Origin of the sequence: Nocardioides sp. CER19 (assembly GCF_029846275.1) — a bacterium.
GTDB lineage: Bacteria > Actinomycetota > Actinomycetes > Propionibacteriales > Nocardioidaceae > Nocardioides.
Window position 1 is genome coordinate 108,889 of record NZ_JARVWS010000001.1, and the last position, 111,790, is coordinate 220,678.

The following is a 111,790-nucleotide window of genomic DNA, read 5'->3' on the forward strand; positions in this document are numbered from 1 at the left end:
ATTGTGGCAGCCTTGCGGCATGCGTCTCGCTCCCGTTCTCGGCCGCGCCCTCGCCACCACGGTCGCGGCCGGTGCGACGGCCGGCGCCGGCCTGACGGCGTACGCGCTGTGGGAGGCCCGGCAGTACACGCTGCGCCGCGTGACCGTGCCGGTCCTTCCGGCGGGCGCTCGGCCGGTGCGGGTGCTGCATCTCTCCGACATCCACCTCGTCCCCGGGCAGCAGCGGAAGATCGAGTGGCTCTCGTCGCTGGCCGTGCTGCGTCCCGACCTGGTCGTCAACACCGGTGACAACCTGGCCCACCGTGACTCGGTGCCGGTGCTGGCCGAGGCGCTCGGGCCGCTCCTCGACGTGCCCGGCGTCTTCGTGCTCGGTTCCAACGACTACTTCTCGGCGCGGCTGCGCAACCCGCTCCGCTACCTGCTCCCCGACAACGGGAAGCGGCACACGAACGTCCCCCAGCTGCCCTGGCGGGACCTGGTCGGGACGTTCGAGACCGCCGGGTGGAGCAACCTCACCAACCGGCGCACCGTGCTGAAGGTCGGCGAGCTGACGGTCGCCTTCGCCGGCGTCGACGACCCGCACCTGCGCTTCGACCGCCTCGGCGATGTCGCCGGGCCCGCCGACCTCCGCGCCGACCTCCGGCTGGGCGTCGCCCACGCGCCGTACCTGCGGGTGCTGGATGCGTTCGCTCGGGACGGGTACGACGCGATCCTGGCGGGCCACACCCACGGCGGCCAGGTCTGCCTGCCCGGTGGTCGCGCCCTCACGACGAACTGCGACATCGAGCCGGAGCGGGCCCGCGGTCTCCACCGCCACCCGGCCGCCTCCGCCCCCGGCGACCCGGGGTCGGCCTGGCTGCACGTGTCGGCGGGGGTGGGCACGTCGCCGTACGCCCGGATCCGCGTCGCGTGCCGCCCCGAGGCCACCCTGCTCACGCTCGTGGACGCCGATTACAGGTGACACCAGGGGCTCCGGTATGCTCCCCTGCTTGTGAGCCCCCGCCGAAAAGGTGGGGCGTTCGCGACTCGGGGTGTGGCGCAGCTTGGTAGCGCGCTTCGTTCGGGACGAAGAGGCCGCAGGTTCAAATCCTGTCACCCCGACCGGCTGATGAAGCAGGTCAGAGGCGGTTCGGCGAAGGCCGAGCCGCCTCTTTCCTTGTCCGGACCCGGACGTCAGGCCCGGCGGACGGTGACGTCGCCGAAGGACGTGGACGCGTGGATCTCCACCTTGTCGGCGCTCTCGCCGGGCGCTCCGGACGCCGTGAGCTCGTTGCGCACCTTGCCGAACTTCGTGGAGACGTCGAGCCAGGCGGCGGTGCCCTCGTGGACGCCGACCTCGATCCCGCTCATCGCCGTCTCGAGGGTCAGCGTTCCGTGCGCCGCGTCGAGCACGCGGACCGTGCCCATCGCGCTCTTCGCATCCACGTCGTCGGTCGCTCCCTCGACGGTGATGTCGCCGTTGGCCACCCGGACCTCGAGCGGGCCGTGCGCGGCTCCGACGACCGCGGCGCCGTTGGAGTTCTTGAGTACGCCGCCCACGACCAGCTCGCCCAGCTGCAGCCGGCCCGAGGAGATCGAGACGGTCGCCTTGCCGGTGACGCGGTCGCCGCGGACGTTGCCGGCCGACGTGCTCACGGACAGGGCGGCGGTCTCGTCCAGGTGGATGTCGCCGGCACTGGTCTTGTAGGTGACGTCACCGAGCCGGCCGGTGACCTGCAGGTCGCCCATGGCGGTGCTGCCCTCGAGGTGCGAGCCGGCGGGCAGTGCGACGGCGACGGCGATCGCACGGGTCTTGTTGGACCAGCTCAACGGCTTGGCCCGGGGCGCCTTGACCGTCAAGGTCCCGTTGGTGAAGCCGACCGTGGTGCGGGCGGCGGCCTCCACGTCGGACTCGTTGTCCGGGTCGGCGGGGCGTACCTCGACGACCGTGTCCACCCGGTCGCTCGCGACGATGGTGACGTCGCCGACGACGGGCTCGATGATGGCGGTGATCGGCTCAGGGGTGCTGAACGTGGGCATGGCTGGTGTTCCTCTCCGGTTGAGTGGTTCTGGGGGCGGCCCGGTCAGCTGACCCAGCCGGTGTAGCGCTGCTGCTTGGACCGGCCGCCGGTCGACGGCGGGTCGACGTCGGCCGATGGGTGGTGCGGCGTGCGGAGTGCTGCGGACGCGGCCCGGGTCAGCCAGGCGTTGACGGAGCGTCCCTGGCCCGCGGCCGCCTCCTCGATCCGCGCCTTGAGCGGCTCGGGGACGCGGAAGTTGATGCGAGCGGTGGCGGCGTCGCCGTCGAACGAGGCCTCGTCCTCTTCCGCCTGGGCCGCCGATGGCGCCATCCGTGGCGCCACCGCCTCCGCGGTCGGCAGGGTGACGGCGAAGCTCGGCTCGCCGCCGCGCAGCCGCACCTCGACGGAGCCGGGCGCCAGGTCCCGGGTGATCTCGTCCGCCGCCGCGGAGAGCGCCTCGAGCAGGGCCAGCTGGAACGCGGAGGCCAGCGGGGCGCTCAGCCGGTCGGCCATCGCCACGGCCTCCGGGCCGCCGGCCGCGGCGGCGACCGCGAGCTCCTGGCGAACCCTGTCCACGAATCTCATGACGTCCATGGCGCCATCATGGCACCATTATGGCGCCATGGCAAGGCATTAGTGTCAGCAGCGTGGAGGCCGAGGACAGGGACGACCGCGGGCTGCGAGTCGGTGGCGCAGACGATGCCGTCCTGCTCGGCCGGATGCTCTTCGAGTTCAACGCCGAGTTCGGGCAGACCGAGCCTGCCGCGGAGGTGATGGCGGAGCTGGCCGGCCCGCAGCTCGCGAGCGGTGAGGTGGCGGTCGTCTTCGGGCCGGGAGACCCGCCGGTCGGCTTCGCGCAGCTGCGCTTTCGCAACTCGCTCTACGAGGCCGGCCCGGATGCCTGTCTCGAGGAGCTCTGGGTGCGACCTCCGGCTCGCGGCACCGGCCTGGGCCGCGCGCTGCTCGAGGCGGCGATGGACCTCGCCCGCCGGCACGGAGCCACGCGGATCGACCTCAACACCTCGGTCGACGACGAGGTCGCGCGGGCGCTCTATGTGAAGTGCGGCTTCACCAACGAGGAGTTCGGGTCCGGCGGTCCCTCGATGCTCTACTACGAGCGGGACCTGTGACCCCTGGCCGCCCGGCCGACAGGTGCGAGCCGGTCAGCCGCGACCGTTGAGCTTGTCGGCGAACTGGACGCCGATCCGGCTGGCGAGCCCGGTGAGCGCTTCGTCCAACGTCTCCGCCACGACGAGGTCGTCCATCACCTCCTGGCGTACGAAGCCGGCGTCGACGAGGCCCTGCAGAGCGGTGAGCATCGGGTTCCAGAACCCGCCGACGTTGAAGAAGCAGACCGGGTCGTCGTTGAAGCCGATCTGCCGCCAGCTCCAGACCTCGATGATCTCCTCGAGGGTGCCGAGTCCCCCGGGAAGGCACAGGAACGCGTCGGCGTACTCGGCCATGAGGGCCTTGCGCTCGTGCATCGTGTCGACGACACGGACCTCGGAGAGGTCGTCGCGCCCCCACTCCCGCTCGACCATCGACCGCGGGATCACGCCGACGACCTCACCGCCCGCGTCCAAGGCACCCTGGGAGACGGCGCCCATGAGGCCGTGGCCGCCTGCGCCGTAGACCAGGCCGATGCCGCGCTCGGCGAGCCCCCGGCCCAGGTCGTACGCCGCCCGGGTCATCGTCTCGTCGTGGCCGGACACGGACCCGCAGAAGACCGCCACGCGGCGAAGCTCGGAATGCACACGCGCAGCCTAGGGGCGGGTGGCGGCTTCGGCGTTCGTGGCCCGTTCGGGGCGGCCCGACGTGCCACACTGCCGCCATGGGGTCAGAGGAGGACAAGCCGTCGCTCGAGGCGCCGTCGCTGGGCTTCCGGAGGCGGAGGAAGACTCCTCCGGCCGCGAGCGGTGAGCAGTCGACCGAACCGGATCCGCCGACGGTTGACCACGCACCGCCCACGGCGACCGTCACCGCGCCGGAGCTGCCCTCGGTCCTCGAAGCAGCGCTCGAGCCGGAGCCCCGCCCCGAGCCGGAGCCAGCGGTCGAGGGCACCAGGACGCTGCGTCGTCCCCAGCGTCGTCCCCGGCGCCGGCGCGGGCAGCCGGCCGCCCGCCGCCCGCTGAACGGGCACCTCGCAGCGGCCGGCGCCGGGCTCGTCGTCGGCGCCTTCCTGGTGCTCGCGACGCTCGGCGGGCTGCAGGCGTGCGAGTCGATCCGCGGTACGACGAGCTGCGGCGGCGGGCCGGGCTTCCTCCTGCTGGTCCTGATCGTCGTCGTCGCGGTGGTCATCGGTGCGCTCCTGCTGCGATGGGCGCAGGTGCCCAGCGCGGGCAGCATCAGCTTCCTGGCGGTCGCCCTGGTGTCGGTGCTCACCGTGCTCTTCCTGCTCGACGAGCTCGACCAGGTCACCGGTGCGGTCGTGGTGGGGGTGCTGACGATCGCGTCGTACCTGCTCGCGCACTGGGTGACCGTGCGCTACATCGACGCGGTCGACGCGGCCTGAGTCGGCGTCACGACCGAGCAGCCCGCCCGAGCCTGCGCTCAGGATCGTGCCCTCCAGGCGAGGAACACGACACCGGCATGCCCGCCCGGACGCGCCGTCTCATCGCCCCGTCACGCCCGGGGACGGGGCCTCAGCGAGCGGCGACGACCAGCTCGGCGATCTGGATCGTGTTGAGGGCCGCGCCCTTGCGCAGGTTGTCGCCGGAGACGAACAGCGCGAGACCGCGGCCGTCGGGGACGCCCTCGTCGGCGCGGATCCGCCCGACGTACGACGGATCCTTGCCGGCGGCCTGCAGCGGGTTGGGAATGTCGCTCAGCTCGACGCCGGGGGCCGTCGACAGCAGCTCGATCGCGCGCTCAGGCGACAGCGCGCGAGCGAACTCGGCGTTGATCGACAGCGAGTGGCCGGTGAAGACCGGCACCCGGACGTTGGTGGCGGAGACGGGCAGCTCGGGGATGCCGAGGATCTTGCGGGACTCGTTGCGGAGCTTCTGCTCCTCGTCGGTCTCGTTCAGACCGTCGTCGACGAGGTTGCCGGCGAAGGGCAGCACGTTGTAGGCGATGGTCCGCTGGTAGATCCCCGGCTCGGGGAAGGCGACCGCCTCACCGTCGTAGGCCAGCTCGCGGGCCTTGTCACCGGCGGCGATGACGCCGTCGGCGAGCTCCGCGACACCGGCGATGCCCGAGCCCGAGACCGCCTGGTAGGTCGACACGACCAGGCGCCGCAGCACGGCCTCGTCGTGCAGCGGCTTGAGAACCGGCATGGCGGCCATCGTGGTGCAGTTGGGGTTGGCGATGATGCCGCGCCCGGCCTCGATCACCGGGCGGGCGGCGTCGGGGTTGACCTCGGAGACGACCAGCGGGATCGCCGGATCCTTGCGGAACGCGCTGGAGTTGTCCACGACGATCACCCCGGCGTCGACGAACGTCGGCACGAGCGCGCGTGAGGCGGTGGCGCCCGCGGAGAAGAGCGCGACGTCGAGACCGCTCGGGTCGGCGGTCGAGGCGTCCTCGACGACGACGTCGCGACCCTCGTAGGACAGCACCGTGCCGGCGGACCGCGGGCTGGAGAAGAACCTGATCTCGTCGACCGGGAAGTTGCGCTCCGCGAGGATCTGCCGCATGGCGACACCGACCTGGCCGGTCGCGCCGACGATGCCGATCTTGATGCCGGCGCCGCCCTGAGCCTGTCGCAGGGTCATCGGCCGGTACCTCCGTAGACCACGGCCTCGACCTCGTCGGTGCCGAGGTCGAACGCGGAGTGGGCCGCGTTGACGGCCGACTCGACCTGAGTCTCGGCGACGACCACGGAGACCCGGATCTCGGAGGTCGAGATCATCTCGATGTTGACGCCCGCCTCGGACAGTGCCTCGAAGAAGCGCGCCGAGATGCCAGGCGAGGTGCTCATGCCGGCGCCGACGATCGACACCTTGCCGACGGAGTCGTCGTAGCCGAGGCGCTCGTAGCCGACGGTGTCCTGCAGCCGGGCCAGCGCCGCCATCGCCGTCTGGCCCTCGCCGCGCGGCAGCGTGAAGGAGATGTCCGTCAGACCGGTGGACGCGGCCGAGACGTTCTGGACGATCATGTCGATGTTGATCTGCGCGTCGGAGATGGCGCGGAAGATCGCGGCGGCCTCGCCGACCTTGTCGGGCACGCCGACGACGGTGATCTTCGCCTGGCTGCGGTCGTGGGCGACGCCGGTGATGATGGCGGATTCCATGGTGCTCTCCTGTGCGACGTCCTCGGCCTTGACGACCCAGGTGCCCTCCTTCTCGGAGAAGGAGGACCGGACGTGGATGGGCATGTCGTAGCGGCGGGCGTACTCGACGCACCGCAGGTGCAGGATCTTGGCGCCCTGCGCGGCCATCTCGAGCGTCTCCTCGTAGGAGATGCGGGGGATCTTCCGGGCGCGCGGCTCGATGCGGGGGTCGGCGGTGAAGATGCCGTCGACGTCGGAGTAGATCTCGCAGACCTCGGCGTCGAGCGCGACGGCCAGCGCGACGGCGGTCGTGTCCGAGCCGCCGCGGCCGAGTGTGGTGATGTCCTTCGTGGTCTGGGAGACGCCCTGGAAGCCGGCCACGATCGCGATCGCGCCGTCGTCCACCGCGCCGAGAATCCGACCCGGGCGCACGTCGATGATCTTCGCCTTGCCGTGCTCGGCGTCGGTGATGACGCCGGCCTGCGAGCCGGTGAACGAACGCGCCTCGTAGCCGAGCATCTGGATCGCCATCGCCAGCACCGCCATGGAGATCCGCTCGCCGGCGGTGAGCAGCATGTCCAGCTCGCGCGCGGGCGGCAGCGGGGAGACCTCGTTGGCGAGGTCGATGAGCTCGTCGGTGGTGTCACCCATCGCGGAGACGACGACCACGACGTCGTGCCCCTGCTTCTTGGTGTTGACGATCCGCTGGGCGACGCGCTTGACTCCGGCGGCGTCGGCGACCGACGAGCCGCCGTACTTCTGGACGACGATGCCCACAGCTGAATCCTTGATCGACGGGGGAAGAACGGGCCCGAGTCTAGTCGGCGGCGCGGAGCACGCCCCGTCGATATCGCAGTGCGGGCGTCCTCAGAGCGCGGCGTCGCCCTCGAGGATCTCCTCGGCGACCGCCAGGTCCTCCTCCTCGCCGCTGAACTCGGTGTCGAGCCGGTCGTGCGAGACGACGGTGAGCAGCGCGTTGAGCGCGGCGCCGGCCAGGTTGCCCCAGTTGGAGACGTAGGAGAACTGCCACCACCACAGCGCCTCGTCGGCATCGCCGCGGCGGTAGTGACGCAGCCCGTTCTCGAGATCGGCGGCGATGGCGGTGAGGTCGTCGGAGAGCTGGCTGACGACGATCTCGGGCGCATACGGGTCGAAGACGAAGCTGTAGGTGTCGGCGTCGCCGAGCATGTCGGCGAGCCGCAGCCGCAGGTCGTCGACGTCGGCCTCGGGCCCGACGTCGGGCTGGTACTCCTGCCGCGGCTCGAAGTCACGCTGCGCCCCCAGCCGTGCCCCGGCGAGCAGCACCTGGCTCACCTCGAGGAGGAGCAGGGGTACGGCGCTGCCGCTGTCACCCCCGGCCCCGATGGCACGGAGGGCGATCAGGAAGCTCTCGACCTGGTCGGCGATCTCCTCGGCGAACTGGCGCTCCGCACTGTCGCCCATGACCTGGCTGGTCTCCTCGCTCATTGTGCTGCCCTCCGTCCGGCGAACGCGCGGCCGAGCGTGACCTCGTCGGCGTACTCCAAGTCTCCGCCCACCGGTAGCCCGCTCGCCAGCCGGGTCACCGTCAGGCCCAGCGGCGCGAGCTGACGGGTGAGGTAGGTCGCGGTCGCCTCGCCCTCCAGGTTGGGGTCGGTGGCGAGGATGATCTCGGTGAGCTGGGTGTCGTTGAGCCGGGTCATCAGCTCGCGGATCCGCAGCTGGTCGGGGCCGATGCCGTCGATCGGGCTGATCGCGCCGCCGAGGACGTGGTAGCGGCCGCGGAACTCCCGGGTCCGCTCGATCGCCACGACGTCCTTGTACTCCTCCACCACGCACAGCACCGTCGGGTCACGCCGCGGGTCGCGGCAGATCCGGCAGGTCTCCTCCTCGGAGACGTTGAAGCAGATGTTGCAGAACTTCACCCGCTGCTTGACCTCGATGAGCACGTCGGCGAGGCGGCGTACGTCGACCGGGTCGGCCTGCAGCAGGTGGAACGCGATCCGCTGCGCACTCTTGGGGCCGACGCCGGGAAGCCGGCCGAGCTCGTCGATGAGGTCCTGGACGACGCCTTCGTACAACTCAGAACCCCAGCTTGAAGGGCGAGTCGGGATCGTCCGACCCGCCGAGCCCGCCAAGGCCGCCGGCGAGCGGGCCGAGCGACTGGCTGGCGAGGGCGTCGGCCTGCTGCTTCGCGTCGCGGTAGGCCGCGATGATGAGGTCGCTGAGGTCGGAGAGGCTGTCGGCGTCCTCGCCGTCGAACTCGCCGGCCTTGATGTCGACGCGTTGCAGCTCGCCGACCCCGTTGACCGTCACCGTGACGGCGCCGCCCGCGACGGTGCCGTCGACGGTCGTCTCGGCCAGCTGCGCCTGGGCGTTCGCGAGCTGCTCCTGCATCTGCTGGGCCTGGCCCAGGAGGGCGTTGAGGTCGAGGCCGCCGAAGGGGTTGTCGGTCATGAACCCAACTCTCTCACTGGTGGCGAATCTCTTCGATGATCTGGGCACCCAGCTCGCGCTCGAGCAGCTCGGCGCCGGCGAGGTTGTCGATGTCCGCGTCGAGGTCGTCGGGGTGGGCGTGGGCGTCGGCGGCGCGCAGCTCCTCGGCCGTCGTGTCGGTCGCGCGGCCACCGGTGCGGGTCGGCTGGATGGCCCCTCGCGCGGCGTCGATGGCGCGGCCGTCGAGGCGGTTCTCGACCGGCTGCTCCTCCGGGAGGTCCCACGGCGGCGGATCCGGCGCCTCAGACGCCTGCGGAGGCTCGGGCGGCGGGGGCTGGTCGACCGGCGGGGCATGCTCGGCCGGGGCGTGCTGAGCCGGCTGGGACTGCGGGGCCTGCGGGGCCTGCGCGGCCTGCTGGACCGGCGGGCGCTGAGGCGGCGGGGCCGCGCCGGGCTGCACGCCGGGGTCGACGATCGCCTCGATCCGCCACTCGGCGCCGATGACGTTGACCAGCGCCTGCTTCAGGTGGGGCTCGTGACCGCCGCTGGCGTACTGCTCCCGCAGCCCCGGCGTCGTGAACCCGATCGTGAGGGTGTCGCCCTGGAGACCGACCACCTGGGCATGGCTGCTCAGCAGCGCCCAGGTCGCGCGGCGCAGGCCGCTCAGCGCCTGGATCACGTCGGGCCACAGCCGGCGGGCGTCGACGACCGTGAGGCCGCCGGTCGCCGGCTCGCCGGGGGCGGGCGGAGTCGGCGCAGGGGGTGCTGACCGGGGTGCTTCCTGAGGTGCCGCCTGAGGTGGGGTCGCCGGGGTGGGCACCGTGGGCACCGTGGGCACCGTGGGCGCCGCCGCGGGCGGTGACTGGTCGACGTTCTGCGCTGCCGGAACGGTTGACTGCTCACCGCCGGCCGGAGCGGGCGGTGACTGCTCGACCGGTCCGGGCTGGGCAATGGTTGACGGCGCACCGGGGGCGGCCGGGGCCGCGGGGGCCGCGGGGGCGACGGGCTCCGGCGTCGGCGCGGTCGCCCGCGGCGCCGGGCGGTCCTGGGCGGGCGGCGCCTGGGCGACGACGGGTGCGATGGTCGGCGTACCGCTCACGGACAGGCGTCGCTCGACCCGGTCGAGCCGGGCCGCGAGCCCCTCGGTCCCGTGGTCCGCACCCGGCAGGAGCACACGCGCGCAGATGAGCTCGAGCAGCAGCCGCGGCGCGGTCGCGCCGCGCATCTCGGTGAGGCCGGTCGCGACGAGGTCGGCGGCGCGCGACAGGTCGGCACCACCGAACCGGCCGGCCTGGGCGACGAGGCGCTCGCCCGCGTCGGGAGCGACGTCGATGAGTCCCGTCGCGGGGGCGTCGGGCACCGCGGACACGATCACGAGGTCGCGCAGGCGGCGGAGCAGGTCCTCGGTGAAGCGGCGGGGGTCCTGCCCGGTCTCGATCACCTTGTCGACGACGCCGAACACGGCCGAGCCGTCGGCCGCCGCGAACGCGTCCACGACCTCGTCGAGCAGCGAGTCGGGGGTGTAGCCGAGCAGTCCGGCGGCGAGGTCGTAGGTCACGCCCTCGGGGCCGGCACCGCCGAGCAGCTGGTCCATCACCGACAGGGTGTCGCGGGCCGACCCACCGCCGGCGCGGACGATCAGCGGAAGTGCGGCGGGCTCGACGGCGACGCCCTCCTTCTCGCAGATCTCCGAGAGGTAGGACGACAGCAGTCGCGGCGGGATCAGCCGGAACGGGTAGTGGTGCGTACGCGACCGGATGGTCGGGATGACCTTGTCAGGCTCGGTCGTCGCGAAGATGAAGCGCAGGTGCGGCGGTGGCTCCTCGACGAGTTTGAGCAACGCGTTGAAGCCCTGCGCCGAGACCATGTGGGCCTCGTCGATGATGTAGACCTTGTAGCGGCTGCGCACCGGCGCGAAGAACGCCTTCTCCCGCAGGTCACGGGCGTCGTCGACGCCGCCGTGCGAGGCCGCGTCGATCTCGATGACGTCGATGCTGCCCGGACCGCCGCGGGCGAGGTCGCGGCAGGACACGCACTCACCGCACGGGTCGGCGATGGGCGCCTTCTCGCAGTTGAGCGCCCGCGCGAGGATCCGCGCGCTGGTGGTCTTGCCGCAGCCGCGCGGACCTGAGAACAGATAGGCGTGGTTGACCCGGTTGTTGGCGAGCGCGGCGCGCAGCGGCGTGGTGACGTGCTCTTGGCCGATGACCTCGGCGAACGTCTCGGGCCGGTAGCGGCGGTAAAGCGCCAGGGGTGACTCCACGCGGAAACCCTAACCAGCGGGACCGACAGCCGGTAGGCGGGCGGCCGGCGCTGGGAGTGCTCGTCGAGCGAGGCAGCCCAATCGGCAGTTCCGGGGCATGAAAAGGCCCCCCACGCACCCGGCAGAGCTCGCTTATCCTTGCTGCCTTCCGGCCCTGGGGAGGTTCGGCAAGATGCCGCCACGTGGGGGGTTGCCGGGGAGTCTAGGCGAGCCGTGGTGGGGCCACCAAAGCGAGCAGACGATTTCGCCGTCGCGCCACCCGGCCGATACCCTCCTCCACGGAGCTGTCGCCTAGTGGCCTATGGCGCTCGCTTGGAAAGCGGGTTGGGTTAACGCCCTCGGGGGTTCGAATCCCCCCAGCTCCGCCACTCGAGGGCGCCGACCGATGTCGGCGCCCTCGTGTCGTCTTCGCCCACACCTCCGGTCCGACCCGTCACCACCACCGCCGCAGCACCTCGACGCCGACGAGGATCCCGCTCACGACGAGGCCGGCCGCGACCGGCCGCAGCACCCCGGGCAACGGCTCGGCACGCCCCAGGAACGCCGCGACCAGCCGTCTGCGCTCGTAGCCGGCCGCCTCGATCTCGCTCACGGCAACGACTCCAGGGCGCCACTGGCGAGGACGAGGAGCGGTGCGAGCGCGACCAGGCAGGCCGTCTCGAGCGCCGTCAGCAGCGGCCGCACCAGCACACCCGACGTCCGGGACCGCAGCTGCGGTGCCGCGAGCAGTACGCCGCCCGCGCCGGCCAGCACGACCGATCCGACCGTCCGCCACGCCGGGTGCGCACCGAGTGCGACGACCGCCGTCGCGAGCAGGCCCAGCGCACCGGCCGAGAGCCCGGGCAGCGCGTCGATCGGCGACGGGTGGTGCCGCGCCCGCAGCAGCGCGAGCACCGACGCACAGCCGGCCAGCGCGACGCCGGCGGTGCCGTGCCCGGCCACCGCCGGCGTGACCGCGACCTGGACGGCGGCGAGTCCGACCGCCAGTCCCACCATCAGCTCGCGGGCCACGCGCGCCTCGTCGGCCAGTCGGCCGAGGTCGACCCGGCCGCGCGGGCGGGAGAGGTGCCCGACGGCCACCCAGGGCGTGGCCGCGGCCAGCAGGACGACGAGGCCGAGCAGCACACCCGCCAGCACGGGCACGGGTACCGCCCGTACGGCGAGGACGGCACCCACGACGGCACCCGCCGTCCCGATGACGAGCGCGGGCAGCAGCCACAACCGCCGGAACGGCAGCCCCGCCATGGCGACCGCGGCCACGCCGAGGACGGCGCCTCCGGCCGCCGCCCACACCACCCCGGCACCCGGCCGCAGGTCGCTGGCGAGGAGGCCGGCGGCGACGCCGGCGTAGGCGCAGGAGCCGGTCGCCGCGACGACCGCCGACCGAGGCGCCGCCCGGGCGCCCCCGAGCGCACCGGCGAGCAGGAGGAGCGCCAGCGCCCCGGCGTACCTCGCCTCGCCGGCGAGCGCGACCGAGGCCGCCCCGAGGAGGAGAAGGAACGCCGCGGCTGTCGCCGCCAGCCAGTCCGGCAGGTTTCCCGGTGAAGCGGACTCCACCAGTACCTCCGCGGGGTCGTCGTGGACCACCGGAGGCGGGGGCGGCAGCGCCAAAGTGAGCACCGCACCGTCCGGCACGTCCTGAGGCGCGAGCCCGGCGGCGTCGTCGAGGACCGAACCGCTGGCGGTGCACAGTCGCAGGCCGTCGTGGGACACCAGGCCGAGGCGGCGCGCGAGACCCGGCACCAGCTCGGCGACCGGCAGGGCGGGCGGGACCGCCAGGTCGAGTCGGCGCCCGGCGCCGACCACGCTGATCCGCAGCAGGGCGGTGGTCACCGGAACGCCCGGGCTCCGGCCTGGTCGGCTCCCCGGTAGGCCTCCTGGGCGGCGCCCACCGCGGCGCCGAGGCGGGCGAGCAGCAGGCGCATCTCGCCCTGGGCCGACTCCCAGACGGCCTTGGCCTCGAGGTAGGCCTCCTGCGCGGAGCCGTACCACTGGCCGTTGAGCGGAGCGAGCTCGGCCGCGAGGCGCTCGATCCGCTCCTCAGAGGCCGCCACGGCGCGCGCGAGGTCGGCCGCGGCCTGCTGCAGGGCCGGGTGGTCGACGACGATGAGGTCGGACATGAGCGGCTCCTAGCGCTGCGACGGGCCGAGGCGGGAGGCGAAGGCGCCCAGCGCGGCGGCCTGCGCGTGGTCGGTGGCGAGGTTGAGCCGTTCGACGGCGGCGAGCTGGTCGTGGAACCACTGCAGCTTGGCGGTGACCCGCAGCTGCTGGCGTTCCCACTCGGCGTACGCCGAGGTGAAGGAACGCCCACCTGCCCCCTGCCAGCGGGAGCCGAGCGCGACCTGGCTGCTGAGCGTGGCGAGCAGGCCGTCGAGATCGGCCTTGGCGGAGAGGGCGAGGCCGGCGGCGCGGGCGAGCGCGCCGACCTCCTGACCGGTGACGCTGACGGACATGGGAGCTCCTTCCTGTGCGGCGCGGGCGCACCGCGGTCAGGGACCCCTGCCCGGGGCCGGCGTGCCGAAACCGCGCGCCGGGGTTTTCCACAGTCCGGGTGGAAGGCGGGGCGGAGTGTCCGCGGCCGCGCCTAGCGTTCGGTGCATCTCGGGAAGGAGCTGACGTGGATCGGATCGTGCTGCGACCGCCGCCGGGGGTGGAGCGGACCGGCGCCGGCGGCGGGCTGGGCGCCCTCCCCGTGCTGGGCAGCCTGGGCTCGATCGGGCTCGTGGCCACCATGGCGGCCGGGCGCCGGGCGTACGCCGGCATCGGGCTGTTCGTCGTCGTCACTCTGCTGGTCGCCGTGGCCCAGGTGGAGCGGCAGCGGGGGCAGCGGCGGCGGTCCGCGGATGCGGCACGGCGCGACTACCTCGCCCATCTCGCCGTCGTGCGCGACGCCGTCCGCGCCGCCGGCGCGACCCAGCGCGCCAGCGCCGGCGCGCGGCATCCGCCACCGGCCGCGCTCGCCGCACTCGCCGAGTGCGGGGCGCTCCGGCCGGATGACGGGCTCCTCGTGAGGTACGGCGTCGCCGACCTGCCGCTCGACGCCGCACCCGCCGTCCCGGAGATCGGCGCGCGGGCGGACCCGTTCTGCGCCGATGCCGTACGACGACTGGTGGCCGCGCACGCGTCCTGCCCCGGTCTGCCGGCGACCGTCGACCTGGCTGCCACCGCCGAGCTCACCGCTCCACCCGCGACCGCCCGCGCACTGGTCTGCTCCGCCGCAGGTTGCCCCGCCGTCACGGTGGCGGTGCTGGCCACCGAGGACGTCCGCGCACGCTGGGAGTGGGTGAAGTGGCTCCCGCAGGCGACCAGCCGGCTCGCCGGTGACGCTGTCGGACCGCGCCGCCTGGTGGCCGGCTCGATGACCGAGCTGGCGCCGTGGCTCCCGGACCGCGGACACCTTCTCGTCGTCGTCGACGGCGTGCCACCACCACCGATCGACCGGCCGACCACCGTGCTCCGCGTCGCCGACCACGTGTCCGCCGACGGCAGACCCCTTCCCGGGATCCCGGACGACTGCCCCGTCGAGGTGGCCGAGGCGTTCGCCCGGCGGTCCGGCGGCGGCGTCCGGTCGGCGCTCTTCCCCGCCGACCCGGATTGGTCACCGCGGCGCCCGGCCGACCGGCTCCGGGTGCCGCTCGGCACGTCAGACACCGGCGAGGAGGTCCTGCTCGACCTCAAGGAGTCGGCCCTCGGCGGCTCGGGCCCGCACGGCGCGGTGATCGGTGCGACCGGGTCCGGCAAGTCCGAGCTGCTCCGTGCGCTCGTCCTTCGGCTCGCGCTCACCCATCCACCGGCCGACCTCAACCTGGTGCTGGTCGACTTCAAGGGCGGTGCCGCGTTCGACGGCCTGGCCGGCCTGCCGCACGTCTCGGCGCTGATCACCAACCTCGCCGACGAGCTCGACCTGCTCGACCGGACCGCCGACGCGCTCACCGGCGAGCTGACCAGGCGCCAGGAGGTCGTCCGCGCGGCCGACGGCGACCGGAGCGGCCTGCCCACGCTGCTGGTCGTGGTCGACGAGTTCGCCGAGCTCCTCACCGCCCGTCCCGACCTCGACGAGCTCTTCCTGACGCTCGGCCGGCTCGGACGAGGGCTGGGCATCCACCTGCTGCTGGCCTCGCAGCGCCTGGGCGAAGGCCGGTGGCGCGGCCTGGAGTCGCACCTGTCCTACCGGATCGGCCTGCGCACCTTCACCGCCGAGGAGTCCCGCGCCGTGCTGGGCGTGCTCGACGCCTACGAGCTACCGCCGACACCCGGCCTCGGCTACCTCCGGACCGATCCGCACACCCTCACCCGGTTCCGCGCGCCGTACGTCGGCACCGTGCTGCACCGCCCGGCCGACCCGGCCCGGGTGCTCCCGTTCACCGCCGCACCGGTCGGCGGTCCGGTGACGGAGGCCGTGCCTCTCGTCCACGCCGCCGCCGCGGCCATGACGGGCCGCAGCAGCGCCCACCGGATCTGGCTGCCGCCGCTCGATCGGTCCGCGACGCTGGGGGACCTCCTGCCAGGGATCGAGCACGACCCGATCCGCGGGTTCGGACAGGCGTCCCCGACCGTCCCGCTCGGTGAGATCGACCGGCCGCTGCTGCAGCGGCGTGACCGGCTGGAGGTCGACCTCACCGCTGGCCACGTCGCCGTGGTCGGCGCACCCGGCAGCGGCCGCAGCAGCCTCCTGCGGACCGCCGTCGCCGGTCTGGCGCTGACCCGGACGCCGGAGGAGGTCTCGATCCACCTGCTCGACCTCGGCGGCAGGCTCGCGCCGCTCACGCACCTTCCGCACGTGGCGGGTGCGGCCGGTCGGGCGGACCCCGAGCTCGCCGTCAGGATCGTCGGCGACCTCACCCGCGGTCCCGACCGGCCTGCGGTGCTGGTCGTCGACGACTGGGCGGTGTTGCGCCAGGACCTGCCGTACCTCGAGGAGGAGCTGACCCGGCTGGCGTCGCGGGGGCGGGCACTCGACGTGCACCTCGTGGTCGCGGCGGGTCGGTGGGCCGACCTGAGGGCGCCGGTGCGCGACGCCTTCGACACCCGGATCGAGCTGAGGCTCGGCGAGCCTCTCGACTCCGAGGTCGATCGGCGGCTGGCCGCGGCCGTTCCGCGCGGACGGCCGGGCCGGGGCGTCGTCGACGGCGCACACTTCCTGGCGGCGCTGCCGCGGCTCGCGCCCGACACACGGACCGCCGACGAGGCGTTGACCGACCTGGTCGGGCAGGTCGCACGTCAGTGGCACGGCCCCACACCCCGGAGGCTGCGCCCGCTCCCGCGGCAGGTCACGCTCGACGAGCTGTCGGAGGACGGCCGTGTCCGGCTCGGCCTGTGCTCGGGCGACCATGCCGTTAGGACGCTGCCGACGTCCGGACACCTGATCGTGCTCGGCGACGGCGGCTCGGGTCGCACGACCCTGCTGCGGACGATCCTCCGCGAGATCACCCGGACGCGACCGCGCGACCAGGTGCTCGTCGTCGACCCACGCGGCACCCTGGCCGGCCAGGTGCGCCCCGAGCAGCTGTTGGCACATGTCGACGAGCCGACCGCGACCGTGGGCGAGCTCGCCGATCTCCTCGACCGGCGGCTGCGGCCCGGCGCGGCCCCCGGACCCGCGGTCTGGGTCGTCGTCGACGACCTCGACCTCGTCGAGCCGACTCCCTGGCGTCCGCTGGTGCCGCTGCTGTCGCGAGGGACCGACGTCGGCCTGCGTCTCGTCGTCGCGAGGAGGACCGGCGGCGCCGCCCGCGCGTTCTACGAGCCGCTGCTCGGCATCCTGCGCGAGCTGCGGAGTCCCGGAGTGCTCCTGTCGGGTAGTCCCGAGGAAGGACCGCTGCTGCATGGGGTGCCGGCTCGGTCCGCACCCCCCGGTCGGGCGCGCTGGATCGGCAGGGACGGCGACGAAAACGCGTTCCAGGTGGCGTGGACGCCGCTCTAGGCTTGGATCGATCAAAGTGTTAAACTGATCCAAGTTGATAGACAAAGAGTACGAAACAAAACGCAGCCGTAACCTGAGGTCAACCTCCTGGCGATCTCGACGGTGCAGGCTCGTCCCACCAAGGACAACACCAAGGACCAACAGACCCCCTAGGAGGTTGAGATGGAGAACCCCACCACGACCACACGGGACACCGAGCTCGATCGCGTCTCCACGCAGCGCAACAGCCTCAAGTCCCGGCACGCCAGCGCACTCGCCAAGCTCATGATCGAGCGCGAGGACCTGCGCGGCACGCACGCGTTCGCCGACTTCATCGACGATTCGCTGCGCTGGTCTGCGTGATCCGCTCGCAGCGCTCTCGGGGGACACAGATCGTCGAACGGCCGGCCCGTCACGCACGGGCCGGCCGTTCTGCGTCACCGGTCAGCGCCGCTTGAACATGCTCCGCACGAGCTCCCGCGCCGCCGTGTTCATCGCGTTCTTGAACGCCGACGACTTCACGACGTCCTCGAGGAGCGAGTCGTCGTCAGGCTGCGACCGCCCGGCCTTCGGGGCCTTCTTCCGTGGGGCCGCCTGCTTGGCCGCCTCCGCCTTGGCCTCCGCCGCTGCCTTCTCGGCCGCCTGTGCCGCGGCCATCTTCTCGCCGAGCATCTCGGCGGCCGACGGCCGATCGACGGCAACGGCGTACGTCGCGTAGCTCGGCGACGCCTTGATCGCCGCCTCGATCGCGGCCGGGTCCGTCGCCCCCATGAGCGACTCGGGCGCCCGCAGCCGCGTCCACGCGACCGGCGTCGGCGCGCCCCGCTCGTTCATGACGGTGACGATCGCCTCGCCGATCCCCAGCGTGGTGATGACCGCGCCCAGGTCGTCGTAGGACGACGTGGGGTAGGTGTTCACGGTCTGCTTCAGCGCCTTGGCGTCGTTGGGCGTGTTGACGCGGAGCTGGTGCTGGATACGCGAGCCGAGCTGGCCGAGCACGTCCTCGTGGATGTCGGTGGGCGACTGGCTGATGAAGAACACGCCGACCCCCTTCGACCGGATCAGCCGCACGGTCTGGGTGATCGTCTCGAGGAAGTCCTTCGACGCCCCGTCGAAGAGCAGGTGCGCCTCGTCGAAGAAGAAGACGAGCTTCGGCTTGTCCGGGTCGCCGACCTCGGGCAGCTTGCGGAACAGGTCGGTGAGCAGCCACATCAGGAACGTCGAGAAGATCGCCGGCCGGTCGGTGAGGTTGGGCAGCTCGAGCAGCGAGATCCGTCCGCGGCCGTCGCCCTCGGTCGCGAGGAACTCCCCGGAGTCGAACGCGGGCTCGCCGAAGAACGCGTCGGCGCCCTGGTCCTCGAACGCGATCAGCTCGCGGAGGATCACGCCGACGGTCGCGGACGAGAGGCCGCCCAGACCGGTGAGGTCGGCCTTGCCCTCGGCGCTGGTGAGGTACTGGAGCACGGCGCGCAGGTCGGCCAGGTCGAGGAGCGGCAGCTGCGCGTTGCGGGCGTAGTGGAACACCAGCCCGAGCGAAGACTCCTGGGTGTCGTTGAGCTCGAGCACCTTGGCGAGCAGCGTCGAGCCGAACGTCTCGACGGTGACGCGGACCGGGATGCCGCTGCCGACCCCGCCGAGCGCGTAGTACTGCACCGGGAAGCTGGTCGCCGACCAGTCCTGGCCGACCGAAGCGGTCCGGGCGGTCAGCTTCTCGCTCGGCACCCCGGGCGTCGCGAGACCCGAGAGGTCGCCCTTGATGTCGGCGGCGAAGACCGGCACGCCGTTGGCGGAGAGCTGCTCGGCGATGAGCTGCAGGGTCTTCGTCTTGCCGGTGCCCGTGGCACCGGCGACCAGGCCGTGCCGGTTGAGCATGCCGAGCGGGATCCGGATGTGGACGTCGGTGAGCGTCTCGGCGTCCGTCATGAGTCCGCCGAGCTCGAGCGCCGTACCGGCGAACCGGTAGCCGGCCGCCACCGCCGTCTCGATCGGGCTGGCGGGCGTCGCGGACTCTGACCCGGGCGTGGCCGGCGTGTCGGTCATGGCTCGAGCCTAAGGCGGATCGTCGGGCGGTCGTTATAGTCGCGAGCGTGATCTTCAAGCGTGTGGGCGAGGGGCGTCCGTACCCGGATCACGGCCTCTCGGCGAAGGAGTGGGCCGCCGTACCGCCCCGTCAGGTGCGTCTCGACGAGCTCGTCACGACGAAGGACACCCTGCAGCTCGCCGCCCTCCTGGACGAGGACTCGACGTTCTACGGCGACCTGTTCGCGCACGTCGTGGAGTGGAACGGCGAGCTCTACCTCGAGGACGGTCTGCACCGCGCCCTCCGCGCCGCTCTGCAGCAAAGACATGTCCTGCACGCCCGCGTGCACGTCCTTCCCTCGCTAGGCTGACGCGCCATGACCCAGGCGGTGAAGACGGTGCTCACGCTCGCGGTGCTCGCCGCCCTGCTCGCCTTCGCTGCCTCGTGGGGCTGGTCGGCGCTCACGGCGCCGCTGCCGTCGCTGACCAGCGGACCGGCCTGCGTCGAGACGGCGGTCTCCGCGGGTGAGACCGTCACCACCCAGCAGGTGACCGTGAGCGTGCTCAACGCCGGCAAGCGCGCCGGTCTTGCGAGCCGGACGATGACGGCGCTCACCGACCAGGGCTTCAACAAGGGCGACAGCGGCAACGCGCCGGCCAAGACGGCGGTCACGTACGCCCAGATCTGGACCGACGACCCGACGAGCCCCGCCGTCGCGCTGGTGGCGAGCCGGTTCGGTGGCCGCGCCAAGATCGTGCAGCACGACGTCGCCGAGGTCGGCGTCGTCGTGGTGGTCGGCGACAAGTTCCGCACCCTGACGAAAGGCAAGCCGTCGGTCAAGGCGACGAAGGGTACGACGATCTGCTCGCCGCCCAGCTCCTAGCGCCGGGGCGGAGACGGCCCTAGGGCGAGTCCTTGAGCCACTGCGCGAGCCGGCCGTGCCGGCTGACCTGGCGTAGCCGCCGCTCGGTGCTCTCCCGCAGCTCGCGCGGCGTCACGATGAGGACGTCGTCGAGGGCGCGCAGCACGGTCCGGTGCTCCGGCACGATCGCGTCGCCGTCACGGAGCACCAGCGACACGGACGCACCAGCGGGCAGGCGCAGCTCGCCGACCTCGACGCCGTGCAGGCGCGAGCCGGGCGTGATCGTGATCTGCAGCAGGTCGGCGGCCACCCGCTCGAGCGGCGCGGCCTCGAGGTCCAGGGCGCGAGGGTCCGACGGGCGGGCCACGCCCAGCAACCGCGCGACCCAGGGCAGGGACGGCGCCGTGAGCAGCGTGTAGACGACCACCATCACGAAGACGAGGTCGAAGAGCCGTTCCGCGCCGGGCACCCGCTCCGCGAGGGGGATCGTCATCAGCACCACGGGTACGGCGCCGCGCAAGCCCGCCCAGGACAGGAACGCCTGCTCCTGCCAGCGCAGCCGGGCGCCCAGCGCGCTGATGACCACCGACAGCGGGCGCGCCACCAGCGTCAGCACGAGTCCGGCGACGAGCGCCAGCCCGACGATGTGCCACGTGATCCGGCCCGGCGAGAGCAAGAGCCCGAGCATGATGAAGAGACCGATCTGGGCCAGCCACGCCACCCCCTCGGCGAACGACCGGGTGGCCCCGCGGTGCGGCAGCTCGGCGTTGCCGAGGACGAGCCCGGCGACGTACACGGCAGCGAAGCCGCTCCCGTGCGTGGACCCGCCGATGGCGTAGGCGAGGACCGTCAGGATCAGCACCGCGAGCGGGTAGAGCCCGGTCGAGGGCAGGGCCGCGCGCCGCATCAGCCAGGAGCCTCCGAAGCCGACGAGGAGGCCGACGAGGGTCCCCTCGATGAGCTCGTAGGCGATCGTTCCGGCGACCATCCACAGAGGGTCGTGGTCGACCGCGCCGGTCGCGATGAGCGAGACCAGCACGACCGTCGGTGCGTCGTTGAGGCCCGACTCCGCCTCGAGGGCGGCGGTCAGGCGCTTGGGCAGAGGCACCACCCGGAGCACCGAGAACACCGCGGCGGCGTCCGTCGGGGCGGTCACGGCACCCAGCAGGACGGCGAGCTTCCAGTCCAGGCCGAGGAGGTAGTGCCCGGCCAAGCCCACGACGGTGACCGTGATGGCGATACCGATCGTCGCCAGCGACAGGCCCAGCCGCAGCGAGCGGCGTACGTCGTGCCACTCTGTCGCGAGACCACCCTCGGCCAGGATGACGGCGAGCGCGGCGAAGCCGAGCGCATGTGCGAGCTCGGCGTCCTCGAACTGGATCCCCAGGCCGGCCTCACCGAGCGCGACACCCATGAGCAGGTAGACCAGCAGCGTCGGCAGCCCGGTCCGCGAGGAGACCCGCACCGCCAGGATCGCGAACAGGGTGACGGCCGAGCCCACCAGCGCGAACGTGTCGAGCTGGTGGACGTTGAAGCTCATGTCACCTCACTTCTGGGGGTGGCGGGATCTGATCCTATCGGGCGGTTACCGTGCCCCTCATGGATGACCGCTGGACAGCCGCCGCGCGCGCGAACGTTCCGCCGTTCCACGTCATGGACATGATCGCGGCGTCGGCGACCCGCCAGCGCACGCACGGCGACGCGGTGAACCTGCTCTCCGGCCAGCCCTCGACGGGCGCACCCGCCGCCGTCGCGGAGGAGGCCGTCCGGCTGCTGCGCTCGGGCGACCCGCTCGGCTACACCCCGGCGACCGGCATCCTCGAGCTGCGGGAGGCGATCGCCGGGCACTACGGCTCCCGCTACGACCTGGAGGTCTCCCCGGACGACGTCATCGTGACGACCGGGGCCAGCGGCGGCTTCCTGCTCGCGTTCCTCGCGGCGTTCGAAGTCGGCGACAAGGTCGCGATGGCCCGCCCCAACTACCCCTGCTACCGCAACGTCCTGCAGGCGCTCGGCTGCCAGGTCGTCGAGATCGAGACCGGACCCGAGACCCGCTTCCAGCCGACGGTGGAGCAGCTGGCCCAGCTCCACGAAGCGGAGGGAGGAGACCTCAAGGGCGTCCTGCTGGCCTCTCCCGCCAACCCGACCGGCACGATGGTGCTGCCCGAGGAGCTCGCCGCGATCGCCGCCTGGTGCGAGGAGCACCGGGTCCAGCTCATCTCGGACGAGATCTACCACGGCATCGAGTACGCGCCCCTCGACGGCCACGCGCCGCTGGCCCGCTGCGCCTGGGAGACCAGCCGCGAGGCGGTCGTGTTCGGCAGCTTCAGCAAGTACTTCTCGATGACCGGCTGGCGGATCGGGTGGCTGCTGGCGCCCGGCCGGCTGCGCCGCGCCATCGACGTGCTGACCGGCAACTTCACGATCTGCCCGCCCACGATCGCGCAGCGGGCCGCCGTCCGCGCCTTCACGCCGGCGGCGATCGCCGAGCTCGACGGCCACGTCACCAGGTACGCCGCCAACCGGCGGCTCCTGCTCGAGGGGCTGCCCCGGCTGGGGATCACCCGGCTCGCGCCCGCCGACGGCGCCTTCTACGTGTACGCCGACGTGGGCCACCTGACCGACGACACGATGGCCTTCGCCCACCAGCTGCTGGCGACCACAGGTGTCGCCGTGGCGCCGGGGATCGACTTCGACACCACCGACGGGGGCCGCTTCCTGCGGATGTCCTTCGCCGGTGACGCCGCGGAGATCAGCGAGGCGCTCGAGCGGTTGTCCACAGCGGTCGGGCGCTGAGGTTTCCGCCTCCGCCGGTCCCGGGCAGAGTCCGGGTGGGCCGGTGAGGAGGAAGCCATGGGGCCAGACCCGCACGAGATCCGCGCGCTCGCACACCGGATCCGGCAGCAGGGCGCCGAGGTCCGCGCCGACGCCCGTGCGCTGGTCGCCCGCGGCCACGCCGTGGGCTGGACCGGCCTGGCCGGTGCGGCGATGTTCGACCAGACGGTCGCCCAGGCCCACGTCCTCACCCGGATCGCCGCCCGGCACGAGACCGCGGCTCGGGCCCTGGACGCGCACGCTGCCGCGCTCGAGGACGCCCTCGCGCTGGTCGCCGAGATCGAGCGTCGGGTCCGCACGGCCGTCGACGGCGCCCGGAGCAGGCTCGGGCGCTTCCTCGACGGGCTGATCGACGCCGTCGGGGACGACGACGAGACGCTCGCCCGCTTCACCGCGCCCCCACCCGGGAGCGCCGAGTGGCTGCAGGTCCGGCTGCCCGGCGTCGCGCTTCCCGGTCCACTCCGATGAGCCGACCCGACGACGCCGGCCCGCAGCGACACGCGAGCATCGTCCGCGTCACGGGCGGCGACCACCTCCGCGTCCCCTACCAGGACGTCAGCACCATGGCCGACGCCTTCGACCACACCGGCGACCGGGCGCTCGCCTGTGCCGGCCGGGTCGGCGCCGTCGCGGTCTCGCCCGACCTCCTCGCCTCCGCCGCGTTCTCACCCGGCACCGCGCTCGTCGCCGAGGCGGCGACCGGGGCACTGGCCGCCGCGCTCACCGCCTGGGCCGCCGCGATCACGGCGCACGCGGCGACCGTCCGTCACGTCGTCGCCGAGCTCGAGCGGGCCGACGCGCTGGTCCACGACCGGATCCTCGTCGAGGAGCGACTGGTCGCGTCGCTCTACGGGCGGGAATGGGTCCCGCCCGACGTACGCCCCACCGAGTTGCAGGTACCGATGTCGTCAGCGGCGCCCACCGGCCTCGACTCGCTCGTCGACCACGCCGGTCAGATGAGCGAGCTCTCCGGCCCCGGCTCTCCCGACAACAAGGGCACCGTCGAGGTCCAGACCCTGACCGGCACGGACGGCCGCCGCCGGCACGTCGTCTACCTGCCCGGGATGGACGACCTGACCCCGTTCAGCGTCGACTCCGACGTGCGCGACGTCGGCGCCGCGGTCAGCCTCGAGGCGGGCGTCCCCACGGCCTATGGCGCCGGGGCGCTCGAGGCGATGCACCAGGCGGGCATCCGCTCCGGCGAGCCGGTGCTCCTGGTCGGCCACAGCCAGGGTGGGATGCAGGCGCTCCAGCTGGCGAGCGCGGGGTCGCCGTACGACGTCACGCAGGTCGTGACCCTCGGCTCACCCGCCGTCCCCGGGACTCTGCCGCCCGGCCTGGGCGTGCTGTCGCTGGAGCACCAGGGCGACCCGGTGCCGCTCGTCGACGCCGGCGCCGAGGCGGGGTCGATGGTGTCGCCGCACCACGTGACGGTCACGTTCGACAGCGGGACATCGCCCTCCGTCGCCGACAACCACGGGTTCCCGCACTACAGCGCGGGCGCGGTGGCGGCCGAGCAGTCGACCGACCCGGTCGTGCAGGAGGCGCTCATCGGGCTGGACCCGTTCCTCGGCCAGCCGGGCGACGAGGTCCGGAGCACCGTCTTCCAGATCACCCGCGGATGAGGGTCAGAGGATGTCGTGCACGAACTCCGTCAGCTGGGTCAAGTTGCGGCACTCCACCATCGGCACGACCGCCGCGTAGTCGGACGCCGCCGAGTCGCCGGTGTCCCAGTTGCGGCGGGCCTCCGGGTTCAGCCACCAGGCGTGCCGGGCGCTCGCGGCCATCCGCCGCAGGGTCGGGAGGGACAGGTCGCTGTAGTTCGAGCGCGCGTCGCCGAGGATGAGCAGCGACGACTTCGGCCCGAGCGCGTCCGGGTGCTCCTCGACGAACCGGCCGAAGGCGCGGCCGTAGTTGGTGCGCCCGAAGCGGGCGGCGTGCGAGGTCGCGTCGGCCAACCGCGTCATCGTGTCGACCATGTCGGAGCCGGGGGTGAAGTAGTCGGTCACCTCGTGGACGTCGTCGACGAACGTGAAGGCCCGCACCTTCCCGAACTGCTCGCGCAGCGCGAAGACCAGCATGAGCGTGAAGGACGCGAAGTTGGCGACCGAGCCGCTGACGTCGCAGAGGACGACCAGCTCGGTGCGGTGCGGGCGCTTCGGCCGGAGCCTCACGTCGAGGGGTACGCCGCCGTTCGAGATGGAGGCGCGCACGGTCCTGCGCATGTCGATCGGTCCGCGCCGGCGGGCGTGCTTCTCCTGGGTGAGCCGGGTCGCGAGCCGCCGCGCGAGCGGGTAGATCTCGCGGCGCAGCGCCTCCAGGTCGGCGCGACGCGCCGACAGGAAGTCCAGCCGGTCGATGGTCGGGCGCACGGTGATCCGCGCGATCTGGTCGGGGCCCTTCTCCTCGGCGATCCGGCGGCGGGCGTCGGCCTCGACCATCTGCTGGTAAGAGCCGACCCGCTTCGCCGCTGTGCGGCCCGCCTGCTCCTCGGTCCAGCCGCCGCGCCGCAGCCCCTCGATCAGCTTGAGGGTGAGCTCGTCGGTCGAGAGCCGTCGCAGTGTCGTGTACGCCGACCAGCTGCTCATGCCGGGGCCGCGGCCGGGCATCGACCCGAAGCGGCCGACGGCCTCGCTGGCCAGCTGCCGCAGCCGCTCGAGGTCGTCGGCCTCGAGGGCGTCGGCGAGCTCCTCGGTGAACGCGGCCAGGTCGGCCGGTCCGTCCGCTGGCCGAGCCGGTCGAGAGCCCTCTGGTTCCGCAGCGGCCGCGAACCCCTCGCCCACCATCCGCGGGAAGTAGATCTCGAACAGCTCGTCGAACGTCTCCCGCTGGCTCTGCCGCTTGACCAGCGTGGCGGCGTAGGTGTCGTGCACCTGCTGGCGCTGCCCCCAGCCGACCAGGCCCAGCGCGGCGACCGCGTCGAGGTCCTCGGAGAGCGACACCGGCATCCCGGCGGCGCGCAGCGCCTCCAGGAAGGCGATGTGCCGGTCGAGCAGGGTCATCGGGCGCTCACCGGAGCTTGAGCTCGCGGACCGCGCGCTCGGTGTCCGAGGAGTGCTTGAGGACGACGCCGAGGGTGTCGTCGATCGCCTTCGCGTCCAGGTCGTCGATGTGCAGTGCGAGGAGGGTCCGCGCCCAGTCGACCGACTCGGCGATCGAGGGCGCCTTCTTGAGCTCGAGGTCGCGCAACCGGGCCACGGCGGTCACCAGCTGGGTGGCGACCTTGTCGTCGAGGTCGGGCACCTGCGAGGTGACGATCTCCTTCTCCCGCTCGGTGTCGGGGTAGTCGAGGTGGAGGTAGAGGCAGCGTCGCTTGACGGCTTCGGACAGCTCCCGGGAGGCGTTGGAGGTGAGCACGACGAACGGCCGGCGGGTCGCGGCCACGGTGCCGAGCTCGGGGATGGTGACCTGGAAGTCCGACAGCACCTCGAGCAGCAGCCCCTCCACCTCGACGTCGGTCTTGTCGACCTCGTCGATGAGCAGGACGGTCGGCGCGTCGCGCCGGATCGCCGTCAGCAGCGGCCGGGTGAGGAGGAACTCCTCGCTGAAGATGTCGTCGTGGGTCTCCTCCCACGCCTGGCCGTCGGTGGCGGCCTGGATGCGGAGCAGCTGCTTCTTGTAGTTCCACTCGTAGAGCGCCCGGGCCTCGTCGAGGCCCTCGTAGCACTGCAGCCGCACCAGGTCGGCGCCCGTCGCACGCGAGACGGCCTTGGCCAGCTCGGTCTTGCCGACGCCGGCCGGGCCCTCGACCAGCAGCGGCTTCTCGAGCGCGCCCGCGAGGAAGCTCGTCGTCGCCGTCGCCGCGTCGGCCAGGTAGCCGGCGGTCGCCAGTCGGGTGGTGGCGTCGGAGGGGGAGGAGAACCAGGCCATGCGGCCATCCTCCCCCACCGGCGCGGGGCCTTGCGGTCAGGCGGCCGTGAGGGCGGCGTACCGCTGCAGGTAGACCGGCCATCCACCCTCGGACGCGACGCCGTCGCGCAGGCTCTGCCAACCGTCGAGGTGGCGGTCCAGGTGGCGGTGCGTGAGCTCGACGCGAGTGCTGCGCGCGTCGAGCGCCACGAACCTGACCTCGACCTCGCTGGCCCGCGCCAGGTCGGTCTCGAGCCGCCAGTCGACGCCGATGTCCCAGGTGAAGACGAGCCGCTCCGTGGGCTCGAAGGCGAGCACCCGGCCCCACCGGCAGGTGCTGCCGTCGACGCCCCGGTCGTAGACCGAGCCGCCCACGTGTGGTTCGAGGACCGTCTCGGCGACGTCCACGGCGAGCAGGTTGTGCTCCCGCGGCTTGATCCCGTCGAACTCCTCGGTGAACACCTTGAACGCCTCGGCCTGCGGGACGTCAACCGTCACGTCCACGGTGATGCTGGTGGCCTCAGCCCCCGCCTTGGTCGTCTCGGTCATCGCTGTCTCCGTTCTGCTTCCGCTCGTCGATGCGCCGGCTGAAGTTGGCCAGCGCCTGGTTCCAGAAGCCGTCCAGCTCGGTGCGCAGGTCCTGCAGCGCGTCGGGTCGGGCGGAGTAGATCCGCTTGGTCCCCACCGACTCCACCGCCACCAGCCCGGCCTCACGCAGCACGCGGAGGTGCTGGGAGACGTTCGGTCGCGTCATCGTCGGGAGGTGGTCGGCGACCTCGCCGACCGACAGCGGTCGCTCGGCCACGCGGGCGAGGATCACCCGGCGGGTCGGGTCGGCCAGTGCCACCCAAGCGTCAACTGTCACTTACGTAAGGTACGACTTACGCAGTCGCGGGCACAAGCCCCACCGACACGGACCGGTAGAGGTCGAGCACAGCTGCGAGCGCGTCGCGGTCGCCGTCCACCGCGAGCTGCCCGTGGTGCTCGGCCGCCGCCAGCTGCGTCATCCCGAAGACCACCTCGGTCCAGGCGGTCGAGTCGCCGGTGACGATGACGTCCGGGCGCTCGGGGATCCCCTCGACCAGCTCGAGCGAGCGCCGCCGCCACCGCAGGCGATAGCGGCGTACGCCGGCCGCCGGCCGACGCGCGTCGACGAGCCGGAGCCCCAGCTCGACGGAGCGGGGCGCCCGGGGAGCGGCCGGCGTCATCGTGCGCATCGCGACGACCGCGCCGTCGGGCGTCATGCTGCCGCCCGCGACCGGGAAGCCCGGCGAGCCGTGCGCCCAGCGGCCGAGCGCGGCCATCACGTCCTCGAGCCCGCGTCCCCAGGACGTCAGCCGGTAGGCGCGCGTGCGGCCGAGGTCGTCCAGGGTCGCCTGCTCCACCACACCCGACTCGGCCAGGCGGCGCAGGCGCTCGGTCAGCACCGCGGGGGTGATCCCGACGACGGCGGACTGCAGGTCGGCGAAACGGCGCGGGCCGAGCATCAGCTCCCGCACGACGATGAGGCTCCAACGGTCGCCGATCACGTCGAGCGCATGCGCGGTCGCGCACGCGTCACCCAGCTCGCCGTACGTCTTCTTCGGGGGCACTTCTCTCCTCACTCTCTTCACAAGAGCGGTCACTATGTTTAGTGTAGCGAAGATGGAGCCGGACGACAGCAGGAGACGGTGATGGACGTCCTCGCCACGGGACTGGGCCTCGTCGAGTCACCGCGGTGGCACGACCGGCGCCTCTGGTTCAGCGACTGGACGGCGGGTCGGATCCTGAGGATCGACGACGCCGGCGGGCTCGACGAGGTCGTCCGGCACGCCTCGCTGCCGCTCTGCTTCGACTTCCTCCCGGACGGGCGGCTGCTGCTGGTGTCCGGTCCCGAGCGGGCGCTGCTGACGCTGGAGGAGGACGGCTCGCTGAGCAGGTACGCCGACCTGTCCGCGTTGTCGCCGTACGGCTGCAACGACATCGTGGTCGACGGCCGCGGCAACGCCTACGTCAACGGCGCCGGCTTCGACTTCGCGCAGGGACCGCCGCCCGGTGACCGGCAGCCGGGGTTCGTCGCGGTGGTGCGGCCGGACGGCGCGGCCGCGGTCGTCGCTGACGACATCGCCTTCCCCAACGGCATGGCCGTGACCGCCGACGGCCGCACGCTCGTGGTCGCCGACTCCTACCGGTCGCAGCTGCTGGGGTTCGACATCGGCGACGACGCGACGCTGTCGAACCGCCGCGTCTGGGCCGAGCTCGGCGGCGACAACCCGGACGGCATCTGCCTCGACGCCGACGGCGCCGCGTGGTACGCCGACGTGCCGCACCAGCACTGCGTCCGGGTCGCCGAGGGCGGTGCCGTCCTGGCCACGGTCGACCTCGACCGCGGCGGCTTCGCCTGCATGCTGGGCGACTCCGACCTCTATGTCGTCGGCGCCCGGTGGCCGGGCGCGGCCGCGCTGGCCACCCACGCCGACTGGGACGGCCGCGTCTGGCGGGTGCCCGCTCCCGCCGCCGGTGCCGGCTGGCCCGGACCCCACCTGTGAGAGAGAGGAACGCGCATGAACCAGCACGCGACGCCGACGACGATCGCCCTGCCCACGACCGGCCGCCGGGCGGCGTACGCCTTCTTCCGCGACGGGCTCGGGCTGCCGACGCCCGGTGACCCGGCCGAGGACGGCGTACCCGAGCCGCTGCGCGTGGTCCTCAACTCCGACACCGAGGTCATGCTGATCCCGGCGGACGGCTTCGCCTTCGTCACCGGTCGTGAGGCCACGAGCGACGGCCGGGCCGAGTGCATGATCAGCCTGCCGACGGAGTCCCCCGCCGAGGTCGATGCGCGCTTCGCCCGGGCGGTCGGCGGCGGCGGTACGGCGGTCGCCCCGCCAGCGATGACACCGTGGGGCTCCTTCTACCGCGCCCTGGTCGCCGACCCGGACGGTCATCTCTGGCAGCTGATGTGCCTGGACGCCGGCGGGCAGGCATCAGCGGGGAGCGAGGAGGACGCGTAGGCGCGCTCTCAGCGCTCACTCAGTCCTGAGTGGCACTCTGGTGCCGTGACCAGCCCTGCCGCGACCAAGCCACGCGTCCTCGTCGTCGAGGACGACAAGGCCGTGCGCGAGTCGCTCCGGCGCTCGCTCGAGTTCAACGGCTACGACGTCTCGCTGGCCGGCGACGGCGCGGAGGCCCTCGCGGTCATCGGCTCGGCTCGCCCCGAGGTGGTCGTGATGGACGTGATGATGCCGCGCCTCAACGGTCTGGAGGCCACCAAGGCGCTGCGCGCGGCCGGCAACGACGTGCCGATCATCGTGCTGACCGCTCTCGACGCCGTCGGCGACCGCGTCGACGGCCTCGACGCCGGCGCCGACGACTACCTGACGAAGCCGTTCGCGCTGCCCGAGCTCCTCGCCCGGCTGCGGGCGCTGCTGCGCCGAGCCGTCCCGGTCGAGGGATCGGAGGACGAGATCCTCGCGTTCGCCGACCTGACGATGAACGTCGCGACCCGCGAGGTGACCCGCGGCGCCCGGCGCATCGAGCTGACCCGGACCGAGTTCACCCTGCTGGAGATGTTCCTGCGGCGGCCGCGCCGCGTGCTCGAGCGCTCGTTCATCCTCGAGGAGGTGTGGGGGTTCGACTTCCCCACGACCGCCAACTCGCTCGAGGTCTACGTCGGCTACCTGCGCCGCAAGACCGAGGCCGAGGACGAGCAGCGACTGATCCACACCGTGCGCGGTGTGGGCTACGTGCTCAGGGAGTCATGACCGTCCCGTTCGTCGAGCGGAGCCCGGACGGCGGGTGGCACTACCGCCGCTCCCTCGCCAGCCGCGTCACGCTGCTCACCACCATCGCCGTCGGCCTCGTCGTGGCGATGCTGTCGGTGGCGATCTACGCGCTCATGCGCCACCAGCTCGTGGCCAGCGCCGACCAGAACCTGATGGACCGAGCGCAGGCCGCGGCCGGCTCCTCCGCCCTGCTCGTCCTCACCCAGGACGAGATCCCGGCCGCCGTGATCAGCACCGCCGAGATCCGGATCGCCTTCGTCGACAACGACGGCGTCGTCCACATCCCCGACCGGGTCGGCGGCTTCCCCCCGCTGTCGACCCCCGAGCTCGCGGTCGCGCAGCACAAGCTCTCGTCGAGCATCCGGACCATCTCAGCCGGCAACCAGGAGTACCGCGTCGTCGCCGTGCCGACCATGGTGACCGGCGAGCGGCGGGCACTCGTGCTGGCGCAGGCCCTCACCCCGCAGGAGCACCTGCTGCACCGGCTGAGCCTCGTCATGCTGTTCTGCGGTCTCGTGGGTGTCCTGTTCGCCGCCCTCGCCGGCTGGGGCGTCGCCGTCAACGGTCTGCGGCCCGTACGCCGGCTGACCCGGTCGGTCGAGGAGATCTCCCCCCACGACCTCGCCCCGCTCCCGGTGGAGGGCGACGACGAGATCGCCCGGCTGGCGACCGCCTTCAACGGCCTGCTCGCCGCGCTGTCGGCCTCCCAGGAGCGGCAGCGGCAGCTGATCGCCGACGCCGGCCACGAGCTACGGACCCCGCTCACCTCGATGCGCACCAACATCGACCTGCTCACCCAGGCCGACCTGGCGCTGGAGCCCGCGCAGCGGGCCGAGCTGCTCACCGACGTACGCGCCCAGATGGAGGAGCTCACCGCTCTCATCGGCGACCTCGTCGAGCTCGCCCGTGACGAGCCGCTGACGCCCGTCGTCGAGGCCGTCGAGCTGCACGAGGTCGTCGACCACGCGGTGGCGCGGGTCCGGCTGCGCGCCCCGCTCGTGTCGTTCGAGGTCGACGCCCAGCCGTGGTGGGTGGTGGGCGAGTCCAACGCGCTGGAGCGCGCGATCACCAACCTGCTCGACAACGCCGCGAAGTGGAGCCCGCCCGACGGAACGGTGCACGTCACGCTCCGCGACGGCGTCCTCACCGTCGACGACCAGGGCCCGGGGATCCCCGAGGGGGATCGGCCGCACGTCTTCGACCGCTTCTACCGCGCCGCCGAGTCGCGCGCGATGCCGGGCTCCGGCCTCGGTCTCGCGATCGTCAGGCAGACTGCGGAGCGGCACGGCGGCACCGTCGCCGCCGACCAGACACCCGAGGGCGGCGCCCGCCTGGTGCTCCGCATTCCCGGCGCTGCCCACGCCATGCCGAAGGAGGCACCCCACCGGTGAACAACCGTCTGACCGCCCTGCTGGTGGGCGGCCTGACTCTGCTGTCCTCGACCGGCCTGCTCACCGGCTGCTCGTCCGACGACGCCACGTCGTCGCCGCACGCCGCGACGGGATCGCCCTCGGCCACGCCGAGCGAGCCGTCGTTCAACCCCTGCGCGGGAGTCGACGTCGCGCCGGTCTCGCAGGCGCTCGGCGCTCAGCTCGAGAAGGAGACCGGCACCGCTGACAACCCGCGCTGCGCCCTGGTCCCGGTGAAGAAGGGCGGCCCCACGTTCGAGCTGTCCTACCTCTGGTTCGACCAGGGCCTCGAGGCCGCGTGGTCGACCATGCAGGTCCCGGCCGGCACGGTCAGCCGTCCGACGGTGCCGGGCGCCGACGACGCCCGCATGGTCGTCAACGACTCCGGGTCGGCGTACGCCGTCTCGGCGTTCCTGCAGAACGGCAAGCTGATCCAGACCGTCAACGCCCTCGCCCTCAAGCCGTACGACGGCCCGAAGGTGCAGAAGGCGACCGCCGTGCTCCTCCGGCAGCTCTCCGCGGCGCGCGCCGACGCGTCCTGACGACTCAGGACCTGCTGCTCGTGCCCGTCTCGCGCCACGACCGCTCGAACGGCAACCGCCAGGCGTGCGGCGCGATGAGCTGGTGGATGGCGTTGGGGCCCCACGAGCCCGGGGCGTAGAGCCGGACCGGCGGCGGTGCGTCGAGCAGCGGCTGGGAGATCTCCCAGAGCGTCTCGATGCCCTCGGCGGTGGTGAAGAGGGTGTGGTCGCCCCGCATGGCGTCGTGGATCAGCCGCTCGTAGGCCTCGAGGACGCCCACCGCCGACGTGGTCTCCTGCGTGGCGAACTGCATCGACAGCTTCTCGAGCTTCATGCCGGGGCCGGGGCGCTTGCCGTAGAACGACAACGACATCTTCGACTGGTCGGCCAGGTCGAAGGTGAGGTGGTCGGGGCCCTGGGTGCCCGCGTTGGAACCGGCCGGGAACATGGTCAGCGGCGGCTCCTTGAAAGCGATCGAGATGATCCGCGCCCCCTCGGCCATCTTCTTGCCGGTGCGCAGGAAGAACGGCACACCCGCCCAGCGCCAGTTGTCGATGATGACCTTGAGCGCGATGAACGTCTCGGTGTCGGAGTCGTCGGCGACCTCGTTCTTGCCGCGGTAGCCGGTGTACTGGCCGCGCACGACGTTGGCCGGGTCGATCGGGCGGATCGACCGGAACACCTTGTTCTTCTCGTCGCCGATCGGCCCGGGTGCCAGCGAGGTCGGCGGCTCCATCGCCATGAACGCCAGCACCTGCATCAGGTGGGTGACGACCATGTCACGGTAGGCGCCGGTGCTCTCGTAGAACGCGGTGCGGCCCTCGAGGCCGAGCGTCTCGGGCACGTCGATCTGGACGTGGTCGATGAAGTTGCGGTTCCAGATCGGCTCGAACAGACCGTTGGCGAACCGGAACGCGAGGATGTTCTGGGCCGCCTCCTTGCCGAGGAAGTGGTCGATCCGGAAGATCTGGTCCTCGTCGAAGACCTGGTGGACGGCCGCGTTGAGCACCTTCGCGGAGGCGAGGTCGGTGCCGAACGGCTTCTCCATGATGATCCGCGCCCGCTCGACCAGGCCTGCCTCGTCGAGCTCGTGGATGACGTCGAGCGCCGCCTTCGGCGGTACCGAGAGGTAGTGCAGCCGCTGCGCCGGGCCGCCGAGCCTGCGCTCGGCCTCCTCGACCAGGTCGGCCAGCGCGTGCGCGCCCTGCGACGTCGGCACGTAGGAGAGCATCGCCGCGAACGGCGCCCAGCGCTGGTCGGTCACGACGCCCTTGCCGAACTCCTCGCACGCATCCCGCGCGATCTTCACGAAGCCCTCGGTGTCGATCTCCTCGAGCGACGTACCGACGATCATCGAGTCCTTGAGCAGCCCGGCCTCGTAGAGGCGGAGCAGGCCGGGCAACAGCTTCCGGCGCGCCAGGTCGCCGGTCGCTCCGAACAGCACGATCACGTGCGGCTGAGCCATGTCGTCCACGTTAGTCCTCTCCTGTCGCTGCACCGTCGCGGGCCGTGCGAATCATCGGTGAACGATCAGCCCGCCGGCCATGCGAACAGACAGAAGGTATGTCCCGCCGGATCCGTGTAGACACGCAGGGGCTCCTCCGGATCGTCCATCCGCTCCAGCCGTACGGCGGCGCCGAGCCCGAGCACCCGGGCGTGCTGCTCCTCCAGCTCCTCGACGCTGTCGACCTTGAAGTCGAGGTGCAGCTGCTGCGGCACGTCGGTGTCGGGCCACGTCGTCGGCGCGACGGCATCGGCCTGCTGGAAGGCGATCCGCTGACCGCCGGGACCGACGAGGGTGCGCCAGGTGGGATCGTCAGGGTCGTCCCCGTCGGAGAACTGCCATCCCAGCAGGCCCTGGTAGAACGCCGCGAGGCGCGGGACGTCGGTGGTGTCCAGCACGACGTTGCGCAGTGAGATTCCCATGCGGTCAGCCTGCCATGCCGTCGTCGCGGTCACTGTCCACGCCGAGCGCGGCGAGCAGTCGCTCCGCCTTCCACCGGCTCTCGGCGTACTCCTCGTCCACGTCGCTGCGGACCGTGATCCCGCCGCCGGTGCCGAGCGTCCAGTGCCGGCCGTCGGGGCTGGTGAGCGTGCGGATCACGACGCCGAGATCGGCCGGGCCGTCGGCGGAGATCCAACCGAACGCGCCGGCGTACGCGCCCCTCGGCGTCGTCTCGACCCGGTCGACGAGCTCCATCGTCCGCAGCTTGGGCGCGCCCGTCATCGAGCCCGCGGGGAACAGCGCGCGGAGGGCGCGGACGGTGCCGACGTCGGTCCGCAGCCGGCCCCGGACGGTGCTCACGAGCTGGTGGACGCTCGCGTAGGACTCGACCCGCATCAGGTCAGGCACCGTGACGGTGCCCGGCTCGCACACCATCGACAGGTCGTTGCGGAGCAGGTCGACGATCATCAGGTTCTCGCTGCGGAACTTCGGGTCCTCCGCCAGCCGCCGCGCGTTCTCCGCGTCCTCGTCGGGGTCGTCGGCCCGTGGGGTGGTGCCCTTGATCGGCCGCGTCTCGATCCCGCCGTCCGCGTCGACCAGCGCGTAGCGCTCCGGGCTCGAGCTCAGCAGCCACGCACCGGCACCGAGCACGTCGTGCTGCAGGAATCCCGCATACGGCGCCGGGTTCGTCCGTCGCAGCCGCAGGTAGGTCTCCGCCGGGTCGCGGTCCGCGTCGGCCGTCAGCCGGTAGGTCAGGTTGGCCTCGTAGGTGTCGCCCGCGTGCAGCGCCTCCTGGACGGCCGCGAAGGCGGAGCGGTAGGCGTGGGGTGGTCTCGATACGGGCTCGCTGGCGCTCGCCCTCCTCGACCACCGACCCTCGCTGGCGCTCGCCCACCGACCCTCGCTGGTCGAGTAGCCCTCGCGAGGAACGAGCGAGGGCGTATCGAGACCCTCGTGCTCCACCATCCGCACGCGGCTCGGCCGCATCCAGACGGCGTCGGGGAGTTCGGCGGACGGCGCGGCGGGCAGGTCGGCGCGGCAGGCGTAGCCGAGGTAGCCGAACCACTGACCCCCCGTGGCGACCTCCCGCTCGAGGACCGTCCAGATGTCGTCGCCGACGACCTCGGACCGCCCCTCCGCATGACGGAGCACCTCGCCCCGGGTGGCGGAGTAGGTCAGCGACACGTCCGACGGCTCGAGCCACCCGAGCAGCGAGCGCCGTCCGGACCACTCCCGTCCACCGCCGCCGTCGAGCCAGACGCAGCGCGGGTGCTCGCGCGCCACCTCGGTGAAGAGCTCCTCGATCACGACAGGAAGTTCCTGACGATCGCCGCCCCGTGCTCCGACAGCACCGACTCCGGGTGGAACTGCACGCCCTCGAGCGGCAGGGTCCGGTGGCGTACGCCCATGACGACGCCGTCCGGCGCCCATGCCGTCGCCTCGAGGCAGTCGGGCAGTGCCACGGCCGCCAGCGAGTGGTAGCGCACGGCCGCGAACGGCGACGGCAGACCGGCGAACACGCCCCGGCCGTCGTGGGTCACGGCGGCCACGTCACCGTGGGCCGGAGCGACCCGGTCCACCACGCCGCCGTACGCCGTCACGAGCCCCTGCATCCCCAGGCAGACGCCGAGCACCGGCCGGTCGGCGGCGAGCAGCACCTCGCGCCCGAGGGCGAAGTCGCGTGCCGACGCCGGGTGACCGGGACCCGGTGAGAGCACGACGTGCGAGTAGCCGGCCAGGTCCACCCACGACGCCTCGTCGTGCTCGACCAGGTCGGGCAGGACACCGGTGACCGCGGCGACGAGGTGGACGAGGTTCCACGTGTAGGAGTCGTGGTGATCGACGACCACCACCCGCGCGGCCATGCTCAGTCCAGCAGCAGGCGCGCGGCGAGCTCGTGGAGCAGGTCGTAGCCGCGCTCGGTGAGGATCGACTCGGCGTGGAACTGGATCCCCTCGAAGTGCGGGCCGTGGATCGCGTGGATGTCGCCCGACGCGGGGTCGGCGTCGACCGTCACGCCCGTCGGGAGCTCCCGGTCGGCCCGGCCGACGAACGTGTTGTAGAACCCCACCCGCTCGGTCCGGCCCTGCCCGCGCAGGGAGAGCGGGACCGCCGACTGCGTGCCTTGGAAGACGATGTCCTTGTAGTGCAGCCCGATGCCGAGCTGGTGGCACAGCGCCTGGTGCCCGAGGCAGACGGCGAGGAACGGCCGCCCGGCGACGAGCAGCGAGGCCACCGCCGCGCGCAGGTTGGCCATCTTCGGGTCGGCGTCGTCCCGCGGGTCGCCCGGTCCAGGGCCGACGATGACCAGGTCGTAGCCGTCGAGGCAGCCGTCGACGTAGTCCTCGTGCCGCACGACCGTCGACGTCATGCCGAAGACACCGAGGATGTGGCGCAGCATCCGGACGAAGTCGTCGGCGCCGTCGAGGATGACGACCGACCTCCCCGCCAGCCGCGGGTCGGGCGCGGCCCCGGCCTGGTCGGTCAGCCAGAACGACGACAGCCGGCGGTTGCGCTTGTTGAGCTCGAGCAGCACGTCCTCGTCGGCGACCAGCTCCGGGACACCGAGCCCCGACGGGACCGGGGCCGGCGGGACGAGACCGAAGGCGGCCAGGATGCCGCCGGCCTTCGCGTGGGTCTCGGCGACCTCGTACGCCGGGTCGGAGTCGCGCACCAGGGTGGCGCCGGCGCTCACCTTCAGCTCGCCGGCGGGCGTCACGTCGGCGGTACGGATGACGATCGGGCTGTCGAGGACGGCCGCGCCGGACGGGTCCCGCCCGAGGATCGCGAGCGCGGCGCCGTAGTAGCCCCGGCCCTCCGGCTCGTAGTGCTTGATCAGCCGGCAGGAGTTCTCGACCGGCGAGCCGGTGACCGTGGCGGCGTACATGGTGTCGCGCAGGACCTCGCGCGGGTCGCGGTCGGTGTGGCCGGCGAGGAGGTACTCGGTGTGGATGAGCCGTGACATCGGCTTGAGGAACGGGCCGAGCACCTGGCCGCCCTCGGAGCAGATGTCGCACATCATCTTCAGCTCCTCGTCCACGACCATGTAGAGCTCGTAGATCTCCTTCTCGTCCTTGAGGAAGTCGAGGAGCGCGGGCTTGAGCTCGGCCGCGACGGCCTCCGGGGTCTCCCCTGCCACCTGCGGGAGTCGGAACGTGCCCGAGATGGGGTTCATCCGGACGTCACCGCCCGCGATCGAGACGTGCCGCTCCGGTGAGGCACCGACGAGGTAGCGGTCACCGGTGAAGAACAGGAAGGTCCAGTAGGCCCCGCGCTCGCGCTCGAGGAGCCGGCGGTAGACGGTGAGCGCCTTGTCGGCGCTCCAGTCGGCGACGACGGCCCGGTAGTGCCGGCCGATGACCAGGTTGGCACCCTCGCCCTGACCGATCTCGTCGCGGATGATCGCCTCGACGACCTTCTCGTAGTCGGCGTCGGAGGTCTCGAAGCCGCCGCGGTCGTCGAAGTCGATGTCGCCGTCCGGCAACGCCTCGATCACGTCGGCGACGGTCAGCTCGATCTCGGTCTCGACGTCGACCACGACCAGCGGCGTCCCGTCGTCGTGCGCCGCGAACCCGCGCTCGGCGACCTGCCGGAACGGCACCGCGAGCAGGCGGTCGACGGTGTGCCCGGGCTCGGGCGCACCCGTCTCGAGCGGTACGTCGAGCAGCGACTCCGCCACCCAGCGGCGGCCGCCGAGGGCGCCGATCGTGTCCTTGCCGCCGACCCGGGTCGAGCGCCGGATGAGCGCCCACGCCTCGTGCCCCTGGATCGCGGCGATGGCGTCCCGGGCGTTCGTGTGCGTGGTCATGAGCGGCAGCGTAGTCGCCGGTCGCCACCGGTTTTGAGGCGAGACGGCGGGGTGGACGCCGGCCGGCTCAGCGGCAGGCGCTGTCGGTGGCGAGGATGAGGTCGGCCCACTGGCCGTAGGCGTCCGCCTTGGGGTGCAGCCCGTCGCGCAGCCACTCCGGGTGGGCCGACGCGGTGGCCCGCCACGGGACGACGCAGGTGTGCGGTCGCGTCCGCGCGATCTGCTGCATCCAGCGGGCGTAGCGCCCGACGGTCTCCACGCCGCGCCGCGACCAGCGGCCCCCGGCCGCCTTGTAGGGCGTCACGAGCAGCACTCGCGTCCCGCGCGGCAGCTGGTCGATCGCCGCCACGTAGTCGGCCTTCGTCCACCCGGGCACCTGGTTGGACCCGAGCTCGATGACGACCCGGAAGGGATGCTGGTCGACGGCGCGCAGGTTCTTCACGAGGCCCGGCAGCGCGGTGACCGGACGGCCGTGCAGGGCGTTGATCGTCCACCGCGGCCGTCGTCTCAGCAGGTCCTCCGACCCGAAGGCGGAGATGGAGTCACCGAGCACGTAGGAGCCGGCCGTCGACCACACCAGCCGGTCCGAGGCGGGACCGACCTGGCGACCGTGCAGCGGCCGACCCGCGCTCGCGGGCGACGCCAGGGTGCCCGCGACGACGAGTGCCAGCGCGGCACCGAGGAGCGTTCGCAGCGGCCGCATCGAGTTCCGTTCCGAGTGGAGAGGGGGCGGCGAAACGTTAACCCGGATCGGACCGGACCGGACAGGGCACCGCGTGTTCGTGATCGGCCGCGGGAGACCCGACCTGAGCCGTAGCGTGCCGGCGCCACGACGTCACACGGACAGAGCGAGCGAGTGGCTCCGTCCGTGTGACGCGTGCGTCACCGGGCCGCTTCCTGGCACAATCCCCTGGGTGACGAAGTTCCTGGGCATCCTTCCGCCTCCGGCCGCCTGAGCCGGAGCCCCGATCACCCCGTCCTTCCCGGGCGGATGTTCCGCGCGCTCCGAGACGAGTCCCTCCCGCCTCGATCCCAGGAGCTCCCTGATGTCCCCCTATCGTCGCGGCCTGCTGCAGGTCGCTCTCGCCGGTGTCCTGTGGGGCACCGGCGGCCTCGCCGTCCAGCTCATCCGCCGCGACCAGCCGCTGTCCCCGCTGGTGCTGAGCGCCGAGCGGATGCTCATCGGCGGCACCGTCATGCTCGCACTGCTCGCCCTCCTGCCCGGCGGCCTGCGCGACCTCGGCGGGGTGCTGCGCCGGCACCCGCTCGGCACGCCGCTGATCGGCGCCACCACCGGCGCCTACCAGGCGCTCTACTTCGTCGCCGTCACGCAGGCCGGGGTGGCGGTCGCGACGGTGGTCAGCCTGGGCGTCGCGCCCGTGCTGCTCGCGGTCCACGCCGCCGTACGCCGTCGGGCACTGCCGTCGCCCGGCGAGCTGCTCGTCCTCGTCACCGCGCTGACTGGCCTGCTGCTCGTCTCGCGCCCGGGCGGCGCGATCGGCCCGCACCCGGTGCGCGGGGTGCTGCTCGCGCTCGCCTCGGGGACGACGTATGCCGTCACGACCGCCGTCGGCCGCCGCATCGCGATGGGCGCGCGGCCCACCGCCCTCGCCACCGGAGCGACCCTCTGCGGGGCGGTCGTGCTCAGCCCGCTGCTGCTCGTCGGCGGCCGGCGCCTCCCGGACGGTCCGGTCGTGACCGGGTGGCTGCTCTACCTGGGGGTCGCCACGATGGCCGGCGCCTACCTGCTGCTGTACGCCGGCCTGCGCAGCGTGCCGGCGCACACCGCGACGCTCGCCAGCCTGCTCGAGCCCGTGACGGCCGCGCTGGTCGCCGGGGTCGTCCTCGACGAGCGGATCGGGCTCGTCGCCATCGTCGGCGTGGTGCTCGTGCTCGTGGCCGTCGCCGGGCTCGGCCGGACGGGGCCCGACGTCACGCGGACGGGGCAACCGGTGGCTCCGCCCGCATGACGTAGCTCAGCTGATCGTGGTGAGCAGCTGGGTGGCGCGGGTCAGGACGACGTAGAGCGTCGCGCGGCCGGTCGGCGACTCGTCCTCGATCTCCTGCGGGCGCACGACGACGATGCCGTCGAACTCGAGGCCCTTGGTGTCGAGGCCCGTGAGCACGACGACCCGGTCCTCGCCGGACGGGGTCGTGCCGGCGTCGGCGGCCGACGCCCGGGCGGACGGGGCGTCCTCGGCCAGCTCCGGCCAGGACGCGAGCCACGAGTTGACCTCGGAGCGGCGGGCGACGGGCACGACGATGCCGACGGTGCCGGCGACCTCCCCGGCGAGACGGGCGACCTCGGCACGGGTGGCGGCCTCGAGGTCGGGCACGGGTTCACCGGGGAGGCCGAGCACGACCGGCTCCACGCCCGTCGACCGCACCGCCGTCGGCAGGTCGGCGTCGAGGCCGACCCGCTCGGCGTACGCGGCAGCGAAGTCGTAGATCTCGGCGCTGTTGCGGTAGTTCGTGCCGAGGTGGAACTCGTGGACCTGCTTGCCCTCGAGTGCCTCGGCGCGAGCGGCCGCCGCCTCCGCCGGCACCGGCCAGGAGGACTGGGCCGGGTCGCCGACGATCGTCCACGACGCCGTACGGCCGCGGCGGCCGACCATGCGCCACTGCATCGGGGTCAGGTCCTGAGCCTCGTCGATGAGGACGTGGGCGAACGGGTCGTCCTCGATCCGATTGGTCGGCGGACGCCAGCCCGGGCCCCCGGCGAACTCGCGGTCGGCGGCCGTCATCAGCTCCTGGACGTTGATCCCGAGCTCCGGGTCGACGTCGCGCTCGTCCGTCGGCGTCTCGGGCATGTCGCCGAGCGCGTAGCGCAGCTCGTCGAGCAGCGGGACGTCCTGGATGGACAGGTCACCGGGGTGCGACGACCACGACTTGAGGAGCAGCGCCTGGTCCTCGGACGAGACGACGCCGTCGCCGACGCGAGCCAGGAACTCGGGGTCGCGCAGCCAGCCGAGCACGGTCTGCGCGTCGAGCGCCGGCCACCAGGTCCCAGCGAAGTCGAGGAACCGCTGGTCGCCCAGCATCTCGTCCTCGAACGCCTCCTTGCCGCGCTCCCGGCCGCGCTCGCCGCGCACCTGGCGCCACAGCGCGTCGAGCAACGTGTTGGCCACCCGCGGCAGCTGCTTGTTGCGCCGGCCCTGGCTCATCAGCTGGCGGCGGATCGTGCCGAGCCGTCCACGGTCGAGGGTGAGCACGTCGTCGCGGTAGAAGATCCGGAACTCGCTGGGGCTGCCGGGCGCCTGCTGACGGGCGGCCCGACGCAGCACCTCGGCCATGGAGGCCGACCCCTTCACCGCGGCGACCGCCGGCTCGTCGTGGCGGGTCGCCCGCACGCCGTCGACGACCTCGCCGAGGCTGCGCAGCGCGACGGCGGTCTCGCCGAGGCTCGGCAGCACGCGCGAGATGTAGGTCATGAACACGCCGGACGGGCCGACGATCAGCACGCCGCCGGCCTCGTAGCGGCGGCGGTCGGTGTAGAGCAGGTACGCCGCCCGGTGCAGGGCGACGACGGTCTTGCCGACACCCGGGCCGCCGGAGATCGACACCACGCCCTTGCCCGGCGCGCGGATCGCCTTGTCCTGCTCCGCCTGGATGGTCGCGACGATCGAGTGCATCTGCCGGTCCCGCGCGCGGCTCAGCTGCGCCATGAGCGCGCCCTCGCCGACGATCGGCAGCTCGGTCTGCGCCTCGGCGTCCAGGAGCTCGTCCTCGACACCGAGCACGTCGCGCCCGCGGGAGCGGAGCACCCGGCGTCGTACGACGTTCTGCGGCTCCGCCGCCGTGGCCTGGTAGAACACCGCCGCCGCCGGCGCACGCCAGTCGATCAGCAGCGAGTCGCGGTTCTCGTCACGCAGGCCGATCCGGCCGATGTAGCGCGGCTCGCCGTCGACCTCCGCGCGCAGGTCGAGGCGGCCGAAGACCAGCCCCTCGTGCGCCGCGTCCAGCTGGGCGATGCGGCGCGCGGCCTGGAAGACCATCGCGTCGCGCTCGACCAGACCACCCTCGTGGCCGAGGCCACCGCGCGCGTGCCCCTCCGTGGCCAGCGCCTGAGCCGACTTCGCCGACTTCTCGAGCTGTACGTAGACCTGGTCTACGAACGCCTGCTCGCGCGCGATCTCCTGCTCGACAAGCTCCTCGCTCAACCCGCGTTCCCCTCGAGGCTCATCTGTGTCCCAGCCACCCGCTCCATCCGAGGGCAGCAAGTCGAAAAGCCTACCCTTTGCCATGCTCCGGGCGCAGATCCTCTCGTGTGTTGACCCTGCCCGCCGTCAGTCCCGGGGGCGGTACACCAGGATCGCCACGCCTGCACCGACGTCCCTCCGGGGCCACGTGAGCGTGTAGGTGCCGCCGACCGGCAGCAGGAGCGTGCTCACAGAGACGACACCCCCTGCTTCCCGGCCACCTCCGTTGGTGAAGCCCCCGTCGGTGCTGCTGACGGCGCCGTCGATCGTGGCGTCGAGCCTCGTGACGTGATCGGTGGCGTAGCCGAGGAGGACGGGGACGTCGGCGCTGGACGAGAAGGTCAGCGAGTGCCGGCCCGGGCGTGACCGGACGATCTCGGTGCGGTCGAGCTCCCAGACCCGACCGTCGAACTCGATGACCGGGTCGACGCGGGCGCCGTTGACGATGACCGCCGCACTGTCGTCATAGACGGCGCCGCCCAGCGTCATGCCCGGGTAGGCGTGCGGCGCACCGCCGGCCGTCTCGCTGACCCAGACGCGGACCGTGTGCCGGCCACCGCGCGGGTCGTCCCAGCGCGTGCTTCCCGAACCGGCGTCCTCGGCGGGCCCGCGGCACCCACCCCAGGACAGGGGACCGCTGCCGTCGATCGCCAAGTTGACCCACGGCGGTCCGTCGGGGCTACCGCCGGTGCTCAGGGTGCAGAGCCCCTCCAGGGTCGTCTGGTCGATCCGGCCCGTGAAGCCGAAGGTCACCTCCGCCTCACCCGGCTCCGCGAAGGCTCCGCCCAGGAGTCGTCGGGAGCCGACCTGCTGACGGAAGACCGTCTTGCCCCCCGGTGCCACGAGACCTTTCGGCATGCGGCCGGTGCGCTCGTAGAACGCGACACCGACCTGGGTGCGGGCCGTGCCGGCCTCGACCTCGAGGCGGAAGCGCAGGTCCGGGGAGGCATCGTCGAAGTAGACCGGCATGGGGATCGCCGGGTTCGCTCCGTCCTTGACGATGCGGTCGCCTGGCTTCCCCTTCCAGGAGTCCCCTTCCGAGTCGTCATAGGCGTTCTGCAGCGTGGCCCTGCCGTCACCGAGGCCCTCGGCCAGCAGGGCGATGGCTTGGTCGGAGTCCTTGCGGGGGACGTCGACGTCGAGACTCTTCTGCCCCGGCTTCGTCTGCACGACCCTCACGAGGCGGTACTCGAACCCGTCGACGATCACGGTCGTGGCCGCGGCCAGGTCGGAGTCGCCGCGGTCGGTGACCAGCCGCGGCAGCACGATCCCGGCTGCCACGAGCGCCACCGCCGCCACCGCGCCGACGACGGCGGAGGCCCGGCGGCGCCGACGTACGACTCGGACGCGGGAGCGGACGGCGGACGCACGGTCGAGCAGCGCGGCATCCTCGCCCGGTGCGTGGACGGCGAGGGTCGAGCGGAGGTCGTCGAGGGTGTTCACGAGAGCTCCTCGGAGGTCGCGAGGGCGGGGTCGATGCGGAGCTTGGCGAGCGCCTTGCTGGCCTGGCTCTTGACGGTGCCGACGGCGCAGCCGAGCACGGCGGCGGTCTCCGACTCGGAGAGGTCCTCGAAGTAGCGCAGCACGACGACGGCGCGCTGGCGCCGGGGCAGCCGCTCCATCGCCTGCCACAGGTCGTGGCTGGCGTCGGACGCGTCCGCCGACGACGCGATCCCCGGGTCGGGAAGGTCGGAGCTGGCTCGCTCGCCGTTCCACCTCCGCCGCCACCAGGTGGCGTAGGTGTTGACGAGCACCTTGCGGACGTAGGCCTCCGGTGCCGTCTCGATCCGCGACCACGCGAACCACGCCTTGGTCAGCGCCGTCTGGAGGAGGTCCTCGGCGAGGGCGTGGTCACGGGTGAGCAGGTAGGCCGTCCGGAGCAGCGTGCTGGAGCGGGCGGCGACGAACGCGTCGAACTCGACGCCCTCGTCCCGCACGCGTGGCGCGCCCGGCACGTCCGGCACGTCCGAGACCCCCATGACTGTCATGTCCCCCACGACTCGGTGATCGGCCCGAAAGGTTGCCCGCTGGTCGTGGGTGGTCGTGAGTGGTCGTGCGCGGGAGCTACCGCGCACTCCCACTCACGACCCGATCACTTCCGCGACAGGAACGCCAGCATCGCCTCCCGGGCCTCGTCGGAGGCGAACAGCCGGGCGCTGAGCGTGGCCATGTCGTCGGCGCCGGCGTCGATGTTGGCCAGCAGCGGCCGGGCGAGCAGCGCCTTCGTCTCACGCAGACCCTGCGGGGCGCCGCTCACGAGGGACGCGCAGACCCGGGCGACCTCGTCGTCGAGCGCGTCGGCCGCGGCGACCGTGGTCACCAGCCCGTACCCGGCGGCCGCCGCCGCACCGAACTTCTCCCCCGTCAGACAGGCGTACGCCGCCGCCCGGCTGCTCAGCCGAGGCAGCACCGTCAGCGAGATGGCCGCCGGCGTCAGTCCGAGCTTGACCTCGGTGAGCGCGAAGTCGGCCTCCTCGGCCGCGACGACGATGTCGGCGGCGGCGACGACGCCGATCCCGCCGGCGCGGACCGGACCCGCCAAGGCGACGACGACCGGCTTCGGGTGCGCGACGATCGCGCGCTGGAGCCCGACGATGGCGCGGGGTCCGTCCTCCGCGGCACCGCTGGCCGCCTCCGACAGGTCGGCCCCGGAGCAGAAGACCCGACCCGACGAGGTCAGCAGCACCACCTTCGCCTCGTCGTCCCCGGCGGCCCGCTCGAGCCGCTCGAACAGCTCGCTCACGAGCTGCCGCGAGAGCGCGTTGCGGTTGTGCGGGGAGTCGAGGGTGAGGGTGGCGACGCCGTCGGCGACCGCGTAGTGGACCAGCTCAGCGGAATCAGGCATGCCCGCCATCCTGCCGGAATCGCTCGGGTGCGATCCCGGCACTCGCCGTACGGCCGGCGCATCGAGCGGATACCGTGCATCGGCGCCGTGCGACCGGAAGGAGATGGCGGGTGAGCCGAGTGCGGATGGTGGTGTGGGTCCTGGCCGTCGCCATGATGATGTTCGGCCTCGTCTCCCTGCTCTTCACGGGCTGGTGCGTCGACCACGGCGTCGAGTTCCCCGACCGCGGCCGGTGGATCGGCTCCAACGGCGTCACCACGCGCGGCGAGGTGATCTGGCAGGGCGTCTGCTACCTGCTCCTCGGTTTCCTGCTGGGGCCGGTGACGTCGTTCAGCGCCTGGTTCGACCGGCGGCGGGCCGGCAACCGCGAATGGGTGAGGCGCTCCGAGGCTGGACGCCACTAGCATCCGAACGTGACCCTCGCCGCCCGCGGCAGCACCGGCAGCGACGTCGCTGACCGCGCCGCCGCCGGAGTCGCTCGCGGGGTCCTCCTGGTCGTGGCCGTGCAGGCGGTCGCGCTGCTCGTGCTCGCGCCGCGCTACGGCCCCCATCGCGACGAGCTCTACTTCACCTCCGCGGGCCAGCGGCTTGCCTGGGGCTACCCCGACCAGCCGGCCCTCACCGCCGCCCTCGCGCGGCTGGCCGACCTCGTGGCGCCGCACAGCGTGCTGACACTGCGGCTGCCGAGCGTGCTCGCCTCCGTGGCGGTGACGCTGCTGACCGCCTGGTTCGCGCGGACGCTGGGCGGAAGCACCGCCGCCCAGCTGCTGGCCGCGGTCGTGTGCGCGGCGTCGGTGATCGTGCTCGCCCTCGGCCACCTGCTCTCCACGGCGACCTTCGACATGCTCGCCTGGACCTCGGTGCTGGCGCTGGTCACGGCCGCGCTCCGAGCCGACGCGCGCCGCGCCCGCTGGCTGTGGCTCGCGGCGGGATTGGTCGCCGGCGTCGGCCTCAACAACAAGCAGGCGGTGGCGTTCCTGCTCGTCGCGATGCTGGTCGCGCTCGCCGTCCTCCGCGAGTCCCGCCCCGCGCTGCGCACGCCGTGGCCGTGGCTCGCCGCGCTCCTCGCCACCGCGATGTGGGTGCCCAACCTGGTCTGGCAGGCGCGCCACGACTGGCCGGTCTTCGCGCTCGCCGCCGACATCCGGGACGAGTACGGCGGCGTCGGCGGCCGGATCGGCTACGTCGCCGAGACCCTCATCATGTTCAGCCCGCTCATCGCGGTGGTCTGGCTGATCGGGCTGGTCGCCCTGCTGCGCCGGCCGCAGTGGCGGACCGTCCGCCCCGTGGCGGTGACGTTCCTGATCCTCGCGGCCTGGTTCCTGGTCGTCGGCGGCAAGGGCTACTACCTCGCCGGCGCCGTGCCGCCGCTGCTCGCCGCCGGCTGCGTCGTGCTCGCCGAGCGCTGGCGTCGTCGCGGGATCGTCGCGGCCGGCGTGGTGCTGGTGCTCTCGGCGGCGGTGGCCTGGCCGATCTTCCTTCCCGTGCTCCCGGCGCACGCCTGGGCCGGCACCTTCTACGCCGACGCCGGGGAGGACCAGCGCGAGACCATCGGCTGGCCCGCCTACACCGACGAGATCCGCGCGGTCGTCGACGGCCTCAGCCCGCAACAGCGGCGTACGGCCGTCGTCTTCACGCAGAACTACGGCGAGGCCGGCGCCGCCGAGTGGTACGACGTCGGGCTACCGGTCTTCAGCGGCCACAACGGCTGGCGCAACTGGGGACCGCCCGCCGCGGCGGCGACGCCGGTCGTGGTCGTCGGCGACATCGAGGCGGACAGGTACTTCACCGGCTGCCGGGTGATGGCGCGCCTCGACAACCACCTCGACGTCGACGGCGAGGAGCAGGGGCTGCCGGTCCGGCTGTGCGCCGGGCCGATCGGGTCGTGGGCGGAGCAGTGGCCACGGCTGGTGCACTACGACGCCTGATCCGACTGACGCGGACCGTGGAGCGCCCCTACTGTGACGCCATGAAACGACTTCTCGGCGTGCTCGCCGTCGCGGCGACGTTGCTGCTGGCCGTCCCCGGTCTCGCGGCCGCCGACGACGTCGGCGACCTCTGCGCGGGGCAGCCCGACTGCATCGTGGAGGACCCCACCGGGTTCGGCTCCGACGGCTTCGGGTCGGACGGGTTCGGCATCCCGGGGTGGTTCGTCGCCCTCTTCGTCCTGGTCCTGATCCTCGGCGTCGCCACCACCATCTACCGGGTGAGCGCGGCCCGCTCGATGGCCCGCAGCGCCGGCCTCGACGAGGGCGCGGCGACGGCGGTCGCGATGCTCGACGAGAACGGCCTCAACGCGGCGTACGTCGCCTCCTCGCTGCGTGACCGGAAGGCCACCGCCCCCGACGCCGCGCCGGCCCAGCCGCGTCCGGCTGCCGAGCGGCTCGCGGAGCTGCAGGCGCTGAAGGACTCCGGTGCCATCACCGAGAGCGAGTACGCCGCGCGTCGGCAGGCGATCATCGACTCGATCTGACCCGGCGTTCCGGTGACTAGGGTGGCACCGTGGACCGGGTCGACGAGGCTTTCACGGCCGTCCCGCGCGCGGGGTTCCTCCCCTCGAGCGAGCGGCACCGTGCCGCGGAGGACGCCCCGCTCCCGATCGGCCAGGGCCAGACCAACTCGCAACCGTCGACGGTGTCGGCGATGCTCCGGCTGCTCGACGTCCACCCGGGCCACCGGGTGCTCGACGTGGGCGCCGGCTCGGGGTGGACGACGGCCCTGCTCGCTCACCTGACGGGTCCCGACGGCGAGGTCGTCGGCGTCGAGCTCGAGCCGAGGCTGGCCCGCTGGGGTGCCGCCAACGTCGCGGCCGCCGGACGCCCGTGGGCGCGCATCGAGCCCGCCATCCCCGGGGTCGTCGGGTTGCCGGCCGGGGCGCCGTACGACCGCATCCTCGTCTCCGCCGGTGCAACGCGGATGCCGGCGACGCTGCTGGAGCAGCTCGGCGACCCGGGCCGGCTGGTGGTGCCGGTGGACGGGCGGATGACCCTCGTGGTGCGCGGCGACGGCCGCGACGCGATCACCACCCACGGGGCCTACCGGTTCGTCCCGCTGCGCTGACCGGCCTCAGAGGCGGTCGTGCGGATGGCTGACCGGCTCCTGCTCCTCGGAGGTCTGCTCGGAGGTCTGCTCGGGCGTCTGCTCGGGCGTCTGCTCGGGCTGGTCCTCGGGCTTGTCCTCGGGCGACTCCGTGTCCGAGTCGGGGTCCGGGCGGCGCCGGGTACGCCGGCTCTTCCGGGCCCAGCTCGGGTCCATGATGATCTCGTGCGAGTCGCCGTCGCGGCCGTCGAAGGTGACCGCCACGGTCTCGAAGCCCTTGTGCCGGTTCATCAGCGCGTACGACGCGTAGGCCCGACGGTCCGCATCGGTCAGGTCGACCGCGTCGGTGAACGGCGTGAGCAGGGCGCGCGGCCACAGCCGGCGGACCAGCACCACGTTGACCTCGATGCCGAGCACCCCCATGACCGCGGCGATGTAGATGTAGGCGACGAGGCCGAGGACGGTGGCGAACGTCTTGTTCATGCCCTGCGCCTCGTTGATCACGCCGGTCACGTAGATCGCGCCGCCCCACTGCAGCACCTGCCACATGACCGCGAGCGTGAAGGCACCCGGCGCGGCGGACCGCAACGGATGGTCCCGCGCGGTGGCGAGCCGCATGAGCAGCGTGAGCATGGTGCCGATGAGCAGCACGGTGACGATCGTGATCAGCCATCGCAGCGTCGCGTTCATCCCGTCGCCGAAGACCTGGGTGTTGGCGCCGAGGGTGGACACGACCGACAGGGTGAGCACCGCGACGCCGGCGGTGGCGAGCAGCAACAGGCTGCGCAGGCGGAGCAGGATCGGGTTCGGGCGGCTGTTGCGCGGCACCGACCAGGCGGTGTTGAGCGCGTTCTGGATGGCCTGGCCGAGCCCGAGGGCGCCGTAGAGCGCGGCGATCGAGCCGATGATGACGCCGCCGGTCGAGCCCTGGATCGACCCGGGCCGGCCGAGCTGGTCGCCGATGATCGGGAACTGGCTCAGCGCCGAGTTGAGCAGCTGGTGCTGCAGCTCCGGGTTGCCGTCGAGGAAGAAGCCGAGGATCGACGAGCCGAGCAGCATCAGCGGGAAGATCGCGATGAAGGCGTAGTAGCTGACGATGGCCGCGAGGTAGTTGCCCTGGTCGTCGAAGAACTTGTAGAAGACGCCGAGCGGGAACGCGACAGGAGGGAACCGGCGCTGAGCCTGGTCCACCGCAGCCACGACGCCCACGCGGGCAAGGCTAGCCGCGCGGCGGCCCCGGATCCGGCAGAGTCGGCATCTCGTGCCCGGTGTGGCGGCCGATCAGGACCGCCCGGGTGACGGCCTGCTTGCCGAACCTGTCGCGTACGGCGTCCAGCGCGCCGTCGAGCTCGCGACCACCCTGTGGCGCCGTACGCCGGTCGAGCCTTTCGAGCCCCAACGGGAGCTCGAGCTGCTCGGTGCGGGCGTCGACCAGCCCCGAGATGGTGATGCCGAGCAGCGTGAGGCCGCGCTCCTCGATGAGCGGCCGGGCCTCCCGCAGCAGCCGCCGTCCGGTCGTCAGCCAGGTGGCCGTGGCACCGGTCGAGCGCGGGATGGTCGCCGACCGGGTGGCGCGGGTGTAGTCGTCGAACCGCATCCGCAGCGTGAAGGTGCGCCCGATCCGCTCGCCCGCCCGGAGCCGCCTGGTGACCCGGTCGACCAGCGCGGCCAGCAACGCCTCGAGCTGCTCGAACGACCGGTTCTGGCGGCCGAACGCGCTCTGCGACCCGATCGACCGGCGCCGGCGACCGACCTCGACCGGCCGGGGGTCGCGCAGGTTGGCCAGGGCGTGCAGGTGCCGTCCGGACGCCTTGCCGACCGCGAGGGTCAGCTCCGCCTCCTGCCGGTCGGCGAGCTGGCCGATCGTGTAGATCCCCTCGGCGTGCAGCTTGGCGGCCGTCAGGTCACCGACGCCCCAGAGCCGCTCGACCGGCAGCGGGTGGAGGAAGTGCTCCTCACCGTGCGGCGGCACGAGCAGGAGACCGTCCGGCTTGCTGACCGCGCTGGCCACCTTGGCGAGGTACTTGGTCCGGGCGATGCCGACCGAGATCGGCAGCCCGACCTCCTCGCGCACCCGGGCGCGCAGCGTCGTCGCGATCTGCTCCGGCGGCCCGACGAGCCGGCGCAGGCCGCCGACGTCGAGGAAGGCCTCGTCGATGGAGATGCCCTCCACCAGCGGGGTGGTGTCGCGGAAGATGTCGAAGACCCGCCGGCTCGCCTCGACGTAGGCCTCGAAGCGCGGCGGGACCACGATGGCGTCGGGACAGGCGGCCATGGCGGCGCGACCACCCATCGCGGAGCGCACGCCGAAGGCCTTCGCCTCATAGCTGGCCGCCAGCACGACGCCGCCTCCCACGATCACCGGCCGGCCCTGCAGCCGGGGGTCGTCGCGCTGCTCGACCGAGGCGAAGAACGAGTCGAGGTCGGCATGGATGATCACGCCACCATGGTCGAACAGGTGTTCGACCATGGTCAAGCCGCGGTCAGTACGACTTCGGCAGCCCTAGCGAGTGCATCGCGACGAAGTTGAGGATCATCTCCCGGCTGACCGGTGCGATGCGGCCGAGTCGGGCGGCGATCAGCTGGTTCGCCAGGCCGTACTCCACCGTGAGCCCGTTGCCGCCGTGGGTCTGGACGGCCACGTCGGTGGCGTTGCAGGCGACCTCGCCGCCGGCGTACTTGGCCATGTTGGCGAACTCGCCGGCCGCGAAGTCGTCGCCGGCGTCGTAGAGCGCGGCCGCCTTCTGCCAGAGGAGCCGGGCCTGCTCGAGCTCGATCTTGACCTTGGCGAGCGGGTGCGCGATGCCCTGGTGCGCGCCGATCGGCTCCTTCCAGACGGTCCGGGTCTTGGCGTACTCGACCGCCCGACCCAGCGCGTAGCGCGCCTGGCCGCAGGTGAGGGCGCCCCCCATGATCCGTTCGGGGTTGAGGCCGGCGAAGAGCTGCCACAGGCCTCCATCCTCGTCACCGACCAGGGCGTCCGCCGGCACCCGCACGTCGTCGAGGAAGAGGGTGAACTGCTTCTCCGGCGCCGACCACGCCATCGGGATCACCTGCTTCGAGAAGCCGGCGGCGTCCGTGGGGACGACGAAAAGCGCGGGCTTGAGCTTGCCGGTCTTCGCGTCCTGGGTCCGGCTGACGACCAGGACGGCCTGCGCCTCGTCCACGCCCGAGATGAACGTCTTCTGCCCGTTGAGCACCCACTCGTCGCCGTCACGGGTCGCGGTGGTGCTGATCTGGTGCGAGTTCGAGCCGGCGTCGGCCTCGGTGATGCCGAAGGCCATGAGGAGGGTGCCGTCGGCGATGCTCGGCAGCCACCGCCTCTTCTGGTCCTCGGTGCCGCAGCGGGCGATGATCGAGCCGCAGATGGCCGGGCTCACGACCATCATCAGCAGCGGCGCGCCGGCCGCCGCCGCCTCCTCGAGGACGGCGGCCAGGTCGGCCATGCCACCGCCCCCGCCGCCGTACTCCTCGGGGAGATTGACGCCGAGGAACCCGTGCCGGCCCATCTCCAGCCACAGCTCGGTCGTCTTCTCGCCGCTCGCCGCCTGCCGGGCGATGTAGTCGTGGCCGTACTTCCCGGCCAGCCTGGCGACCGCCTCGCGCAGCGCGACGCGCTCCTCCGGCTCGCTGAACGGTGTCATCGTGATGGCGCTCATCCCTGCTCCTCGACCACGGCGAGCACGGCGCCCGCCTCGACCTGCCGACCGACGCTCGCGGCCAGCTCCGTGACGGTGCCGGACCGCGGCGCCGCGATGGTGTGCTGCATCTTCATCGCCTCCATGACGAGGAGCGGCTGCCCCTCGCTCACGCTGGCGCCCACCTCCACGTGGACGGCCACCACGCTGCCGGGCATCGGCGCCAGCAGCGAGCCCTCCGCCACCTGGTCGGCGGGGTCCACGAACCGCGGGACCCGCTCGAGCGCGGTGTGGCCCAGCGGCCCGTCGACGTCGACGCGGTCGCCGGTGACGCTCACGTCGTACGCCGTCCGCAGCCCGTCGACCTCGAGCACGACACGGTCCGACGCGGCCGACACGACGGTCAGGCCGTCGACCGCGTAGCCCTCGCGGGTGCCCTGCCACTCGGCGCTGGTGCCGTCGGTGAACTCGATCCGCTGCGGCTGGCTCGTGACGTTGCGCCAGCCGACGGGGATGCGCTGCTGGACCCGGCGCACCGCCTTCGCGCGCTCGGCGAGGGCGAGGGCCGCCGCCGTCCGGACCCCTTGTTCCTCCGGTGAGCGCCGAGGTCCGTCTGCCGCCTCACGAGCCCCCGGGGTCACGGCGGTCCCGAGGGGTCCCCCGTCGGCGAGGAACGCGGTCGACACCTGCCCCGCCAGGAACGCGTCGGACTCGAGGATCGCCACGAGCTGCTCGCGGTTGGTGCGCACGCCGTGGATCCGGGCGCGGCGGAGCGACGCGGCGAGCCGTCGGGCGGCCTCCTCGCGGGAGGACGCGGACACGATCACCTTCGCCAGCATGGCGTCGTAGAACGGCGTGACGGTCGAGCCGGTCGCGAAGCCGGCCTCGACCCGGATCCCCTCGACCTCGGGGATCTCGAAGCGGCTGAGGGTGCCCGTCTGCGGGGCGTAGTCGGCGGCCGGGTCCTCGGCGTAGAGACGGACCTCGATGGCATGTCCGGTGGTCGAGGTGCGAGCGCAGCGAGCCTCGAGACCACCGGAGGAGCAACGCGCCTCCTGGAGCTGGAGCTCGACCAGGTCGACCCCGAAGACCTCCTCGGTCACCGGGTGCTCGACCTGGAGCCGGGTGTTCATCTCGAGGAACCAGAACCGCCGCTTCTCCTCGTCGTAGAGGAACTCGACGGTGCCGGCGCCGCGGTAGTCGATCGCCTCGGCGGCCTTGCCGGCCGCCTCGTGCATCGCCTTACGCACCTCGTCCGGCAGACCCGGCGCGGGCGCCTCCTCGACGACCTTCTGGTGCCGGCGCTGGATCGAGCAGTCACGGTCGCCGATGACCGTCGTCGACATCAGCTGCACCTCGACGTGGCGGCCGTGCTCGACGTACGGCTCGACGAAGACGGTGCCGTCACCGAACGCCGACTCCGCCTCGCCCCGCGCGGCCGCGATCTCGGCGTCGAGCGCCGACAGCGAGCGGACGACCCGCATCCCGCGTCCGCCACCACCGGCGGACGCCTTGACCAGCAGCGGCAGGTCGGCCTCGGTCGGCGAGGCCGGAGCCTCGAGGACGGGTACGCCGGCCGCCTTCATGATCTCCTTCGCGCCGATCTTCGACCCCATGGCCTCGATCGACTCGGGCGACGGCCCGATCCACGTGAGCCCGGCCGCGATGGCCGCGCGGGCGAACGAGGCGTTCTCCGACAAGAAGCCGTAGCCCGGGTGGACGGCGTCGGCGCCGGCCCGCTGCGCCGCGGCGACGATCAGGTCGCCCCGCAGGTAGGTCTCGGCCGGCGTGTTCCCCGGCAGCCGGACGGCGACGTCCGCCTCGGCGACGTAGGGCAGGTCGGCGTCGGCGTCGGAGAACACCGCGACGGTCGGGATGCCGAGTCGCCGACAGGTCCGGAACACCCGCGACGCGATCTCGCCGCGGTTGGCGACGAGGACTCTGCTGATCGTGGTCACAGTCGGAACACCCCGAAGTTCATCTCGCCCTGGATGGGCTGGTTGGCGATGACGGACAGGCAGATGCCCAGGACGGTGCGGGTGTCGCGGGGGTCGATGACCCCGTCGTCGTAGCCGAGGCCGGAGAGGAAGTAGGGCAGCGACTGCTCCTCGATCATCCCCTCGACAATCGCCTTGACGCCGGCGAACGACTCCGCGTCGAAGACCTCGCCCTTGGACTCGGCGGACTGCCGGGCGACGATCTCCATGACGCCGGCGAGCTGCTGCGGTCCCATCACGGCCGACTTGGCCGACGGCCAGGTGAAGAGGAAGCGCGGGTCGTAGGCACGACCGTTCATCCCGTAGTTCCCCGCGCCGTAGGACGCCCCCATGATCACCGTCAGGTGCGGGACCTTCGAGTTGGAGACCGCGTTGATCATCTGCGCGCCGTGCTTGATGATCCCGCCCTGCTCGTACTCGGCGCCGACCATGTAGCCGGTCGTGTTGTGCAGGAACAGCAGCGGGGTGTCCTTCTGGTTGGCCAGCTGGATGAACTGCGCGGCCTTCTGCGCCTCCTCGCTCATCAGCACGCCGCGGGCGTTGGCGAGGATGCCGATCTCGAAGCCGTGCAGCCGCGCCCACCCGACGCACAGCGACGGCCCGTAGAGCGGCTTGAACTCGTCGAACGCGACCGCGTTGTCGACCGAGACCCCGTCCACGATCCGCGCGATCGCCTCGCGCGGGTCGAACGGCTCCTTGAGGTCGGTGGGGATCAGGTCGAGCAGGCCGTCGGGGTCGAGGTCGGGCTCGGCGTACGTCGGCCAGCCACCACTGGTCGAGCTCGTCGAGACCCCCTGCTTGCGCCAGTGGAGACGCGCCACGACCCGCCGAGCGAGCCGGATCGCGTCCTGCTCGTCGACCGCGAGGAAGTCCGACGACCCGGAGACACGCGAGTGCATCTCGGCACCGCCGAGGGACTCGTCGTCGGTCTCCTCGCCGGTGGCCATCTTGACCAGCGGCGGGCCGGCGAGGAACACCTTCGCCTGCTCCTTGACCATGATCACGTAGTCGCTCATGCCCGGGACGTAGGCGCCGCCGGCGGTCGAGTTGCCGAAGACGACCGAGATCGTGGGCTGCTTCCGGGCCGAGGCGCGGGTGAGGTCACGGAAGCCCTGGCCGCCAGGGATGAAGATGTCCTTCTGGGTCGGCAGGTCGGCGCCGCCTGACTCGGTGAGGTTGATGGTCGGCAGGCCGTTGCGGGCGGCGATCTCGGCGGCGCGGAACGACTTCTTGAGCGAGTAGGGGTTGAGCGAGCCGCCCTTGACCGTCGGGTCGTTGGCGACGATGAGGCACTCGACGCCCTCGACGACACCGATGCCGGTCACCATCGACCCGCCGACGGCGAAGTCCGAGCCCCACCCGATGAGCGGCTGCAGCTCGAGGAAGGCGGACCCCTCGTCGACCAGCAGCTCGATCCGCTCCCGAGCGGTCAGCTTGCCGCGCGCCTTGTGCCGGGCGACGTACTTCTCCCCGCCGCCGGCCACGGCCTTCGCGTGCTCGGCCTCCAGGGACGCCAGCTTCTCCAGCATCGCGGCACGTCTCTCGGTCATCGTCGGGGTCCCCGCGGAGACGCGAGCGTGCGAGTGTCTTCGTGGGGTGGATCGTCGTAGCCCAGCAGCTTGGCGGCCAGGTCGGTCATCACTTCGGTCGCTCCTCCTCCGATGGGCAGGATCCGGGCGTCGCGGTAGTGCCGCTCCACCTCGGTCCCGTGCAGGTAGCCGGCGCCGCCGTGCAGCTGGACGGCCTTGTCGACGACCGCGTCGCACGCCTCGACGGCGGTCTGCTTCGCCAGCGCGGCGGCGGCGATCGTGCCGGCGGTCGTGCCCTCGGCGATGTAGCGGTCGACGACCACGTGCGTGTAGGCGCGGGCCGTCTCGACCAGCCGGTGCATCTCCACGAGCGCGTGGCGCACCACCTGGCGCGCGATGAGCGGCTCGCCGAACGTCGTCCGCTCACGCGCGTAGGCCGCGGTGAGTGCCAGCGACCGGGCGGCGATGCCGTAGCCGTGCACCGCGAGGGCGATCCGCTCGGTGACGAACGCCTCGGCGATGTAGCCGAAGCCGGCGTTCTCGGCGCCGACCAGGTTGTCGACCGGGACGCGGACGTCGGCGAAGCCGAGCTCGGCGGTGTCCGAGCAGTGCCAGCCCATCTTCGCGAGCGACCGGTCGACCGTGAGTCCGGGCGTGTCCTTGTCGATGACGAGCAGGCTGATGCCGCCGGCGCCGGGCCCGCCGGTGCGCACGGCCGCCGTGACGAAGTCGGCCCGGACGCCGCTGGTGATGAATGTCTTCGACCCGTTGACGACGAAGTGGTCGCCGTCCCGGACCGCGCGGGTGGTCAGGTGCGCGACGTCGGAGCCGCCGCCGGGCTCGGTGATCGCGAGGGAGCCGATCAGCTCGCCGGCCAGCGTCGGCCGGACATAGCGGTCGACCAGGTCGGGCGACCCGTGTGCGGCGATGTGCGGCAGCGCGATGCCGTGGGTGAACAGGGCGGACAGCAGGCCCGACGAGGCGCCCTCGCCGAGCATCCCCTCGGAGACCGCGACCACGTCGGCCAGCGTGCCCCCCTCGCCGCCCACCTCCTCCGCGAAGCCGATGCCGAGCAGGCCCTGCTGGGCCGCGGCCACGTGCAGGGAGCGCGGGACCTCTCCGGCGTCCTCCCACTCCTGGAGGTGGGGGAAGACCTCGCGCCGGGCGAACTCGGCGCCCAGGTCGACGAGCTCGGACTGGTCGGTCATAGGAGGTCTCTCTCGATGTGGACGACACGACTGCGGACCCACTCGCCCAGCGCCTTGGCCTGCGGGTCGAAGCGGCGACCCTCGGCGACGCCGGCGCCGAGCAGCCCCCGGATGAGCACGTTGACGCCACCGAGGTTGGGCAGCGGGTAGACCTCGACCTCGAGGTCGGCGGCCTCGGGCACCAGCTCGCGCACCTTGCGGGGCGTGATCAGCTTCGTCAGCCACGTGACCCGCGCGTCGTACTTGTCGCTCGTCACGTCGCGCTCCACCCACAGGCCGAGGTTGGCGTCGCCGCCCTTGTCGCCGGAGCGGGCGTGCACGAACGTCCCGAGCGGCAGCCGCCGGTTGAGCGAGTCGGGCGGCGCCGGGTAGGGCGAGGGCCGCTGGCCGTCGCGGTGCTCGGGCTCCGCATAGATCCCCGGATCGGGGATGACCTCGCGGGTCCCGTCGACGTGCACGACGGTGTGCGCGACCGCCGACCGGTCGACGTACTCGGCCCGGTAGACGCCGTAGGGCGCCGGCCGGGCGGGCGGCGCGGTGACGTGGAAGCCCGGGTACGACGCCAGGGCGAGCGCGATGAGCGGCTCGGTGAACGGCTTGCCGAGCGGCTCGGGCGTCGCCGCCCACGCGGTGAGCCGCAGGAGGCAGGCGGCCCCCTCCTCGGTGGGCGAGTCCGGCTCGGGCACGCGGTAGGGCGACCAGACGTGCTCGACCCCGTCGAGCGCGGGCGCCACCTGGTCCTTGAGCCAGGCCGCCTTCTCGTCGATGTCGAGCCCGGTCAGGACGAACTCCGCCGAGTTGCGGAAGCCGCCGAGCTCGTTGACCGCCACCTTGAGCCGCGCCGGCGGCGGCGTCCCGCGGACGCCGCTGACGGCCACGCGGTCGGGCGCCTCCTGCCGGAGCGTGATCGAGGTGAGGTCGGTGGTGACGTCGGGCCCGAGGTAGCCGACCCCCTGGATCTCGTACATCAGCTGCGCCGTCACCGTGTCGACGGTGACGGCGCCGCCGGTTCCGTCGTGCTTGGTGATGACCGACGAGCCGTCCTCGGCGAGCTCGGCGATGGGGAAGCCCAGCGGGCGACTCGTGTCCAGGCGGGTGAAACCGCTGAAGTTGCCTCCCGTGGCCTGGGTGCCGCACTCCAGGACGTGCCCGGCGACCACCGCTCCGGCCAGCCGGTCCCAGTCGGCGGCGGCCCAACCGAAGTGGGCGACCGCCGGGCCGACGACCAGGGACGCGTCGGTGACCCGGCCCGTCACGACGACGTCGGCGCCGGCCGCCAGTGCCCGGGCGATGCCGAAGCCGCCCAGGTAGGCGTTGGCGGTCAGCGCACCGGAGACGTCGACGCGGTCGCCCTCGACATATGCGACCCGGGCCTCCGGAGCGATCGTGCGCAGCGCCTCGGCGAGACCGGCGGGGTTGAGGCCGCCGGCGTTGCTGACGATCCGGACGCCCTTCTCGAGCGCGAGGCCAAGGCACTCCTCGGCCTGCCGCACGAACGTCTTGGCGTAGCCCAGCGAGGCGTCCTTGAGCTGCTCGCGGCCGAGGATCAGCATCGTGAGCTCGGCGAGGTAGTCGCCGGTGAGGTAGTCCAGACCACCGCCCTCGAGCTGCTCGCGCATCGCCGACAGCCGGTCGCCGTAGAAGCCGGAGCAGTTGCCGATCCTCATCATCGCCGCTCCCTCCCCGGTCCGGGCGGGCCTGCGAAGGCCTGCGCGATGTCGAGCCACCGATCGGCGTCCTCGCCGACGGCGACCAGCTCGGTGTCCGCCCGGTGGATGCGCTGGGTCACCAGCCGCGCGAAGTCGTACGCCGGCCCGGTGACGCTCTGGGTCGCCTCCTCCGGCCCCCACGACCACACGCCGCCGCTCGGGGCGACCAGGTCGAGGCGGAACTCCGCGGCCGGCCGCGCCAGGCCGTGGTTGCCGAACACCCAGTCACGGGTGCGGATGCCGAGGTGGCAGACGTGCCGGATCCGGTCCGTCGGCTCGGGGACGGTGCCCAGGCCGTGCTCGGCGAGCGCCTCGACGACGTCGAGCCCGTGCGCCCAGGTCTCCATGAAGCGCGCCGTCGCCATGGAGGACGGCGACATCGGCGGGCCGAACCACGGCATCTTCCCGTCCGCGCCGCGCAGCGCCTCGGCGAGCGCTCCGCGCGAGGCGTCCCACCGCGCGAGGAGGTCCTCGGGAAGCGCCTGGGCGGCCTCGGCGGCAGCCTTGTCGACGAAGCCGTCCGGGTCCTCGAGGGCCGCCAGCACGACCGCGTCCCAGTCCGCCTTGTCGCCCGCCGCCGCGCGAGCCGCGAGCACGGCCGCCTCGTCGGTCCAGGTGAGGTGGGCGATCTGGGTCGCGACGTCCCACCCCTCGGCCGGCGTCGGCGTGTGCCAGCCCGCATCGTCGAGGGGCGCCACGGCGGCCCGGAGCCGGTCGCTCTCGGCCGCGAGATCGCCCAGCAGGTCGTCCAGCATCGTCATCCGAGTTGCTCCTCCATGACCTCGGCCCACCGGTCGAGGATCCGCTCGCGCCGCTTCGTGTCGTCGCTGATCGTGCTGGCCAGCCCGAGGCCCCGCACCAGGTCGAGGGTCGCCTGCACCAGCTCGCGTACGCCGTCCCGCGACTCGTCGGCGCCGAGCAGCTCGACCGTCAGCCGATGCGTCTCGCGTCCGACGCGCTGCTCGAGCGGCGCCACCTCGGCGAGCAGCTCGGGGTCGGTCCGGGCGGCCACCCAGAGCTCGAGCGCGGCGGTGAAGACCGGGGAGGTGAAGTGGTCGGCGAGCATCTCGAGCACCGCGCGGGTGCGGCTCGGGCCCTCCGGCAGCCGCGCGGCGGCCGCGGCCAGCTCCTCGCCCCGGACGCGGGTGAGGTGGTCGACGGCCGCGAACACCAGGTCGTTCTTCGTGGGGAAGTGGTGCAGCTGCGCGCCGCGGCTCACCCCGGCCCGCTCGGACACCAGCGTGGTCGTCGTACCGGCGAAGCCGCGTTCGGTGAGCAGCTCCACCGTCGCCTCGAGGAGCCGCGCCCGCATGGCGCGGGTGCGCTCCTCCTGCGGGACGCGGGTGGTCGACTGGCTCACGCCCCCACCCTGCCGTCGGAAGAACAAACAGTCAAGACTGACTGTTTGTAGAAATCGTTTACGTTGCCGTTCTCATGCGCGACGGAGAGGACTAGGTTTCTCCCAGCTCCGCTCGCGCTCGGAAACATGGGGAAACGCAAATGGCTGAGTTCGTGACGACGACTGGCGCCGCTGCGCCCCGGCTCGCCGTGTCCGGCGACCTCGACATCTCCGGTGTCGAGGAGTTCCTCAGCCACGCCGGGCGGCTGCTGGACGCCGGCACCACGGCGATCGAGATCGACCTCGCCGGCGTGACGTTCATCGACTCCAGCGGGCTGGGCGCGTTGGTCCGGCTGCAGAAGTCGGCCACCGCCGGTGGCCAGCAGCTGCGGCTCGCGAACGTTCCCCGCCCGGTCACCCGCATCCTCGACCTGACCGGCCTGACCGAGCTCTTCGAGGAACGGCCCGACAGTTGAGCGGTCCCCCGCGACGTGCGTCATCCGCGGCCGTGCCCGACCGACCACGGCGGCTCACGCACGATCCGAAGCGGCTGGCGGCCATCACCGCCGGGGTGGGCGTCGTGCTGACCGCGGCAGCGAGCTGGTCGACGGCTCGGGTCGATGCCAACAGCGAGCACCGGCTGCTGGTGCAGCAGACCAAGCAGGCGGCGGCGGTCCTGTCCACCGCCATCCTCGTCCTCGAGGAACCCTTGAGCACCGCGCTGAGCATCCAGGCCGCAGCGGGCCGGGCCGGCGACCGCGCGGCGTTCACGCGGTTCATGTCGACGTACGTCGGCACCGGCAAGCCGTTCGTCTCGGCGTCGTTGTGGACGCGGCAGGGCGACCGGGTGAGCCAGCTCGCGACCACCGGAGCCACGCCGGCACTGACGACGACGAGCCCGGCCGGACGGAGCTACGCCCTCCACGCGTTCGAGGTGAAGTCACCGTCCGTCCGGCAGGTCACCGCCGGTGGACAGCCGCGCATCGCGTGGGCCCTGGCCGACCCGGGCAGCGGTCTCGCGGTCTACGCCGAGAGCGCGCTCCCGGCCGACCGCCACGCGCCGGTCGCCCGCGACTCGGCGTACGCCAACCTCGACTACGCCATCTACCTCGGCCCCCGCGCCACCGACGCGGCGCTGTCGACCACCGACGTCGACCCGTCGTCGCTTCCGCTGCGAGGCGACACGGCTCGTGAGTCGATCCCCCTGGGCGACACCACGCTCATCCTCGTCGCCACACCGAACGAGCACCTCGGCTCGACGCAGAGCCGGTGGCTGCCGCTGGGCCTGCTGCTCGGTGGACTGCTCCTGACCGCCATCGCCGCGATCGCGGCCCGGCGGCTGCTGCGCGACCGCAGTGACGCGGAGGCCGACGCCGCGACGATCACCGCGCTCTTCGAGCAGGTCGAGACGCTGTACGCCCAGCAGCGGGACCTGTTCGAGCGGCTGCAGCGCGCGCTGCTGCCGCACGGTCTCCCCGCCATCCCCGCGCTCGAGTCGGCCTCGCAGTACGTCGCAGGTGCCCAGGGCACCGAGATCGGCGGCGACTGGTACAGCCTGGTGGCGCTCGACGAGCACCGGTTCGGCTTCGTCGTCGGCGACGTCTCCGGCCGCGGCGTGGACACGGTCGCCGTGATGGCGCAGGCGCGCTTCACGGTCCGGGCCTACCTCCTGGACGGCCAGAGCCCGGCGACCGCGCTCGAGAAGTGCTCGCACCAGTTCGACATCTCCACGGACGGGCACCTGACCACCGTGATCACCGGCGTGGGCGACGTACGAACCGGAGAGGTGACCATGGCGAACGCGGGGCACCTGCCGCCGTTCCTCCTCGACGGTGAGATCCGGCCCGTCGACGTACCGCCCGGACGGCCGCTGGGCACCGGCCCGGCGCACTACGACGAGACGACGATCGCCATGCCGCCCGGCTCGACACTGTTCTGCTTCACCGACGGGCTCGTCGAGCGGCGCGGCGAGTCCATCGACGTCGGCCTCGACCGGCTCGCCGCCACGCTCTCGCGTGCGGGCGAGCGCTCCGTGGCCGAGCTCGTCACGCACGCGGTCGACACGCTGCGCAACCCGGACGCCCCCGACGACATCGCCGCCCTCGCCCTCCGGTGGGAGGGTCCCCGATGAGGACCGAGCTCCCCGGTGACCTGCGCGCCCCCGCCGCCGCGCGACGCTTCATCGACGCGCCGCTCCGGGACCTGCTCGGCCGTGCGACGCGGCCCGCGGCCGAGGACGTCGTACTCGTCGTCAGCGAGCTGGTCACCAACGCGGTCCGCGCCGACGCCGACACGATCGGGCTCTCGCTGACCGTCGACGAGGAGCGCGTCGAGGTCGTGATCTCCGACGACGCCGGTGGCTGGCCGACGCTCCGACAGGTCGACTGGGAGGACCCCAGCGGCCGCGGTCTGGCCATCGTCGACGAGCTCGCCGACCGCTGGGACGCCACCGAGCTCTACCCCGGCAAGCGGATCACCGTGACGTGGTACCGCGGCGGCTGACTGTCCGACCTCAGCCGACCCGCGCCACCATCGGCAGCCGCGACCGGGTGAACAGCCCCACGACGACCGCGGTGAGCAGCGGCAACCCGAGGACGACCACGGCGATCATCAGCCACGGGATCTCGATGTAGGGGCCCACGTGGTCGCTGCCGCTGTAGCCCTCCGCCGTCAGCGGCCACGTGACGGCGAGGCCGGGTACGAAGCCGACGAGCATCCCGAGCACCGCGCCGACGAAGGAGACCACGAAGGTGTACGCCGCGGCGACCCTGCGCCGCGTCCGAGGTGCCGCTCCCACCGCCGCGAGCGTGGCCAGGTCGGGCCGGGCGTCGGACAGCGCGAGGAACATCGCCGTCAGGGTGCCGCCGAGCATCAGGATCGCGCCGAGGGCAGCCAGCACCCACTGCACGATCCTCGTGTAGGCGTCGGCCTGGTAGCCGCGCTCGACGTACACGCCCGCCGGGGTCGGCAGGTCCTGGAGGGCGGCCTGCAGGTCCTTCTGGGCTTCCGTGGTGAGGTGCGGCTGCGCCACGTCCAGCGCCACGGTCGCCGCCGGGACGCCGGCCCGCCTCGCGACCGACGGCGGGAGGATCGCGCGGAGCGGGGCCACGTCGTCGTCGGGCCGGTAGAGCACGGTGGCGGGCACCGTGACCGCCGGCGTCGAGACCGTCGGGCCGTCGTCGTCGCTGGTCTCGACGTGGATCGCGACCTGGTCGAGCCGGGTCTGCGATGCGTCGCTGGTGAGGACCACAGCCCGTCCCGCGGACAGCGTCTCGGCCACCCCCTCATCGGCCGAGAAGTAGGACGCGACGAGGGACGGGAGCTGCGCCCCGTCGCTGACGACGACGTCGGTACCGAGGGCGGACGACGACGAGCTGGGACTGATCTGCTCGTCCTCGGCCGTGCGCGCCGGGTCGGCGAACACCACGTTGACCCACGAGGTCGTCGAGGTCTGCCCGACCCCGACCACCGGGCTGACTCGCGCGGCGGGTGCGTGCTCCCGCACGACGTCGGCGACCTGGTCCCAGTCGGTCGGGCGGTCCGGCCTCGGGTCGAGGTAGCCGTAGTCGGGCGTGACCGAGGCGTCCCCCATGACGAGGTTGGGCGTGTAGGACTCCCTGTTCTGCTTCTCGTCGCTCGAGGTGGAGATGCCGAGGGCGACGACGCCGGCCACGGTCGCGGCGACGGCGGCGACGGCAGGCGTCGTACGCGTCCGGTGCCGCACGGCGTCGCGGGCGGCGAACCGGACCGGCAGCGGGAAGCGGCCGGCGGCGCGGGCGACCCACGAGACGACGACCGGCACCAGCAGCACCATCCCGAGCACGCACACCACCGCGGACCAGGCGACCATGAGGTCGCCCCGGCCGGAGGCTCCCGCGATCGCCATGAGCACGCCGATCCCGAAGAGGACCACCCCGAGGACCGGGAAGGCCCGCGTCGGCTTGGCGTCGCCGCGGCGCCCGGCGAGCACGGCCACGACGTTCTGCCGCGAGGCGATCCAGGCCGGCACCACGCAGGCGATCACGGCGCTGGCCAGGCCGAAGGCGGCCACGGCGACCAGGTGCGGCCACGGTACGTCGAACGGGCCGAGCCAGCTCGCGTTGAACCGCTGCACCACCGGCTGCAGCAGCCAAGCGGCGCCGATGCCGCCGGCGACCCCGATCACGGCGGCCGCGACGCCGAGCAGCAGGCCGCCGGCGAGGATGACGCGGCGCGCCTGGGCCGGCGTACCTCCCGAGGCGACCAGCAGCGCGAGCGAGCGCTGCTGCTTGCGCGCGCCGACGGCGAACGCGGGGCCCGCGAGCAGCACCACCTCGATGAGCGCCATCACGACGATGAGCGCGGCGACCTGCAGGGTGGTGCTGTCGCCCGAGCCGTCGTCCATCGAGTCGGGGTAGTCGTCGGGGTGGCTGGCGATGTGCCGGTCGGTGACGAGGACGCCGAGGTCGTTGAGCCGCTGCACCTGCGACCACGTGAGCGGAGGGCCGTCGACGAGCCACCCCTGTCCCATCCCGTCGTCCGTCAGCCGAGGCAGCGTGCCCGGCAGCCCGACGACCACCTCGCCGCTGCGGCGGGTCGCATCCACGATGGTGCCGACGATCGTGCGGGACGACTCGGTGCCGTCGCGGTCGACGATCGTGAGCGTGTCACCCACGCCGCGGTCGCGCATCGCCTGGTTGACGACGACCTCGTCGGAGGCGGCGGGCCAGCGTCCGCCGTCGAGCCGGTAGAAGCCACGCGCGAGCGGCGCCGTGACGTCGGCCTGCTCCGCCGCGACGGCCTCGCGGCCGTGCGGCGTGCGCACGACGAGCTCCGACGACGTCGGGGCGGCCAGCTTCGACCGGTGCCCGATGACGCCCTCGACGTCGGCGAACGTGGTCGCCCGGGACAGCTCGTCACCGGCAACCCAGTCCCGCAGCGGGTCAGGCCCCTGGGTGACCCGCTGCCGCCCCTCGAAGATCTGGACCTCGGCGGTCGCGACCGCGCCGAGCCGGCGGCTGATGCCCTCGGTCGGCGACACGTCGGCGGTCTGGATGAGGATGTCGGCGGTGACGACGGCCAGGACCGGCAGGGTCACCATGACGAGCGCGATGATCGCCCGCGCCCGGTGCTTGAGCAGGTCGCGACGGGCCAGCCGGAGCGCGATCCGCCAGCCGAGGAGGTGCCGCCTCACGACCGCACCGCCGCCATCGGCTCGCCGGCCTCGTCGACGACGGCGCCGTCGCGCAGGAAGACCACGCGGTCGGCCCACGCCGCGTGCCGCGGCTCGTGGGTCACCAGCACTCCGGCCGCGCCGGCGTCGCAGCGGGCGCGCAGGAGCCGCAGGATGTCCTCGCCGGTGACCGAGTCGAGTGCCCCGGTGGGCTCGTCGGCGAGGATCAGCCGCCGGTCCCCCACCACGGCACGGGCGATGGCGACCCGCTGCTGCTGGCCGCCCGACATCTCGTCGGGGAAGCGGTCGGCGAGGTCGGCGATCCCCAGCTCGCCCAGCGCCGTGGACGCCGCCGCCCGGGCCGCCCGCGTGGGCACCCCGTCGAGCTCCAGCGGAAGGCTGACGTTCTCGCCGGCGGTCAGGGCTGGGATGAGGTTGAAGTCCTGGAACACGTAGCCGATCGACGTCCGGCGCAGCTTGGCCCGCTCGGCGCTGCCGACGGCCGTGAGGTCGGTGCCCTCGACGAGCACGCGTCCCGACGTGGGCTGGTCGAGCCCGCCGGCCAGGGTGAGCAGCGTCGACTTCCCCGAGCCCGACGGGCCCATGACGGCGACCAGCTCGCCGGCGTACGTCTCGAAGGAGACCTCGCGCAGCGCGTGGACGGCCAGGCCACCGGCGCCGTGGATACGGGTGACCTGGGCCAGCTCGAGGACGGGGCGGGTCTCAGGGGCGTTCATCGGTCGGTCTCCTCGGGTTCGGTGGCGGCAAGCTCAGGTTCGGGACGCGTACGGCGGGTGGGTCGGTGCAGGCGCTCACGGGCCTGCTCGAGCCAGCGCCTCTCGGCGCGGCGGAGCCGGTCGGCCTCGTGGGGGGCCAGGCGGTCGCTCATCAGCGGGCTCCGTCCGGGTGGTCGGCGACGCGGCGCAGCCGGGCGTCGCAGTGGTCGAGCCAGCGGATCTCGGCCTCGGCCGCGAAGGCGAGTGAGTCGAGGACGAGCTCGTAGGCCAGGTCGGTCGTCTGGCGCTTGAGCCGGTTGTAGCCCTGCAGCGCCGACATCGTGGCGCTTCGCTGGCGCTGGATGACGGCCGTCGGATCGAGCCCCGGCGCGCTCACCGCGAGCGCCACCTTGATGGCGAGCTCGTCGCGCGGCGGCTGGGTGCGCGGCACCGCGCTGCCGAACCAGTCGGTCAGCTCGGCGCGCCCCGCGTCGGTCAGCTTGTAGATCTGGTGGCCGTCGTCGTCGGTGTCGCCACCCTCGACGAGTCCGTCACGCTCGAGGCGGGACAGCGTCGTGTAGACCTGCCCGATGTTGAGCGGCCAGGTCTCCGCGGTGCGCTCCTCGAACGCCGCCCGGAGCTGGTAGCCGTACATCGGCTCCTCGTCCAGGAGCGCGAGCAGCGCGTGCTTGACCGACATGGTCCTCCTCGGTGACTAGATACTGGGTATGTGTATACCCGGTATGGCCTGAAGCGCAAGTGCGACACGGTTCGGGGCCGGCTTTCGGCGCCCAGAGGTGAACCATCAACCGTCCTAGCACCGCAACCGGTTGACCACGCACCGCCCGGGGGACGGCCAGGGGCTGACGAAGGTCAGCCGGCGACCGTCATCACGACCCGCGCCCGGGTGGCCGGCTCGACCCACCCGTCCCGGGCCTTCAGCAGCCGCAGCATCGACCACCCGACCAGCGGCGCGGCGACGAGCACCGACAGCGGCCAGGCCTCGACCTGCGACAGGCCGGAGAAGACGAGGCTGGTGACGGTCGTGCTGGCGGCCAGCTTGGTCGAGTAGCCGACCATCGCGAGCGGCGGGGCGGGCGTCGCCCGGGCCGAGCGCAGGTCCACGGCGTACGGCGACCGCAGCGACCACCGCATCGACGCGCCGAGCACCTGCAGGATCACCACGACCCAGGTGCACAGCAGCGCCGCGAGCTCGGCGGCCGTCGGCACACCGGCGCGCAGCACGGCGAGACCGAGCGTGATGCCGGAGGCGACGAACAGGAACTCCATCAGCACCCAGGCCCGCGCGGCGAACACCGTCCCCGGCGACACGGGGAGCGACTCCCGCCAGAGCGCACCCCGCGTCTCCAGGCTCCACGCGTTGACGCCGAAGAGGAGCGCGCCGCCGGAGGCGACCAGGCCGGGGAGGATCGTGAGCTGGTTCCAGGGCAGGTCGCCGGCGAGGGAGACGAGCCCGGGCCCGACCGCGAGGACGGCGAGGCCGCGACGCATCGGCACCGCCCGCCACACCGAGGCGCGGTCGACGCGCAGCACGGCGCCGAGGTCGGAGGACGTGGTCGGGCGCGCGCGGTAGCGGCCGCTCTCGACCCGGAGCTCCTCGCGCGGCTGCAGCCGGGCCGTCAGGTGGGCCGGGACCGCGCCGAGCGCGACGGCCACCACGAAGACGCCGACGATGACGAGCACGGTGAGCAGCCAGTGCCAGCCGAAGCCCGCGTCGAGGCCCATGACCAGCCGGCGCGTGGGCAGGGCGTCGAGGACGTCGTCGAGCCGGTGCGACAGCTGCAGGGCACCGGCGGCGCCGATCCCGAGGATCGCCAGGACGCGCACCGCGGCGATGCCGTGGGCGGTCCGGCGCACGCCCTCGATCGACCAGGCGACGACCTGGCCGACCGCGGTCGCGGCCAGCACCCACAGGAAGGTGCCGATGACCATCGGGACGAAGGCAGCAGGCCCGACGGCGTACGCCGCCGACCCGATGAGCAGCCAGCACTGGAGCAGCCACGCGATGTTCAGCGGCGCCAGCAGCAGCGCGCCCAGGTGGTCGGTCGTCGGGCTGACCGGGTAGGCGACGAGCTGGTCGCGCGGCACGAGCTCACGGCCGCCGCCCGACGCGACGGCGGAGGCCAGGGTGAGCAGCTGGAAGCCGGCGAACGCGGTCGGCATCAGCAGCAGCAGGTTGAACGCGTAGCCGTCACCGGCGGCGCCGGGCAGGTAGGCCGGCACGACGGCCGCGCCCACCGTGATGACGACGAACACCGCAAGACCGACGAGGGTCCGCCGCCGGCGTACGGTGCCGGCCCGCAGGCGCAGCAGGTGGCCGACGTCCTGGACGGCCCACCACTGGCCGCGGACGAGGGAGCGCGGCTCAGTCGAGAAGGCCGCGGTAGGCACGCGCCCCCTCCTCGCCGGCCATCTCGTGCGCGGTGACGGTGGCGACGCGCGCGCCGCCGCGGAGGACGAGGACCGACGAGCAGGCCTCGATCGCGAGCTCGCGCAGGTGGGTGGAGACGAGGACGCAGGCCCCGCGGGCACGGGCGTCGTTGACGATGTCGAGGGTCGCCTCGACCCCGATCGGGTCCACGCCGTCGAACGGCTCGTCGAGCAGCAGGACCTCGGGCTCGTGGAAGGCGGCCAGCACGACCGACAGCCGACGGCCCATGCCGTGCGAGAAGCCGCTGGTCACGCGGTGCGCGACGTCGCCGAGCTCGAACCGCTCGAGCAGGTCGCGCGCCCGGTCCTCCCAGCCCACGCCGAGCCGCCGGAGCTTCGCGGACAGCTGGAGGTGTTCCCACGGGGTCGCGCGGGGGACCAGCCCGCCGACGTCGGGGCAGTAGCCGACCGAGCGCTTCGCCTCGAGCGGCTCGGCCCGTACGTCGTGCCCGGCGACGAGGACCCGGCCCTGGGTGGGCGGCACGACACCCGCGACGACGCGCATGGTGGTCGACTTGCCGGCGCCGTTCCTGCCGAGGAGGGCGGTGCTGTGGCCGGCGTACGCCACGAGGTCGACGCCGCTGACGGCCTCCACCTCGCCGAACCGCACGTGAAGGCCCTGCACGTCAACGACCGGCCGGGGGACTCGCTCGCTCACCACCTGATCCTCCCCGCTGGCCGTCCGCGGCGCCAGGGTCGCACGGCCCGATCTCCCCGCGCGAGTGTGACTAGGTGGAACTGACCGAAAGGATGAGTCCCCGCGGGCGGAGACGACGGTGGCCCCTGGAGCAGGCGCTCCAGGGGCCACAAGCCCGAACTCGAGGGGCAGAAACGCCGATCTCGACTAGGCGGGGAAGCCCTCGCCCTTCGCGGCCAGGTCCCGGAGGTACTGCGTGGGACGCAGCTGCTCGCCGTACTTGTCGGCGAGCTCGTCGGCCCGCTTGATGAAGGCGTCGAGCCCGATCGAGCCGTCGGCCGCCTCGTAGCCGGTCATGAACTGCGCGGCGCCGCCGAGCGCCGGCGGGAAGCCGATGCCGAAGACGGAGCCGATGTTCGCGTGGGCCGCCGAGGTGAGCACGCCCTCCTCGAAGCACTTCGCCGTCTCGATCGCCTCACGGACGAGCATCCGCTCGCGCGCGTCCTCGATCGGGATCTGCTGCTCGGCCACCGGGAACAGCCCGGAGAGCCCCGGCCAGATCGAGCCGCGCTTGCCGTCGACGTACTCGTAGAAGCCGGCGCCCTTGAGCTTGCTCGGACGGCCCGCGTCGATCATGGCGCCGCAGACCTGCTCGGTGACGGTGAGCTCGTCGATGCCGGCCGCCTCGCGGGTGGTCCGGCCGATCTTGACCATGAGCTCGAGGTTGAGCTCGTCGGCGATCTGGAGCGGGCCGACCGGGAAGCCGGCGGAGGTGGCGGCGCGCTCGAGGGAGTACGGCGCCAAGCCCTCCTGCAGCATCGCCAGACCCTCCTCGATCTGGGTGCCGATGACCCGCGAGGTGTAGAAGCCCCGGGCGTCGTTGACGACGATCGGCGTCTTCTTGATCGCCTGGACGACGTCGTAGGCCTTGGCCAGCGCCTCGTCGGAGGTCTCCGCGCCGCGGATGATCTCGACCAGCGGCATCTTGTCGACGGGGCTGAAGAAGTGCAGGCCGATGAAGTCGGTCGGACGGTCGATCCCCTTGGCCAGGTCGGTGATCGGCAGCGTCGACGTGTTCGAGCAGAGCAGCGCACCGGGCGCCAGGTGCGGCGCGACCTCGGCGAAGACCTTCTGCTTGAGCGCGACGTCCTCGAAGACGGCCTCGACGACGATGTCCGCACCAGCGGCGTCGGCCGGGTCGCCGGTCGCCGTGATCCGGTTGAGGATCTCGTCGGCCTTCTCCTGCGTGATCTTGCCGCGGGACACGCCCTTCTCGTTGAGACGGGCGGTGTAGGAGCGGCCCTTCTCGGCAGCCTCGGCCGACACGTCCTTGAGAACGACGTCCACGCCCGCGCGGGCCAGGACGTAGGCGATCCCCGCACCCATCATCCCGGCGCCGAGCACGACCGCCTTGGTCGGGCGGTAGGTGTCGAAGCCGTCGGGGCGGAGGGTGCCTGCGTTGATGGCACCGAGGTCGAAGAAGAACGCCTGGATCATGTTCTTCGACTGCTGGCCGGTCACGAGCGACACGAAGTAGCGCGACTCGATGCGCGTGGCGGTCTCGAAGTCGACCTGGGCGCCCTCGACGGCCGCGGCCAGGATCGCCTTCGGCGCGCGCATGTCGGCCTGCTTCAGCTGGCGGCGCAGGATCGGCGGGAACGCCGGCAGGAAGCCGGCGAGGGCCGGGGAGCTCGGCTTGCCGCCGGGCATCTTGTAGCCCGGCTTGTCCCAGGGCTGCTGGGTCTCCTCCGGGTTGGCCTTGATCCACGCCTTCGCGGCGGGGACGAGCTCGTCCTGGGTCGCGACGAGCTCGTCGACGAGACCCTTCTCCTTGGCCGCGGCGACCTTGAACCGGGTGCCCTGGCCGAGGATGTCGGTGAGGGCGGTCATGATGCCGAACATCCGGACCGTGCGGGTCACGCCACCGCCGCCGGGCAGCAGGCCGAGGGTGACCTCGGGCAAGCCGATCTCGTAGCGGCCGTCGACGGCGATGCGGTGGTTGGTCGCGAGCGCGATCTCGAGGCCGCCGCCGAGCGCGGCGCCGTTGATGGCGGCCACGACGGGCTTCGGGAAGGTCTCGAGGCGGCGCAGGGTCGCCTTGACGGCCTCGACGGTCTCGAAGATCTGGGCCGCGTCGGCCTTGGTCGCGGTGACCATGCTCTTGAGGTCGCCACCGGCGAAGAAGGTCTTCTTCGCCGAGGTCACGACGACACCGGTGACGTGGTCGGCCTCGTCGTGCAGGCGGTCGACGGCGGCCTTCATCGCGACCGTGTAGGCCTCGTTCATCGTGTTCGCCGACTGGTTCGGGTCGTCGAGCGTGAGCGTGACGATGCCGTCGGCGTCGATGTCGTACTTGACGGCGCTGTTGTCAGTCATCTGGGAGTCTTCCTTACCTGGTCCGGCGCTCAGACGAGCTCGACGATCGTGGCGATGCCCATGCCGCCGCCGACGCAGAGCGTGGCGAGGCCGCGGCGCTTCCCCTGGCGCTGGAGCTCGTCGACGAGCGTGCCCAGGATGATCGCGCCGGTGGCACCGAGAGGGTGGCCCATGGCGATGGCGCCACCGTTGACGTTGGTGACGTCGTGGCTGATGCCCATGTCCTTCATGAAGCGCATCGCGACGGCCGCGAACGCCTCGTTGATCTCCCAGAGGTCGATGTCGTCGGCGGTGAGTCCGGCCTTGGCGAGTGCCTTGCGAGCCGCCGGCGCGGGGCCGGTCAGCATGATCGTCGGGTCGGCGCCGGAGACGGCGGCCGAGATGATCTTGGCCTTCGGCGTGAGGCCGAGGTCCTGGCCGACCTGCTCGGTGCCGATGAGCATCAGCGCGGAGCCGTCGACGATGCCGGAGGAGTTGCCGGCGTGGTGGACGTGGTCGATCTTCTCGAGCCAGTGGTACTTCGACAGCGCGACGTCGTCGAAGCCGGCCTCCTGGCCGTGCTGCAGGAACGACGGCTTGAGGCCGGCGAGGCTCTCCGCGGTCGTGCCCGGGCGGATGAGCTCGTCACGGTCGAGGACGATCTGGCCGTTGATGTCGACGACCGGGACGACGGCGTCCTTGAAGTAGCCGGCCTCCCACGCCGCCGCCGCACGGCGGTGCGACTCGGCGGCGTAGGTGTCCACGTCGGTGCGGCTGAAGCCCTCCACCGTCGCGATGAGGTCGGCGCCGATGCCCTGCGGCACGAAGTCGGTCTGCAGCGCGGTCGCCGGGTCCATCGCCCAGGCGCCGCCGTCCGAGCCCATCGGCACGCGGCTCATCGACTCGACACCACCGGCCAGGATCAGGTCCTCGAAGCCGCCGCGGACGCGGGACGCCGCCTGGTTCACGGCCTCGAGGCCGGAGGCGCAGAAGCGGTTGAGCTGGACGCCCGCCGTCGTCTCGGGCAGCCCGGCCTTGAGCGCGGCCGCCTTGGCGATGTCGCCACCCTGGTCCCCGATCGGGCTGACCACGCCGAGGACGACGTCGTCGATGCGCTCGGTGTCGAGGGACGGGTTGCGCTTGCGCAGCTCGTCGATCAGGCCGACGACGAGGTCGATCGGCTTGGACTCGTGCAGCCCGCCGGTCGCCTTGCCGCGGCCGCGCGGCGTGCGCAGGTGGTCGTAGATGAATGCTTCAGCCATCAGATTTCCTGTTCGGGTGATGAGGGTTGCGGCGTCGTTGGTGTCGGTCGGGACCGGGTCAGACGGGTGACGGCAGTGAGCGCGAGATGATCTCCTTCATGATCTCGCTCGTCCCCGCGTAGATCTGTGAGACGCGGAGGTCTGCCCAGGCCCGCGCGATCGGGTACTCGTTCATGTAGCCGTACCCGCCGTGCAGCTGCAGGCACATGTCGGCGACCTTCTGGGCGCGCTCGGAGCACCAGAGCTTGACCATGGCGACGGTCGGGATGTCGAGCTGCTTGTCGAGGTGCAGCCCGATGCACTCGTCGAGGAACGAGCGCGCCACCCGGGCCTCGGTGGCGATCTCGGCCATCTTGAACTTGGTGTTCTGGAAGGCCCAGATGGGCCGGTTGAACGCGTGCCGCTCGTGCACGTAGCGCAGCGTCTCGTCGAAGCACATCTCCATGGCGGCGACGTTGGCCACCGCGACGAGCAGGCGCTCCTGCGGCAGCTGCTCCATCAGCTGGATGAAGCCCTGGCCCTCCTCCGTACCGAGGAGGTTCGTGACCGGGACGCGGACGTCCTCGTAGACCAGCTCGGCGGTGTCCTGGCCCTTCATGCCGATCTTGTCCAGCGCCTTGCCCCGCGAGAAGCCGGGGGTGTCGGTGGGCACGAGGACGAGGGAGATGCCGGCGGCCGCCTGCTCCGGGTCGGTCTTGACGACGGTGATGACGACGTCGGCCTGCTGCCCGTTGGTGATGAAGATCTTCGAGCCGTTGATGACGTACTCGTCGCCCTCGCGGATCGCCCTCGTCTTGACGTTCTGCAGGTCGGAGCCGGTGCCGGGCTCGGTCATCGCGATCGCGCCGACCGCCTCGCCGGAGGCCATCTTGGGCAGCCAGTGCTGCTTCTGCTCCTCGGTCCCGTAGGCGAGGATGTAGTGGGCGACGATGCCGTTGTGGAGGCTCACGCCCCACGAGCTGTCGGTGGCCCGGGCCTGCTCCTCGATGAGGATCGCCTCGTGCGCGAACGTGCCACCGCCGCCGCCGTACTCCTCGGGGATCGAGAGGCAGAGCAGACCGAGGTCGCCCGCCTTGTTCCACAGGTCGCGGTCCACCTGCTTGTTGGCGATGTAGGCGTCGACGTTCGGCTTGATCTCCTTCTCGCAGAACGTGCGGGCGAGATCGCGGAAGTCGTCGAGGTCTTGGTTCATCCAGGGCGAGCGACGTGGCGGCATCGGTTTCCTCCGGAAGGAACGGCGTCGGTGGACACGGGGCAGCGAGTGGTACAACCTGTACCAGGTACAAGGTGTACCACCGGGCCACGGACCACGACAAGCGAACTCCGGGTAACGTGACCCCGCTCACAGGACGGTGGAGGATGACGGAGACGAGACCACGGGGTACGACGCGACGCGCGGCGCTCGTCGCGGCCGCCGTGTCCTGCATCGAGGAGCTCGGGCCGGGGGTCGGCATGGCCCAGATCGCCGAGCGGGCAGGCGTTCCCCGCCCGCACGTCTACCGGGTGATCGCGAGCAAGGACGAGCTCGACGCCGAGGTCGGACGGCTGGCCGCCGACATGTTCGTCGAGAAGGTGCGGCCGGCGGTCGCGCAGCCGGCGACCCTGCGCGACACCGTGCACGACGCCGTCGCGGCGTCGGTCGAGTGGGCCGCGGAGCACCCGAACCTCTACCGGTTCCTCGCCGCCCGTCAGCATGCCCGCGCGGCGACCGGGCCGCGGCAGGGACGGGGCCGGTTCCTCGAGATGCTGGTCGCGTCGAGCAGCGAGTACCTCCGGCGCACCGGCGGCGACGTCGCCGCCGTGCCCACGGCCGACGGCGTCTTCGCCGGGATCATGGGCCTCATCGACGCGAGCATCATCTGGTGGCTCGACCACCAGGACGAGACGCAGCAGCAGGTCGTCGAGCGGGTCGCCCGTCAGGTGACGCTGATCCAGCAGGACCTGCTGGCCCAGCTCGGCATCAGCGCCGACGACTACTCGGTGCTGGGCCGGCTGTAGCCGCGGCCGCGGCGTCGCCGCGACCGGCCACCGCCGTTGCCCCCGGACCCACCGGACCCACCGGGGCCAGCGGCTCCAGCGGCTCCAGCGGCTCCAGCGGCGCCGTGCGCGCCGCGACCAGGCGTACGCCGACGGGCCGGCGCCGAGCCGCCCGACCGTCCCCCGCCGGACCGACCAGCGGCCGGCTGCACCGGCGTGGCGACGTACCCGCCCTCGACGAGGGTCCGCTGGCCGGGCGCGAGCCTGGCGAGGACCGGGTGACGTGGGCCGTCGATGCGGGTGACCGTCGGCTTGATGCCGGCGGCGCGGGTGAGGGCGCGGACGTCCTTGACCTGGTCGTCGAGCATGAGCGTGATGACGGTGCCGGCGGCACCGGCCCGGGCGGTCCGGCCCGAGCGGTGCAGGTAGGCCTTGTGCTCGGCCGGCGGGTCGGCGTGGACGACCAGGGCGACGTCGTCGACGTGGATGCCACGGGCGGCGATGTCGGTGGCGACGAGCGTGGTCGCCGCGCCCGAGTGGAACGCCTCCATGTTGCGGGTGCGGGCGCCCTGGGAGAGGTTGCCGTGCAGCTCGACAGCCGGCGCGCCGGCCTTGTTGAGCTGGCGGGCGAGCGCCTTGGCGCCGTGCTTGGTCCGGGCGAAGACGACGGTGCGGCCGGGGGCGGTGGCGAGGTCGACCAGCACCGGCAGGCGCTGCTCGCGGCTCAGGTGCAGCACGTGGTGGTCCATCGCGGCCACCGGCGACTGCGCGGAGTCCGCCTCGTGGGTCACCGGCTTGACCAGGAACTGCTTGACCAGCACGTCGATGCCCTGGTCGAGCGTCGCGGAGAACAGCAGCCGCTGGCCGCCGCGCGGGGTCTTCTGCAGCAGCCGGCGTACGGCGGGCAGGAAACCGAGGTCGGCCATGTGGTCGGCCTCGTCGAGGATCGTGATCTCGACCGCCGACAGGTCGGCGTGGCCCTGGCTGATGAGGTCCTCGAGCCGGCCGGGGCAGGCGAGGACGATGTCCGCGCCGTTGCGCAGGCCCTGGACCTGCGGGTTCTGGCCGACGCCGCCGAAGACCGTCTGCACGGTCAGGCCGGCCTCCTTGGCGAGCGGGTCGAGCGAGTCCTTGATCTGCGCGACCAGCTCACGGGTCGGAGCGAGGACGAGCGCGCGCGGCTTGCGCGAGGTCGCCCGAGGGCCGCCGAGCAGGCGGGCGACGAGCGGCAGCAGGAAGGCGTAGGTCTTGCCCGAGCCGGTGCGGCCGCGGCCGAGGACGTCGCGACCGGCGAGGCTGTCGGGCAGCGTGGCGGCCTGGATCGGGGTCGGGGTGGTGATGCCCTGCTGCTCGAGCAGGGTGGACAGGCGTGCGGGCACGCCCAGGTCGGTGAACGACAAGGGTTCTCAACTTCTCGCGGGATCGTCTCGCCAGAGGAAGGAACCGGCCCGGGTCGGGCGGGGTGGGCGGGCCGGGGCAAGACGGGAACGGCCTCCGCCACGGAGGAGTTTACGTGGCGGAGGCCGTTCGAGACGATTCCTCAGGCGAAGGTCAGGTGGCCGTCGCTGTAGCTCCCCGAGCCGAGCACCTTGAGATCGAGCAGGTAGTTCTGCTTCGCGGCGAAGGGCACGCTGTCGCCCTGGCGCGGCATGTGCGCCGCCCCGCGCAGCAGGTAGCCCGACTTCATGTCCATCAGCGGGCGCGATCCCGGCACCTCCGGCCGGGCCACGACGAAGCGGTTCGCGCCCCGCTTGTCCATCTCGCTGATCAGCCCGGCGAACCAGCTCGAGACCAGGTCGGCCTTCAGCGTCCACGAGGCGTTGATGTAGCCGATGGTGAAGGCGAAGTTGGGCACGCCCGAGAGGAGCGCGCCGCGGTAGGCGGTCGTCTCCGCCGGGTCGAGCGCAACTCCGTCGACGGTCACGTCGATGCCGCCGAAGATCTTGATGTTGAGGCCGGTCGCGCTGACGACGATGTCAGCGTCGAGGTGCTCGCCCGACTCGAGCGCGATCCCGGTCGGCGTGAACGTGCGGATCCGGTCGGTCGCGATGTCGGCGCGACGCTCGCGCAGCACCTTCCACAGGTCGCCGTCGGGGACGAAGCAGAGCCGCTGGTCCCACGGGTCGTACGGCGGGGTGAGGTGCCGGTCGGCGTACGCCTCGGCCTCGGCCTGCGTGAAGCCGGGGCCGCCGTCGCGGGCGGCGGTGAGCGCGGCCACCTGCTGCTTGCGGATGACCTTCTTGGTCCGCTCCGGCGCCCGCTGGGCGAACTGGTAGAGCCCCACCGCGAGCGCGATGTTCTCCCACCGGAGGATCTCGTAGTAGGAGAGGGCACGAAGCCGCTTGAACGGCAGGAGCTTGCGGAACGGCATCCGCCGCAGGCCGCGCCCGACGGGGTCGTTCCCGGGCCGGGACAGGATGTAGGACGGCGTCCGCTGCAGCATGGTGACGTGCCCGGCGCCCGACTCGGCGAGTGCCGGCACCAGGGTCACCGCCGTCGCGCCGGAGCCGACGATGACGATCCGCTTGCCGGCGTAGTCGAGGTCCTCGGGCCAGAACTGCGGGTGGAGGAACGTGCCCTCGAAGTCGTCGACGCCGGGAAACTCGGGCTGGAAGCCCTGCTCGTAGTCGTAGTAGCCGGTGCAGCTCCAGAGGTACTGCGAGGTGAGCGTGACCGGCTCGCCGTCGCACTCCGCCTGGATCGTCCAGGTGTCGGTGCCGCTGTCCCACGCGACCGACCGCACCCGGTGCCCGTAGCGGATCAGCTTGTCGACGCCCTCCTCCTGGGCCGTGGCCGCGAGGTAGTCCTTGATGAGCGGCCCGTCGGCCAGCGTCTGGGTCGACTCCCACGGCCGCCACTTGTAGGCGAACGTGAACATGTCCGAGTCCGAGCGGATGCCCGGGTAGCGGAACAGGTCCCAGGTGCCGCCGAGGTCGTCGCGCTGCTCGAGGACGACGATCGTCTTGCCGGGGTGCGCGCGGCGCAGGGTGGCGGCGGCGTCGATGCCGGACAGGCCGGCGCCGACGATGACGATGTCGGCGTGCTCGGTGCCGGCGTGCTCGGTGCCGGGCGGCGTGGTGGACGAAGAGGGCATGGGCTCAAACTACCTGCGCACCCGAGTTAGCGCGACATGTGTCTCACTTACTTTCCCTCGAGGGCGACACCGGCGTCGACGAGCGCGTCGACGTCGTCGATCCCCCACGCTGCCAGCGCCGCGCGGGTGTGCGCGCCGGGCACCGCGGCGGGCGGGGCGCCCAGCGTCGGCGCCGTACGGCTGAACCGCGGAGCGGGCGCGGGCTGGAGCACGCCCTCGTGCTCGACGAGGGTGCCGCGCGCGGACAGGTGCGGGTGCTCGGCGGCCTCGGTCAGCGTGAGGATCGGCGCCACGCAGGCGTCGGTGCCCTCGAAGGTCTCCGCCCACTCCGCCATCGTGCGCGTCGCGAAGGTGGCCGAGAGCGTCTCGCGCATCTCGGCGAACCGGGCGAGGTCGTACTGCCCAGGCATCTCCCGCTCACCGAGGTAGGGCGCCAGCCGGGTGCAGAACTCGGCGTAGAACTTGCTCTCCAGCGGGCCGACAGCCACGTGCCGGCCGTCGGAGGTGCCGTAGACGTCGTAGAACGGGATGCCGCCGTCGAGCATCCCGCTGACCCGCCGGCCCGGCTGGTGCGCGCCGGCGGCGACCTGCCCGTAGAACATCGTCTGCAGGTGGGCGGCGCCGTCGACGATCGCCGCGTCGACGACCTGGCCCTTCCCGCTGACGCGCGCCTCGAGGAGCGCCGCCAGGATCCCGATGACGAGGTACGTCGACCCGCCGCCGAAGTCCCCGAGGAGGTTCATCGGGAAGTGCGGACGCGCGGGGTCCTGCCCGAGCCCGAAGAGGGCGCCGGCGGTGGCGATGTAGGTGAGGTCGTGGCCGGCGGCCTCGGCGAGCGGGCCGGTCTGCCCCCAGCCGGTCATCCGCGCGTAGACGAGGCGCGGGTTGCGGGCCAGGCAGTCGTCGGGCCCGAGACCGAGCCGCTCGGTGACGCCGGGGCGCATGCCCTCGACGAGGACGTCGGCGCTCTCCACCAGGCGCAGCACGGTCTCGACCGCCTCCGGGCGCTTGAGGTCGAGCGCGACGCTGGGTCGCCCGCGGGTGGTCAGGTCGTGGGGCCCGCCGCCCAGACCACCGCCGCCCGGACGCTCGACACGGATCACGTCGGCACCGAGGTCGGCGAGGATCTGGCACCCGTGCGGGCCGGGGCCGATGCCCGCGATCTCGACGACCTTGACGCCCTGGAGCGGTCCTGTCCCCTGTCCGAGCTGCATGCCGGCGATCATGGCAGAGCGGCTCGGACACGCGACGTGGGCCGGCTCACCCTCCTATGATCCGGGCGTGGAGGTCGGCGTCCTCGGCCCCGTGGAGGCCCGACTCGGCGACCAGCCTCTCGAACTGGGCACACCCAAGCAGCGCGCGGTGCTCGCCGCGCTGGCGCTCGAGCGCGGCCGGCCGGTGTCGGTCGACACGATCGTCGACCTGCTCTGGGGGCAGCGTCCGCCGCCGGGCGTCACGGGGACGCTGCAGGCCTACGTCTCCGGGCTGCGCCGGGTGCTCGAGCCCCGGCGCGAGCGCCGGGCCCCGGCGACGGTACTGGTGACGGTCGCCCCGGGCTACGCGCTGCGGGTCGGCGAGGAGACGCTCGACGTGGCTCGCTTCGAGCGGATCGTCACCGCCGAGGACCGCCGGCTGCAGGACCTCGGCACGCTGTCCGGCACCGACCTCACCTCGGCCGTGGAGCGGCTCGACCAGGCCCTCGCCCTGTGGCGTGGGACGCCGTACGCCGAGCTCGACGACGCTCCGACGGCCGTCGCGGAGCGCACCAGGCTCGAGGAGCTGCGGCTGGCCGCCCTCGAGCACCGGGTCGCCGTCTCGCTCGCGCTCGGCCGCCACGCGACGCTGACCGGCGAGCTGGAGGCGCTCACGGCGACGTACCCCCTCCGCGAGCGGCTCTGGGCCATGCGGGCCGTCGCCCTCTTTCGCTCGGGCCGGCAGGCCGAGGCGCTCGACGCGATCGCCACCCTCCGGCGGCTGCTCGACGAGGAGCTCGGCCTCGAACCGTCCCGTGACGTGCGCGACCTGCAGACGGCGCTGCTGCGGCAGGACGACTCGCTGCTGTGGAAGCCACCCGCCCCGGGGCGGGTCGAGGTCGGGCCGGCGCGGAGCGAGCCGGTGCCGCCCGCGGACGCGCCGACATCTGCGGCCTCCGGGTTCTCCGCCCCGTGGCGCATCGTCGGCCGCGACGGCGAGCTCGAGACGCTGACCGCGGCCCTGACGGCAGCGACCGGGGGCGTCCCGAGCTTCGCCGTGCTCACCGGCGACGCCGGCATCGGCAAGACCCGGCTCGCCGGCGAGCTCGTCGAGCGGGCCCGCGCGCTGGGCGCGCGGGTGCTCACCGGCCGCGGGTCGCAGGTCGACGGCGCGCCCCCGCTGTGGCCGTGGACGACGGTGCTGGAGGGGCTCGGCGAACCGCTGCCCGAGATCGACGTACGCGACGACGACGGCAGCCAATTCCGCGCCTGGGAGCAGATCGCCCGCTGCGTACGTCGGGCCGCGACCGCCCGGCCGACGGTGCTCTGGCTCGACGACCTGCACTGGGCCGACTCCTCCAGCCTCCGGGTGCTGCGGCTGCTCGTCGAGACCGCCGAGGCCGAGCGGCTGCTGCTGCTCGCCACCTGGCGTCCACAGCCGGAGGCGAGCCCGGCGCTCGCCGACCTGGCCGAGGCGCTCGCCCGCCGGCACGCGACCCGCCTGGAGCTCGCCGGACTCGGGGCCGAGGACTCGGCGGAGGTCTTCGCCGAGGTGGGCGGTGGTGTGCCGTCGCCGGCGCAGGCCGAGGCGATCCGGGCGCGGACGTCCGGAAACCCGTTCTTCCTGGTGGAGTACGCCCGGCTGGCCGGCGCCCGCGGCGACATCGACCGGCTGCTGGAGGAGAGCCCGCCGACCGCCGTGCAGGAGGTGATCGCCCGGCGGATGGCGCGGCTGCCGGCGGCCACGCTCGCCGCGCTGCGCACCGCCGCCGTCATCGGGCAGGCCTTCGACACCCCGACCCTGGCCCAGGCCACCGGCGTCGACGAGGACGACCTGCTCGACGCCCTCGACCCCGCTCAGGCGGCCGGCCTGGTCACCGAGGAGGGCGTCGGCCGCTGCGCGTTCGAGCACGCGCTCGTCCGCGACGTGCTCTACACCGGTCTCCCGGCGTCGCGTCGGGCCCGCGAGCACGCGCGGATCGCCGCCGCGATGGAGCAGGCGCGCGACCGCGAGACCGAACGGGCGATGCACTGGCTGGCCGCTGGGCCGGCGTACGCCACGAAGGCGCGGCACGCCTGCCTCGACGCTGCCCAGGTCGCCCACCGGCTCCAGGCGCGGGAGGACCGCGCGGTGCTGCTCGAGTCGGCGATCGGGCTGATGCGGACCGACCCGTCGGCGACGATCGAGGAGCGCTACGACGCGCTGATGCAGCTCGCCGACGCCTATCGCTGGCTGGTCCGCTGGAACGAGCTCGCCGCGACGGTCCTCCGGGCGGTCGACGTCGCGCGCGAGCTCGGCGACCCGGTCCGGCTCGCTCGGGCGGCGGCCAGCCTCACCGAGGGCGCGCTGTGGGAGCCGGAGTCGCACGGCGCGTTCACGCGCCCGGTGATCGACGCGCTGCGGGAGAGCCTCGACCGGCTGCCACCCGAGGACTCGCCGCTGCGGTGCCGGGTGCTCGTCGCGCTGGCGATGGAGCTCTACGCCGAGGCGGCGTACGACGAGCGCCGGAGGCTCGTCGACGAGGCCCGGGCGATGGCCTCCCGCATCGGGGACGACGACCTCCTGCTGCACACGCTCCTGGTCGCGACGCCGGCGCTCTGGAAGCCGAGCACGATGGCCGACCGGCTGGCGCTGAGCACGCAGGCGGTGGCCCTGGCGGAGCGGACCGGCAACCGGGTCGCCCTCGTCTCGGCGTCGGCGCAGCGGGCGATCGCGCTCAACGAGCTCGGCCGGCGCGCTGAGACCGACGCCGCCCGCGATGCGGTGCGCGGCCCGGCGGACGAGCTGCGCCTGCACTACCCCCGGATGGTCGTGGAGGCGCTCGGGATCCCCTGGCTCGCACTCGGCGGCCACCTCGACCAGGCGCGGGAGGTGACCGCGCTGATCACGGAGCTGGGCGACCAGGTCTCGCTGCCGGGGTCGAACGCGCTGGTCGTCGGGTGCGGCATCTCGATCCTCGTGTGGTCGGGCGAGTTCGGGCAGGCCGCCCGCACCGTGATGGAGCTGCCGAGCAGCCTGCCGGTCTCGTCGAGCGTCGCCGCCCTGCTGTGCCGCGCGGGCGAGGTCGAGGAGGCCCGCGCCTACCGCGACGCGCACCCCTTCGAGCTCGACGCGGACGACTGGTTCTCGCTGCTCAACTGGAGCCACGCGGCCGAGGCGGCCGCCTACCTCGGCGATGCCGCGCTCGGCGCGGCCATGTACGACCGGCTGCTGCCCTACGCCGGCTGCAACTCCTGCGCCGGCTCCGGCAACACCACTGGGCCGATCGACCGCTACCTCGCCCTCGCCGCGTTCGCGACGGGCGACGTGGCCGCCGCGACCGCGCACGCCCGCGAGGCCGACCGGCTCACCCGGGAGTGGCACCTGCCGGTGCTGCTGGCGCTCCTCGACGACCAGCGGCACCTGTTCGGCTTCTGACGGTCAGAGCACACGCGCCAGGAACTCCCGCGTGCGCTCCTCGCGAGGCGCCGTGAAGAGCTGCTCCGGCGGCCCCTGCTCGAGGATGCGACCGCCGTCGAGGAAGCAGACCGAGGTCGCGACCTCGCGCGCGAAGGCCATCTCGTGGGTCGCCAGGATCATGGTCATCCCGGCGGCCGCCTCCGCGCGCACGATCTCGAGCACCTCGCCGACGAGGATCGGGTCGAGGGCGGCCGTGATCTCGTCGAGGAGGAGCAGCCGCGGGCGCGTGCACAGGGCGCGGACCAGGGCCGCGCGCTGCTGCTGGCCGCCCGACAGGGAGTCGGGGTGCGCGGAGGCGTGCGCCCCGAGACCGAAGCGGTCGAGCAGCTGCTCCGCCCGGTCGCGCGCCTCGGCCTTGGCCATCCCGTGGACCTTCACCGGCGCCAGCAGGCAGTTCTCGAGGACGGTCAGGTGCGGGAAGAGGTTGTAGGCCTGGAACACCATCCCGATCTCGCGGCGCACGTCGCGCGGGTCGACGAGCGGGTCGGAGATCTCCCGTCCGTCGAACGTGATGACGCCGTCGTCGATCGGCTCGAGCAGGTTCAGGCAGCGCAGCAGCGTCGACTTGCCGGAGCCGGACGCGCCGATGAGGCAGACGACGTCGTGCGGCGCGATGGACAGGTCGATGTCGGCCAGGACCACCCGGTCGGCTCGGCGTCCAGATCCTGTCGAGGGGTACGACTTGCGTAGGCCGGCGACCTCCAGCAGCGCACTCATCCGCGACCCCACTCCCGGCGTCGGGCCCGTGCGCTCAGCCAGTCGGTGAGGCGAGCGATCGGGACGGTGATGACAACGAAGAAGACGCCGGCGAGCACCATCGGCGAGTAGTTGAAGTGGTAGTTGCCGTAGTCCGACGCCACCTTCAGCGCCTCGAAGACGCCCACCACCCCGACGAGCGCGGTGTCCTTCTGCAGCGAGACGAAGTCGTTGACCAGCGGCGGTACGACGCGACGCAGGGCCTGCGGCAGGATCACGTGCCACATCGCCTGGCCGCGCGAAAGGGCCAGCGCCTCCGCGGACGCACGCTGGGTCGGGTGCACCGAGTCGATGCCCGCACGGATCACCTCGGCGACGTACGCGCCGTAGCAGAGGACCAGCGCGACGAGGGTCAGCCAGAACAGCGAGTTGGTGACGCCGGTCAGCTGGAGCGCTGGGATGCCGAGCCCGAACAGCGTGACGACCAGGATCGTCGGCAGGCCGCGGAACAGGTCGGTGTAGGCGACGGCGACGATCCGCAGCGGCGTCAGCCACGGCGAGACGGTGTGGCGGGTGACCGCCACCGCGATGCCGACCGCCAGGATCAGCGGCTCGGCGACGAGGAACATCGTGACGTTGTACTTCCAGAAGGCGCGCCAGATGTCCGGGAGGGCTGCCCTCATGTGGTGCCACGAGAAGAAGGTCTCCTGCACCCGCTGCCAGCCCGGTGAGGAGAGCGTGCCGACGATCGCCACCGCGAACACGACGACCGTCACGGCCGCCGCGACCAGCGCCCGCTGGCGCCGCCGCCGGCGCTCGACCGACGCGCGCTCGAGCTGACGCGCGCTCGGCGCCCAGGCGTCGGTCACTGGAGGACGGGGACGTCGACCACGTCGGAGAGCCACTGCTTCTCCAGCGCCGCCAGCGTGCCGTCCGACGTCAGCTCGTCGATCGCCTGGTCGACGCAGTCACGCAGCTTGTTGCCCTTCTCGAACAGCAGGCCGAACCGGTCGCCCTCGACGCCCTCACCGGAGAACTGGCCGGTGATGGTCGAGCCCTCGATCTCGGCGGCGGTGATGTAGAACGCGGTCGGGAGGTCGAAGACGACGGCGTCCACCTGGCCGTTGAGCAGAGCCTGCTTCGGGGTGTTGCTGTCGTTGAAGACCAGCGGCTCCTTGTCGGGCTTGACGATCTGCCGGACCGCGGTGAGCGACGTCGTACCGGTCTGGGCGCCCAGCTTGAGCTTCTTCAGGTCGGCGAGCGACGACGCCTTGCCGGCGTTCTTCTTCAGCGTCACGACCGCCTGGGTGGCGGTGTAGTAGGGCTGGGAGAAGTCCACGACCTTCTCGCGGTCCGGCGTGATCGAGATCTGGTTGATGTCGAAGTCGAACGCCTTGGCGCCCGGCGCGTAGGAGTTGTTGAACGGCACCTTCACCCAGGAGACCGCGTCCTTGGCGAAGCCGAGCTTGTCGGCCACCGCGTAGGCGACCGCCGACTCGAAGCCCTTGCCGTTGCTCGGGTCGTTGTCGGAGAACCACGGCTCGTACGCCGGTGAGTCCGTGCCCACCGTGAGCTTGCCGGCCGTCTTCGTCGGCAGGCTGTCGGTCGCACACGCGTCCGCCGTCCCCGAGGACGACGTGGCCGTGGTCGTCGGCTCCGACGCCGCCTTCCCGTCGCTGTCGGCGGGGGCACACCCCGCGGCGGCGAGGAGCAGGAGCGGGGCGATGAGGGCGGTACGACGCAGGCGCATGAGTTGAATCGTAAACAGGTTTACTCGACATTCCTGCGCGTTTCCGCGGGGTGGGCGCCGCATGTGACGCACGTCCACCTCAGGCCCCCACCGGCTCCTCCAGCTCAGCAGCGTCGTCCTCGACCGACACCGTCGGCAGCAGCCGGTCGAGCCAGGCGGGGAGCCACCAGTTCCAGCGGCCGAGCAGCGACATGGTGGCCGGCACCAGCACCATCCGGACGAGGGTCGCGTCGAGGGCGACGGCGACGGCCATGCCGATGCCGAGCTGCTTGACCGTCCAGTCGACCTCGCTGGCGAAGCCCAGGAAGACGGCCACCATGATCGCCGCGGCGGCGCTGATGACCCGGCCCGTGTCGGACAGGCCGACGACCACGCTGCCGCGCGCGTCGCCGCTGTCCAGCCACCGCTCCCGCACCCGGGAGAGCAGGAACACCTCGTAGTCCATCGACAGCCCGAACAGCACCGCGAAGATCAGCACCGGCATCCAGGCCGAGACCGGGAAGGCGTGGTCGACGCCGAGCAGCCCTGCACCCCAGCCCCACTGGAAGACGGCCACCATGACGCCGTACGCGGCGGCGACGGAGAGCAGGTTCATCGCGGCCGCCTTCACCGGCAGCAGCACCGAGCGGAACACCATCGCCAGCAGCAGCATCGACACCGTCACGACGAACCCGATCACGACCCACAGCCGCTCGCCCAGCATGCCCGTGATGTCGGAGAAGTACGGCGTCCGCCCGGTCAGCTCGACGCCGGCCGGCAGCTCCGCCCGGATGTCTGCGACCAGCGGCCCGGTCCGCGCGTCGGAGTCGCCGAACGTCGGCACGACGCGGAACAGGTGCAGCGCTCCGTCGGGCGAGGCGCTGACCGGGCCGATCTCCGCCACGCCGGGCAGCCCGGCGACGGCCGAGTGCGCCCGCTCGACGGCCGCATCGGAGACGGACGGACCCGCGACGACGGTGTAGTCGGTGTTGGCGCCCACGCCGAACTCGGTCGCGATCAGGTCGTGTGCGCGGCGGGTGGTCAGGCTCTGCGCCTGGTCGCCCGGGTCGCCCGGCCAGGTGCGCAGGTCGAGCGCGGGCAGCGCCAGCATCACCATGAGCAGCACCGCGCCGATCGCCCACGGCAGCGGGCGGCGGCCCACGCGGGCGGCCCAGCGGGCGGTGAACGGCTCGCCGGCCCGGTCGCGCTGCCGACGTACGCCGCGCGGCAGCACGCGCCGCCCGGCGAGCCGGCACAGCACGGGAACCACGGTGAGCGAGGCGGCGGCGACGCACACGACGGCGATCGCGGTCGCGAACCCGAAGGACGCATACGTCGACAGGCCGGCCAGCCGCAGCCCCATCAGCGACACCAGCACGGTCCCGGCGGCGAAGACCACCGACCGCCCTGCCGTCGCCGTCGCGCGCCCGGCCGCCTCCACGGGCGAGAAACCGGCCCTGAGGAACTCCGCGTGGCGGGTGACGAGCAGCAGCGCGTAGTCGATCCCGACGCCGAGCCCGACCATCGTCGCGACCGTCGGCGCCATCGTGCTCACGTCCATCAGGCCGGCCAGGACGGTGAGGCCACCTGCTCCGACCCCGAGCCCGACGAGCGCCGACCCGATCGGCAGGCCAGCGCTGACCACGGAGCCGAACGCGAAGAGCAGGATGACCAGTGCCGCGATGATCCCGACCAGCTCGCCGCGGCCCTGCATCGGCGACGCGGCGTTCTCGGGTACGTCGCCGTTGAGCTCGACCTGGTAGCCGGCGTCCTGCAGCGGCCGGATCGCCGTGTCGAGTGCGTCGCGCTTGCCGAACAGGTCGTGGTCGGTCACCGGCACGTCGTAGCCGACCTCGAGCACCGCGGTGTCGTGGTCGGCGGACAGCCGCGGCTCGCTGACCGTCACGGCGTGCGGCATCGCCGCGAGCCGGTGGTCGAGGGTGTCCAGGTCGGCGGTGGTCACGCCGTCGTCGCCGTGGACGACCACCCGGGCCATCGCGTTGCCGGCACCGGGCACGTGCTGCCGGAGCAGGTCGATGCCCTGCTGGGCGCGGGCGCCGGGGACGTCCCAGTCCTCCTGGGTCGGTCCGCCGAGGGTGCCGGCGAGGGTGACGACGGCAGCGACGGCGAGCAGCCAGCCGGCGAGCACGCGCCACGGGTGAGCGGCGGAGCCTCGGCCGAGTCGGTAGAGCAATCGGGTCATGATCGTTTCCTTGGTGAGAAGTGGTGACCCAGAGGTTGGGGCCGTGCCCTTGGCGGCCACTTGGGCCCGACTTGGGGCGGTCCCGGAGGACGCATCGGTTACCTGTGAGTAACATGCCCGCCATGGCCGAGACGACGAGCCCCTACCCGCACCTGCTCACCCCGCTCACGCTGGGATCGGGCGAGGACGCCGTGACCCTCCGCAACAGGGTCGTGATGGGGTCGATGCACACCGGTCTGGAGGACCGCCGCGTCGACCTGAGCAAGCTGGCGGCGTACTTCGCCGAGCGCGCCCGCGGCGGTACCGGCCTCATCGTCACCGGGGGCTACGCGCCCAACAAGCGTGGCTGGCTCAAGCCGTTCGCCTCCGAGATGACCACCCGGCTGCACGCCATGCGGCACCGCGAGGTCACCGAGGCGGTGCACGCGGAGGGCGGCGCCATCGCCCTGCAGGTGCTCCACGCCGGGCGCTACGGCTATACGCCGCTCTCGGTCTCCGCGAGCGCCCAGAAGAGCCCGATCACGCCGTTCCGCCCGTCCGCCCTGTCGACCAAGGCCGTCGACCGCACCGCCACCGACTTCGCGAAGTCGGTCGCGCTCGCCAAGAAGGCCGGGTACGACGCCGTCGAGATCATGGGCTCCGAGGGCTACCTCATCAACCAGTTCCTCGCCGAGCGGACCAACGACCGCACCGACCGGTGGGGCGGGTCCGCCTACCACCGGATGCGGTTCCCGCTCGAGATCGTCCGCCGCTCCCGCGAGCTGGTCGGCGCCGGCTTCCCGATCGTCTACCGGATCTCGCTGCTCGACCTGGTCGACGGCGGCCAGACCTGGGACGAGGTCGTCGACCTGGCCCGGGCGCTGGAGGAGGCGGGCGTGACCGTCCTCAACACCGGCATCGGCTGGCACGAGGCGCGGGTGCCGACGATCATCACCCAGGTCCCCCAGGGCATCTGGGTCGAGCACACCGCCCGGCTGCGCCGTGAGGTCGGCATCCCGGTGTGCGCGTCCAACCGGATCAACACCCCCGAGCGGGCCGAGTCGATCCTCGCGAGCGGCCAGGCCGACCTGGTGTCGATGGCCCGGCCGCTGCTCGCGGACCCCGCCTTCGTGCGCAAGGCCGCCGAGGGTCGGGCGGACGAGATCAACACGTGCATCGCCTGCAACCAGGCGTGCCTGGACCACGTCTTCAGCAACAAGAAGGCGTCGTGCCTGGTCAACCCGCGGGCCTGCCACGAGACGACGCTGGTGCTGGCCCCGACCCGGGCGAAGCGCACGGTGGCCGTCGTCGGCGCCGGGCCGGCCGGGCTCGCAGCGGCCGTCTCCGCCGCGGAGCGCGGGCTCGACGTGACGCTGTTCGAGCGCGCCGAGCGGATCGGGGGTCAGTTCCGGCTCGCGATGGAGGTGCCCGGCAAGGAGGACTTCCGCGAGACGCTGCGCTACTTCACCCGTCGACTCGAGGTCCTCGGCGTCGACGTACGCCTGGGCACCGCGCCCACTGCCGAGGACCTGAAGCGCTTCGACGAGGTGGTCGTGGCGACCGGCGTGACGCCGCGCGTCCCCGAGATCGACGGCCTCGACCACCCGGCCGTCGTCACCTACGCCGACGTGCTCGCCGGACGCGTCGTCCCGGGTGAGCGGGTGGCGGTGATCGGCGCGGGCGGCATCGGCGTGGACGTGTCGGTGTGGCTCACCCACACGGAGGAGACGCCCGAGGAGTGGCTGGCGCACTGGGGCGTCGGCGACCCGTCGTTCGACCGCGGCGGCCTCACCGCGCCCACGCCGCGCACGCCGACGCGCGAGGTCACGCTGCTGCAGCGCAAGACCACCCCGATCGGCATCGGCCTCGGCAAGACGTCCGGATGGGCGCACCGCGCCGTGCTCAAGCAGTCAGGGGTCCGGCTCGTCAGCGGGGCGTCGTACGACGCGGTCGCAGGCGCGGCCGATGCGCCGGTGCTCCACTACTCGGTCGACGGCGAGCCGCGGGAGCTGGCGGTCGACCTCATCGTGCTGTGCGCCGGTCAGGAGTCGGTGCGCGACCTCTACGACGAGCTGCTCGCGCTCGGCGTGAGCGCCACCCTCATCGGCGGGGCCGACGTCGCCGCGGAGCTCGACGCGAAGCGCGCGATCGGGCAGGGCACCCGGGTGGCGGCGGCCCTCTAGGAGTTGTTGGCCGCTAGGAGTTGTTGGCCGCGGCCTGCGCGGCGATCAGGTCGGCATACCACTCGAACGAGCGCTTCGGCGTGCGCTCGAGGGTGTCGCGGTCGACGTGCACCAGCCCGTAGGGCGTCGTGTAGCCGTTGACCCACTCGAAGCTGTCCAGCAGCGACCAGACGTAGTAGCCCCGGACGTCGACCCCGCGCTGGACGGCTGCCGAGACGGCCTCCAGGTGGGCCTGGAGGTAGCCGATGCGGGCCCCGTCGTCGACCACGCCGTCGGCACCCGGCTGCTCGTGGAACGAGGCGCCGGACTCGGTGATGACGAACGGCGGCAGGCCGGCGCGGAAGCGTGCACGGGTCAGGATGAGCCACTCGCGGAGAGCGCGCGGCACGACTGACCAGCCCGAGGCGGTCTGCTCGTGACCGAGCAGCGGCACGAACCGGAACGGGGTGTCGGCCCCCTCGTCGGCCGCGGCGACCCGGATGGGGCTGTAGTAGTTGACGCCGTAGAAGTCGAGCGGCTGCCGGATGGTGGCCAGGTCGCCCGGCCGGACGAGGTCCTCCAGCAACGGCGCCAGGTCGGCCGGGTAGCGGCCGAGCAGCATCGGCTCGAGGAAGAGACCGTTCCACAGCGCGTCGAAGAGCTTGGTGGCCCCGAGGTCGGCCTCGTCGTCGCTGGCGGGCCACATCGGCGCGTGGTTGTTGGCGCAGCCGACGCTCTCGGCGCCTGCCGTGCGCAGCTCGATGACCGCCCGGCCGTGCGCGAGCAGCAGGTGGTGGGCGACCGCCAGGGCGTCGAAGGACAGCTTGCGGCCCGGGGCGTGCTCGCCGGTGCCGTAACCCATCAGCGCGGCCACCGCCGGCTCGCTGACGGGCACCCAGTGCGTGACCCGGTCGGCGAAGCGGTCCGCGACCAGGGCGGCGTAGTCGGCGAAGGCGTCGACGGTGCTCCGGTTGAGCCAGCCGCCGTCGTCCTCGAGGTGCTGCGGCAGGTCGAAGTGGTAGAGCGTCGCCATCGGCTCGATGCCCGCCTCGAGAAGGCCGTCGATCAGCCGGTCGTAGAACGCCAGCCCCTTCGGGTTGGGGGCGCCGCGCCCGCTCGGCAGCACGCGCGACCAGGAGATGGAGAACCGGTGCCCGCGGGCGCCCAGTCGGCGCAGGAGGGCGAGGTCCTCGTCGAGCCGGTGGTAGTGGTCGGCGGCGACGGAGCCGTCGCTGCCGTCGACGATGTTGCCCGGGCGGCCCGCGAAGGTGTCCCAGATGCTCGGCCCCCGACCGTCCTCCGCAGCGGCACCTTCGACTTGGAACGCCGAGGTGCTCGTCCCGAATACGAAGCCCTCCGGAAGCTGCGGAACGGACACGCGACAATTGTGCTCGTGACCGTCGAGATCCGCAGGGGAACCGCCCGTTTCACCGAACGTGAGATGGGTCGCGCGACCCGCCACGCCTTCTCCTTCGGTTCCGTCTACGACCCGGCGCACGTGTCCTTCGGGCCGATGATCTGCCACGACGAGCACCTGCTCGGCAGCGGCCACGGCTTCGATACCCACCGGCACGCCGATCTCGAGATCGTCACCTGGGTCGTCTCGGGCGCCCTCACCCACACCGACTCCACCGGCGGCACCCACCGGCTCGTCCCCGGCGAGGTCGGCCACCTGCACGCCGGCGACGGTGTCGAGCACAGCGAGGTCGCGGCGGCGCCGCAGACCCGGTTCGTGCAGGTCTGGCTGCGATCCGACGACGGCGGCGAGCCGACGTACGCCGTCCGGGAGGTGGATCCCGGCCCGATGAGCGAGGCGCTCACGGTCGCGGGATCGACGCTCTGGGTCGCGCGGCCGGCCGCCGGCGAGTCGGTGACCCTGCCCCAGGCGGACCTGCTGCACGTGTACGTCGCCTCCGGCGCGCTGTCGCGCAACTCGCTGGCGGAGCCGCTCGCGGCCGGCGACGCGCTCCTGGTCACCGCCGAGCCCCGCCCGCTCACCGTCACCGCGGCGGTCGACGCCGAGCTGCTGGTCTGGGGGCTATCGGCGGCCGACCAGACGACCTGAGCAGAAATCCGGAAATCGCGCACCCGCCCTCCCGCTCGGCCCTACCCTCAGGGCACATGGCCCTGACGATCCCTCAGCCGCGGCCGACTTCGTCCTACTCGGGACGGCTCCTGGAGAGCTGGGGACTGGTCAGGACCGGCCGCATCCGTCGCGCCGCGAGCGAGCTCGCCGGCGTGTCGCGACGCGACCTCACCGACGTCGAGCGCGTCGAGCACGCCGCGCTCGTGCTCACCTGCCGGCTGGCCGTCGGCGACCTGCCCACGGCGGCCGCCTGCGCCGGGCACCTGGAGCCGACGCTGGCCGACACCGGCGCGGCCGGCGTGCTCGCCCACCTCGGGCACGGCGAGCTGGCCGCGGCGCTCGGCGAGCACGACCGCGCGCTGGGCCACTTCCGCCGCGCCGGCCAGCTGCCGGAGGGCGACGACCCGGCTCTCGTGGCCTGGCGCTCCGGTGCGTCGCTCGCCCTCGTGCACCTGGGTCTCCGGCCGGAGGCCGCCGCTCTGGCCCACGAGCTGTTGGACGGGGCCGAGCGGTCCGCCGAGCCCTGGCGACTGGCGACCGCACTGCGGACCGTCGCGACCGTCGACGCCACCGCCGACGCGCTCACCGCGCTCGACCGCGCCCGCGGCCTCGCTCGCGCCGCCGGCGACCTGCGCCTGGCCGCCCAGATCGACACCGACCTGGCCGGGCTGCTCCTGCTCGTGCCGGCGACCGGCAGCACCCAGGCCATCGGTCTGCTCCGCGCCGCCGAGGAGTACGCCGCCGAGGAGGCGCTCTGGCCGCTCCACGGCCGGGTCTCCCGTCTGCTCGAGCGCGCCGGCGAGCGACCCCGCCCCCTGCGGGGCGAGGTCGTCGCGCTGCTGACGCAGGGCGAGCGCCGGGTCGCGCGGCTCGCCGCCCGAGGCCTCACCAACCGGCAGATCGCCGAGCACCTCACCCTGACGATCAAGGGTGTCGAGTGGCACCTGTCGCGGGTCTACCGCAAGCTCGGGATCAGCTCGCGCGAGGAGCTGCTGGAGCTGATCGACGTCCCGGCCGAGGAGTCGGCGACCGCCTAGCCGGCCGGAAGGGCGACGTAGGTCGTCTCGAGGTACTCCTCGATGCCCTCGAAGCCACCCTCGCGGCCGAAGCCGGACGCCTTCATGCCGCCGAACGGGGCGGCCGCGTTGGAGATGAGGCCGGTGTTGACCCCGACCATGCCGTACTCCAGCGACTCGGCCAGCCGGATGGTCCGGGACAGGTCGCGCGTGAAGACGTAGGAGGCCAGGCCGTACTCGGTCGCGTTGGCCCGAGCGATGGCCTCCTCCTCGCTGGTGAAGGTGAGGATCGGGGCGACGGGGCCGAAGATCTCCTGGGTGTTGATCTCCGACTCCGGGTGTACGTCGAGCAGCACGGTCGGGCGGTAGAAGTAGCCCGGCCCGTCGGGGGCTGAGCCGCCGGTGAGCACCCGCGCGCCGTCGTGGACGGCGTCGGTGACGAGCTGGTGGACGGACTCGACCGCCTTCTCCTCGATGAGGGGACCGACGTCGACGCCCGCGTCCTGACCGCGACCGACGACGAGCCTGCCCATCCGGGCGGCGAGCTTGTCCGCGAACTCCTGCGCCACGTCCGCGTGGACGAGGAAGCGGTTGGCGGCCGTGCAGGCCTCGCCCATGTTGCGCATCTTCGCGATCATCGCGCCCTCGACGGCGGCGTCCACGTCGGCGTCGTCGAACACGAGGAACGGAGCGTTGCCGCCGAGCTCCATGCTGACCCGCTGCAGCTGGTCCGCCGACTGCTTCACCAGCAGCCTGCCGACGGGAGTGGAGCCGGTGAAGGAGACCTTGCGCAGCCGCTCGTCGGCCATGAGCGTCTTCGACATGACTGCCGAGTTGCTGGTCGGCACGATGTTGAGGACGCCGTCCGGCAGGCCCGCCTCCGCGAGGATCGTGGCCAGCGCCAGCATCGTCAGCGGCGTCAGCTCGGCCGGCTTGACCACCATCGTGCAGCCTGCGGCGACGGCGGGGCCGATCTTGCGGGTGCCCATCGCGAGCGGGAAGTTCCACGGCGTGACGAACAGGCACGGACCGACCGGCTTCTTCACGGTGAGCAGCCGGGAGGTGCCCGCCGGATTCTGCATCCAGCGGCCGTGGATGCGGACGGCCTCCTCGGAGAACCATCGGAAGAACTCGTTGCCGTAGGTGACCTCGCCCTTCGCCTCGGCGACGGGCTTGCCCATCTCGAGGCTCATCAGCTCGGCCAGGTCGTCGGCCCGTGCGTTGATCAGCTCGAAGGCGCGGCGCAGGATCTCGCCGCGGTCGCGGGGCGCCGTACGCGCCCAGTCGGCCTGCGCGGCGACGGCCGCGTCCAGCGCGTCCATTGCGTCGTTGGCCGTCGCGTCGGCGACGCGGGCGAGCACCGAGCCGTCGGCGGGGTCGTAGACGGCGAACGTCTCGCCCCCCTCCGCCTCGCGCCACTTGCCACCGATGAAGAGGCCCCGCTGGTCCGGGGCGAGGAGGTCGAGTCCGCTCATGCGCCCCAGCGTGCCACCTCCGCGGGTCATTTCGCACAGGGGTCGGGTGGCCTATGCTGACGAAGGTCGAACTTGAGGAGGGAGCACTCCCATTCGACCGCGCCCCTCGCTGACCCCATGCAGAGAGGGGCGCGCCTCGTTCTCGCGGCAGGTGCGGCGCCTCAGGCCGACCGCTTCCAGCTGGGGTCGTCGGCAGGCTCGCGCACGGCGACGTTCACCCGGTTGAAGAGGTTGAGCAGGGCGATCTGCAGGAGCAGCGCGGCGGCCTGCCGCTCGTCGTAGTGCTTGGTGACCTCGCGCCAGAGCTCGTCCGGCACCGCGTCGTGGCTGTCGGCCATGCGCGTGAGCGCGTCGGTCAGCGCGAGCGCGGCCCGCTCCGCGTCGTCGAAGTACGGCGACTCGCCCCATGCGGCGACGCCGACGATCTTCTCGAGGGCGACGCCCTCCGCCTGCAGCGCCTCGAGGTGCCCCTGGGCGCAGGCACTGCACCCGTTGATCTGGCTGGCCCGCAGCGCGGCGAGTTCGAGGGTCGGGGTCGGCACGCCGCCCTCGCCGATCGCGCCGAGCAGGCGGGCGATGCCCTGGTAGGCGCCGGGCAGGATCTGGGCGGGGTTGGCCATGCGGCGCTCGATGGTGGTCATGTCGATCTCCTCGTGGGTGTCTCGGACGTTGTCGCATCCCTGACACGCGGCACCCCGCGAGTGTGACCGCCGACGCCGAGAAAGAATCCGCGGCGTGCCGGTCACATCGGGGGCCGCCCGCGTGTCACTACCGTGACCGCACGGAAGGGACACCGATGACCGACGACTGGCTGACCGAGCGCTTCGAGGCGCACCGCACGCACCTGCACGACGTCGCCTACCGGATGCTCGGCTCCACGGCCGAGGCCGACGACGCCGTCCAGGAGGCCTGGCTGCGGCTGGACCGTACCGACAGCGACGAGATCGACAACCTCGGCGGCTGGCTGACGACCGTCGTGGCCCGCGTCTCCCTCAACATGCTCCGCTCACGGAGGACGCGGCGCGAGAGCGCCCTCGACGAGACCGTCGAGCCGCAGCTGACCCGGCTGCCGGACCCGATCGTCACCCGGATCGACGCGCCCGATCCCGAGGAGGCGGCCGTCCTCGCCGACTCGGTCGGCGTCGCCCTGCTCGTCGTCCTCGACCAGCTCACCCCGTCCGAGCGGCTCGCGTTCGTGCTCCACGACCTCTTCGGGGTGCCGTTCGAGGAGATCGCCCCGATCGTCGGTCGGTCCCACGATGCCACCCGCCAGCTCGCCAGCCGGGCCCGGCGCCGCGTGCGCGGGGCCGCTCCAGCGCCGGACCGCGACTCGGCCAGGCAGCGCGAGGTCGTGGACGCCTTCTTCGCGGCCGCCCGCGGCGGCGACTTGGCGCGCCTGGTCGCAGCGCTCGACCCCGACGTCGTCCTCAACGTCGACTACGGCCCGCTGGCCGGCGGCGCCTCGACCTTCCGCGGCGCCGAGACGGTAGCGAGCCGGGCGCTGATGTTCGCCGAGCCGCGGCGCATCTCCCACCCGGTGCTCGTCAACGGCGCCCCCGCCGTGATCAACACCGTCGACGGGAAGGTCATCGGGATCATGGCGTTCACTGTCGTCGACGGCCGGATCACGGAGATCGACACCTACGGCGAGCCCGCCCTGCTCGAGCGGGTCGCCGCGCTGGTGCCCTGAGTCAGCCCTTGTGGCGGGGCTTGCGCTCCTTCTTCGGGAACCCGTCGTCCCGGCGGTCGTCGCGGTCGTCGCGGCGCCCGCGGTAGCCGCCGCCGGAGCGGCCGGCCGGGGCCCCGCGGTCCAGCTGCAGCTCGATGAGCTTGCCGCTGATGCGCGTGCTCTCGAGCGCGGCCCAGGTCTCGGGCGCCAGGTCGGCCGGCAGCTCGACGAGCGAGAAGTCAGGACGGATCGAGATGTTGCCGAAGTCGGCGCGACGCAGGCCGCCCTCGTTGGCGATGGCGCCGACGATCTGGCGCGGCTCGACGCGGTGACGCTTGCCGACGTTGATGCGGTACGTCGCCAGGGGCTGGTCGCTGACCCGGGAGCGACTCGACTCCCGCGGCCGCTCGCCGCGGTCGTGGTCGCGGTCCCGCTCGACGCGCTGCCGGCGGACCGGCTCCGGCTGCTCCTCGAGCAGCATCGGCTCGTCGCCGTGGAGCATCGTCGCCAGCGCGGCGGCGACCTCGAGCTCGGGGACGTCGAACTCGCTAACGTAGTGTGCGACGACGTCGCGGAAGAACCCGAGCTTGTCCTTCTCGCTCAGCGCCGAGGTGATGCCCTCGTCGAAGCGCGAGAGGCGGGTCGCGTTGACCTCGTCGACGCTCGGGAGCTGCATCTGGGCGGGCGTCGACCGGGTGTGCTTCTCGATGGCCTTGAGCAGCCAACGCTCGCGCGGGGTGACGAACGAGATCGAGTCGCCGCTGCGCCCGGCGCGGCCCGTCCGGCCGATGCGGTGGACGTAGGACTCGACGTCCGTCGGCAGGTCGTAGTTCACGACGTGGCTGATCCGCTCGACGTCGAGGCCACGGGCGGCGACGTCGGTCGCCACGAGGATGTCGAGGGACCCGTCCTTGAGCTGGTTGACCGTCCGCTCGCGCTGGTTCTGCGCGATGTCGCCGTTGATCGCGGCGGCGGCGTAGCCACGCGCACGGAGCTTCTCCGCGAGGGTGTCGGTCTCGGACTTCGTGCGGGCGAAGACGATCATCGCCTCGAAGTTCTCGACCTCGAGGATGCGGGTGAGCGCGTCGAGCTTCTGGGGGTAGCTGACCATCAGGTAGCGCTGGGTGATGTTGGAGGCGGTGGCGGTCTTGGACTTGACCTGCACCTCCTTGGGGTTGCGGAGGTACTGCCCGGTGAGCGCCTTGATCTGGCGGGGCATCGTCGCGGAGAAGAGCGCGACCTGCTTCTCCTCCGGCGTCGTCGCGAGAATCGTCTCGATGTCCTCGGCGAAGCCCATCGACAGCATCTCGTCGGCCTCGTCGAGGACGAGGAAGCGCAGCTCGGAGAGGTCGAGGGTCCCCTTGTCGAGGTGGTCCATGATCCGGCCGGGGGTGCCGACGACGACGTGGACGCCGCGCTTGAGCGCGGTCAGCTGCGGGCCGTAGGCCGAGCCGCCGTAGATCGGGAGCACCCGGATCCCCGGCAGGTTCTGCGCGTAGCGCTCGAACGCCTCGCAGACCTGGATCGCGAGCTCACGAGTCGGGGCGAGCACGAGCGCCTGGGGGCGCTTGGTCTCGTAGGGGTCGAGGTTGGAGAGGACCGGCAGGGCGAAGGCGGCGGTCTTGCCCGTGCCGGTCTGGGCCAGGCCGACGACGTCACGGCCCTCCAGCAGCACCGGGATGGTCGCCGCCTGGATCGCCGACGGGGTCTCGTAGCCGAGATCCTTGATGGCATCGAGCACGCCGGCAGACAGGCCCAGGTCGTCGAAGGTGGGTCCGGTCGGTTCGGGGGAGGTGTCGCTGCTCACCCGACAACGGTAGTGGCTGTGCGTATAGCACGGTGATTCCCCGTCGCGGTGCGCTGGGTCACTCCACCGGTCATCCGAGGTGCACGGCGTCGCCGACCGCGACCTCTCCCTCCACCGTCGGCACCAGGTGCAGTGCGAACCACACCTTGCCGTCCCACCGCCGGTGACGCGCCAGGGTGCGGATGGGGTCCTTGCCCTTGCGGTGCGTGACGGGGTCGATCGTCGTCATCACGCACCGGTCGATCGGGTCGACGCCGGTGAAGACGGCGTCGCCGATGCGCACGCTCGTCCAGCCGTCCTCCTCGAACGGCGCGGCCGCACCCTCGACGACGAGGTTGGCGCGGAACCGCTGCACCGGCAACGGCTCGGACATCCACTCGTTGAGCCGAGTCACCGACGTCATCGACGCGATGCTGACCGGGGAGCTGTCCTGATACCTGGCGCTGCCGTCCGGGTAGCGCTCGCTCAACGGCCGGAGACCCTCCGGGCCGCAGTGGACCAGGCGCAGGCGGCGGCCCGTGACGTCCGCGATCCAGGCGTCCGCCTCGGACGCCGAGCGCGCCGGACGCCGGGGCCGGCCGAACATCGTCGCCTCCGCGTCGGCCCGCGTCGGGGTCGTCACCTCGAGCGGGTCGTGGCCGTCGGCCTCCAGCCGCAGGCCGCCCTCGGTGAGGTCGGCGCGGATGCCGAACAGCGACGGGAGCTCGCGTGCCGTCACCGCCTCACCGTCGTCGTAGACGAGCATCCAGGCCCTGTCGCCGCGCAGCCCCGTGCGCTCGACGTACGCCCGTTCGACGGGACGGATCGCGGTGCTCTTCACCGGGTGCAGGTTGATCCCCGCCAGGCGCATGCTCACTCGACCGTGACCGACTTGGCCAGGTTGCGCGGCTTGTCGACGTCGAGCCCGAGCGCCTGGGCGGCGTGGAACGCCAGGAGCTGCAGCGGGATCGTGAGCAGGATCGGGTCGAGCTCCCGCTCCAGACGGGGTACGTCGATCCGCTGGGCGTCCAGGCCGGCGAGGTCGACACCCTCGTGGGTGACGACGACGAGCGGCCCGCGGCGGGCGGCGATCTCGTGCAGCGCCGCCACGTTGCGGTCGGTGAGCTCGTCGTCCGGGACGATCGCGATCGACGGCACGTCCAGCGAGATGAGGGCGAGCGGCCCGTGCTTGAGCTCCGAGGTCTGGTAGGCCTCGGCGTGCCGGTAGGAGATCTCCTTCAGCTTCTGCGCGCCCTCGCGGGCGACCGGGTAGCCGCGGACACGGCCGACGAAGAACATCGAGTCGTGCCGGGCAAGCTCGCGGGCGATCTCGGCGATGTCGTCCTCGAGCTTGAGGACCCGGTCGATCGTGGCGGGCAGCTCGTCGAGCGCCGTCACGAGCCGCTTCCCGTCGGCGATCGACAGGTCCCGCACCCGCCCCAGCTGGAGCGCGAGCAGCGCGCAGGCGACGTACATGTTGGTGAGCGCCTTGGTCGAGGCGACCGCGATCTCCGGCCCGGCGTGCAGGTAGATGCCCCCGTCGCAGGCGCGGGCGATGGCGCTGCCGACGACGTTGACGAGGCCGATCACGCGACCGCCCTTGCGCCTGATCTCCTCGACGGCCAGCAGCGTGTCGATGGTCTCGCCGGACTGGGAGACCGCGACGTAGAGCGTGTCGGGCTCGATGATCGGGTTGCGGTAGCGGAACTCCGAGGCCGCCTCCGCGTCGGCCGGCACCCGGGCGAGCTCCTCGACGAGCGCCGCACCCATCTGACCGACGTAGTAGGCGGACCCGCAGCCCAGCAGCTTCACCCGCCGGATCGCGCGCAGCTCACGCGCGTCGAGGTTGAGCCCGCCCAGGTGGGCGGTGCCGAACCGCTCGTCGAGCCGGCCGCGGAGCGCACGCTCGACAGCGGCGGGCTGCTCGAGCATCTCCACGTACATGCGGGGGGTGTCGCCCTCGACGTGCTCGTACGCCGACGGGTCGACGTCGAGCGTCGTCGCCGTGGTCGCCGAGCGGCTCAGGTCCTGCCGGAAGGTGGTGAAGCCGCCGGCGGTGACCGTCGCGAGCTCCCCGTCCTCGAGGTGGGCGACCGTGGTCGTGTGGCGCACGATCGCAGCCAGGTCGGAGGCGACGTACATCTCCTTCTCCCCCACGCCGACGATGAGCGGGCTGCCGTTGCGGGCCACCACGATCCGGTCGGGGAAGTCGGCGTGCACGACCGCGAGCCCGTAGGTGCCCTCGACGGCGCCGAGGGCGTCGACGACCTTGCCCTCGAGCGTGTCGGCGGTGCTGCGCGCCACCAGGTGGGCGAAGACCTCGGTGTCGGTGTCGCTGACCAGCTCGACGCCGTCGTCGGCGAGGCGCTGGCGAAGCACGGCCGCGTTGTCGACGATCCCGTTGTGGACGACCGCGACGTCGCCGCTGGCGTCGGTGTGGGGGTGGGCGTTGACGTCGTTGGCCGGGCCGTGCGTGGCCCAGCGGGTGTGCCCGATCCCGATCTTCCCGGCGAAGCGCTTGGGCAGCCCCTCGCTCAGGTCACGGACCCGACCGGCGAGCTTGGCGACCCGCAGGCCGCTCGGTCCGACGACCGCCGCGCCCGCGGAGTCGTAGCCCCGGTGCTCCAACCGGGCCAGACCCTCCAGCAGCAGCGGCGCCGCCTGCTGCGCCCCGACGTACCCCACGATCCCGCACATGCTCAAGCCCTCTCATCCGGGTCTCGACACGCCGGTCGCGACCTCGTCCCGCGGTCGCGCGGCTTGCTCGACCACCATCACGGACACCGCTGGCGCGCTATCCATAGATCATCCGGCGAAGCTGTCGTTCGCTGAGCCGCGGCGCCGCGACGACGCGGCCGGCCAGCTCCTGCGCGATCCGAGCGAAGATGTCGTCGTTCTTCGCTCCGTAGGTCTTCAGCTCCGCATGCCGGCGCCTGACGTAGTCCTCGACCGGCTCCGCGTGGAAGGCGAGGACGTCGTCGATCACGCGGGCCGCCTCGGCGGGCGTGAGTCCGGTGGACGCGACGACGTGGTCGACGAGCAGCTGCTCAGGCACGTCGCCCACGATGCGACGGTTCGGACGGCTTTCGCAACTTCCTGCCCGAAATAGGGCAGGAAGTTGCGAATTCCGATTGTCGTTCGCGGATCGGAAGGAGATCGCCGGCCCGGCCGTCCCACGCGATCGAGCGCGGTGGAGGACGCGGTCATCTCCGGACCGCATCGACCGGTCTCAGTGGAGCAGCCGGCGCGGCGTACGGCAAAGACTGGCGGCGCGGGTGGGGATCGGCTATCTTTGGTGAACACAAGGTGAACGGAAGGTGTCCGATGAAGGTCTCGCAGGTGTCTGAGCAGCTCACGCTCCACTGGGTCTCGGTCGTGGACGCGTCCGGCCAGAGCCGCCTGGAGGCCGTCTGGACGACCTCCTCCGTCGCGGTGCCGACCGGCCACGCCGCCTGACGCACCCAGCCGGCACAACGTCCGACCGCCCGGGTCGGCCCGTTCTTGGGGCCCAGCCCGGGCGGTCGCCGTTGTTTCACGAAGTTGGTTCGGGAGACCGGGAATGAAACCGAACACCGAGGCATTCAAGTGGTTGAAGGTTTGACCACCTAGTCTTCAGGAGCGATTTCCATGGGCATCTTCAACAAGGGCGACGACTTCGACGCCCCGACCACCGTCGTCGACGACCTCACGGGTGACTGGACGATCGACGCGTCCCACACCCGCATCGGCTTCAGCGCCCGGCACGCGATGGTGACCACCGTTCGCGGCCAGTTCACCAAGTTCGAGGGCACCGCGCACATCGACAGCGCGAACCCGGCGAACTCGACGGTCTCCGTCACGATCAAGGGCGACAGCATCGACACCGGCAACGCGGACCGCGACGCGCACCTGCGCTCCGGTGACTTCTTCGAGAACGAGACCTACCCCGACGTCACCTTCGTCTCCACCAACGTCGAGCGCGACGGCGACGACTGGGCCGTGACCGGCGACCTCACCATCAAGGGCGTCAGCAAGCCCGTCACCGTCGTCTTCGAGCCCACCGGCTCCGCCAAGGACCCCTTCGGCAACACCCGCGCCGGCTTCGAGGGCTCGGCCACCATCAACCGCAAGGACTGGGGCATCACCTGGAACGCCACGCTCGAGACCGGCGGCGTCCTCGTCTCCGACAAGGTCAAGCTCGAGTTCGACGTCTCGGCGATCAAGAACGCCTGACCTCTCGACTCACCATGAGGGCCGCCGGATCCGTCCGGCGGCCCTCACGCATCTGTCTCCAAGAGATCTCCAAGTCATCGGTGCTTCGATGACGCCATGCCCGCAGCACTGACCCTCCCCGAGGGCTACACCCAGCGCCCGCTCTCCCTCGCCGACGCCGACCGGATCGCCGCCGTCATGGGCGCCGAGGAGCTGGCGGACACCGGCGAGGTCGCCATCGAGGCGGCCGACCTGGTCGCCGACTGGTCGGAGCCGTCGTACGACGTCGGTGCGCACAGCGTGGGCGTCGTCGCTCCCACGGGCGAGCTCGTCGCCTACGCCGAGGCGTTCGGGAGCGACCGCGCCGACGCCTCGGTGCACCCCGCCCACCACGGGCTCGGCATCGGGACCGCCCTCGCCCACTGGGTCGTCGCCCGGGCCGGTGAGCTCGGCGCCGACCGGATCGGCATGCCCAAGCCGGTCGGATCGCCCGGCGACAAGCTGCTCGAGTCACTCGGCTGGTCGGCCCGCTGGACGTCCTGGGTCCTCGAGCTGCCGGAGGGCCGCACGATCCCTGACCGCTCCCTGCCGGCGGGCTACGCCATCCGCGAGGCCGACGGGGCCGACTACGAGCAGGCCTGGGACGTCGTGGAGAGCGCCTTCCTCGAGTGGTCGGTGCGCGGCCGCGAGCCGTTCGACAAGTGGCTGCACCACGTCGTCGGCCGTCCTGGCTTCGAGCCGTGGAACCTGCGCGTCGCGACCGATGCGACGGGCACGGTCGTGGGCGCGGTGATCATCCAGCTCGCCGCCCTCGACGACGACAGGGGCCGCGAGGGCTACGTCGACAAGGTCGCCGTACGCCGGGACCAGCGCGGCCTCGGCCTGGGCCAGGCCCTCCTCGCCGAGTCGTTCGCCACCGCCCGCACGCACGGAGCCGTCCGGTCGCGCCTGGCCACCGACACCCGCACCGGCGCCCTGTCGCTCTACGAGAAGGTCGGCATGCAGGTCGTGCAGGAGTGGGTGAACCGGGCGACGCCGACCGGTGCGGAGTACCCGGTCAACCGGTGAAAGTGGAACTCCCGGGGTGCCATGGCACCCCGGGAGTTCCGGAGTACCCGGTGAACCGGGTACTCCGACCACGTCAGTGCGCCGGTGTCTCCGGCGTCAGCTCCTCCTCGACACCGGTGTCTCCGGCGTCGACGCTGTAGTCCTCGAGCCGGGTGGCGTCCACGCCGTCGGGGACCTTGAGCGCGCGCATCACGATCGTCGCGACGATCGTGACGACCAGGTTGATGAGGAACGCCATGAGGGCGACGTAGACCTTCGTGTCAGTGCCCCAGAACGTGGTCAGCGGGCCGCCGAAGTGGGCCTGCGTCGGCGAGGCGATGTCGTACTCGGTCCAGGTGCCCCAGACCATCGCGACCGCCCAGCCGAGCAGCAACGCCCATCGGTGGAACCACCGCGTGTAGAGGCCGACCACGATCGCCGGGAGCGTCTGCAGGATCCAGACGCCGCCGAGCAGCTGCAGGTTGATCGCGAAGTCCTTCGACAGCGCCAGCACGAAGATCAGCGCTCCGAACTTCACCACCAGGGACACGATCTTCGACTGCTGCGCCTCCTGCGCCGGGGTGGCGTTCGGGTTGAGGAACGCCTTGTAGATGTTGCGGGTCCACAGGTTCGCCGCGGCGATCGACATGATCGCGGCGGGCACGAGCGCGCCGATCACGATGGCGGCGTAGGCGACGCCGGCGAACCACGACGGGAACTCGTTCTCGAACAGCTGCGGGACCGACTGCTGCGGGTTGGTGACCTTCACGCCGGCGGCGATGGCGACGAAGCCGAGGAGCGCGAGCAGGCCGAGCAGGAAGGAGTACGCCGGCAGCAGCGACGCGTTGCGCCGGATGACGTTGCGGCTCTTCGTGGACAGGACGCCCGTCACCGAGTGCGGGTACATGAACAGGGCCAGCGCGCTGCCGAGGGCGAGCGAGGCGTAGGCCCAGTGCGCCGCCGGTGGCGGGATGATGCCACGGCCCTGCGCCTTCCCGGCCGCGATCGCATCGGCGTTGGTCTTGTTGAAGTCGTCGAAGCTGCTCTGCGCCGAGTCAAAGATGTGGCCCCAGCCGCCCAGGTGGTGCGGGATGTAGATGACCGCCACGATGATGACGATGTAGATCAGGGTGTCCTTGACGAACGCGATCAGCGCCGGCGCCCGCAGGCCGCTCGAGTAGGTGTAGGCCGCCAGGATGACGAACGCGATGAACAGCGGCAGGTCCTTGACGAACCAGTTGTCGCTGCTGCTCTGCAGGCCCATCACCTCGAGGACAACCTGCATGCCGACGAGCTGGAGCGCGATGTAGGGCATCGTGGCGACGATGCCGGTGATCGCGACGGCGAGGCTGAGGCCCTTCGAGCCGTAGCGGCCCTGGACGAAGTCGGCCGGCGTGACGTAGCCGTGGCGGTGGCTCACCGACCACAGCCGGGGCAGGAACGCGAAGATGATCGGGTAGACGACGATCGTGTAGGGCACCGCGAAGAACCCGGTCACGCTGCCGGCGTAGAGCGTCGCCGGTACCGCGATGAACGTGTAGGCGGTGTAGATGTCGCCGCCGATGAGGAACCAGGCGATGAAGGTGCCGAAGCCCCGGCCGCCGAGGCCCCACTCGTCGAGGTTGTCGAGGGCGGCGGCGCGACGCCAGCGCGCCGCGGCGAAGCCCATCACGGTGACGACGAGGAACAGGAAGATGAAGACGCTGAAGGCGACGGCGTTCATCGGGGCCCCCGATCGATGGTGAGCAACGCGAAGCGGGGGAGCGAAGGATCGAGCGGGGTGATCATCGGCGCTCACCCTTCGAGTCCAGCTCGGGGAGTCCCCTGGCGGCGCGGTCGCGCCGCACCGCCTCCTTCGCGACGTAGTAGGCGGTCACGGTGAAGGCCGCCGCGCACGGGATGAGGAGGAACTGGAACCAGTAGTAGAAGGGGAACCCCCACAACCGGGGGTCGTCCTTGTCGTAGAGCCCCACCAGGAGCGGTACGACGATCGGTGGGATCAGCAGGATCCCGACGATGATCCAGAGTGGTCGTGAGGACGGCATGGCGTGCCCACCTTCCCGAGTGATGACGAGCGGTACCCCCGGCGGGTGACCCTAGTCACCTCCCCGGGGGTTCGTCACGCACTCGGCTACCAGCGGCGTGCCGGACGGCTCCCGTGCCACTGCCGGGGCCCACGGCGGTGGTGGCTGATCTTGAAGAAGATCACCACGGCGACCACGAGCAGGACCAGCGGCAGGTGGGTGAGCACCAGGCCGCCGACGACGAGCACGAGCAGCGCGACCACCGGCAGCGGGAGGCGACCGCGGTCGCGCCGCCGAGCCGGCGGCTCTGGCGGCGCGAGGCGCGGCAGGTCGTGGAAGAGCGTGTCGAGATCGGCGCGGGTGCGTGCCGTCCAGATCGCATCCAGCCGCTCGGCGTACTCGCTGTGCTCGAGACGGCCGGCGGTGTAATGGTCGGCGAGAGCGGCGGCGGCCTGCTCGCGCTCGGCGTCGCCGATGCGGGTGTCCCCGCTCATGACCCCTCGCCCTCCGCTTCATCGGGCTCGTCCGTGCCGTGGGCCTCCGGCCCGTCGGCGAGGATGCCGTAGAGCTTGCGGCGGGTCTCGACCAGCACCTCGAGCGCCGCGGACCGCTGGGCCTCGGAGCCCTGGGTGGCCAACTGCCAGACCGCACTGGCGACCTGCCCGATCTCGGACTTGAGGGTGCGGCCGAAGTCACCGCCGTGGGACGCCTGCGCGGCCTCGAACGGGCGCCAGACGGCGGCGACGTCCTCGCCGTGCTCGGCGACCCAGGCGTCGCCGTCGGCGGTGAGGCGGATGGCCCGGCGACCGCCGGCCTCGTCGGTCTCGATGAGCCCCTCGTCCTCGAGCTGTTGGATGGTCGGGTAGACCGAGCCGGGGCTGGGGCGCCACTCGCCCTTGCTCCGCGCGGCGATCTGCTGGATGACCTGGTAGCCGTTGATGTGCTCACCGGCGGCCTTGGCCTCGGCGAGCACGCCGAGGATCGCCGACCGTACGTCGCCCCGCCGCACGCGCGGGCCCCGACGCTGCTCGGCCTGGCCGAAGAGCGCCGCCGCCCACGGCGGCGGGCCGCCGCGATGACCGCGCCCTCCGCCCCACGGCTGGTCGGTCCACTCGCCCCACGGGCTGCGGCCCTGATGCTCGCGCCACGTGCCTCGATTGTCGTTCATGATGGTTCCCTCCGTCGGGATCGCAGAAGATCGCCAGAATGTCGCGATATATCGCGATCGTACGCCGGAGGGAATGGGCTGGCCAGCCCCCTCTCGCGACCGACTAACCTGCCAGCAGCGGCGCGACGCCGACCCGTAGGAGGATGCCGATGACTTCGCCGGACGAGCTGCGGCGCCAGGCGCGGAAGAAGCGCGCGGACGCCGACCTGCTGCGGGAGACCGCCGGACAGTTGCGGACCAAGGGGGGCGCGCTCGACGACGGGACGCGAGAGGTGCTGAGCCACTACCCCCACCAGCAGACCGGTGTGTGGGTGGGCCCCGCGGCCGACACCTTCTACGGCGAGCTCACCACCGTGAGCACGAACCTCGGCACCCTGGGGACGGACGTCACGGGGTACGCCGGAGCGTGCGAGCGGAAGGCCGGCGCGCTCGACGACGAGGCGGACGACCTCGAGGCCCAGGCCCGCACGCTCGAGCAGCAGGCGACGAAGTAGCAGCCGTCAGCCGATGACGGCCGCGACGACGGCCGCCCACACCGACTCGGCGGGCCATGCCTGGAAGCGCACCCGCTCCTCGTCGCCGGCCGGTCGCTGGAGGCCGAAGACCCCCCGAGTGCCGGCCGAGACCCCGATGAGCCCCGTGTCGTCGGAGGTCTGGAGCGTCCACAGCCACCACGGCTGTGACCAGACCTCGCGCAGCGCCTCGTCGCCGCCGTCCGGCACGGGCGTGTCCGGGTCGTCGGCGCGCGCGACGACGCTCGCGAACGGCAGCAGCTCCGGTTCGGTGGCCATCGGCCAGGCCGGGCCGAGGCCGAGCCAGGCGGCGACGAGCACGGGCAGGTAGGACGTCGGCACGTCCTGGAGCCAGACCCGCCCGGCCATCGCGGCGATCTCCTCGCCGGACCGGCGCGGGCCGGCCCACCAGGCAGGCGGGTCGGTCAGGACGACGACCGCCGCCGACCCGACCCAGTAGGCGTCCAGCGTGAGCGGAGCCAGCGACGCGGCCGCCTCGACGCGGACGTGACGGTCGGCGCGGCGTACGACCTCGGTGAACCTCAGGCCCGCCTCGGTCAGCGCGCCGTCGTCGGTGAGCAGGCCGCCGCCGACGAGGTCGGCGAACGCCTCGCGCTCCGGCACGTCGAGCTTGGCGGCACGGATCCGCTTGCGCCAGGCGTCGAGGAGCAGCGAGAGCCCGGTGCGGGTAGTGGCGATGCCTGAATGCTCCCAGGGCTGGGCGCCGCCGACGCCGGCCAGGTCCTCGAGGTCCTCACCGCGAGCGGCCCAGAACGCGTCGCGTCGTGGCTCAGGCATCGGCGGTCCTCTCGGGCAGCAGGCGCAGGCCGGAGACGGCCTCGTCCACCGCGGCGTTCACCCGCAGGCAGCGGTCGGTGTCGGCGCTCGCGGTGACCGTGACGACCCGGCCGCGGTGGACGAACACGAACTGGGTCACCTGGACGGCGATCCGCTCGTCGAGGTAGGCGAACACCAGCCGGCGACCCGGCGGCTCGAGCCACAGGTCGTAGGCCAGCACCCGCGTGTCCGGCAGGGCCAGAGCGGCGGCGATCGCCTCGGTGCCCGCCTGGTGCGGTGAGGGCGCGGGCGTCTGCGGCGCGGACGCGACAACGGTGATGTTGGGCCGGAAGCCGTCGTCGGCTGTCCACGGCTCGGGCGCGAGCACGAGCGGGGCGAAGCCCTCGTCGTCGGGCTCCTGGACCAGCTGGCGCCACCCGGCCGGTACGCCGATCGCGAGCCCGATGAGCCGGTCCTCGACCAGCGGCGCGGCGCTCACCGGCGCACGCTCCGCTGCCAGTCGCGGTGCTCGCGGTACCACTCCGGCTGCAGCGACCGGGGCAGCCAGAAGAAGCTCAGCAGCAGGAGCACCCAGCCGACGACGATCGGGATGCCGACCAGCAGGTCGGCGACCGGCGACGTGAACAGCGGCCAGCACAGGCCCGCGAGCACGCCGGCGACACCGCCCCAGAGCAGCCCGAACCCGAGCGTCGCGCGCGGCCACAGGGTCAGCCAGAACGGCTTGGCGACACCGCGGTAGGCGGCCAGGCCGACGAGGACGAACACCATCGCCGCGCCGACCAGGCCCCACTGGACGCCTGTCGCTTCCTCGGTCCCTGTCATGCCTCCACCTCGTCGCGAGCCTCAGAAGATCGAGTCCCAGACCTTCTTGGCACCGTCACCGATCCCCTCACCGAGCTCCTTCAGTCCGGTTCCGACGGCCTTGCCGGCCTTGCTGCCGACGAAGGCGCCGATGGCGCCGCCGACGATCGCACCCCCGACCGTACCGACCACCGGGATCGGGACGAACGAGCCCACGCTGGCGCCGATCTCGGCACCGACGATGCCGCCGGCGACCGCGCCGCCGCCCTCGGTGGCCATGTTGTAGCTGGCGGACGCGACCTTCTGCCCCGTCGACCAGTCCGGGTGGTACTTCGCGTCCTCCTCCCACTGCGTCATGTAGGAGTCGTAGAGCGTCAGGCCGGTGCCGACGATGAACAGTCCCTTGCTGCCGTACTTCGCCCACGCCGGCGGGCGCCCCAGCTCGGGCGACGTCGTCAGGCTCCGGCCGGGCTCGTACATGCCCTTGCCCTCCGCCAGCTCCGAGAGCCTCGCGATCCGCGGATCGCCCGTGCTGCCCTGGGGCACGAGGAGGCCGGACGCCCTGCGGATGAGCGGGGTGTCACGGACGACGTCGTCGGGCGCCTCGGTGACGAGGTCGACGAGGCGGGACGCCAGCTGGCGGCCGGCCGCCGTATCGGTGGCCGGGACGTAGACGCGCCAGTTGCGGTAGCGGTCCATGAGGCCGCCCGCCGTACCGAGGACGAAGGCGCCGAACTCGTCGGACCGCGCGGTGTCGTCGACGTTCTCGAGGATGCTCTTGTCGGGGTCCCAGCCGAGCTTGGCCAGATCGGGCAGCCAATAGCCGACCTTGCCGAGCTCCTTGAGCGGCAGCACGTCGTCGACGTACTTGAGTGCGTGGTCCTTGGCGAAGCCGGCCGACCGGGCCAGCACCTCGGCCTCCGTCGTCGCGCGCCCGTAGACGTCGGGGGCGCCCGGCACCAGGTGGTCGACGGACTCGATCTTGTCGCGGATCTCGCGGGCCACGTGGGTCAGGGAGACCGAGGCGCCCAGGGTTGCCGCCGACATCGCGATGACCCCGTCGGGGTCGATGCCCACCGTGCCCATGTGGTCGCTTCCTCCGAGTCGGCCGGTCGTCAGTCGGGATGCATACCCTTACCGGCGCGACCGGAAACCCGCGGCCTCAGTCGGCCAGCCAGGCGGCGTACGCGTCGAAGGTGAACGGGCGACCGAGGAAGTCGGCGACCAGGTCGGCGGCGTCCTTCGAACCGCCCGGGGCGAGCACCTTGTCGCGGTAGCGGCCGGCGACGTCGGGCGCGAACAGGTCGGCGGTGTCGAACGCGCTGAACATGTCCTTCGCGATGACCAGCGACCACATGTAGGTGTAGTAGGCGGACGAGTAGCCGCCGAGGTGGCCGAAGTTCGCGAACATGTGCGTGCCCTCGATCCACGACGTCGGCGCGTAGCGGTCCTGGAGCTCGACCATCCGCTGGGTCAGCTCGGCGGGCCGCTCCTCGTGGAAGCGGTAGGACATGGCGGCGTAGAACATCTGCTGGCGCGCCTGGATGCCCTTGCCGAAGTCGTCGGCGGCGCGCATCTTCGCGACCAGCTCGGCGGGGATCGGCTCGCCGGCCGCGTCGCTGGCGAAGCCCTGCAGGACCGACGCGTCCCAGGCCCACTCCTCGAGCATCTGCGACGGTGCCTCCACGAAGTCCCACTCGGTGGCGACGCCGGCGAACCGCGTCCACTCGCCGTGGCCGGCCAGGACGTGGTGCAGCAGGTGGCCGAACTCGTGGAACAGCGTGACGACGTGGTCGTGCTCCATCAGGCCGCGGGAGAAGTTGCAGACCAGCACGCCCTCGGGGAGCTGTCGCCCGGCGACGCCGTCGGTGAGGGTGAACTGGGCGGCGTGCTTGTACTTGCCCTCGCGGGGGTGCAGGTCCAGGTGGACGCGACCGAGATGCGTGCTGTCGGCGACCCTGAAGACGTCGTAGGACGCCACGTCCTCGTGCCAGGTGGTGACCTCGATCGGCTCGTAGCGCAGGCCGAACAGCCGGCCGGTCACGTCGAGCAGGCCGGCCCGGACCTTCCCGAAGTCGAAGTAGGTGCGCACCAGCTGGGCGTCGACGTCGAGCTGCTCCTTGCGGACCAGCTCCTGGTAGTAGCTGAGGTCCGCGGAGGTGATCGCGGTGCCACCGGGCGCGTCCTGGCGGTAGCGCTCGATCACCACGTCGAGGTCGCGGCGCATCGGGCCGTCGGCCGCCTCGGCGATCTTGTCGATGAACTCGGCGATGGCCGGGCCGGTGCCGATCATCTTCACCTCGGCGTCGTACGACGGCCAGTCGGCGTAGCCGACCAGGCCGGCGAGCTCGTGGCGGAGCTCGAACATCTCGCGCAGCACCGCGTCGTTGTGCGGCCAGCCGCGCTCGAGGAAGGCGATCGTGACGTCGCGCCTGACCCCGGCGTCGTGGACGAACATCCGCGCCGGCACCGAGTCCGGGTAGTCGGTCGAGACGACGACGAGGCCGTCCTCGCCGGCCGGGTGCGCGGCGAGCCAGTCCTCCGGCATGCCGGCCAGCCGCTCGGGGGTGACCCTGACCTCGCGGACGTCGTCGCGGATGACGCGGGAGAACTCCTGGCCCAGCTCGGTGAGCCGCTCGTTGATCTCCTTCAGCCGGGCCCGCACCTCGTCGGAGCGGTCGACACCGGCCCGGCGGAAGTCGCGCAGCGTCTTCTCGAGCAGCCGCGCGGCCAGCGGGTCCTCGGGGACCGTCAGACCGGCGAAGACCTCATAGAGGGCGCGGTCCTGGTTGAGCTCGGTGACGAGCCGGTCCACCTCGATCTCCGCACCCTCGGACGCGGTGCGGACGTCCTCCAGCGGATGGACGTTGGCCAGCAGCGAGGCGGCAGCGGCGACGTTGCCGAGCTCGAGCGAGATCTCGTCCCACGTCTTCAGCGTCTCGGTCGCGTCCGACGGCGGCGACGAGCGCAGGCCGTCGGCCAGCTCCCGGGCACGGGCCAGGCCGGCGACCGCGCGTTCCTTCATCCAGGCGAGCGTCTCGGACGGGGCGGGGAGGTCGAGTGGCGTCACCTTCCGAACACTAGGAGGTGGTCCCACTCGCTGTCGCCGTCCCCCCGGCGGCTGTCCCGGCGGAGCCCGGGACCGAGTCGCTCACACGAGCTGCCGGCGCCGCCGCGTCAGGTAGGCCTGCTCGGCGGCGTTGCCGGTCGCCTCGATGGCCGCGTCGTACTCCGCCCGGGCCTCCGCGCTCCGACCCAGCCGGCGCAGGAGCTCGGCGCGCGTCGCGTGCCAGGCGTGGTAGCTCGACAGCGGGAGCCGGTCGACGATCGCCAGCGCGACGTCCGGTCCGTCGAGCTCGGCGACGGCGACCGCCCGGTTGAGCGCCACCACCGGCCCCGGGTCGATGCGCTGGAGCCGGTCGTAGAGCGCCAGCACCTGGGACCAGTCGGTGTCGGCGGCCCGGGCTGCGTCGGTGTGCACGGCGTTGATGGCGGCGAGCAGCTGGTAGCGACCCGGCCGGTTGATCGCCAGGCACTCGCGGACCAGCGCGTGCCCCTCCTCGATGAGGGAGTGGTCCCAGCCGGCCCGGTCCTGCTCCCCCAGCGGCACCAGCTCGCCGCCGGCGAACCGCGAGGCCCGGCGGGCGTCGGTGAGCAGGAGCAGTGCGAGCAGCCCGGCCACCTCCGGCTCGCGCGGCAGCAGGGACCGCAGCACGCGCGCGAGCCGGATCGCCTCGTCGGAGAGGTCGACGCGGGTCGGGCTGTCGCCCTCACCGGTCAGGTAGCCCTCGTTGAAGACCAGGTAGACGACGGCGAGCACCGCGTCGAGACGGGCGGGCAGGTCCGCCACCTCCGGGATCTTGAACGGGATCCGGGCCGCCTTGATCTTCGCCTTGGCGCGGGTGATCCGCTGCCCCATCGTCGGCTCGGCGACGAAGAACGCGCGGGCGATCTCCGGCACGGTCAGTCCGCCCAGGAGCCGCAGCGTGAGCGCGACCCTGGCCTCGGGCGCGAGCGCCGGGTGGCAGCAGGTGAAGACCAGCCGCAGCCGGTCGTCCTCCACCGGCCCCGTGGGCTCGGGAGGGGTGTCATCGGTGATCATCAGTGCCGCCTGGTGCTTGGCGTCGCGCTGCGACTCACGGCGGAGCCGGTCGAGCGCCTTGTTGCCGGCCGTGGTGGTCAGCCAGCCGCCCGGGTTGGGCGGAATGCCGCCGGCCGCCCACTTCTCGACGGCGACGACGAGGGCTTCGCTGGCCGCCTCCTCAGCGAGGTCGAGGTCGCCGAACCGGCGGGCCAGCGAAGCCACCACGCGGCCGTACTCGTCGCGGAAGATCCGCTCGAATGCGGCGTCGTCGAGGTGCGCGGTCATCAGCCTTCGAACGGCCTGACCTCGACCTTGCCGCCGCAGGCCTTCGAGGCCTCGGCGGCCAGCCTGAGCGCCGTCTCGTGGTCGGGTGCCTCGATGATCCAGAAGCCCCCGATGTGCTCCTTGGACTCGAGGTAGGGACCGTCGGTCCGCACCGGCGAGTCCCCCTGGCCGTCGACGACCGTCGCCGTCGACGGTGCCTTGAGGCCACCGGCGAAGACCCAGTAGCCGTCCTCCTGGAGCTTCTTGTTGTAGCGCTCCGTCTCCTCCATCGCGGCCATCATCGCCTCGCGGGAGCCGTAACCGCCGCCGGTCTCCATGTCGTGATCGGCCTCGGTGCCGTGCACCGCCATCAGGTACTGCGTCATCTCACACACCCGCTTCCGTGCTCGCCGGCTCGTCCTGGAACGGCCGGACCTCCTGGGGACAGCGACAAGCGGCCGAGAGCCGTCCGGCCCAGGCCAGTGCCGCATCGAGGT

The 111,790-nt window shown here is 72.5% G+C and carries 107 protein-coding genes, 2 tRNA genes and 1 other RNA gene (2 of these 110 running past the window's edge); 34 read left to right on the forward strand and 76 right to left on the reverse strand.

Translation table 11 applies throughout. The features are described from left to right. On the reverse strand, nt 1-2 hold a 2-nt sliver of the coding sequence (locus tag QDS12_RS00580) for a GatB/YqeY domain-containing protein (RefSeq protein ID WP_279876259.1). 466 nt of this gene lie to the left of the window's left edge; only 2 of the gene's 468 nt are visible here; its start codon straddles the left edge of the window (only 2 of its three bases are visible, at nt 1-2); the stop codon falls past the left edge of the window. A gap of 17 nt (nt 3-19) precedes the next feature. Here QDS12_RS00580 and QDS12_RS00585 point away from each other — a divergent pair, with 17 nt between their 5' ends. Next, nucleotides 20-961: a metallophosphoesterase gene (locus tag QDS12_RS00585; RefSeq protein WP_279876260.1), complete on the forward strand. Its 942-nt coding sequence runs from the start codon at nt 20-22 to the stop codon at nt 959-961. A 66-nt stretch (nt 962-1,027) separates the two neighbouring features. After that, nucleotides 1,028-1,101: transfer RNA gene (locus tag QDS12_RS00590), tRNA-Pro, on the forward strand. A gap of 72 nt (nt 1,102-1,173) precedes the next feature. On the opposite strand, the gene QDS12_RS00595 is transcribed toward QDS12_RS00590, so the two are convergent. Both QDS12_RS00595 and QDS12_RS00600 read right to left on the reverse strand, forming a co-directional pair. Continuing rightward, nucleotides 1,174-2,019 carry a DUF4097 family beta strand repeat-containing protein gene (locus QDS12_RS00595; RefSeq protein ID WP_279876261.1) on the reverse strand — a complete coding sequence of 282 codons (846 nt, stop codon included), beginning with the start codon at nt 2,017-2,019 and terminating at the stop codon, nt 1,174-1,176. 44 nt (nt 2,020-2,063) lie between these two features. Then, nucleotides 2,064-2,594, reverse strand: coding sequence for a toxin-antitoxin system HicB family antitoxin (locus QDS12_RS00600; protein WP_279876262.1), 531 nt, complete (start codon nt 2,592-2,594; stop codon nt 2,064-2,066). Between the two features lie 53 nt (nt 2,595-2,647). Here QDS12_RS00600 and QDS12_RS00605 point away from each other — a divergent pair, with 53 nt between their 5' ends. Then, complete coding sequence (locus QDS12_RS00605) at nt 2,648-3,130, forward strand: GNAT family N-acetyltransferase (protein WP_279876263.1); 483 nt, start codon at nt 2,648-2,650, stop codon at nt 3,128-3,130. A gap of 33 nt (nt 3,131-3,163) precedes the next feature. Here the strand turns inward: QDS12_RS00605 and QDS12_RS00610 are convergent, their stop codons facing one another. Then, entirely contained in the window at nt 3,164-3,754 is a 591-nt protein-coding gene (locus tag QDS12_RS00610) for a TIGR00730 family Rossman fold protein (RefSeq protein WP_279876264.1), read from the reverse strand. Between the two features lie 77 nt (nt 3,755-3,831). Between QDS12_RS00610 and QDS12_RS00615 the strand changes: the two genes are divergently transcribed. Beyond that, nucleotides 3,832-4,512: a hypothetical protein gene (locus QDS12_RS00615; RefSeq protein WP_279876265.1), complete on the forward strand. Its 681-nt coding sequence runs from the start codon at nt 3,832-3,834 to the stop codon at nt 4,510-4,512. 130 nt (nt 4,513-4,642) lie between these two features. On the opposite strand, the gene QDS12_RS00620 is transcribed toward QDS12_RS00615, so the two are convergent. From QDS12_RS00620 to ffs, 7 genes are all read right to left on the reverse strand, one after another. After that, the gene (locus QDS12_RS00620) at nt 4,643-5,713 is read right to left on the reverse strand and encodes an aspartate-semialdehyde dehydrogenase (protein WP_279876266.1); all 1,071 of its coding nucleotides are present in this window, start codon (nt 5,711-5,713) and stop codon (nt 4,643-4,645) included. Then, nucleotides 5,710-6,987 (reverse strand): aspartate kinase, encoded by a 1,278-nt coding sequence (locus QDS12_RS00625; RefSeq protein ID WP_279876267.1) that lies wholly within the window; start codon nt 6,985-6,987, stop codon nt 5,710-5,712. Before QDS12_RS00625 ends, QDS12_RS00620 begins: the two co-directional genes overlap by 4 nt. A gap of 90 nt (nt 6,988-7,077) precedes the next feature. Further along, the gene (locus tag QDS12_RS00630; RefSeq protein ID WP_279876268.1) at nt 7,078-7,677 is read right to left on the reverse strand and encodes a DUF5063 domain-containing protein; all 600 of its coding nucleotides are present in this window, start codon (nt 7,675-7,677) and stop codon (nt 7,078-7,080) included. After that, nucleotides 7,674-8,270, reverse strand: a complete 597-nt coding sequence (gene recR, locus QDS12_RS00635; protein WP_279876269.1) for a recombination mediator RecR — start codon at nt 8,268-8,270, stop codon at nt 7,674-7,676. The genes QDS12_RS00630 and recR overlap by 4 nt, the downstream gene beginning before the upstream one ends. Nucleotide 8,271: 1 nt before the next feature. After that, nucleotides 8,272-8,646 carry a YbaB/EbfC family nucleoid-associated protein gene (locus QDS12_RS00640; RefSeq protein ID WP_279876270.1) on the reverse strand — a complete coding sequence of 125 codons (375 nt, stop codon included), beginning with the start codon at nt 8,644-8,646 and terminating at the stop codon, nt 8,272-8,274. 13 nt (nt 8,647-8,659) lie between these two features. Continuing rightward, nucleotides 8,660-10,888, reverse strand: coding sequence for a DNA polymerase III subunit gamma and tau (locus QDS12_RS00645; protein WP_279876271.1), 2,229 nt, complete (start codon nt 10,886-10,888; stop codon nt 8,660-8,662). 101 nt (nt 10,889-10,989) lie between these two features. After that, nucleotides 10,990-11,080, reverse strand: an RNA gene (ffs, locus tag QDS12_RS00650) — signal recognition particle sRNA small type. Between the two features lie 88 nt (nt 11,081-11,168). Here ffs and QDS12_RS00655 point away from each other — a divergent pair. Continuing rightward, nucleotides 11,169-11,256 (forward strand) — tRNA-Ser (locus tag QDS12_RS00655). Nucleotides 11,257-11,321: 65 nt separating this feature from the next. Here QDS12_RS00655 and QDS12_RS00660 read toward each other — a convergent pair. From QDS12_RS00660 to QDS12_RS00675, 4 genes are read right to left on the reverse strand one after another with little or no spacing between them, the layout of a single operon-like run. Next, a complete protein-coding gene (locus QDS12_RS00660) occupies nt 11,322-11,480 on the reverse strand; it encodes a hypothetical protein (protein WP_279876272.1) in 159 nt (52 codons plus the stop codon). Further along, nucleotides 11,477-12,721 carry an EsaB/YukD family protein gene (locus tag QDS12_RS00665; RefSeq protein ID WP_279876273.1) on the reverse strand — a complete coding sequence of 415 codons (1,245 nt, stop codon included), beginning with the start codon at nt 12,719-12,721 and terminating at the stop codon, nt 11,477-11,479. The genes QDS12_RS00660 and QDS12_RS00665 overlap by 4 nt, the downstream gene beginning before the upstream one ends. After that, nucleotides 12,718-13,008: a WXG100 family type VII secretion target gene (locus tag QDS12_RS00670; RefSeq protein ID WP_279876274.1), complete on the reverse strand. Its 291-nt coding sequence runs from the start codon at nt 13,006-13,008 to the stop codon at nt 12,718-12,720. The genes QDS12_RS00665 and QDS12_RS00670 overlap by 4 nt, the downstream gene beginning before the upstream one ends. A gap of 9 nt (nt 13,009-13,017) precedes the next feature. Further along, on the reverse strand, nt 13,018-13,341 hold the full coding sequence (locus QDS12_RS00675; RefSeq protein ID WP_279876275.1) for a hypothetical protein: 324 nt from the start codon (nt 13,339-13,341) through the stop codon (nt 13,018-13,020). Between the two features lie 164 nt (nt 13,342-13,505). Here QDS12_RS00675 and QDS12_RS00680 point away from each other — a divergent pair, with 164 nt between their 5' ends. Both QDS12_RS00680 and QDS12_RS00685 read left to right on the forward strand, forming a co-directional pair. After that, nucleotides 13,506-16,811, forward strand: a complete 3,306-nt coding sequence (locus QDS12_RS00680; RefSeq protein WP_279876276.1) for an FtsK/SpoIIIE domain-containing protein — start codon at nt 13,506-13,508, stop codon at nt 16,809-16,811. A gap of 162 nt (nt 16,812-16,973) precedes the next feature. Next, nucleotides 16,974-17,153, forward strand: coding sequence for a hypothetical protein (locus QDS12_RS00685; protein WP_279876277.1), 180 nt, complete (start codon nt 16,974-16,976; stop codon nt 17,151-17,153). A gap of 81 nt (nt 17,154-17,234) precedes the next feature. Here QDS12_RS00685 and QDS12_RS00690 read toward each other — a convergent pair whose 3' ends face one another. After that, complete coding sequence (locus QDS12_RS00690) at nt 17,235-18,830, reverse strand: helicase HerA-like domain-containing protein (protein ID WP_279876278.1); 1,596 nt, start codon at nt 18,828-18,830, stop codon at nt 17,235-17,237. A 47-nt stretch (nt 18,831-18,877) separates the two neighbouring features. On the opposite strand from QDS12_RS00690, the gene QDS12_RS00695 reads away from it, so the two are divergent. Together QDS12_RS00695 and QDS12_RS00700 are read left to right on the forward strand one after the other, a co-directional pair. Beyond that, nucleotides 18,878-19,180, forward strand: coding sequence for a type II toxin-antitoxin system VapB family antitoxin (locus QDS12_RS00695; protein WP_279876279.1), 303 nt, complete (start codon nt 18,878-18,880; stop codon nt 19,178-19,180). Nucleotides 19,181-19,186: 6 nt separating this feature from the next. Continuing rightward, nucleotides 19,187-19,693 (forward strand): LytR C-terminal domain-containing protein, encoded by a 507-nt coding sequence (locus tag QDS12_RS00700; protein ID WP_279876280.1) that lies wholly within the window; start codon nt 19,187-19,189, stop codon nt 19,691-19,693. A gap of 19 nt (nt 19,694-19,712) precedes the next feature. Here QDS12_RS00700 and QDS12_RS00705 read toward each other — a convergent pair whose 3' ends face one another. Next, nucleotides 19,713-21,212, reverse strand: coding sequence for a potassium/proton antiporter (locus tag QDS12_RS00705; RefSeq protein ID WP_279876281.1), 1,500 nt, complete (start codon nt 21,210-21,212; stop codon nt 19,713-19,715). 59 nt (nt 21,213-21,271) lie between these two features. On the opposite strand from QDS12_RS00705, the gene QDS12_RS00710 reads away from it, so the two are divergent. From QDS12_RS00710 to QDS12_RS00720, 3 genes are read left to right on the forward strand one after another with little or no spacing between them, the layout of a single operon-like run. Then, nucleotides 21,272-22,468 carry a pyridoxal phosphate-dependent aminotransferase gene (locus QDS12_RS00710; RefSeq protein ID WP_279876282.1) on the forward strand — a complete coding sequence of 399 codons (1,197 nt, stop codon included), beginning with the start codon at nt 21,272-21,274 and terminating at the stop codon, nt 22,466-22,468. 57 nt (nt 22,469-22,525) lie between these two features. After that, a complete protein-coding gene (locus QDS12_RS00715; protein ID WP_279876283.1) occupies nt 22,526-22,975 on the forward strand; it encodes a hypothetical protein in 450 nt (149 codons plus the stop codon). Beyond that, nucleotides 22,972-24,132, forward strand: a complete 1,161-nt coding sequence (locus QDS12_RS00720; protein ID WP_279876284.1) for a hypothetical protein — start codon at nt 22,972-22,974, stop codon at nt 24,130-24,132. Before QDS12_RS00715 ends, QDS12_RS00720 begins: the two co-directional genes overlap by 4 nt. 3 nt (nt 24,133-24,135) lie before the next feature. Here the strand turns inward: QDS12_RS00720 and QDS12_RS00725 are convergent, their stop codons facing one another. From QDS12_RS00725 to QDS12_RS00745, 5 genes are read right to left on the reverse strand one after another with little or no spacing between them, the layout of a single operon-like run. Further along, a complete protein-coding gene (locus tag QDS12_RS00725) occupies nt 24,136-25,509 on the reverse strand; it encodes a VWA domain-containing protein (RefSeq protein ID WP_279876285.1) in 1,374 nt (457 codons plus the stop codon). A gap of 7 nt (nt 25,510-25,516) precedes the next feature. Then, nucleotides 25,517-26,377 (reverse strand): MoxR family ATPase, encoded by an 861-nt coding sequence (locus QDS12_RS00730; RefSeq protein WP_279876286.1) that lies wholly within the window; start codon nt 26,375-26,377, stop codon nt 25,517-25,519. A gap of 36 nt (nt 26,378-26,413) precedes the next feature. After that, entirely contained in the window at nt 26,414-26,905 is a 492-nt protein-coding gene (locus tag QDS12_RS00735; RefSeq protein ID WP_279876287.1) for an SRPBCC family protein, read from the reverse strand. After that, nucleotides 26,877-27,221, reverse strand: coding sequence for a metalloregulator ArsR/SmtB family transcription factor (locus QDS12_RS00740; protein ID WP_279876288.1), 345 nt, complete (start codon nt 27,219-27,221; stop codon nt 26,877-26,879). Before QDS12_RS00740 ends, QDS12_RS00735 begins: the two co-directional genes overlap by 29 nt. Nucleotides 27,222-27,237: 16 nt before the next feature. Continuing rightward, nucleotides 27,238-27,948: a helix-turn-helix domain-containing protein gene (locus tag QDS12_RS00745; protein ID WP_279876289.1), complete on the reverse strand. Its 711-nt coding sequence runs from the start codon at nt 27,946-27,948 to the stop codon at nt 27,238-27,240. 81 nt (nt 27,949-28,029) lie between these two features. On the opposite strand from QDS12_RS00745, the gene QDS12_RS00750 reads away from it, so the two are divergent. The 5 genes from QDS12_RS00750 to QDS12_RS00770 are packed head-to-tail and all read left to right on the forward strand — an operon-like array spanning nt 28,030 to nt 32,071. Next, nucleotides 28,030-28,884, forward strand: coding sequence for an SMP-30/gluconolactonase/LRE family protein (locus QDS12_RS00750; protein ID WP_279876290.1), 855 nt, complete (start codon nt 28,030-28,032; stop codon nt 28,882-28,884). 15 nt (nt 28,885-28,899) lie between these two features. Further along, nucleotides 28,900-29,349 (forward strand): VOC family protein, encoded by a 450-nt coding sequence (locus QDS12_RS00755; RefSeq protein WP_279876291.1) that lies wholly within the window; start codon nt 28,900-28,902, stop codon nt 29,347-29,349. 45 nt (nt 29,350-29,394) lie between these two features. After that, the gene (locus QDS12_RS00760; protein ID WP_279876292.1) at nt 29,395-30,099 is read left to right on the forward strand and encodes a response regulator transcription factor; all 705 of its coding nucleotides are present in this window, start codon (nt 29,395-29,397) and stop codon (nt 30,097-30,099) included. Next, nucleotides 30,096-31,511 (forward strand): HAMP domain-containing sensor histidine kinase, encoded by a 1,416-nt coding sequence (locus QDS12_RS00765; RefSeq protein WP_279876293.1) that lies wholly within the window; start codon nt 30,096-30,098, stop codon nt 31,509-31,511. The genes QDS12_RS00760 and QDS12_RS00765 overlap by 4 nt, the downstream gene beginning before the upstream one ends. Continuing rightward, entirely contained in the window at nt 31,508-32,071 is a 564-nt protein-coding gene (locus QDS12_RS00770) for a hypothetical protein (RefSeq protein WP_279876294.1), read from the forward strand. The genes QDS12_RS00765 and QDS12_RS00770 overlap by 4 nt, the downstream gene beginning before the upstream one ends. A 4-nt stretch (nt 32,072-32,075) precedes the next feature. On the opposite strand, the gene zwf is transcribed toward QDS12_RS00770, so the two are convergent. The 6 genes from zwf to QDS12_RS00800 form a co-directional block, all read right to left on the reverse strand. Next, entirely contained in the window at nt 32,076-33,515 is a 1,440-nt protein-coding gene (zwf, locus tag QDS12_RS00775; RefSeq protein ID WP_279876295.1) for a glucose-6-phosphate dehydrogenase, read from the reverse strand. Nucleotides 33,516-33,580: 65 nt separating this feature from the next. Beyond that, nucleotides 33,581-33,976 carry a VOC family protein gene (locus QDS12_RS00780; protein WP_279876296.1) on the reverse strand — a complete coding sequence of 132 codons (396 nt, stop codon included), beginning with the start codon at nt 33,974-33,976 and terminating at the stop codon, nt 33,581-33,583. A gap of 4 nt (nt 33,977-33,980) precedes the next feature. Beyond that, nucleotides 33,981-35,303: an anthranilate synthase component I family protein gene (locus tag QDS12_RS00785; protein WP_279876297.1), complete on the reverse strand. Its 1,323-nt coding sequence runs from the start codon at nt 35,301-35,303 to the stop codon at nt 33,981-33,983. Next, the gene (locus tag QDS12_RS00790; protein ID WP_279876298.1) at nt 35,300-35,860 is read right to left on the reverse strand and encodes an aminodeoxychorismate/anthranilate synthase component II; all 561 of its coding nucleotides are present in this window, start codon (nt 35,858-35,860) and stop codon (nt 35,300-35,302) included. The genes QDS12_RS00785 and QDS12_RS00790 overlap by 4 nt, the downstream gene beginning before the upstream one ends. Before the next feature lie 2 nt (nt 35,861-35,862). Further along, nucleotides 35,863-37,803: an anthranilate synthase family protein gene (locus QDS12_RS00795; RefSeq protein ID WP_279876299.1), complete on the reverse strand. Its 1,941-nt coding sequence runs from the start codon at nt 37,801-37,803 to the stop codon at nt 35,863-35,865. A gap of 67 nt (nt 37,804-37,870) precedes the next feature. Further along, nucleotides 37,871-38,506: a GDSL-type esterase/lipase family protein gene (locus QDS12_RS00800; protein WP_279876300.1), complete on the reverse strand. Its 636-nt coding sequence runs from the start codon at nt 38,504-38,506 to the stop codon at nt 37,871-37,873. Between the two features lie 343 nt (nt 38,507-38,849). On the opposite strand from QDS12_RS00800, the gene QDS12_RS00805 reads away from it, so the two are divergent. Beyond that, entirely contained in the window at nt 38,850-39,773 is a 924-nt protein-coding gene (locus tag QDS12_RS00805; RefSeq protein WP_279876301.1) for a DMT family transporter, read from the forward strand. A 6-nt stretch (nt 39,774-39,779) separates the two neighbouring features. Here the strand turns inward: QDS12_RS00805 and QDS12_RS00810 are convergent, their stop codons facing one another. From QDS12_RS00810 to QDS12_RS00825, 4 genes are all read right to left on the reverse strand, one after another. After that, on the reverse strand, nt 39,780-41,963 hold the full coding sequence (locus QDS12_RS00810) for a UvrD-helicase domain-containing protein (RefSeq protein ID WP_279876302.1): 2,184 nt from the start codon (nt 41,961-41,963) through the stop codon (nt 39,780-39,782). A 126-nt stretch (nt 41,964-42,089) separates the two neighbouring features. Further along, a complete protein-coding gene (locus QDS12_RS00815) occupies nt 42,090-43,445 on the reverse strand; it encodes a hypothetical protein (protein ID WP_279876303.1) in 1,356 nt (451 codons plus the stop codon). Further along, the gene (locus QDS12_RS00820) at nt 43,442-43,990 is read right to left on the reverse strand and encodes a SigE family RNA polymerase sigma factor (protein WP_347882170.1); all 549 of its coding nucleotides are present in this window, start codon (nt 43,988-43,990) and stop codon (nt 43,442-43,444) included. Before QDS12_RS00820 ends, QDS12_RS00815 begins: the two co-directional genes overlap by 4 nt. A gap of 104 nt (nt 43,991-44,094) precedes the next feature. Beyond that, the gene (locus QDS12_RS00825) at nt 44,095-44,847 is read right to left on the reverse strand and encodes an enoyl-CoA hydratase family protein (RefSeq protein WP_279876304.1); all 753 of its coding nucleotides are present in this window, start codon (nt 44,845-44,847) and stop codon (nt 44,095-44,097) included. 110 nt (nt 44,848-44,957) lie between these two features. On the opposite strand from QDS12_RS00825, the gene QDS12_RS00830 reads away from it, so the two are divergent. Genes QDS12_RS00830 through QDS12_RS00845 form a run of 4 tightly spaced genes read left to right on the forward strand, consistent with a single transcriptional unit; the run spans nt 44,958 to nt 47,907 of the window. Next, entirely contained in the window at nt 44,958-45,251 is a 294-nt protein-coding gene (locus QDS12_RS00830) for a hypothetical protein (RefSeq protein WP_279876305.1), read from the forward strand. Nucleotides 45,252-45,260: 9 nt separating this feature from the next. Continuing rightward, nucleotides 45,261-46,775 carry a glycosyltransferase family 39 protein gene (locus QDS12_RS00835; RefSeq protein WP_279876306.1) on the forward strand — a complete coding sequence of 505 codons (1,515 nt, stop codon included), beginning with the start codon at nt 45,261-45,263 and terminating at the stop codon, nt 46,773-46,775. 41 nt (nt 46,776-46,816) lie between these two features. Continuing rightward, the gene (locus tag QDS12_RS00840) at nt 46,817-47,320 is read left to right on the forward strand and encodes an SHOCT domain-containing protein (RefSeq protein WP_279876307.1); all 504 of its coding nucleotides are present in this window, start codon (nt 46,817-46,819) and stop codon (nt 47,318-47,320) included. Nucleotides 47,321-47,349: 29 nt separating this feature from the next. After that, nucleotides 47,350-47,907 (forward strand): protein-L-isoaspartate O-methyltransferase, encoded by a 558-nt coding sequence (locus QDS12_RS00845; RefSeq protein WP_279876308.1) that lies wholly within the window; start codon nt 47,350-47,352, stop codon nt 47,905-47,907. A 6-nt stretch (nt 47,908-47,913) separates the two neighbouring features. Here QDS12_RS00845 and QDS12_RS00850 read toward each other — a convergent pair whose 3' ends face one another. From QDS12_RS00850 to QDS12_RS00890, 9 genes are read right to left on the reverse strand one after another with little or no spacing between them, the layout of a single operon-like run. Then, nucleotides 47,914-49,095, reverse strand: a complete 1,182-nt coding sequence (locus QDS12_RS00850; RefSeq protein ID WP_279876309.1) for a YihY/virulence factor BrkB family protein — start codon at nt 49,093-49,095, stop codon at nt 47,914-47,916. A 10-nt stretch (nt 49,096-49,105) separates the two neighbouring features. Further along, nucleotides 49,106-50,326 carry a DNA polymerase IV gene (dinB, locus tag QDS12_RS00855; RefSeq protein ID WP_279876310.1) on the reverse strand — a complete coding sequence of 407 codons (1,221 nt, stop codon included), beginning with the start codon at nt 50,324-50,326 and terminating at the stop codon, nt 49,106-49,108. 43 nt (nt 50,327-50,369) lie between these two features. After that, the gene (locus QDS12_RS00860) at nt 50,370-51,545 is read right to left on the reverse strand and encodes an acyl-CoA dehydrogenase family protein (protein ID WP_279876311.1); all 1,176 of its coding nucleotides are present in this window, start codon (nt 51,543-51,545) and stop codon (nt 50,370-50,372) included. After that, on the reverse strand, nt 51,542-53,482 hold the full coding sequence (locus QDS12_RS00865) for a biotin carboxylase N-terminal domain-containing protein (RefSeq protein WP_279876312.1): 1,941 nt from the start codon (nt 53,480-53,482) through the stop codon (nt 51,542-51,544). The genes QDS12_RS00860 and QDS12_RS00865 overlap by 4 nt, the downstream gene beginning before the upstream one ends. Then, the gene (locus tag QDS12_RS00870; protein ID WP_279876313.1) at nt 53,479-55,071 is read right to left on the reverse strand and encodes a carboxyl transferase domain-containing protein; all 1,593 of its coding nucleotides are present in this window, start codon (nt 55,069-55,071) and stop codon (nt 53,479-53,481) included. The genes QDS12_RS00865 and QDS12_RS00870 overlap by 4 nt, the downstream gene beginning before the upstream one ends. Continuing rightward, complete coding sequence (locus QDS12_RS00875; protein ID WP_279876314.1) at nt 55,068-56,258, reverse strand: acyl-CoA dehydrogenase family protein; 1,191 nt, start codon at nt 56,256-56,258, stop codon at nt 55,068-55,070. Before QDS12_RS00875 ends, QDS12_RS00870 begins: the two co-directional genes overlap by 4 nt. Beyond that, nucleotides 56,255-57,928, reverse strand: a complete 1,674-nt coding sequence (locus QDS12_RS00880) for a DUF1446 domain-containing protein (protein WP_279876315.1) — start codon at nt 57,926-57,928, stop codon at nt 56,255-56,257. Before QDS12_RS00880 ends, QDS12_RS00875 begins: the two co-directional genes overlap by 4 nt. Next, nucleotides 57,925-58,728 (reverse strand): TIGR03084 family metal-binding protein, encoded by an 804-nt coding sequence (locus tag QDS12_RS00885; RefSeq protein WP_279876316.1) that lies wholly within the window; start codon nt 58,726-58,728, stop codon nt 57,925-57,927. The genes QDS12_RS00880 and QDS12_RS00885 overlap by 4 nt, the downstream gene beginning before the upstream one ends. After that, the gene (locus QDS12_RS00890) at nt 58,725-59,327 is read right to left on the reverse strand and encodes a TetR/AcrR family transcriptional regulator (RefSeq protein ID WP_279876317.1); all 603 of its coding nucleotides are present in this window, start codon (nt 59,325-59,327) and stop codon (nt 58,725-58,727) included. Before QDS12_RS00890 ends, QDS12_RS00885 begins: the two co-directional genes overlap by 4 nt. Before the next feature lie 140 nt (nt 59,328-59,467). On the opposite strand from QDS12_RS00890, the gene QDS12_RS00895 reads away from it, so the two are divergent. From QDS12_RS00895 to QDS12_RS00905, 3 genes are read left to right on the forward strand one after another with little or no spacing between them, the layout of a single operon-like run. After that, on the forward strand, nt 59,468-59,782 hold the full coding sequence (locus tag QDS12_RS00895; protein ID WP_279876318.1) for an STAS domain-containing protein: 315 nt from the start codon (nt 59,468-59,470) through the stop codon (nt 59,780-59,782). A gap of 32 nt (nt 59,783-59,814) precedes the next feature. After that, nucleotides 59,815-61,437 (forward strand): PP2C family protein-serine/threonine phosphatase, encoded by a 1,623-nt coding sequence (locus QDS12_RS00900; protein WP_279876319.1) that lies wholly within the window; start codon nt 59,815-59,817, stop codon nt 61,435-61,437. Further along, on the forward strand, nt 61,434-61,808 hold the full coding sequence (locus QDS12_RS00905; protein ID WP_279876320.1) for an ATP-binding protein: 375 nt from the start codon (nt 61,434-61,436) through the stop codon (nt 61,806-61,808). The genes QDS12_RS00900 and QDS12_RS00905 overlap by 4 nt, the downstream gene beginning before the upstream one ends. 10 nt (nt 61,809-61,818) lie before the next feature. On the opposite strand, the gene QDS12_RS00910 is transcribed toward QDS12_RS00905, so the two are convergent. The 9 genes from QDS12_RS00910 to QDS12_RS00950 form a co-directional block, all read right to left on the reverse strand. Next, a complete protein-coding gene (locus tag QDS12_RS00910; RefSeq protein WP_279876321.1) occupies nt 61,819-64,479 on the reverse strand; it encodes an FtsX-like permease family protein in 2,661 nt (886 codons plus the stop codon). Continuing rightward, nucleotides 64,476-65,195 carry an ABC transporter ATP-binding protein gene (locus QDS12_RS00915; protein WP_279876322.1) on the reverse strand — a complete coding sequence of 240 codons (720 nt, stop codon included), beginning with the start codon at nt 65,193-65,195 and terminating at the stop codon, nt 64,476-64,478. Before QDS12_RS00915 ends, QDS12_RS00910 begins: the two co-directional genes overlap by 4 nt. Beyond that, on the reverse strand, nt 65,192-65,347 hold the full coding sequence (locus QDS12_RS00920) for a hypothetical protein (protein WP_279876323.1): 156 nt from the start codon (nt 65,345-65,347) through the stop codon (nt 65,192-65,194). The genes QDS12_RS00915 and QDS12_RS00920 overlap by 4 nt, the downstream gene beginning before the upstream one ends. Further along, complete coding sequence (locus QDS12_RS00925) at nt 65,347-65,874, reverse strand: PadR family transcriptional regulator (protein ID WP_279876324.1); 528 nt, start codon at nt 65,872-65,874, stop codon at nt 65,347-65,349. Before QDS12_RS00925 ends, QDS12_RS00920 begins: the two co-directional genes overlap by 1 nt. A 173-nt stretch (nt 65,875-66,047) precedes the next feature. Continuing rightward, entirely contained in the window at nt 66,048-67,586 is a 1,539-nt protein-coding gene (locus tag QDS12_RS00930) for a hypothetical protein (protein ID WP_279876325.1), read from the reverse strand. Continuing rightward, nucleotides 67,561-68,283: an ABC transporter ATP-binding protein gene (locus tag QDS12_RS00935; RefSeq protein ID WP_279876326.1), complete on the reverse strand. Its 723-nt coding sequence runs from the start codon at nt 68,281-68,283 to the stop codon at nt 67,561-67,563. Before QDS12_RS00935 ends, QDS12_RS00930 begins: the two co-directional genes overlap by 26 nt. Before the next feature lie 186 nt (nt 68,284-68,469). Further along, nucleotides 68,470-70,638, reverse strand: coding sequence for a 3-hydroxyacyl-CoA dehydrogenase NAD-binding domain-containing protein (locus tag QDS12_RS00940; protein ID WP_279876327.1), 2,169 nt, complete (start codon nt 70,636-70,638; stop codon nt 68,470-68,472). A gap of 29 nt (nt 70,639-70,667) precedes the next feature. After that, nucleotides 70,668-71,879, reverse strand: a complete 1,212-nt coding sequence (locus QDS12_RS00945) for an acetyl-CoA C-acetyltransferase (RefSeq protein WP_279876328.1) — start codon at nt 71,877-71,879, stop codon at nt 70,668-70,670. A gap of 58 nt (nt 71,880-71,937) precedes the next feature. After that, on the reverse strand, nt 71,938-73,071 hold the full coding sequence (locus QDS12_RS00950; protein ID WP_279876329.1) for an acyl-CoA dehydrogenase family protein: 1,134 nt from the start codon (nt 73,069-73,071) through the stop codon (nt 71,938-71,940). Nucleotides 73,072-73,238: 167 nt separating this feature from the next. Here QDS12_RS00950 and QDS12_RS00955 point away from each other — a divergent pair, with 167 nt between their 5' ends. Then, nucleotides 73,239-73,877 carry a TetR/AcrR family transcriptional regulator gene (locus QDS12_RS00955; RefSeq protein WP_279876330.1) on the forward strand — a complete coding sequence of 213 codons (639 nt, stop codon included), beginning with the start codon at nt 73,239-73,241 and terminating at the stop codon, nt 73,875-73,877. Here the strand turns inward: QDS12_RS00955 and QDS12_RS00960 are convergent. The 3 genes from QDS12_RS00960 to QDS12_RS00970 form a co-directional block, all read right to left on the reverse strand. Further along, nucleotides 73,853-75,256, reverse strand: coding sequence for a DEAD/DEAH box helicase (locus QDS12_RS00960; protein ID WP_279876331.1), 1,404 nt, complete (start codon nt 75,254-75,256; stop codon nt 73,853-73,855). The genes QDS12_RS00955 and QDS12_RS00960 overlap by 25 nt on opposite strands. 140 nt (nt 75,257-75,396) lie before the next feature. Beyond that, nucleotides 75,397-76,950 carry an NAD(P)/FAD-dependent oxidoreductase gene (locus QDS12_RS00965; RefSeq protein ID WP_279876332.1) on the reverse strand — a complete coding sequence of 518 codons (1,554 nt, stop codon included), beginning with the start codon at nt 76,948-76,950 and terminating at the stop codon, nt 75,397-75,399. 47 nt (nt 76,951-76,997) lie between these two features. Beyond that, nucleotides 76,998-78,164 (reverse strand): CaiB/BaiF CoA-transferase family protein, encoded by a 1,167-nt coding sequence (locus QDS12_RS00970; protein ID WP_279876333.1) that lies wholly within the window; start codon nt 78,162-78,164, stop codon nt 76,998-77,000. 67 nt (nt 78,165-78,231) lie between these two features. Between QDS12_RS00970 and QDS12_RS00975 the strand changes: the two genes are divergently transcribed. Continuing rightward, nucleotides 78,232-81,561: a BTAD domain-containing putative transcriptional regulator gene (locus QDS12_RS00975; RefSeq protein WP_279876334.1), complete on the forward strand. Its 3,330-nt coding sequence runs from the start codon at nt 78,232-78,234 to the stop codon at nt 81,559-81,561. 3 nt (nt 81,562-81,564) lie between these two features. Here the strand turns inward: QDS12_RS00975 and QDS12_RS00980 are convergent, their stop codons facing one another. The 4 genes from QDS12_RS00980 to QDS12_RS00995 all read right to left on the reverse strand — a co-directional run bounded on the left by QDS12_RS00980 (nt 81,565) and on the right by QDS12_RS00995 (nt 86,231). Next, nucleotides 81,565-82,320, reverse strand: a complete 756-nt coding sequence (locus QDS12_RS00980) for an amino acid ABC transporter ATP-binding protein (RefSeq protein WP_279876335.1) — start codon at nt 82,318-82,320, stop codon at nt 81,565-81,567. Beyond that, on the reverse strand, nt 82,317-83,168 hold the full coding sequence (locus QDS12_RS00985; RefSeq protein WP_279876336.1) for an amino acid ABC transporter permease: 852 nt from the start codon (nt 83,166-83,168) through the stop codon (nt 82,317-82,319). Before QDS12_RS00985 ends, QDS12_RS00980 begins: the two co-directional genes overlap by 4 nt. Then, nucleotides 83,165-84,049, reverse strand: a complete 885-nt coding sequence (locus QDS12_RS00990) for an ABC transporter substrate-binding protein (RefSeq protein ID WP_279876337.1) — start codon at nt 84,047-84,049, stop codon at nt 83,165-83,167. The genes QDS12_RS00985 and QDS12_RS00990 overlap by 4 nt, the downstream gene beginning before the upstream one ends. A gap of 79 nt (nt 84,050-84,128) precedes the next feature. After that, the gene (locus QDS12_RS00995) at nt 84,129-86,231 is read right to left on the reverse strand and encodes an MMPL family transporter (RefSeq protein WP_279876338.1); all 2,103 of its coding nucleotides are present in this window, start codon (nt 86,229-86,231) and stop codon (nt 84,129-84,131) included. A gap of 122 nt (nt 86,232-86,353) precedes the next feature. On the opposite strand from QDS12_RS00995, the gene QDS12_RS01000 reads away from it, so the two are divergent. After that, a complete protein-coding gene (locus tag QDS12_RS01000; protein WP_279876339.1) occupies nt 86,354-88,393 on the forward strand; it encodes an NADPH-dependent 2,4-dienoyl-CoA reductase in 2,040 nt (679 codons plus the stop codon). Nucleotides 88,394-88,406: 13 nt separating this feature from the next. Here QDS12_RS01000 and QDS12_RS01005 read toward each other — a convergent pair whose 3' ends face one another. Continuing rightward, nucleotides 88,407-89,750, reverse strand: a complete 1,344-nt coding sequence (locus QDS12_RS01005) for a GH1 family beta-glucosidase (RefSeq protein WP_279876340.1) — start codon at nt 89,748-89,750, stop codon at nt 88,407-88,409. Between the two features lie 15 nt (nt 89,751-89,765). Here QDS12_RS01005 and QDS12_RS01010 point away from each other — a divergent pair, with 15 nt between their 5' ends. After that, the gene (locus tag QDS12_RS01010) at nt 89,766-90,437 is read left to right on the forward strand and encodes a pirin family protein (protein WP_279876341.1); all 672 of its coding nucleotides are present in this window, start codon (nt 89,766-89,768) and stop codon (nt 90,435-90,437) included. Nucleotides 90,438-90,493: 56 nt separating this feature from the next. Beyond that, nucleotides 90,494-91,495 (forward strand): helix-turn-helix transcriptional regulator, encoded by a 1,002-nt coding sequence (locus QDS12_RS01015; protein ID WP_279876342.1) that lies wholly within the window; start codon nt 90,494-90,496, stop codon nt 91,493-91,495. On the opposite strand, the gene QDS12_RS01020 is transcribed toward QDS12_RS01015, so the two are convergent. Both QDS12_RS01020 and QDS12_RS01025 read right to left on the reverse strand, forming a co-directional pair. Further along, nucleotides 91,492-92,949, reverse strand: coding sequence for an NAD-dependent succinate-semialdehyde dehydrogenase (locus QDS12_RS01020; RefSeq protein ID WP_279876343.1), 1,458 nt, complete (start codon nt 92,947-92,949; stop codon nt 91,492-91,494). The genes QDS12_RS01015 and QDS12_RS01020 overlap by 4 nt on opposite strands. A gap of 161 nt (nt 92,950-93,110) precedes the next feature. Beyond that, the gene (locus tag QDS12_RS01025) at nt 93,111-93,590 is read right to left on the reverse strand and encodes a carboxymuconolactone decarboxylase family protein (protein ID WP_279876344.1); all 480 of its coding nucleotides are present in this window, start codon (nt 93,588-93,590) and stop codon (nt 93,111-93,113) included. A gap of 155 nt (nt 93,591-93,745) precedes the next feature. Here QDS12_RS01025 and QDS12_RS01030 point away from each other — a divergent pair, with 155 nt between their 5' ends. After that, nucleotides 93,746-94,639, forward strand: a complete 894-nt coding sequence (locus QDS12_RS01030; RefSeq protein WP_279876345.1) for a sigma-70 family RNA polymerase sigma factor — start codon at nt 93,746-93,748, stop codon at nt 94,637-94,639. 1 nt (nt 94,640) lies between these two features. Here QDS12_RS01030 and QDS12_RS01035 read toward each other — a convergent pair whose 3' ends face one another. The 4 genes from QDS12_RS01035 to QDS12_RS01050 form a co-directional block, all read right to left on the reverse strand. Next, nucleotides 94,641-96,425: a DEAD/DEAH box helicase gene (locus QDS12_RS01035; RefSeq protein ID WP_279876346.1), complete on the reverse strand. Its 1,785-nt coding sequence runs from the start codon at nt 96,423-96,425 to the stop codon at nt 94,641-94,643. Between the two features lie 70 nt (nt 96,426-96,495). Continuing rightward, nucleotides 96,496-97,275, reverse strand: coding sequence for an MOSC N-terminal beta barrel domain-containing protein (locus tag QDS12_RS01040; protein ID WP_279876347.1), 780 nt, complete (start codon nt 97,273-97,275; stop codon nt 96,496-96,498). Nucleotides 97,276-97,277: 2 nt separating this feature from the next. Then, on the reverse strand, nt 97,278-99,101 hold the full coding sequence (gene glmS / locus QDS12_RS01045) for a glutamine--fructose-6-phosphate transaminase (isomerizing) (protein ID WP_279876348.1): 1,824 nt from the start codon (nt 99,099-99,101) through the stop codon (nt 97,278-97,280). A gap of 97 nt (nt 99,102-99,198) precedes the next feature. Then, nucleotides 99,199-99,468, reverse strand: coding sequence for a hypothetical protein (locus tag QDS12_RS01050; RefSeq protein WP_279876349.1), 270 nt, complete (start codon nt 99,466-99,468; stop codon nt 99,199-99,201). 563 nt (nt 99,469-100,031) lie between these two features. Here QDS12_RS01050 and QDS12_RS01055 point away from each other — a divergent pair. Both QDS12_RS01055 and QDS12_RS01060 read left to right on the forward strand, forming a co-directional pair. Next, nucleotides 100,032-100,616 carry a YceI family protein gene (locus QDS12_RS01055; protein ID WP_279876350.1) on the forward strand — a complete coding sequence of 195 codons (585 nt, stop codon included), beginning with the start codon at nt 100,032-100,034 and terminating at the stop codon, nt 100,614-100,616. A 96-nt stretch (nt 100,617-100,712) separates the two neighbouring features. Then, nucleotides 100,713-101,663, forward strand: coding sequence for a GNAT family N-acetyltransferase (locus tag QDS12_RS01060; protein ID WP_279876351.1), 951 nt, complete (start codon nt 100,713-100,715; stop codon nt 101,661-101,663). Nucleotides 101,664-101,736: 73 nt separating this feature from the next. On the opposite strand, the gene QDS12_RS01065 is transcribed toward QDS12_RS01060, so the two are convergent. The 4 genes from QDS12_RS01065 to QDS12_RS01080 form a co-directional block, all read right to left on the reverse strand. Next, entirely contained in the window at nt 101,737-103,365 is a 1,629-nt protein-coding gene (locus tag QDS12_RS01065) for a sodium:solute symporter (protein WP_279876352.1), read from the reverse strand. A 61-nt stretch (nt 103,366-103,426) separates the two neighbouring features. After that, nucleotides 103,427-103,687 carry a DUF3311 domain-containing protein gene (locus QDS12_RS01070; protein WP_279876353.1) on the reverse strand — a complete coding sequence of 87 codons (261 nt, stop codon included), beginning with the start codon at nt 103,685-103,687 and terminating at the stop codon, nt 103,427-103,429. Between the two features lie 86 nt (nt 103,688-103,773). Continuing rightward, a complete protein-coding gene (locus QDS12_RS01075; RefSeq protein ID WP_279876354.1) occupies nt 103,774-104,160 on the reverse strand; it encodes a DUF1707 domain-containing protein in 387 nt (128 codons plus the stop codon). Then, complete coding sequence (locus QDS12_RS01080) at nt 104,157-104,834, reverse strand: PadR family transcriptional regulator (RefSeq protein ID WP_279876355.1); 678 nt, start codon at nt 104,832-104,834, stop codon at nt 104,157-104,159. Before QDS12_RS01080 ends, QDS12_RS01075 begins: the two co-directional genes overlap by 4 nt. 149 nt (nt 104,835-104,983) lie before the next feature. Between QDS12_RS01080 and QDS12_RS01085 the strand changes: the two genes are divergently transcribed. Further along, nucleotides 104,984-105,328 (forward strand): hypothetical protein, encoded by a 345-nt coding sequence (locus QDS12_RS01085; protein WP_279876356.1) that lies wholly within the window; start codon nt 104,984-104,986, stop codon nt 105,326-105,328. A gap of 6 nt (nt 105,329-105,334) precedes the next feature. Here QDS12_RS01085 and QDS12_RS01090 read toward each other — a convergent pair whose 3' ends face one another. The 8 genes from QDS12_RS01090 to QDS12_RS01125 all read right to left on the reverse strand — a co-directional run. Next, nucleotides 105,335-106,144, reverse strand: coding sequence for a hypothetical protein (locus QDS12_RS01090; protein ID WP_279876357.1), 810 nt, complete (start codon nt 106,142-106,144; stop codon nt 105,335-105,337). After that, a complete protein-coding gene (locus QDS12_RS01095) occupies nt 106,137-106,622 on the reverse strand; it encodes a hypothetical protein (RefSeq protein WP_279876358.1) in 486 nt (161 codons plus the stop codon). Before QDS12_RS01095 ends, QDS12_RS01090 begins: the two co-directional genes overlap by 8 nt. Further along, nucleotides 106,619-106,966 carry a hypothetical protein gene (locus QDS12_RS01100; protein WP_279876359.1) on the reverse strand — a complete coding sequence of 116 codons (348 nt, stop codon included), beginning with the start codon at nt 106,964-106,966 and terminating at the stop codon, nt 106,619-106,621. The genes QDS12_RS01095 and QDS12_RS01100 overlap by 4 nt, the downstream gene beginning before the upstream one ends. Before the next feature lie 21 nt (nt 106,967-106,987). Beyond that, nucleotides 106,988-108,031: a hypothetical protein gene (locus QDS12_RS01105; RefSeq protein WP_279876360.1), complete on the reverse strand. Its 1,044-nt coding sequence runs from the start codon at nt 108,029-108,031 to the stop codon at nt 106,988-106,990. 76 nt (nt 108,032-108,107) lie between these two features. After that, nucleotides 108,108-110,015 (reverse strand): Zn-dependent oligopeptidase, encoded by a 1,908-nt coding sequence (locus QDS12_RS01110; protein ID WP_279876361.1) that lies wholly within the window; start codon nt 110,013-110,015, stop codon nt 108,108-108,110. Nucleotides 110,016-110,096: 81 nt separating this feature from the next. Next, entirely contained in the window at nt 110,097-111,314 is a 1,218-nt protein-coding gene (locus tag QDS12_RS01115) for a sigma-70 family RNA polymerase sigma factor (RefSeq protein WP_279876362.1), read from the reverse strand. Further along, nucleotides 111,314-111,679 carry a YciI family protein gene (locus tag QDS12_RS01120; RefSeq protein ID WP_279876363.1) on the reverse strand — a complete coding sequence of 122 codons (366 nt, stop codon included), beginning with the start codon at nt 111,677-111,679 and terminating at the stop codon, nt 111,314-111,316. Before QDS12_RS01120 ends, QDS12_RS01115 begins: the two co-directional genes overlap by 1 nt. A gap of 1 nt (nt 111,680) precedes the next feature. After that, nucleotides 111,681-111,790, reverse strand: the 3' portion of a protein-coding gene (locus tag QDS12_RS01125) for a YciI family protein (protein WP_279876364.1). Its footprint extends 262 nt past the window's final position; 110 of the gene's 372 nt are visible here — the last part of the coding sequence; the start codon falls outside the window, past its right edge; the stop codon is at nt 111,681-111,683.

What these genes read in the sequence shown, in the direction of transcription:
- QDS12_RS00585 (WP_279876260.1), top strand. Translation starts at nt 20, where the DNA reads ATGCGTCTCGCTCCCGTTCTCGGCCGCGCCCTCGCCACCACGGTCGCG.
- QDS12_RS00595 (WP_279876261.1), bottom strand. Translation starts at nt 2,019, where the DNA reads ATGCCCACGTTCAGCACCCCTGAGCCGATCACCGCCATCATCGAGCCC.
- QDS12_RS00600 (WP_279876262.1), bottom strand. Translation starts at nt 2,594, where the DNA reads ATGGACGTCATGAGATTCGTGGACAGGGTTCGCCAGGAGCTCGCGGTC.
- QDS12_RS00615 (WP_279876265.1), top strand. Translation starts at nt 3,832, where the DNA reads ATGGGGTCAGAGGAGGACAAGCCGTCGCTCGAGGCGCCGTCGCTGGGC.
- QDS12_RS00620 (WP_279876266.1), bottom strand. Translation starts at nt 5,713, where the DNA reads ATGACCCTGCGACAGGCTCAGGGCGGCGCCGGCATCAAGATCGGCATC.
- QDS12_RS00630 (WP_279876268.1), bottom strand. Translation starts at nt 7,677, where the DNA reads ATGAGCGAGGAGACCAGCCAGGTCATGGGCGACAGTGCGGAGCGCCAG.
- QDS12_RS00640 (WP_279876270.1), bottom strand. Translation starts at nt 8,646, where the DNA reads ATGACCGACAACCCCTTCGGCGGCCTCGACCTCAACGCCCTCCTGGGC.
- QDS12_RS00670 (WP_279876274.1), bottom strand. Translation starts at nt 13,008, where the DNA reads ATGTCCGACCTCATCGTCGTCGACCACCCGGCCCTGCAGCAGGCCGCG.
- QDS12_RS00675 (WP_279876275.1), bottom strand. Translation starts at nt 13,341, where the DNA reads ATGTCCGTCAGCGTCACCGGTCAGGAGGTCGGCGCGCTCGCCCGCGCC.
- QDS12_RS00685 (WP_279876277.1), top strand. Translation starts at nt 16,974, where the DNA reads ATGGAGAACCCCACCACGACCACACGGGACACCGAGCTCGATCGCGTC.
- QDS12_RS00690 (WP_279876278.1), bottom strand. Translation starts at nt 18,830, where the DNA reads ATGACCGACACGCCGGCCACGCCCGGGTCAGAGTCCGCGACGCCCGCC.
- QDS12_RS00700 (WP_279876280.1), top strand. Translation starts at nt 19,187, where the DNA reads ATGACCCAGGCGGTGAAGACGGTGCTCACGCTCGCGGTGCTCGCCGCC.
- QDS12_RS00705 (WP_279876281.1), bottom strand. Translation starts at nt 21,212, where the DNA reads ATGAGCTTCAACGTCCACCAGCTCGACACGTTCGCGCTGGTGGGCTCG.
- QDS12_RS00710 (WP_279876282.1), top strand. Translation starts at nt 21,272, where the DNA reads ATGGATGACCGCTGGACAGCCGCCGCGCGCGCGAACGTTCCGCCGTTC.
- QDS12_RS00715 (WP_279876283.1), top strand. Translation starts at nt 22,526, where the DNA reads ATGGGGCCAGACCCGCACGAGATCCGCGCGCTCGCACACCGGATCCGG.
- QDS12_RS00720 (WP_279876284.1), top strand. Translation starts at nt 22,972, where the DNA reads ATGAGCCGACCCGACGACGCCGGCCCGCAGCGACACGCGAGCATCGTC.
- QDS12_RS00725 (WP_279876285.1), bottom strand. Translation starts at nt 25,509, where the DNA reads ATGACCCTGCTCGACCGGCACATCGCCTTCCTGGAGGCGCTGCGCGCC.
- QDS12_RS00730 (WP_279876286.1), bottom strand. Translation starts at nt 26,377, where the DNA reads ATGGCCTGGTTCTCCTCCCCCTCCGACGCCACCACCCGACTGGCGACC.
- QDS12_RS00735 (WP_279876287.1), bottom strand. Translation starts at nt 26,905, where the DNA reads ATGACCGAGACGACCAAGGCGGGGGCTGAGGCCACCAGCATCACCGTG.
- QDS12_RS00750 (WP_279876290.1), top strand. Translation starts at nt 28,030, where the DNA reads ATGGACGTCCTCGCCACGGGACTGGGCCTCGTCGAGTCACCGCGGTGG.
- QDS12_RS00755 (WP_279876291.1), top strand. Translation starts at nt 28,900, where the DNA reads ATGAACCAGCACGCGACGCCGACGACGATCGCCCTGCCCACGACCGGC.
- QDS12_RS00765 (WP_279876293.1), top strand. Translation starts at nt 30,096, where the DNA reads ATGACCGTCCCGTTCGTCGAGCGGAGCCCGGACGGCGGGTGGCACTAC.
- zwf (WP_279876295.1), bottom strand. Translation starts at nt 33,515, where the DNA reads ATGGCTCAGCCGCACGTGATCGTGCTGTTCGGAGCGACCGGCGACCTG.
- QDS12_RS00780 (WP_279876296.1), bottom strand. Translation starts at nt 33,976, where the DNA reads ATGGGAATCTCACTGCGCAACGTCGTGCTGGACACCACCGACGTCCCG.
- QDS12_RS00790 (WP_279876298.1), bottom strand. Translation starts at nt 35,860, where the DNA reads ATGGCCGCGCGGGTGGTGGTCGTCGATCACCACGACTCCTACACGTGG.
- QDS12_RS00795 (WP_279876299.1), bottom strand. Translation starts at nt 37,803, where the DNA reads ATGACCACGCACACGAACGCCCGGGACGCCATCGCCGCGATCCAGGGG.
- QDS12_RS00800 (WP_279876300.1), bottom strand. Translation starts at nt 38,506, where the DNA reads ATGCGGCCGCTGCGAACGCTCCTCGGTGCCGCGCTGGCACTCGTCGTC.
- QDS12_RS00805 (WP_279876301.1), top strand. Translation starts at nt 38,850, where the DNA reads ATGTCCCCCTATCGTCGCGGCCTGCTGCAGGTCGCTCTCGCCGGTGTC.
- QDS12_RS00820 (WP_347882170.1), bottom strand. Translation starts at nt 43,990, where the DNA reads ATGACAGTCATGGGGGTCTCGGACGTGCCGGACGTGCCGGGCGCGCCA.
- QDS12_RS00825 (WP_279876304.1), bottom strand. Translation starts at nt 44,847, where the DNA reads ATGCCTGATTCCGCTGAGCTGGTCCACTACGCGGTCGCCGACGGCGTC.
- QDS12_RS00840 (WP_279876307.1), top strand. Translation starts at nt 46,817, where the DNA reads ATGAAACGACTTCTCGGCGTGCTCGCCGTCGCGGCGACGTTGCTGCTG.
- QDS12_RS00860 (WP_279876311.1), bottom strand. Translation starts at nt 51,545, where the DNA reads ATGAGCGCCATCACGATGACACCGTTCAGCGAGCCGGAGGAGCGCGTC.
- QDS12_RS00870 (WP_279876313.1), bottom strand. Translation starts at nt 55,071, where the DNA reads ATGACCGAGAGACGTGCCGCGATGCTGGAGAAGCTGGCGTCCCTGGAG.
- QDS12_RS00875 (WP_279876314.1), bottom strand. Translation starts at nt 56,258, where the DNA reads ATGACCGACCAGTCCGAGCTCGTCGACCTGGGCGCCGAGTTCGCCCGG.
- QDS12_RS00880 (WP_279876315.1), bottom strand. Translation starts at nt 57,928, where the DNA reads ATGATGAGGATCGGCAACTGCTCCGGCTTCTACGGCGACCGGCTGTCG.
- QDS12_RS00885 (WP_279876316.1), bottom strand. Translation starts at nt 58,728, where the DNA reads ATGACGATGCTGGACGACCTGCTGGGCGATCTCGCGGCCGAGAGCGAC.
- QDS12_RS00895 (WP_279876318.1), top strand. Translation starts at nt 59,468, where the DNA reads ATGGCTGAGTTCGTGACGACGACTGGCGCCGCTGCGCCCCGGCTCGCC.
- QDS12_RS00905 (WP_279876320.1), top strand. Translation starts at nt 61,434, where the DNA reads ATGAGGACCGAGCTCCCCGGTGACCTGCGCGCCCCCGCCGCCGCGCGA.
- QDS12_RS00915 (WP_279876322.1), bottom strand. Translation starts at nt 65,195, where the DNA reads ATGAACGCCCCTGAGACCCGCCCCGTCCTCGAGCTGGCCCAGGTCACC.
- QDS12_RS00920 (WP_279876323.1), bottom strand. Translation starts at nt 65,347, where the DNA reads ATGAGCGACCGCCTGGCCCCCCACGAGGCCGACCGGCTCCGCCGCGCC.
- QDS12_RS00925 (WP_279876324.1), bottom strand. Translation starts at nt 65,874, where the DNA reads ATGTCGGTCAAGCACGCGCTGCTCGCGCTCCTGGACGAGGAGCCGATG.
- QDS12_RS00940 (WP_279876327.1), bottom strand. Translation starts at nt 70,638, where the DNA reads ATGACTGACAACAGCGCCGTCAAGTACGACATCGACGCCGACGGCATC.
- QDS12_RS00945 (WP_279876328.1), bottom strand. Translation starts at nt 71,879, where the DNA reads ATGGCTGAAGCATTCATCTACGACCACCTGCGCACGCCGCGCGGCCGC.
- QDS12_RS00950 (WP_279876329.1), bottom strand. Translation starts at nt 73,071, where the DNA reads ATGAACCAAGACCTCGACGACTTCCGCGATCTCGCCCGCACGTTCTGC.
- QDS12_RS00955 (WP_279876330.1), top strand. Translation starts at nt 73,239, where the DNA reads ATGACGGAGACGAGACCACGGGGTACGACGCGACGCGCGGCGCTCGTC.
- QDS12_RS00965 (WP_279876332.1), bottom strand. Translation starts at nt 76,950, where the DNA reads ATGCCCTCTTCGTCCACCACGCCGCCCGGCACCGAGCACGCCGGCACC.
- QDS12_RS00970 (WP_279876333.1), bottom strand. Translation starts at nt 78,164, where the DNA reads ATGCAGCTCGGACAGGGGACAGGACCGCTCCAGGGCGTCAAGGTCGTC.
- QDS12_RS00980 (WP_279876335.1), bottom strand. Translation starts at nt 82,320, where the DNA reads ATGAGTGCGCTGCTGGAGGTCGCCGGCCTACGCAAGTCGTACCCCTCG.
- QDS12_RS00990 (WP_279876337.1), bottom strand. Translation starts at nt 84,049, where the DNA reads ATGCGCCTGCGTCGTACCGCCCTCATCGCCCCGCTCCTGCTCCTCGCC.
- QDS12_RS00995 (WP_279876338.1), bottom strand. Translation starts at nt 86,231, where the DNA reads ATGACCCGATTGCTCTACCGACTCGGCCGAGGCTCCGCCGCTCACCCG.
- QDS12_RS01000 (WP_279876339.1), top strand. Translation starts at nt 86,354, where the DNA reads ATGGCCGAGACGACGAGCCCCTACCCGCACCTGCTCACCCCGCTCACG.
- QDS12_RS01015 (WP_279876342.1), top strand. Translation starts at nt 90,494, where the DNA reads ATGGCCCTGACGATCCCTCAGCCGCGGCCGACTTCGTCCTACTCGGGA.
- QDS12_RS01020 (WP_279876343.1), bottom strand. Translation starts at nt 92,949, where the DNA reads ATGAGCGGACTCGACCTCCTCGCCCCGGACCAGCGGGGCCTCTTCATC.
- QDS12_RS01025 (WP_279876344.1), bottom strand. Translation starts at nt 93,590, where the DNA reads ATGACCACCATCGAGCGCCGCATGGCCAACCCCGCCCAGATCCTGCCC.
- QDS12_RS01030 (WP_279876345.1), top strand. Translation starts at nt 93,746, where the DNA reads ATGACCGACGACTGGCTGACCGAGCGCTTCGAGGCGCACCGCACGCAC.
- QDS12_RS01040 (WP_279876347.1), bottom strand. Translation starts at nt 97,275, where the DNA reads ATGCGCCTGGCGGGGATCAACCTGCACCCGGTGAAGAGCACCGCGATC.
- glmS (WP_279876348.1), bottom strand. Translation starts at nt 99,101, where the DNA reads ATGTGCGGGATCGTGGGGTACGTCGGGGCGCAGCAGGCGGCGCCGCTG.
- QDS12_RS01055 (WP_279876350.1), top strand. Translation starts at nt 100,032, where the DNA reads ATGGGCATCTTCAACAAGGGCGACGACTTCGACGCCCCGACCACCGTC.
- QDS12_RS01060 (WP_279876351.1), top strand. Translation starts at nt 100,713, where the DNA reads ATGCCCGCAGCACTGACCCTCCCCGAGGGCTACACCCAGCGCCCGCTC.
- QDS12_RS01065 (WP_279876352.1), bottom strand. Translation starts at nt 103,365, where the DNA reads ATGAACGCCGTCGCCTTCAGCGTCTTCATCTTCCTGTTCCTCGTCGTC.
- QDS12_RS01070 (WP_279876353.1), bottom strand. Translation starts at nt 103,687, where the DNA reads ATGCCGTCCTCACGACCACTCTGGATCATCGTCGGGATCCTGCTGATC.
- QDS12_RS01075 (WP_279876354.1), bottom strand. Translation starts at nt 104,160, where the DNA reads ATGAGCGGGGACACCCGCATCGGCGACGCCGAGCGCGAGCAGGCCGCC.
- QDS12_RS01080 (WP_279876355.1), bottom strand. Translation starts at nt 104,834, where the DNA reads ATGAACGACAATCGAGGCACGTGGCGCGAGCATCAGGGCCGCAGCCCG.
- QDS12_RS01085 (WP_279876356.1), top strand. Translation starts at nt 104,984, where the DNA reads ATGACTTCGCCGGACGAGCTGCGGCGCCAGGCGCGGAAGAAGCGCGCG.
- QDS12_RS01090 (WP_279876357.1), bottom strand. Translation starts at nt 106,144, where the DNA reads ATGCCTGAGCCACGACGCGACGCGTTCTGGGCCGCTCGCGGTGAGGAC.
- QDS12_RS01100 (WP_279876359.1), bottom strand. Translation starts at nt 106,966, where the DNA reads ATGACAGGGACCGAGGAAGCGACAGGCGTCCAGTGGGGCCTGGTCGGC.
- QDS12_RS01105 (WP_279876360.1), bottom strand. Translation starts at nt 108,031, where the DNA reads ATGGGCACGGTGGGCATCGACCCCGACGGGGTCATCGCGATGTCGGCG.
- QDS12_RS01115 (WP_279876362.1), bottom strand. Translation starts at nt 111,314, where the DNA reads ATGACCGCGCACCTCGACGACGCCGCATTCGAGCGGATCTTCCGCGAC.
- QDS12_RS01120 (WP_279876363.1), bottom strand. Translation starts at nt 111,679, where the DNA reads ATGACGCAGTACCTGATGGCGGTGCACGGCACCGAGGCCGATCACGAC.